Origin of the sequence: Mesorhizobium sp. M0185, from assembly GCF_040322175.1 — a bacterium.
Lineage (GTDB): Bacteria > Pseudomonadota > Alphaproteobacteria > Rhizobiales > Rhizobiaceae > Mesorhizobium.
Genome location: NZ_JAMYSY010000002.1, coordinates 1 through 114,099 on the forward strand (window position 1 = coordinate 1; position 114,099 = coordinate 114,099).

The window sequence follows — 114,099 nt, forward strand, 5'->3', positions numbered from 1 at the left end:
ACGGACGGCTCCCTTGTTTGAGATCTCAACGAACTCATTCTGGCACATCCGATGCCGTCGGGCGCCGTCCACCCCATCATGCCGTGACCTTGGCCGAGGAGCCAGCGGAGCAGAATTCTGCGCCGCAGCGGCGCTCCGAAGTCAGGGCATGGATCCTGGGGTCTGCGCCGCGTCGCTTCGCTCCTTGCTCCGCCCCAGGATGACGAAGCCATGGACGTTTCCGCTAATCGCCAAGGCATGTGATCCGTCGAAGCCAACGACCCGTGCAAAACTTCCGCGCTAAGTATCTAACGCGCCAGCCCAAAAATCGTGTCGCAGTCGAGGTGGGTTTCCAGTTCGGCTGCGATCTCGTCCAGTGCCCCTTCGACCTCGGCGCGGTAGTCGATGCCGCCGCCCTTGACGCCGAGGCTTTCGAGGAATTTCGCCCGGAAGGCGTCGGCGGAAAACAGCCCGTGCATATAGGTGCCCAGCACCTTGCCGTCGGCCGAGATAGCGCCGTCATCGATGCCGTTGATAACGGCGGACGGCCGCAGCGTGTCCGGACCGGTGGTGCGGCCGAGATGGATCTCGTAGCCCTCGAGCGGCAGATCGAATTGCACCGAGCGCGCGCTGACATTGCGCACCGTCTTTTCCGGCTCCATCACCGTTTCGAGGTCGAGCAGCCCGAGGCCTTGCGTTTCTGTAACGCTGCCCTCGATGCCGTCGGGATCGCGCACGATTAGACCAAGCATCTGGAAGCCGCCGCAAATGCCGACGATATGACCACCGCGTTTCCTATGCGCGGCAAGGTCGCGGTCCCAGCCGTTCTCGCGAAATTTCAGGAGATCGCCGATCGTCGACTTCGAGCCGGGAATGACCACCAGACCCGCATCTTCGGGCAAGCGCTCACCAGGCGGCACGAACACCACCTCAACTTGCGGTTCGGCCTTGAGCGGGTCGAGATCGTCGAAATTGGCGATGCGCGAGAGCACCGGCACGGCGATCTTCAGCGCGCGCTTCTCGCCGGACGCCAGTCGCTCGAGCACGACGGAATCTTCCGATGGCAGCCGCGCCGCCGCCTTCAGCCACGGCACGACGCCAAAACAGCGCCAGCCGGTGAATTTTTCGATCGCCTCGATGCCATCGTCGAACAGCGAGACATCGCCGCGGAACTTGTTGATGAGGTAACCGACGATCATGCGCCGGTCCTCCTCCGGCAGGATCAGATGGGTGCCGGCGACCGAGGCGATGACGCCGCCGCGATCGATATCGCCGACCAGGATCACCGGCACGCCGGCGCGCGTCGCAAAGCCCATATTGGCAATGTCGCGGCTCCTGAGATTGATCTCGGCCGGCGAGCCGGCGCCCTCGACAATGACCAGATCGGCGCCCTCGCCGACCTTTGCCCAGGAGTCCAGTACCGCATCCATCAGCCGGCCCTTCAGCGCCTGGTAGTCGCGCGCCCGCGCCTCGCCGAACACCTTGCCCTGCACGACGACTTGAGCGCCGACGTCGGTCTGCGGCTTGAGCAGCACCGGGTTCATGTGGATGGTCGGCGCCACGCCACAGGCGATCGCCTGCAGCCATTGGGCGCGGCCGATCTCGCCGCCGCCTGAATCGCCCGGAATATCGGCGACGGCCGCGTTGTTCGACATGTTCTGCGGCTTGAACGGCCGCACCTTCAGGCCGCGCTTCTTCGCCGCGCGGCAGAGGCCGGCAACCAGCACCGTCTTGCCGACATCCGAACCCGTGCCCTGCAGCATGATCGCCTTGGCCATATCAGCCCCTGCCCTGCGCAACAGTTCCGGTGATCGTCGACTTGGCTGCCAGCGGCCCGCCGCGCCAGATGTAGAGCGCCAGCAGCGGCTCCTTGCCGGTGCGCATGGCGTGGCTGATATCAGGGGCATGGTGGATCACCTCGCCCGCCGCTCGAAGGCGAAAACCGCCATCGCCCATGCGCCATTCGGTGCCGCCGGTCAGCGGGATGTAGATCTCCTCCGCGACATGGTGGTGATCGGGGTAGACGGTGTCGGGTCCAAGGATCAGCAGGCCGCCCGCGACCTCGTCATTGACGAAATGCCCGCGTGTACCGAACACCTCCAGCCAGCCGTAATTGTCGATGAAAACCTTGCCGAAATCCGCCTCGCCATAGGTCTGGCCCCAGTGCAGATAGCCGCGACGCTCCGCAACCAGCCGCGCCAGCGACTTGGCCGCAGCGGGAGCGAGTTCGACGATCCGGTCGAGCTGGACGAGACAAGGCAGTGCATGCGGTTCGAGCGGACGGGACGGCATGTCCCAGCCGATCCGGGCCACGGCGTCGCGCACCAGCGCATCATCGAACGTCTGGAGATAGGCATGGAAGCATCCAAGCAGTTCGTCGAAAGTTGTCGTCACACTTTGCTCCAAAGCGCATTCGCCCACAGCCGCTGCCCAGATGGTTGGATGGAGACGATCGGGTTGCGCGGCGGCATCATTGGTCTAGATTGGACTGCGCGCAAAGCCAAAAACGACAGGCCAGCCGGAAACATCAGGGAGCACGCCATGGACGCCGCTGTCGATGCGGGCACCAGCCAGTTCGAACTCAACGAGGACCAGCGCGCCATCCAGGAGATGGCGCAAGCCTTCGCCGCCGACCGCGTGGCGCCGAACGCACTCGACTGGGATCGCAACAAGCATTTCCCGGCCGATGTGATCCGCGAGACAGGTCCGCTCGGCCTTGGCGGCATCTATGTCCGCGACGACGTCGGCGGCTCGGGGCTCGGCCGGCTCGACGCCGTGCTGATCTTCGAGGCGCTTTCGCGGGCCGATCCGGCGTTTTCCGCCTTCATCTCGATCCACAACATGGCGGCATCGATGATCGACCGCTTCGGCAGCGACGAGCAGCGCCGGCGTTTCCTGCCGAAGCTGACCTCGATGGAATGGCTGGCAAGCTACTGCCTGACCGAGCCGGGTTCGGGATCCGATGCCGCGGCGCTGAAGACGCGTGCGGTCAAAAGCGGCGGCGACTATGTGCTGAACGGCGCCAAGCAGTTTATCTCCGGTGCCGGCGACAGCGACCTCTATGTCGTCATGGCGCGCACCGGCGCCGACGGGCCGAAAGGCATTTCCACCTTCGTCGTGCCGAACGATGCGCCCGGCCTTTCCTTCGGCGCCAACGAGCGCAAGATGGGCTGGCACATGCAGTCGACCCGCCAGGTCGTCTTCGAGGACTGCAAGGTGCCGGCGGAAAACCTTCTGTCGGCAGAAGGCGCCGGCTTCGGCATCGCCATGGCCGGGCTCGACGGCGGCCGGTTGAACATCGCCGCCTGTTCGCTCGGCGGCGCGCAATCGGCGCTCGACAAGGCGCTCGCCTACACCGCCGAGCGCAAGGCTTTCGGCTCGAAGATCAACCAGTTCCAGGCGCTGCAGTTCAAGCTTGCTGACATGGAGACCGAATTGCAGGCAGCACGCATCTTCCTCTACACCGCCGCCTCGAAGCTCGACCGCAACGCGCCGGATGCCTCGAAATGGTCGGCGATGGCGAAGCGCTTCGTCACCGACACCGGCTTCAATGTCGCCAACGACGCCCTGCAGCTGCACGGCGGCTATGGTTATCTGCATGATTACGGCATCGAGAAGCTGGTGCGCGACCTGCGTGTCCACCAGATCCTCGAAGGCACCAACGAGATCATGCGCGTCATCATCGCTCGCGCGCTGATCGGACGGTAAGGCAGTAGGCAGTAGGCAGTAGGCAGTAGGCAGAAAGATGACCGGCAAGATCAATTCGCACAAGGATCTTATCGTATGGCAGCAGGCGATGGATCTAGCCGTCACCGCCTACTCCCTGACCAAGGCATGGCCAAAAGAGGAATTGTATGGGTTGACCAGCCAAATCCGCCGCTCAGCAACCTCTATTCCTGCAAACATCGCGGAAGGTTACGGCCGAGACAACAGAGGCTCCTATCAGCAATTTCTCAGGATTGCCCAGGGATCGCTGAAGGAGTTCGAGACACACCTCCAGATCGCTGAACGCATTGGCCTTGCTACCCATGATCAAGCTTATCACGTGCTTTTAGCGACCGAGGGCATCGGGAAAATGCTTCGCCAACTTATTAGCAAACTTGCGCCCGAATAGGTCGCCTACTGCCTACTGCCTACTGCCTACTGCCTACTGCCTACCCAAACCACGGAGCGCCATTATGACCACCATCGCCTTCATCGGCCTCGGCAATATGGGCAATCCGATGGCCGCCAACCTGGTCAAGGCCGGGTATGCCGTGCACGGCTTCGACCTGGTGCCGGAGAACCTCGTCATTGCCAGGGAGCACGGCGTCATCGTCATGGCCAATGCCGTTGCGGCGGTGAAGGATGCCGATGCGGTCATCACCATGTTGCCGGCCGGCAAGCATGTTCTGTCGGTTTACGCAGACATCGTGTCCAAGGCAAAAAAAGGCGCGCTGTTCATCGATTCCTCGACCATCGATGTCGAGTCGGCTCGAAAGGCCCATGCCATCGCCGCCAAGCATGGGTTGCTGTCGATCGACGCGCCGGTCTCCGGCGGCACGGGCGGTGCGGCGGCCGGCACGCTGACCTTCATGGCCGGCGGTTCGAAGGACGCCTTCGCCAAGGCCGAACCAATCCTCAAGCCGATGGCCGGCCGCATCGTTCATTGCGGCGACGACGGCGCCGGACAGGCGGCGAAGATCTGCAACAATATGATTTTGGGCATTTCGATGATCGGCGTTGCCGAGGCCTTCGTGCTGGCGGAAAAGCTCGGCCTGTCGCACCAGGCGCTGTTCGACGTCGCCTCGACCTCGTCCGGCCAGTGCTGGTCGCTGACCACCTATTGCCCGGTGCCCGGCCCGGTTCCGACATCGCCCGCCAACAATGGCTATAAGCCTGGCTTCGCGGCGGCACTGATGCTGAAGGACCTGAAACTGTCGCAGGAGGCCGCACAGAGCGTCGGTGCAGCAACACCGCTCGGCGCGGAGGCAGCCCAGCTCTATGCGATGTTCAACGCACAAGGGAATGCCGGCGCGGATTTTTCCGGCATCATTAATTTCCTCCGTGGTAACCCGGCGTAAGCTCCAAGTTCACAGGTTTCGATCTGCCCAAAGCGGAAAGTCGGCAAATTTAGGTTTGCTTAAGCTCTTGCTAACCCTGCAGTAACGATATGCGTTTAAAACGGATTGCGAGGCGGACATCCGCCCGGCGCTCCGGATCAGGTCTCGCGTACCGGAGCCCGTAAGTTTCGCCGTTAGTTTCGCAAGTGTATTGTTGGCGAAGCGCCATGCGTATCTGGCAAAGCCGCGTTCCGATGGAGCGCGGTTTTTGCGTTTCGCATCGTCGCCTGGCAACCGCTCGTTCAAACGCCGGGCGCCCGTTTCCCGGGCCCCCGGCGAACGTTCCATCTTACCGCTTGCGCAAATCTGCTTCGGCAAGGTCGAGCGCCGTGGCGATGCGGTCGCAGGCCATGTCGATCGTCTCGCGGGTCCAGATCAGCGGCGGCGACAGGATCATCGTGTCGCCGGTGGCGCGCAGCATCATGCCCTGGGCAATCGCGTGGTCGCGAACCATCACCGCCGCGCTGCCGGCCGGCAGGAAGCGCTCCTTGGTCACCTTGTCCTTGACGATCTCGATCGCCCCCATCAGCCCGAACGAGCGCACCTCGCCGACCAGATCGTGCCCACCGAGACGTTCCTGCAGCGCCCTGGCGAAGTAAGGCCCGGTGTCGTTCCTCACGCGCTCGACCAGGCCTTCGCGCTCGATGATCTCGAGGTTCTTCAGCGCCACCGCGCAGGCCACCGGATGCCCGGCATAGGTATAGCCGTGATAGAATTCGCCGCCCTTTTCGACCAGCGTCGCCGCGATACGGTCGCCGACCAGCAGCGCCGACAGCGGCTGATAGCCAGAGGTCAGCGCCTTGGCCGTGGTGATTGTGTCGGGCTCGACATCGAAGGCTTGTGCGGCGAACCACTCGCCTGTGCGGCCATATCCGGTGATGACCTCGTCCAGCATCAGCAGGACATCGTATTTGCGGCAGATGCGCTGCACCTCCGGCCAATAGCTCATCGGCGGGATCTTCACCCCGCCTGCCCCCATCACCGGCTCGCCGATGAAGGCGGCCACCTTGTCGGCGCCGGCTTCGAGGATCGCGTCCTCGACCGCTTTTGCCGCGCGCAGGCCGAAATCATGGTCGCTTTCGCCGGGCAGTGCGAGCTCATAGGCATAGGGCATCATCACATGGACGATGTTGGGCACGGCGCCGCCGAGCTGCTTGTGCATCAAATCCATGCCGCCGAGCGAGGCGCCGGCGATGGTCGAGCCGTGGTAGCCCATCTTGCGTGAGATGATGCGGTTCTTCTCGGGCCTGCCTTCCAGCACCCAATAGTGACGGACCAGGCGCAGCGCCGTGTCGTTGGCCTCCGAACCGGACGAGCCGTAGAACACCTGGTTGATGTGCCTTGGCGCGATCTCCGCCAGCTTTTTCGACAGCAGAACCGGCGTCGGCGTCGAGCATTTGAAGAAAGAGTTGTAGTAGGGCAATTCCTTCATCTGGGCGTAGGCGGCGTCGGCCAGCTCGTCGCGGCCATAGCCGACATTGACGCACCACAGCCCAGCCATGCCGTCGAGGATTTCCGTCCCTTCGGCATCATAGATGAACGGCCCGTTGGCGTGGGTGATGATGCGCGAGCCGGTCTCGCGCATCTCTTTGTGGTCGGTGAACGGATGAAGGTGATGCGCGGCATCGATCTGCTGAAGCTGCTTCAGCGAATAATTCTGGTAGGTCATGTCTGGTCTTTCCTCTTGAACCAATCCGGCAGCTTTCGCGCCGGGGCGGATTCGTCAGAGGACAGCGGGCGGCGAATAGCCGATGCGAGCGCAGAGCCGCAACAGCTCGGCGCGTAGCGTGCGCGACGACGGCGTCACCGCCACCCCAAATGCGCAACCCGATTTCGCCAGCCGAGCCATGCATGCACCTTAGGCTGCCTCGAGCCCTCAGTTCAAGCCGTGCCGGTCAAGCGACGCCGGTCAATTGGTGCCAGTCAGGGCCCGCTGCAGGAAGACGTACTTCATCGCCGCCTGTGCGGCCTGCGGCCGCCGATCGCCGCGTCCGCCATGGCCGCCCTCGGTCTCCTCAAAGAACAGCGTCTTGCCGTGGCCGGCCGCCTGCAGCCGTGCCGCCATCTTGCGGGCATGCCCGGGATGGACGCGATCGTCGGCGGTCGAGGTCGTCAGCAACACCGGCGGATAGGCTGCATCCGTGTCTACATGCTGGTAGGGCGAATAGGCGGCGAGCCAGGCTGCCTCTTCCGGCTTCGCCGGATCGCCATACTCGGCCATCCACGACGCGCCGGGCGGCAGTTCGGTGTAGCGCAGCATATCGAGCAGCGGCACGTCGATGATCACTGCACCGAACAATTCCGGGTGCTGGGTCAGCGAGACGCCGGTCAGCAAGCCACCATTCGATCCGCCCTGGATGCCCAGCGTGGCGGGCGTAGCGATGCCGCGTTGGACCAGATCTTGCGCGACCGCGGCGAAATCGTCGAAGGCATTCTGGCGATTGGCCTTGAGCGCCGCCTGATGCCAGTTCGGGCCGAACTCGCCGCCGCCGCGGATGTTGGCCTGTACATAGGCATTGCCCTTCTCCAGCCACAGCCTGCCGCGCACGCCGGCATAGCCCGGCAGCAGCGGCACTTCGAAGCCGCCATAGCCGTAAAGCAATGTCGGCACGGGTCCATGCAAGTCGCGCCTCCTGACGACGAAGTACGGGATCATCGTGCCATCCTTCGAGCGCGCCTCGAACTGTTCGGAGACCAGGGACGACGCATCGAAACGCGCCGGCTGCGACTTCACCGTTGCCAGCCCCGCGGCGTTGTCGTCCGACCAGATGATCGAGCTCGGCGTCAGGAAATCGGTGAAGGAGAAGGAGACGCTGGAACCGAAATGCTCGGCATGGCTGATGCCGACATTGCCGTTTTCGGGCAACGCCACGGGCTTGAACTCCCAGCCGCTGTCGCTGCGCTTGCCGGCGACGACCTTGCCGCGCACATTGTCCATCAAATTGATGAACAGCCGGTCCTGCGTGCGGGCAACACCGGCGATCGAGACACGGTGCGCCGGCTCGAGCACGGTACCGAGGGATCCGAATAGCCCGGTTTCGATCCAGCGCTCGAAATCGAGTGAATAGAGCCCGTCGGGCTTACACAGCGTGCCGTCCGGCGCAGTCCACGGGGTACGCACGCCGAAGACGAGCTGGCCCTTGAACAGCGCTGTATCGGTGACGTCGTCCGGCAACGGGATGCGCCTGTTCTCGCCGGAAGGCAGCCGCAGGAAACTGTGCGAGGCGAAGAAGTCGATGGTCCGGGCGAGGAAGACATGACGCTTGTCGCCGTCGAATTCGACGGACCCGCCGGCGGCAAGATCCTGCTTCAGCGCCTCGAAGATCGGCGTCGCCGCTGCCAGTGGCGTGCCGCGCCGCCAAAGCTTGACCACGCGCGGATAACCGGACTGGGTCTTGTCGTCCTCCTCGAAGGCGGCGGAAACGATAACCGTGTCCTCGTCCAGCCAGCTAAAGCTCGATTTCGAGGCAGGAGCGCGAAAGCCGCCATCGACGAACGATCTGCTTTCGATATCGAATTCGCGCATCTCGCTGGCATCGCCGCCATCCGGCGACAGGTTGAGCAGGCAGCGACTGAAGTCGGGGTAGAGCCGGCTGGCGCCGCTGAACACCCATTTCACCCCCTCTTTCGCCGCCAGACAGTCGAAGTCGATGATCGTCTGCCATTCCGGCTTGTCGGTCTTGTAGGAGGCGACGGTGGTGCGCCGCCAAAGGCCGAGTACGTTCGTCCGGTCCTGCCAGAAATTATAGACATAGCCGTTGATAGCGGCCCCGACGGCGATGTTATCCTCGGCTGTCATCAGGTCGAGCGCCGTCTCGAACGACGTCTGATAGGACGGATCACCGTGCAGCTCCCCGACCGTAACTGCATTTTGGTGATGCACCCAGTCGAGCGCCTGCTTGCCCCTCCTGTCCTCAAGCCAGAGAAACGGGTCTTCGGCCGCCGAACCCGGCTGGCCCTTGGTATTCGATTTGGTCATGAGGTCTCCGGTTGAGTCGGGTGGCGACATAGCCAAGATCGACATGGGGCCGCTTACATTCAAGTCATTCGTCAGAAACGGCGGCTTTCTGGCATTCAGACCATCCGTCTTCGAATGACCGTTACAACAGCCAGCGCCAGGCAAATGGCACCGAGCGTCATTGGCAGGCCGCCGGCGCCAACAACATCCATGGCGCTGCCCGCCAGCGGCGGCACGGCGATGCCGCCGACGCCCCACATCAGCGAGAAGGCGGCGTTGCCGGCGACCAGTGCCGAGCCGGTGAACCGCTCGCCGAGTTCAATGATCGACATCGTGTAAATGCCGTAGGAAACCGCGCCCCAGATGAAGACGCACGGCCAGATCAGCGGCGTCTCGATGAGAACCGGCAACAGAACGCATCCGAGCACCGTCATCGAAACACAGATGAACCGCACCAGCCGCGCCGTCAGTCGTTCCGCCAGCAGGCCGAGCGGCACCTGCATAGCGATGTTGCCGGCGATCATCACCGACAGCAGCGCCGACATGCGCGCTTCGGCGATGCCGTAATGCGTTCCATAGACCGGCAGCAAGGCGAGCACCGCCTGTTCGAAACCGGCGGCCACGATCACCGCCGATAACAGCAGCCACGCCTGCGGCACGAACCCCAGCACCGAAACGCGGTGCCCGCTCTCGTCGACCTTGGGCAGCCGTGCCAGCACCGAGGCGAGGCAGGCGCCGCAAAACAGGAATGCGGCGATGCCGACGAGAAACGGCGGCCATCCCTCGGTGCCGACCGCAAGCAGGCACAGCGGCCCCGCCGCAAAGCCCGCCGAAATGATGGTCGAATAGATGCCCATGACGCGGCCACGGCGTGTCGGCGGCGCCAGTGCGATCACCCAGACTTCGCTCAGCACGTAGAGCGGGTTGGTGACGGCGCCGATCAAAAAGCGCAGCGGAAACCACAGATAGACATTTTGCGTCCAGCCGATCAGCGCCAGCACCAGCGCGGAAAGTGCCGCGCAAGTAAGCGCGGTGCGCCCTGCCCCGAAACGGCGCGCCAGCGCCGGAACCAACGGCGAGGAGACGATGAAGCCGATCGGCGTCATCGCCGCCGACAGGCCGATCATGGCCGGCGAGACGCCCTGGCGCTGCAGGATGAAGCTCAACAGCGGATAGCTCAGCCCTTGCGCGATGGCGAACACCGAGACGGTGGCGATCACGCCGGTGATCGCCGCCCATTGCACTGTCTCGCCGCTGTCCTGTTCCGCCCGGTCCATGATGCAGGACTAGCGTTTCGCTTTCATCGCGGTAAGCACCGGCAACGAAAACCGCTTGCGCCAGCCGGAAGAGATAGGAGCCTGACGATCCCTCCGGCTGCCCTTCAGGCATGTCGCTTCCCTCGTCCTAGTGGTCGCCGCCTCCGCAATGACTGGCCGGCCGGCAGTCCATTATGCCGCCGCATTGCCGCAGCGTACGAGGACTATCATGACCGCCGCCCTTCAGCCCGCCGAACCTGCATTGGCAAACGACCGCGCCCGTCGCGGCGGCCGCGCGGGAAAGCGTGCCGGCGGATCGGCGGCGTTCGAGCAGCCGCCGTTTCGACAGTTGAAGAACCCGCTGGCGCCGACCCGGCTGGTTTCCGACGACGAGCTGGAATCTATCCACCTCGCCTCTCTGCGCGTGCTGCGGGAAATCGGCGTCGACGTGCTGCATGACGAAGCCCGGCGCATCATGAAGGCGCATGGCGCCGATGTCCGCGAAGGCAGCGAGCGGGTGCGCTTCGACAGCGACATGATCCTGGAACTGGTTGCGCACTGCCCGCCGGAATTCACCATCCACGCCCGCAACCCGGCGCACAACGTGCGCTTCGGCGGTGATAATCTGATCATCTCGATGATGGCGTCGGCGCCCAATTGCTCCGACGTCGACCGCGGCCGCCGGCCGGGCAACCAGCAGGACTACCGCAACTTCCTCAAGCTTGCGCAGATGCACAACATATTGAACTGCACGGGCGGCTATCCGGTCGAGCCGATCGACATCCATCCGTCCGTGCGCCACCTCGAATGCATCCGTGACCTCGCCACGCTGACCGACAAGATGTTCCACATCTATTCGCTCGGCAAGGAGCGCAACGTCGACGGCATCGAGATCACCAGGATCGCACGTGGCATCAGCCATGAGCAGTTGCTTGCAGAGCCGTCGGTATTCACCATCATCAACACCAATTCGCCGCTCAAGCTCGACGTGCCGATGATGGAAGGCATCATCCAGATGTCGAGCAAGGGCCAGGTGGTCATCGTGACGCCGTTCACCCTGTCCGGCGCTATGGCGCCGGTGACGATTGCCGGCGCGCTGGTGCAACAGAATGCCGAGGCGCTGTCCGGCATCGCCTTCGCGCAGATGGTGCGCAAGGGCGCGCCTGTCGGCTACGGCGGCTTCACCTCGAATGTCGACATGAAGTCCGGCGCGCCGGCCTTCGGCACGCCGGAATATATGAAGGCGCAGCTGGTCGGTGGGCAACTCGCCCGCCGCTACAACATCCCCTACCGCACCTCCAACACCTGCGCAGCCAACACGGTCGACGCGCAGGCCGCCTATGAAAGCGTGTTCTCGCTGTGGGGCGCCATCCAGGGCGGCGGCAATCTGATGATGCATGCCGCCGGCTGGCTCGAAGGCGGCCTGCGCTGCTCCTATGAGAAGACCATCCTCGATATAGACCTGTTGCAGATGGTCGCCGAGTTCCTGACGCCGCTCGATCTTTCCGAGGAAGCACTCGGTTTCGACGCCATACAGTCCGTCGGCCCCGGCGGCCATTTCTTCGGCACCCAGCACACGCAGGACCGCTACAAGACCGCGTTCTATGCGCCTATTATCTCGGACTGGCGCAATTTCGAGAGTTGGGCGGAGGCCGGGTCGCCGACGGCACTCGAAAAGGCCAATCGCGTCTGGAAGGAACGGCTGGCGTCCTATGAAGAGCCCTACATGGATCCGGCAATCCGGGAGGAGCTCAACGCTTTCGTCGACAAGCGCCGGGCCGAAGGCGGCGCGCCGACCGATTTTTGATCATCTGATGAGTAGTCGACCCCCACTCCGTCTTGATGGCAGGCTGGCCGGAAACATCGCTGTATCCGATCTCCGCTTTGTTTTCGCGCCCCGCTCACTCGATTCAATCTCTTCAAACACGGATCTATCTTCATGAAATCTCATGCAAAAGCGGTTGTCATCGGCGGCGGGGTCGTTGGCTGCTCGGTGCTCTATCATCTGGCCAAGGCTGGCTGGGCCGACATCATGCTGATCGAGCGTTCGGAGCTCACTTCCGGCTCGTCCTGGCATGCGGCGGGCGGCTTCCATACGCTGAACGGCGATCCCAACGTCGCCAAACTGCAGGCCTATACGGTGCGGCTCTACAAAGAGATCGAGGAGATTTCCGGCCAATCCTGCTCGCTGCACCTGACCGGCGGCGTGATGATGGCCGACACGCCCGAGCGCATGGACTTCTTGCGGCTCGCCCACGCCAAGGGCCGCTATCTCGGCATGGACACCGAACTGATCACGCCGTCCGAAGCCAAGGCGATGTTCCCGCTGATGGACGAGACGAATTTCGTCGGCGCCATGTGGGATCCAGTCGAGGGCCATCTCGACCCTTCCGGCACCACCCATGCCTATGCCAAGGCCGCCAGGAAGCTAGGCGCCGAGATCGTACTGCGCAACCGCGTCGTGGAACTGACGCAGGAGGTCGACGGCACCTGGAACGTCGTCACTGAGCAAGGCACAGTCAAAGCCGAGCATGTGGTCAACTGCGGCGGCCTGTGGGCGCGCGAGATCGGTCGCATGGTCGGCGTCGAACTGCCGGTGCTGGCCATGGAGCACATGTATCTTCTGACCGAGCCGATGCCGGAGGTCGAGGAATTCAACAAGTCGACCGGCCGCGAGATGATTGGCGTGCTCGATTTCAAGGGCGAGATCTATACCCGCCAGGAACGCAACGGCATCCTGCTCGGCACCTATGAAAAGGCCTGCAAGCCGTGGTCGCCGGTCAACACGCCGTGGGATTTCGGCCACGAGCTGCTGCAGCCCGACATCGACCGCATCGCGCCGTCGCTCGAGATCGGCTTCAAGCATTTCCCCGGCATCGAAAAGGCCGGCATCAAGCAGATCATCAACGGCCCCTTCACCTTCGCGCTGGACGGCAACCCGCTGGTCGGCCCGGTACAGGGCCTGACCAATTTCTGGTGCGCCTGCGCCGTCATGGCCGGCTTCAGCCAGGGCGGCGGCGTCGGCCTGGCGCTGTCGAACTGGATGGTCCATGGCGACCCCGGCTTCGACGTCTGGGGCATGGACGTTGCGCGCTTCGGCGAATGGGCAACGCTGCGCTATACCAACGCAAAGGTCCGCGAAAATTATTCGCGCCGTTTCTCCATCCGCTTTCCCAACGAGGAATTACCGGCGGCAAGACCAGCGCAGACGACCCCGCTTTACGACACCATGCTCGCCAACAACGCCGTCATGGGCGACAGCTGGGGTCTCGAAACCCCGCTCTGGTTCGCGCCGAGAGGCTCGGAGCCGAAGGACGTCGTGTCCTTCCACCGCTCCAATGATTTCCGCCCGATCGGCGAGGAGGTGCGCGCCACCCGCGAGAGGGTCGGCGTCACCGAGATCGCCAACTTCGCCAAATACGAAGTCTCCGGGCCAGGGGCCGAGGACTTCCTCAACCGTCTGATGACCAATCGCATGCCGAAGACCGGCCGCATCGTGCTGACGCCCATGCTGAACGAGTTCGGCCGGCTGATCGGGGACTTCACCATCGCCAAGGCGGGCCCAAGGGGTGGGGAAGACCGCTTCATGATCTGGGGTTCTTCGGCAGCGCAAAAATACCACATGCGCTGGTTCGAGAAGCATCTGCCAAAGGATGGAAGCATCCGCATCCACCGCTTCGACCAGATGCTGGTCGGTCTCTCCATCGCCGGGCCGAAATCCCGCGACCTGCTGCAGAAACTGGTCGATGTTGACATCTCGACCAAGGCCTTCCGCTTTATGGATTTCCGCGAAATGGCGGTCGGCGGCGCGCCTTGCATGGTCAATCGCATCACCTACACCGGCGACCTCGGCTATGAGATCTGGATGGCGCCTGCCTACCAGCGCCTGGTCTACAAGGCGATCAAGGAGGCCGGCGAAGAGTTTGGGCTTGTCGATTTCGGCATGCGGGCTTTGCTCTCGATGCGGCTTGAGAAGAACTTCCCGACCTGGTTCCGCGAGTTACGTCCGATCTACGGACCGTTCGAAGGCTCGATGGACCGCTTCATCAAGCTAGAGAAGAACGACTTCATCGGCCGGGAAGCAGCGGCCAAGGAACAGGCAGAAGGGCCGAAACTGCGCCGTGTCTCCTTCATCGTCGATGCCGCGGATGCAGACGTCATGGGCGACGAGCCGATCTGGGCCAAGGTCGGCGGCAAGGATTACGGCACCGTGGAAAAGCCGCATGGCTATGGCGCGCCGCGCTTCGACGCGGGCGGCAAGGAAGTGCGCGGCTCGAACGCCGCCGAAGGCGCGTCTGCCGTGCGCGGCATCGTCGACGGCGACTGGCGCGTGGTCGGCTGGGTCACCTCCGGCGGCTATGCGCATTATGTCGAGAAGTCGATGGCGCAAGGCTATGTACCGGCAGCGCTTGCCGAGAACGAGAGCGCCGGGCTGTTCGAGATCGAAATCCTCGGGCACCGGCGGCCGGCACGCATCAATGTCGAGCCGCCCTTCGACCCGAGCGGCGAAAAGATGAGGACGTAGGCGCAGCCAGCCGGTCGCATTGTGCGGAGCATACTCTTCATGCTAGCGCAGCCGGCAACACTCTGCTGCAAGGGCGATGAGATTTCATTGAAGTACAATCTGAGATGGGCCGACTGGCTTGCCGAGGCGCGGATCGGCCCCTTCCCGGCGGCGATCGTCATGGTCGCGGCTTACTTTGCCTTGCAGACCATCATACTGTCCCTGTTGAGCTCTTGGGCGGGAACCGGCGTCGGCATCGATGATGCGGAGCAACTGATCTATGTTCCGTATCTCTGGGCTGGATATGGCGGCTCGCAACCACCCCTGTACACCTGGATCAACTGGCTGGCCGCGCATATTTTCGGCACCAGTATCTTCACGCTGAAGCTCGTCAAATACTCCGTGCTGTTCCTTGCCGCCTGCAGCGTGTTCGCCGCCATGCGGCGGTTCGGCTACACCAAAGCGACAGCGGCGGCGGCCATGTTCGGCCTGTTTACGATCCCGCAGATCGTCTGGGAATCGCAGCGCGCCTTGTCGCATTCCGTCGCCGTCGTCGGCTTCTGCTCGCTGCTCCTGCTGGCCATGTCCTATCTTCTCGAGCGGCGAAGCATGATCGCCTGTGCGGCGTTTGGCCTAGCCACGGCGGCGGCAATTCTTGCCAAATATAATGATGTCTTCCTCGTGGTGGCCCTTGTTGCGGCCGTGCTGTCGCTGCGCGAATGGCGCAGCGCGATCCTCGATCCGAAGTTCGCCATCAGCATAGCGGTCGCGATATTGGTGCTGGCGCCAACCACCTATTGGAGCCTCATGCATCCCGCCGATTTATTGTCGAGAGGCGAGAAGTTCGGAATAGATTCGCAACAAGGGCGCATGGCGGCGGCCTTTGTCGGCGCCGGCAAGTTTATCATGGGCACCTTCAATTTCGCGGTCTTGCCGGTGCTCGTTTCCGCCCTGTCTTTCTGGCTGGCGAAGTTCCGTTTCTCGGAGCGGCATCCGGAAGGTCCGCCCCGGGAAATTCTGTTGTGGCGTACCTTGGCGCTCGGCTTGGCCATGCTGGCAATACTTGTACTTGCCACCGGCGTGACGGTGGTCAAGGACCGCTGGCTGCTACCGGTCCTGTTCATGTTGCCGCTGGCCATCGTCGCCACTATGGAACGGCTGGCGCCGCGCGGCAGGAATGCGCAGCTCATGGTGATCGCGGCTGGAGCGATCATCGCCGTGCTGCTCGCGCCCGCCACCTGGTACGTCCAGATAAACGGGACCAGTGGCCTCTCGCGGATGATCCGCGTGGATTACCCCGCCCTCTATCGCCAACTGACTGCGGACGGACCGGTCAAAACCGCAATATCTGATGGTGCATGGGTCGGAAACCTGCGGCTGGTCGACGAAAAACTGGTCGCACTTGACCAGGAAGTGCCTAATTTCGAAACGCTGATGCAGGAGCCGGCCGTACTCGTCTGGCTTGACCGCGACGATCCGCGGCCGGTCATTTTGGAGCAGCTCAAAGCGGCCGGCTATGAGCCGGACGGCCAACCACGGCAAATGATGGTTCCGCTGTTGCGCGGCACCGGCAAGTCCGCCCGGGCCGGCGCCTATGTAAGATTGAAGAGAATGGCGGTGGGAGAAGCCACGGCGCCCAAGGAAGGCGTTAGCGGAGGAGCCGAGGGTGGACAGGAACCCGACTGACCGGCCCCGTCATCACCGCAAGATCATGCCGTTCGAGCCCGACGGCTCGAATGATGTGCTGCGCAAAAAATCGCAGATGAAGGCCGCTGAACTCAACCAGCATGCACTGGGCTATGGAGCGCTGGCGGAAGCCGAATGGCAGGCGGCGGGCATTGCTGCTCCTGACCTGCCCGCCATGCGCCGATACCGGCTCGAGCGCATCCGCGCCGAGCTGAAGCGCCGCGACTATGCGGGAGCCCTGCTCTACGATCCGGTCAATATCCGCTATGCCACCGACGCAACCAACATGCAGCTCTGGGTCGCACACAATCGGACCAGGCATTGTTTCGTTGCCACCGATGGCCCGGTGGTGCTGTTCGACTATTTCTCCTGCGAGCACCTTTCCGATCATTCCGGCGTCGTCGACGAGGTGCGGCCGGCGGTGTCGTGGGCTTATCTGTACAGCGGCGAGCTGACCAGTCAAAAAGTCCGCCGCTGGGCAGCCGGCATCGCCGACCTGGTATTGGAACATGGCGGCGGCAATCGCCGCATCGCAGTCGACCACATCAATCCCGAGGGCATCGAAGAGCTCGCCCGCCTCGGCATCTCGACCGGCAATGGCGAGGCGGTGATGGAAAATGCGCGGCTGATCAAATCGCCCGACGAAATCCTTGCCATGCGCCGGGCGATCGCCGCTTGCGAGGCGGCAATGGGCGAGATGGAGAAGGCGCTGAGGCCTGGCATCTCCGAGAACGAATTGTGGGCCGAACTCCATCGCGGCAACATCGCGCGCGGCGGCGAATGGATCGAAACCCGGCTCCTGTCGTCGGGCCCGCGCACCAATCCATGGTTCCAGGAGTGTTCGTCGCGGACGATCGAGGCCGGCGAGCTCGTCGCTTTCGACACCGACCTGATCGGTCCTTACGGCTTCTGCGCCGACCTTTCGCGCACCTGGCTTTGCGGTGATGCGCCGCCGTCGCAGGAGCAGCGCGACCTGTTCCGCATCGCCGCCGACCAGATCGCCCACAACACCGAGCTGATGCGGCCGGGCATATCGTTCCGCGACCTCGTCGAGGGCTCGTCAGTGCCACCGGGAGACTGCTTCCCGGCCCGTTACGGGGTGCTCTATCACGGCGTCGGCCTTGCCGACGAATACCCGACTTTGCCGCATGCTAGCGACTGGACCGACGACACACCGGACGGAGTGCTCGAACCTGGCATGGTGCTGTGCGTCGAGAGCTATATCGGTCGGCTTGGCGGCTACGAAGGCGTCAAGATCGAAGAACAGATCCTGATCACTGAAACCGGCAACGAGAAGCTTTCGACCTACCCGCTCGACAATCGGCTGCTTGGCGGCTGAGCGACGCTAATGCATGTCGCGCAAAAGTATGCAGCGGCTTTGCGATAACGACATGCATAAAACAAGAATCTAAAGCGCGTCGCATGAGGCCGACCGAACGCGACGCGCTTTATGCGAGCGCGGCGATCGCCTCGCGCATCGCAGCGACGATCGTTTCCGGCGTTGTCCTGGCCGTGATGAACGGCAAGCCTTTGCGCCGCCTTGTCCAGCCGACGACCGTCACCTTCTGCGCCGCCGGCTCGAAACTCTGCGCCAGCGCCCAGCTCTCGCAATCGATCGCCGCGACGTCCGCCCTGCCCTCGGCAACGGCAACGATCGAAGCACGGTGCCCACAGCTTTCGCTCAGCGCGGAAAAGATATCCAAACTCTCGCCCAATGTTTGCAGGTCGCGGGCTGGCGCGATGATGCCCGACATGGAATCGAGGCTGTTGAAGGTAAAGCGCTTGCCGCGCAGCTGATCGAGCGGAATGACGGCACCGCCGTCGGCCGGCGCCCTTGCCGGCGGTGCCTCGCCCGCTCTCATGACGATGGCGCTCGAATAGAGTTCGCCCTGTCCACCCTCGAAGGCGTCGTAACGCGGCTGGCCGATGAGCTGGACACGCTGCGACAGGCCGAGTTCCATCGGTCCCCAGCAGGTTTGCGCAAAGAGCAGCGCCGGATGCAGCCAGAGCTGGTGAAAATCCAGTTCGTCCGGCGGCAATGTCGCCGGATCGGGCGCGATGGGTTTTCCCTGATCGTCGCGAATACCGCCAGGCACGGGGGGCAAATCGCCGGTGCGGCGGATGATCGTCTCCGGCGCATCGATGCCTTTTTGTCTGAAAGCATCGCGCAGCCGCGCCCATTGCGCGTCGACATCGTCCCGCGCTTCCGGCCAGTCGTACATCGGCAAAGCCGCAATGAATTCGCTCATGCCGGGATTTGACCGTTATGCGGGGAAATTGACAAGGTCAGGAAAGCGTCGTCCGCGCGGCACCGCCTGCAACAACGCAAGAATCATTCTTTCGGCGGCTCGGCGGGTACCGGTGCGCTGCCAAGCCCATTGAGGCTGCGTGCCCTGACGCGCGGCTTGAATGCGCGTCCTGGTTCCGGCATGCGCCGCAGCACGGGATGGACGACCGGCTCCTTCGCCTTGAAGGCATAGGCCTTGAGCAGCGCGAAATAGTTCGGGTAGGCATAGCCATTGTTCATCCGCAGCCATTCGTCACGGCGGTCGCGAAACACCTTCGGCAGCCTGTACCAGGCCACCGTCGGGCTCTTGTGATGGACGAAATGCAGATTGTTGTTGAGGAACAGGAAGGACAGCGGCGAGCGCTCGACGATGATCGTGCGGCCTTCCGGATGTTCAGACCATTGGTGCTCGGCGTAGGTGCGGATCGAAATCAGCGACTGCCCAAGCCAAACCGGCACCAGAACGTAAAGCCACAACGGCATGCCGAAGCCGAACTGCACGACAGGCAGCACCACGACGAGGCCGATCGCATGCAGCAGCCATGCCTTGCGGATGGAATTGTCGCCCGCGGCAACTTGCCTGGCGTCGTCGATGAAAAAGCCGATGCAGGAAAGCCACGGGCCTAGCACCAAACGCCCGATCATCGTGTTGTTGACCTTCAGCAGGAATTTCATCGCCGACGGCAGCTCCTCGTGCTGCCAGAGAGCCTTGTAATAGCTTTCGGGATCATCGAGCGGATCGGTCAGGCGCTCGTCTGCATGGTGGCGCAGATGAATGGTCTTGAATCGGCGAAACGGCCAGACAAGGCCAATCGGCAGGAACACAAAGGCTTCGTTGAGCCGCGCATTCCGGGTTGGGTGGCCGTGCAGGACCTCGTGCATCAGCGAGGATTGCAGCGCCGCAATCAGGGTCAGAAAGGCGAGTGCCAGCAGCGGGCAAGAGGGCCAGAGCAGGAAGCCGGTAGCGAGCCAGCCGCCGTAGCAGAGAAGTGCGAGAAATGCTGTCGGCCATTCGATGGCCGTTGCGCCGTGTCGCCTGTTGCCCATGCTCGTCATGCTATCGACCACTGCCTTCCAGTCGCCGGAACCCGTTTGATTCCTGACAGCATTGTGTCAGGAGCGTTGCATCGCTGCAACGCGATAAAGCGCACAAACTGTTGCGATTGCGCATTTTCAGCTGCAGATGTTATCTATTGTAAACAAGCTCGTAGATTCATTTGCGCTCTAAACGCCATGTAGACCGCTTCGGCGCAAAATTTTGCTCACGTCAGGGAGAGTAGAGATTTGGACAAGCGCGACCTGTCGACGATCTTTCGCGAGCGCCTGAAAATGCTCTTGACAAGGTCCGATTTGAACCAGTCGGCCTTCGCCGCCGCGGTTGGCATCGACCGTTCGGCACTGTCGCAGCTGCTCTCCGGCGCGTCGATCCGCCTTCCCCGCGCCGAAACGCTGCTCAACATCGCCGCCGAATTCAAAGTCTCGCTCGACTGGCTGCTCGGCCTCAGCCACGATGAGGGCGTCACCGGTGAAATCCGCGAGAGCCTTGAGATCGAGGAGGCGCCGGACGGCTTCGACCGCACGCTGCTGGCTCGCTGGCATGCCGAGGCGGCGGGAACGAAAATCCGCTACGTGCCGGCCGGCATTCCCGATCTTCTGCGCACCGAGGCGCTTGTCGACTACGAAGCCGTCATCGCCAACAAGAGCCGCGAGGCACAGGCCGGCGAAACGCAGTACCGCATCGACTACAACCGACGGCCCGAAACCGACATGGAAGTCTGTATGCCGCGCCACACGCTGGAGATCTTCGCGCGCGGGCTGGGCGTGTGGGACCGCTTTCCGGAGGCCGACCGCCACCAGCAGCTCCTGCACATGGCGACGCTGCTCGACGACCTCTATCCCACCTTCCGCCTGTTTCTCTATGACGGGCGGATGCGCTATTCGATCCCCTACACCATCTTCGGGCCCTATCGCGCCGCCATTTACGTCGGCGACATGTATCTGGTGCTGAACGCCACGCAGCCGATCCGCATCCTGACCAGCCATTTCGACAATCTGATCCGTGCCGCGGACGTCAACGCGCATGAAGCGGCCAGCTTCACACGAAAGCTGGCGGAGATGCGATTTTGACCGGTTGCTCTACGTGCCGACATTGACGGCACATAAAGAATTCTTTATATCCTTATCTCAGTTATTCTTCCGGGAAGGCGTATTTCACATGACCAATCCGATCGACGCTCTGCTTGCCGAAAAGGGCGTCCTGCTCGCCGATGGCGCCACCGGCACCAATCTGTTCGCCATGGGCCTTGAGGCCGGAGAGGCTCCCGAGCTCTTGAACGAGACCGCGCCCGACACCATCACCAGCCTGCACCAGAACTTTGTCGATGCCGGCGCCGACATCATCCTGACCAACTCTTTTGGCGGCACCCGCCATCGGCTCAAGCTGCACCATGCGCAGGACCGTGTCTACGCACTGAACAAGCGCGCCGCCGAGATCGCAAGCGCCGTCGCCGGCAAGGCCGGCCGCAAGGTGATCGTGGCCGGCTCCGTCGGCCCGACCGGCGAGCTACTGGTGCCGCTCGGCGCCATGACCTACGACGAGGCGGTCGAAGCCTTTGCCGAGCAGATTGAGGGACTGAAGGCCGGCGGCGCCGAAGTCGCCTGGATCGAAACCATGTCGGCGCCTGACGAAATCCGCGCCGCCGCCGAAGCCGCCATCCGCGTCGGCCTGCCCTATACCTATACCGGCTCCTTCGACACCGCCGGCCGCACCATGATGGGACTGCTGCCGAAGGACATCCACGGCGTCGTCGATGGCCTGTCGCAGACACCGCTCGGTGTTGGCGCCAATTGCGGTGTCGGTGCCTCCGACATTCTCGCTTCGCTGCTCGACATGACCGAGGCGAAGCCGGAAGCAACGGTGATCGTCAAGGGCAATTGCGGCATTCCCGAATTTCGCGGTGCCGAGATCTACTATTCCGGCACACCCGAGCTGATGGCCGACTATGTGCGTCTCGCCGTCGACGCCGGTGCCAAGATCGTCGGCGGCTGCTGCGGCACCTCGTTCCAGCACCTCGCCGCCATGCGCAAGGCGCTCGATGCGCACACCAAGTCGGATCGCCCGACCGTCGAGCAGATCGTCGAACGCATCGGCCCGATGCGCAACAAGCAGGCTACGGTCAACGTCGCCGAGACCAGCGAAGCCCGCCGCGAGCGGCGCCGCGGACGCGCCTGACGCTTTCGTCTGCGACATGGTCCGCGCGAAGCAGTGCGGCCGCGAAAAAAGGCCGGCAAGGTTTCCCTCGCCGGCCTGCCTCACCCGCCCGTAGGCCGGCTCCCCCTATCAGAACGATCCCATCTGAAAGAAACCGGCCGTCATTGCCACTACCGGTTACCGCCGAGCGCCGAGGCAAGGCGCACAAGCGAGAGGAACTCGGACCGGTATCCAAACGGGTCGGCTCCTCTGGCGGCAGTGGCAATCTCCATGATCTTGTCGTAGCCGAACTTCGCGGTCGCATCCTCGTCGCGCAGCTTCTGGCCGAAGGCAGCAACGGCAACGGAGAAACGCTGGTCGGTGCTGGCCTGGTCGAACGACGCCACCTCGTTGGCTGACGTTACCGGCGTGGTGATCAGCTTCGAGGTGTCCTCGTTCGGCAGCTTGTAGCGGATCTTGACGAAAGCATATTCGTCGGCATTGGCAACGCCGCCATTGTTCACCGAGGCCTGGCCGTAGCGCAACTGGTCGATCTGTTCGCCGCCGCTGCCCTTAGGCGTGATCTCGTAGATCGCGGTGACTGAATGACCTGAGCCGATCTCGCCGGCATCGACCCGGTCATTGTTGAAATCCTCTCGGTTCAAAGCGCGGGTTTCGTAGCCAATCAGCCGGTACTCCGAGACCTTGTTCGGGTTGAACTCGACCTGGATCTTCACGTCCTTGGCGATGGTGAACAGTGTCGAGGAGGCATCCTCGACCAGCACCTTCTCGGCCTCCGCCAACGTATCGATGTAGGCAGCAGTGCCATTGCCGTTCTGGGCGATGGTCTGCATCATCTGGTCGTTCAGATTGTCGCGGCCGAAGCCGAACACCGACAGGAATACGCCTGTCTTGCGCTCCTTTTCGATCAGCCGCTTCAGGTCGTCGTCATCGGTCTGGCCGACATTGAAATCGCCATCGGTGGCGAGCATCACCCGATTGATGCCGTCCTTGACGAAGGATTTCTGTGCCAGCCTGTAGGCTTCCTTGATGCCGGCCTCGCCTGCCGTCGAGCCGCCGGATGTCAGATTGTCGATGGCAGCGAGGATCTTGTCCTTTTCCGAAGCCTTGGTGGGCTCCAGCACGGTACCGGCATCGCCCGCATAGGTGACGATCGAGACGGTGTCGTCAGGTCTCAGCTTGTTGACCAGCAGCCGGAAGGCCGACTGCAGGAGCGGCAGCTTGTCCTGCTCGTTCATCGAGCCCGACACATCGATCAGGAAGACCAGATTGGCCCTGGGCTGCTCGGCCGGCTTCACGTCGAAACCCTTGATGGCGACATGCATCAGCCTGGTGTGCTCGTTCCACGGCGTCGGCATGACGCTGACGGTCGAGTTGAACGGCGTCGAGGCGGAGTCCGGTCCCTTCCAGGCATAAGGGAAGTAGTTGATCATCTCCTCGACGCGAACCGTGTCGGCCTGCGGGATAAAGCCTTCCTTCAGCGAGCGCCGGACGAAGGAATAGGAAGCGGTGTCGACATCGATCGAGAAGGTCGAGACCGGGTCTTCAAGTGCGGCATGCACCGGGTTGGTCTTGAAATTCTCGACGCGGTCGCGGTTTTCCTCTTGCGGCAGCATCTGGTCGGCCGGCGCAGCGGCGGGCTGCTGTGCCATCAGCTTGGACTCGGCAACCGTGCCAGGCATGCGTCCGACCCGCGCGCCGCCATCGACTGCCGGAGCCGCGGAGCTTGCACCCCCATCCAGCGCGAACTCGCCGCTCTGCGCCGGTTCAGGTGCATTGCGGCTGAGCACATCCTGCTGCGTCAGCCCGCCGACTGCGGTCGATTCCGCCTTCGGCGGCGATGTCGGCGCCACAAGCGCCTCGCCGGTGTCGCGGCTTTCACGGTCGGCGTCCGCCTTCTTCTGCTTGTCCGCTTCGGCAACGACCGGCGGTTTGACTGTCGCCGGTTTGTCAGCCAGCGTTTCGGTGATCTTATCCCCGCCGAATTCGGGCCCGCCGAATTTGGATTCCCCAAGCATGTAGATGGTAGCGTATCCGGCGATCGGCAGGGCAACGAGCCCGGCAATGGCCGGCGTGGCGAAGAGTTTCTTTTGCATGATTTCGCTCCAGAGCCTTTGTGCTCGCTCTGTGAGACGAACCCCGCCTGCCGATCCTTGGGCGGCAGGTAAAGTTTTTTCGTCCATATCATAGGCACGCAGCGCGGCCTGCAGGGCACGCGCCTTTGCATCCGCATCGGGCGCCGGTGCAGCGATATCGCGCAGCCTGTTCAGTTGATTGTCGTCGACCATGGTCACACTTCCCCGGCTGAACGCATCAGCGTCTTCAACCGTTTCTTCGCTTCATGGATGTGCCAGGAAACCGTCGTCTCCGAGATCGCCATCGCCTCGGCGGCGGCGGCGTGGCTCAGCCCTTCGCCATAAACCAGCAGCACCGCATCGCGCTGCTTGTCCGGCAGCTTGCGCACCGCTGCCCAGAGCGCCTCGGCCGGGTCTTCCGGCTCAGCCGAGATTTCCCCCGAAATCAGCGCATAGGCGCCATAGGCCTCGGTCTTGACCGTCTCACGGGCGGTCTTGCGCATCATGTCGCGCGCCGCATTCAGCGTCATGGTGTAGAGCCACGTCGTAAAGGCACCGCTGCCGTGATAATCGCGGATCGCCCGCCCGAGCCGGACGCAGACTTCCTGGGCGATGTCCTCGGCGTCGGCCTTTTTCCCGCACCAACGATAGGCGGCGCGATAGACGAAACCATAGTGCCTTTCGAGCAACTTGCCGAAAGCACCACGGTCTCCGCCCTTCGCCCGTCCGATCAGTTCGGCGTCGGAGGCTTCGCTTTCGTCCAGCATCATCGCCATCATTTGCCTGTTGGACGAAGGCTAATGGCGGTTCCTTGGCGCGATGGAAAGAATTTTTTGGCGGGCGGTCACGTCGTAATGGTTGGCGTGCCTTGGCCGAGCGTCTCCGCAAACAGCGTCGTCAGCCGCTTCCAGTGGCGTTCGGCGCCGGCTGCATCGAAGGCACTGTGGTCCGGCATGCACCAGCCATGCGCCATGCCGGCATGGTTCTCTATGACATGATCGACCTCGGCGGTGCGCAGTGCTTCGGCGAGCCGCGCCGATTGCTCCGGCGGAAAGCTGCGGTCGACACCGGCAGTGCCGATATAGACCCTTGCCTTGAGTGAGGCGGCCTTCCGGTGCGGACTGTCGGCTGCGTCACCAGCCAGATTGCCGCCGTGAAAACTGGCCGCGGCGGCGATGCGGTCGGGATAGCTGGCCGCCGCGTTCAGCGCCCGCGCTCCGCCCATGCAGTAGCCGACAATGCCAACCGGCCCGGCCAGGCCTTGCGCAACAAGTGCATCGAGGAAAGCGCCGCTGTCGCGGATCGTCATCTCCTGGGTCGTGCCGCCGAGGAGACCTGTGATGGCGGCCTTGCTCCTCTCGTCGCCGAACGCAGTCTTGGGATCGAACGGACCGTAGGGCGCATTGCGGTAAAAGAGGTCCGGTACAAGCACCGCATAGCCCTCGCTCGTAAGCCGCTCCGCCATCTGATCAAGCGCCGGTCGCGGACCGAAAACGTCCATGTAGAGGATGATCGCTGCCTTGGCTGGGGCCGCCGAACGGAACAGCCGGGCCTTGGCAATGCCGTCGCTTGTCTTGATCTGCATCGCTTGCGTGGCCATCATCCGCTCCGTTGATCTGACGTGCGATAGATACCCGCGGTGGCCGTCGCCGCAAGCTGTAGTGAGGCGATCTGCTTCAAGATTTCGTGCGGCATTCGGCGACGCTACAGACGCGCGAATGCTGCCATGTGAAAGGCCTGAACCTCGGACGGATAGCGATAATCGGTGCCGTAAGGACAGGCGTTGCGATCAAGGCAGCCGCCGGTCCGGCAGGGCGCGCCGTTTTGCCCGCGCACATGCGCCAGACAGGTTTCATGTGCAAAACCGTCCGCAGAATAAGCCTCTACCGGACAGGATTTCAGGCAAGGTTTTTCCAGACATGTATCGCAAAGGTGAATCACTTCGCGGGGTTCTTGGAGCGCAATTTCGTCTTCGAACAGCAGCGCGCCGCGATAGGCATGCCAGAGCCCATATTGCGGATGCATGAGAATGCAGAGCGGCGACGGCTTCAGCCCCTCCGCACGTATCGCCCATTGCTGGAATGGCAGATAAGGCCTGTCGGACGGCGATACCGCGCGTGCCCCGAATCTTTCGGCCACCGCGCCGATCACTTCGCGAGACCATCTGTCGAGCGGATCGTCGATCGGCTGTGACTGTCTCTCCAGCCAGCGCAGGAAGTGCGGCCAAGGTGCGGCGCCCGCCTGCCCCACCAGCAGAACGGATCTGGCGGCAGCGCCGGAGAGACCGGAAGGTGTTTCCTCACCGCCCGCAAAATCGAAGCCGCCGCGAAGCATAAGGCCGTGGGCGGAAAGCGCAGCCGCGATGGTTTCGATCATGCTGCGCTCGGGATCATCCCTTCTTGTCCGGGTCGGAGAAGGCACTCCGCCAGACTTCCTTGTGGATGATGTTGGCGACTTTAGCCCCGCCTGATTCGGGCTCCTTTCAGGTGAAGGCGTCGGCCATCGACGCCTTCTTCCTGGCAATGAAGTCCTTCAGCCCGTCGTCGATACCCTGATCGAGATGCGGCGCCTCGTAGCTTTCCAGCCAGCGGCGGGCGAGCTCGTTGGCGCGCTGCGGCGCGGTTTTTTCGCCTTCCGCCAGCCATTGCTCGTAAGAATTGTTGTCGGCAATGTTGGAACGGTAGAACGCGGTCTGGAAATTGGCCTGGGTGTGGTCGCAGCCGAGATAGTGGCTGCCCGGGCCGACCTGGCGGATGGCATCCATCGCCTGGCCGTTTTCCGACAGGTCGACACCCTCGGAGAACTTCTGCGTCATGCCGAGCTGGTCGATGTCCATCATGAACTTTTCGTAGCAGGAGGCGAGACCGCCCTCGAGCCAGCCGGCCGAATGCAGCACGAAGTTGGTGCCGGCGAGGATCGTCGAGTTCAGCGTGTTGGCGCTCTCGTAGGCGGCCTGCGCATCGGGGATTTTTGAAGCACAGAGCGAACCGCCGGTGCGAAACGGCAGGCCGAGCCGACGGGCAAGCTGTGCGGCGCCATACGAGACCAGCGACGGCTCCGGCGTGCCGAAGGTCGGCGCGCCCGACTGCATCGAGATCGACGAGGCGAAGGTGCCGAACAGCACCGGCGCACCCGGCCGGATCAGCTGCGTGAACGACGCGCCGGCCAGCACTTCGGCCAAAACCTGCGTCAGTGTACCGGCGACCGTCACCGGGCTCATCGCACCGGCAAGGATGAACGGCGTGACGATGCAGGCTTGGTTGTGGCGCGAATAGACCTTCAGCGCTCCCAGCATGGTCTCGTCGAAAACCATCGGCGAGTTGGCGTTGATCAGGCTGGTCAGCACCGTGTTGTTCTCGACGAAATCGTCACCGAACACGATCTTGGCCATTGCCACCGTATCTTCAGCGCGCTCGGGCGCGGTCACCGAGCCCATGAACGGCTTGTCTGAATATTTGATATGGCTGTAGACCATGTCGAGATGGCGCTTGTTGACCGGCACGTCGACCGGCTCGCAAACCGTGCCGCCGGAATGGTGGATCGACGGCGCCATATAGGCGAGTTTCACGAAATTCCGGAAATCCTCGATCGTTGCATAGCGCCTGACGCCGTCGAGATCGCGCACGAAGGGCGGTCCATAGACCGGCGCGAACACTGTCGCGTTGCCGCCGATCTGCACCGAGCGCTCGCCGTTGCGGGCGTGCTGGGTATAGACGGACGGAGCGGTCTTCAACAGCGAGCGGCAGAGGCCCTTGGGGAAATGCACCCGCTCGCCCTTGACGTCGGCGCCCGCCTCTTTCCAAAGCTGCAGCGCCTCGGCGTCGTCGCGGAAGATGATGCCGATCTCCTCCAGCACGGTGTCGGTGTTCTTTTCGATCAGCGCCAGCCCTTCCTCGTCCAGCACTTCATAGACGTTGATCTTGCGCTTGATATAGGTGAGCTGTGTGCCGGGGCCGCCGCCCGAACGCGCAGCCCGTCGGGCTGCGGCGCCACCGCTGGCAGCGCGCCCGCGCCGTGCGTTTGACGCTTCCTGATCGACCGGCGCGTTCTCACTCATAATCGTTCTTCCCTGGCTTTCGTTCTGGCCTGATTTACTCCGGCCTGGCTCTTGCACCGGCCTGAAATCCGTTTGCGGCCGCATATTGCGGTCTCTGGCCGGATCGTAGCCATGCACCCTATTCGAAACGGCCCGCCAGCGCCAACGCCTGTCGCAAAATCGACAAGAATTCCAAGAGATTTACGGTCGCTTTCGTTTTGCGGGAAGTCGCAAATCAGCTATGGACAACCGGCCCGTGCGGGTTAGGTATTGACGCGATATTTTTAAGCTGCCGCAACAGTTGTAGCCGGCAAGGAGCCTGAGAAAAAATGGCCGACGACGAGATCATCCTTTCGGAACTCTCCGACGACGAGTTGGTGCAGCAGATGCACGACGATCTTTATGACGGGTTGAAGGAAGAAATCGAGGAAGGCACCAATATCCTTCTCGAGCGCGGCTGGGCGCCTTACAAGGTGTTAACCGAGGCTCTGGTCGAGGGCATGCGCATCGTCGGCGAGGACTTCCGCGACGGCATCCTGTTCGTTCCCGAAGTGCTGCTGTCGGCCAACGCGATGAAGGCCGGCATGTTCATCCTGCGTCCGCTGCTTGTCGCCACCGGCGCGCCGAAGCAGGGCAAGATGGTGATCGGCACCGTCAAGGGCGACATCCATGACATCGGCAAGAATCTGGTCGGCATGATGATGGAAGGCGCCGGCTTCGATGTCATCGACCTGGGCATCAACAATGCGGTCGAAAAATATCTCGATGCCATCGAAAAGCACCAGCCCGACATCATCGGCATGTCGGCGCTGCTGACGACGACCATGCCTTACATGAAAGTCGTCATCGATACGATGAAGGAAAAGGGCATTCGCGATGACTATGTCGTGCTGGTCGGCGGCGCACCGCTCAACGAGGAATTCGGCAAAGCCGTCGGCGCCGACGCCTATTGCCGCGACGCCGCGGTGGCGGTCGAGACCGCCAAGGACTTCATGAAGCGCAAGCACAACGTCCGCGCTTCGGCCTGAGCCAATAAGTCCGGCACCAACGAGAAAAGCCGCGCCTTGCAGTGCGGCTTTTTTATTCCCAAATGTTTAGAGCCGTGCGGATCAGGGTTTCTTGACGGTATCGTCAACAGCCTTCGCAGTGGATTTGATATCCTTACCGACGCCGCGCACCGTGTTGGCGCAGGCCGAAACAGCCAAGGCGCAGGCGAGAATAGCGATTGGCGCGACGCGGAACAATTTCATGAATGGTGTCTCCCTCAGGACATAAATTCGCTGGACAGCAACGAAGATGGATTAGACTGGTTCCATGGCTACCGCGCGAAAACAACAATCCGATCAAGGCGACAGGCTGCTCGTCATCGCCTGCGGGATGATTGCGCGCGAAGTTTTGGCGGTCAAGGAGCAGCTCGGGCTCGACCATCTCGACCTGACCTGCCTGCCGGCGGAGTTCCATTTCTATCCGGACCGCATCGCGCCGGCCATGGACAAGGCTATCGAGAAGGCCAAGACCGACGGCTACAGCCACATATTCGTCGGCTATGCCGATTGCGGCACGGGTGGCTTGCTCGATCGGATCTGCGAGAAGCATGGCGTCGAGCGCATGGCCGGGCCGCATTGCTTTGCTTTCTACCAGGGCATGGATGCCTATGCGAAGGTCGCCGATGACGACATGATGTCGTTCTACATGACCGATTTCCTCTGCCGGCAATTCGATGCCTTCTTCATGAAGCCGCTCGGTCTGGACAAGCACCCGGAGCTGATCAAGGACTATTTCGGCAACTACGAGAAGCTGATCTATATCGCTCAGACCGACGACCCGGAACTCGACAAGGTCGCCGAAAAGGCGGCGAAAATGCTCGGCCTCGCCTATGAGCGGCGCTCGACCGGCTATGGTGACCTGACGAAGGAACTGGCCAGCGCTGCAATCCTGGCTTGACGATATTTCTAGGCAAAGCGTTCTTCAGCTTCAAGCCCGGCGAGCACATCTGCAAAGCTCGTCTTGCAGACGAAACCCAGCCGGTCCCTAGCCCGCGACGCATCATAGACCCGGTCGATCGACGAAAACATCGTCCAGCCTTTCTTCGTGTAGAGTGCCGGATAATCCGGAAAATAGCGCGCGACGACCGACGGCGCGTCGGCGATCAAGGCCGCGCAATCTTCGGGCTGGAAAGGCGTCGGTGCCGAGATGATGAAAGTCTCGAAGCCCAATTGCGGCCCTTTCTCCAGGGCAGCGATGTGGGCGTCGGCTGCGTCCTCCACCGTCAGCCGGCGGAACAACAGCTCATTGGCCTTGGTGTTGGCATCCGACTGTTCGATCACGTGCGCCATGTCGTCCGCCTCGGGAAAAAACCGGGCGGTGCGCAACACGATCACCGGCAGGCCGAACTGCAAATGATAGAGCCGGCAGAGCTGTTCGGCTGAAAGCTTGGTGACGCCGTAGATGTTGCGCGGTTCAGGCGACATGTCTTCCGTCAGCCATGCCGCCTTGCGCGCCCCGCCGGTGAAGCCGGTGGTGCGTATGGACTCGGAAATCATCAGCGATGTCGTCGACGTAAACACGAAGCGCTGAACGCCAAAAGCTGCTGCCGCATCGAGCAGGTTGAGCGTGCCGCGCACATTCGTCTCGACGAAATCCTCGTTGCGATGACGTTCGATGTCAGGCTTGTGCAGCGCGCCGCTATGGATGATGGCCTCGATGCGGTTCTCCTCGACCGCCCTCATGACCAGGTCGCGATCGGCGACAGAGCCGACGATTCGCGTTTCCGAGGATGGGACGGGATCGAGGCCGGTGACGTCATGACCAAGAGCCCGCAGCCGCGGCGCCAAGGCGCTGCCCAGCCAACCGGACGATCCCGTCAGCAAGATCCGCATTCTTTCCACCTCGTTTCTGCTGTCGATGCTCAGCCACGGATGACAGAACGCGGCGAAACATTAAGGTATGCGCCAGACAAGAAAACAGCCTGCTCCAGCCATCAAAAGGGAAACGCCACCGATGATCGCTCGCCTCATGTTTGCCGCAGCAACTGTCCTCTGCTTGACGATGCCCGCGTTCGCCGATGGCGAGGTGCAGAAGCTGATAACGGCTGCCGACAAGGCGCGGCTCAACAAATATGGCGAGACGCGCAAGGCAGCGCTTGACGAGGCGAAGGCCGGCGATCCCGCCGAGGTCAAGCAGCTCGACGCCTTGCTGGCAAAGCCGCTGGTTCCCTTCTCTGACAAGGACCTGACCGGCAAATGGCAATGCCGCACCATCAAGGCCGGCGGATTGGGCCCGCTCGTCATCTATGGCTGGTTCAAATGCAAGGTGAGCGACGACGGTTCCGGCTGGAGACTGGAAAAGATCACCGGCTCGCAGCGCACCAAGGGCCGCTTCTTCGACGATGGCGAGAAACGCGCGATCTATCTCGGTTCCTTCCACGTCAACGACGATCCGGCAAAGCCCTACGGCAGCGGGCCGGAAAGCGATCAGGTCGGCTATGCCTTCCGCAACAGCGCCAGTGAATGGCGCATCGAGTTCCGGGCGCCCTATTACGAATCGAAGCTCGATATCCTCGAATTCAAGCGCTGAGCCCCGATCACCAGGGGTTAACCCGGTCAGCCTAGCATTCGCGCGCAAAGAACAGGTTCTTTGCGGGGGGTCGCAGAGCATGGCACTGTCGAAAACAAACCAACGGCCGATCGTCGTCGTCACCGAAGGCGGCCCGCATATCTGGGCGATCGTCAACGCCCTCGCCGATCAACTCGGCCCGGTCAGCGTCATCCTCGAAGCTCCTGAATCCAAAAAGCAATTGCTTCTCGCGCGGGCGCGGCGGCAAGGCTGGACCTCGGCCATCGGTCAACTCGGCACGATGGTGCTGACGCGCCTCGGCAAGCGCTTCTTCGCCGGCCACGCAGCACGGCTTGCCGCCGGGCAGAAGCTGCAAACCGAACCGAAGCCTGGGCAAAAGATCATTTATGTCTCGTCGGCCAACGCGCCGGAGTGCCTGCAGGCGATTGCGGAAATCCAGCCGGGTGTGGTGCTGCTCGCCGGCTGCCGCTTGCTGTCGCTGCAGACGCTGGCGAAAATCCCTTGCCCGGTCCTCAACTACCATGCCGGCATCGCCCCGAAATATCGTGGCATGAACGGCGGCTACTGGGCGCTGGCTTCAGGCGATGCGGAGAACTTCGGCACCACCGTGCATCTGGTCGACGCCGGCGTCGATACTGGCGGCGTGCTGCGGCAGACGCGTGGCAAACCGCAGCCGGGCGACACAATTTCAAGCTACGCGTTGCGGCAGGCGGCCTTCTCGCGCGACATCTGCGTCGAAGCGGTCAGGGATGCGCTGGCTGGCAAGGTCGGCACGGTGGATCCTGGCCTGCCTTCGAAACAATGGTATCATCCGACGGTATGGTTTTATCTCTGGACGGGGATAAGGAACGGCGTCTGGTGACGCGCCGATTTACCGGACAGCCACCCGCCACTAACATTGCATCATGAGCGACATCGACCACCGCACCATCATTGCCGGCCTTTCGGTCGAGGACCGTCGCGACCTCACCGCCAGGCTTGACCGGCCAGGCATTGTCCGGCTGGCGGTCCATGCCGGGCTGGTTATCCTGCTGGGCGCGCTGATCGCCGCCCGCATCCCGTTCTGGCCGCTGCTCGTCTTGCCGCAGGGAGTCCTGATCGTCTTCTTCTTCACGCCGTTGCACGAGACCATCCATGAAACCGCGTTCAGGACGGCGTGGCTCAATCGCGCTGTTGCTGCCGTGGCCGGCTTCCTGATCCTGCTGCCGCCGGCATGGTTCCGCTATTTCCATTTCGCCCATCACCGCCACACGCACGACCGGAGAAACGACCCCGAACTGATGGCGCCGAAGCCGGAGACCGTCAGCCAATATCTGCGCTATCTGTCCGGCAGCCCCTATTGGATCGCCATGGGCCGCGTGATCGTAACCAATGCGGCTGGCCGCAATCGCGACGGCTTCGTGCCGGAAAAGGGCCGCGGCAAGGTGGTTGCCGAAGCACGGCTGTTCCTGATCGGCTATGCGGCATTGCTGGCCGCATCGCTCGCCGCGCAGTCGGCGCTGCTGTTGTGGGTCTGGATCGTGCCGGTGCTGGTCGGACAGCCGTTTTTGCGTGCCTACCTGCTGGCCGAGCACGCGTTGTGCCCGCATGTCGCCAACATGCTCGAGAACACCCGCACCACCTTCACCACAAGGCTGGTGCGCTTCGTGGCTTGGAACATGCCGTACCATTCCGAGCACCATTCCTATCCGGCCGTTCCCTTCCACCGCCTGCCGCGCTTCCATGACATCGTCGCGGAGCATTTGCGCACGACCGAACGAGGTTACGTGCGCTTCCACAGGAAGCTGGTCGGCAGCTACGATGGCCGCGCCGGCTGACCAGTGCTGGAAGAAACTCCGCTTTCAACCGCGGCCGTCGATTGCGTCGCTTTTGAAGGCCCCCGCGTCGTCCCATAACAAGCAGCCCAACAGCGCTTCCGGCAATGCTCGAAACCACTGCATTGGCCAAAAGATCGGAATCGATCTTCGGAGAGCACGATGCAGCGGAGTTAAATGGTAGAGCATCGTTTGTGCGTCCGATTGGACGCACGGCGCTCTGCAGGAGCAGGAAATTATGGCCGATCTGATCGTCGTCTACTGGCGCGACATCCCCGCCCAGGTCATCGTCAAGAAGGGCCGGCAGAACGCCAAGCGCGAACTGCCGCTGCGCTTCACCGAGGCGATCGACATGTGCGCCATGCGCACCGGCGCTGGCGGCACCGACGACTATCTTGCCGAATGGCGCAAGGCAGAACCCCTCCCGGTCAGTGACGATCTTGAAGCCGAGGCCGAGAAGGCTCTTCAGGAACTTGATGCGAAATACGACCGTGAGCGGCTGGTCGCTCTGGTCAAGGCGGGGGGCAAAGAAAATGTCTGATCCCCAATCAATGCCGGCGACGACGGCTCGAGCCGGCGTAACCCAGGCGACCATCGTCAAGAAGGCGGCGCCGAAATCCGACTACAAGCCGGCCGACGTGTCGCCACAGCGGCGTGTGCAGCGCTCTTTCGCGGTGCGCCTTTGGTCTGTGCGGCATTCGCGGCTGCTCGAATGGTTCTACGGCAAATTCGCCGACATGTTCCTGCTCCTCCATCCGCTGTGGAAGGGCATCGGCTACAGCCGTGTCGAAGGGCCCGTGAAATTCGTCGAAAAGCGCGTCAAGGGCTTCATGTTCGACTGCCGCATGTGCGGCCAGTGCATTCTTTCCTCGACCGGCATGTCGTGCCCGATGAACTGCCCCAAGCAATTGCGCAACGGCCCTTGCGGCGGTGTCCGCGCCAACGGCAATTGCGAGGTCGAGCCTGATATGCCTTGCGTCTGGGTCAAAGCTTGGGAAGGCTCGCAGAACATGGCGCATGGCGACAAGATTTTTGACGTGCAGAAGCCGGTGGATCAGTCCTTGCGCGAAACCTCCGCCTGGCTGCGGGTCACCGCGCAGGCCGCGGCCGCCCGCAATGCGGCCCGGAATACTACGAAGACCGGAGCGTCGGCATGATCGGCCGTCAGCCAGACGAGAATCCGGCCGGCATCCATTTGCCGCTCGATCCCCTGCCCGGCCACACCTCGCGCGGCCGGCTGGAACGCGTCCTAAGGCGCGGCGAGTTCGCAGTGACGACCGAGCTCAATCCGCCTGACAGCGCCGATCCGGAAGACGTCTACAACCGCGCCAGGATTTTCGACGGTTGGGTCGACGCCATCAATGCCGTCGACGCTTCCGGCGCCAACTGCCACATGTCGTCGGTCGGCATCTGCGCGCTGCTGACCCGCATGGGCTATGCCCCGATCATGCAGATCGCCTGCCGCGACCGGAACCGCATCGCCATCCAGGGCGACGTGCTTGGGGGTGCTGCGATGGGCGTCGCCAACATGCTCTGCCTGACCGGCGATGGCGTGCAGGCCGGCGACCAGCCCGGCGCCAAGCCGGTGTTCGATCTCGACTGCATGTCGCTGCTCGAAACCTGCCGCGTTATGCGCGATAACGGCAAATTCCTGTCCGGCCGAAAACTCACGACGCCGCCGCAGCTTTTCCTTGGCGCGGCCATCAACCCGTTCGCGCCGCCGATCGATTTCCGGCCCTATCGGCTGGGCAAGAAGATCGCCGCCGGGGCACAATTCGTGCAGAGCCAGTACTGCTTCGACGTACCGATGTTCCGCACCTACATGCAGAAGGTCCGCGATCTCGGCTATACCGAGAAATGTTTCATCCTGTGCGGCGTCGGGCCGCTGGCCTCGGCCAAGACGGCCAAATGGATCCGCTCCAACGTACCGGGCATTCACATTCCCGATCAGATCGTCAAGCGCCTGGAAGGCGCCCAGGATCAGAAGAAGGAAGGCAAGCAGCTCTGCATCGACATCATCAATGAGGTGAAGGAAATTCCCGGTGTATCCGGCGTCCATGTGATGGCCTACCGCCAGGAAGAATACGTCGCCGAGATCGTCGACGAATCCGGCGTGCTGAAGGGTCGCCGGCCGTGGAAACGCGAAATCCGTCGCGACGACCAGCTCGTTGCCGACCGGCTCGACCACATACTGCATGACGACCTCACCGAAACCCAGGTCGACATGGTCAAGACCGCGCATTGACAGCGCGAATCGTCAGCATTCGCTTGATCAGAAACAGATAACGATATAAAGAACTCTTTATATCACGATGGAGAGATTTCATGACCCGCACCATCGTCGCCTCGGCGACACGAGAAATCATCATCGGCTTCGATCAGCCCTTCTGCGTGATCGGCGAGCGCATCAACCCGACCGGCCGTAAGAAACTGGCCGCCGAAATGATCGCCGGCAATTTTGAGACCGTCATCAAGGATGCGCTGGAGCAGGCCGCCTGTGGGGCGACCATGCTCGACGTCAATGCCGGCGTCACTGCAGTCGATCCCAACGCCACCGAGCCGGCGCTGCTGGTGCAGACGCTGGAGATCGTGCAAGGCCTGGTCGACCTGCCGTTGTCGATCGACTCCTCCGTGACTGCGGCAATCGAAGCGGCGCTGAAGGTCGCCAAGGGCCGGCCGCTGGTCAATTCCGTCACCGGCGAGGAGGAAAAGCTCGAAGCCATCCTGCCGTTGATCAAGAAATACAACGTTCCCGTCGTCGCCATTTCCAACGACGAGACCGGTATTTCGATGGACCCCGATGTGCGCTTCGCCGTCGCCAAGAAGATCGTTCAGCGCTGTGCCGACTTCGGCATTCCGGCGCATGATGTGGTCGTCGACCCGCTGGTCATGCCGATCGGCGCGCTGGGCGATGCCGGCCGCCAGGTATTTGCCCTGCTACGCCGGCTGCGCGAGGAGCTCAAGGTCAACACCACCTGCGGCCTCTCCAACATCTCGTTCGGCCTGCCGCACCGTCATGGCATCAACGCCGCCTTCATCCCGATGGTGATCGGCGCCGGCATGACCTCGGCGATCATGAACCCGGTGCGGCCGCAGGAAATGGAAGCGGTGCGCGGCGCCAACGTGCTGAACGGCACCGACGAGAACTGCACCAACTGGATCAGGACCTACAAGGACTACAAGCCTGCTGAAGGCGGCCAGGCCGTTGCCGCCCGGACGCAGGTCAACGCGCCGGGCGATGGCAATGGCAATGGCGGACGCAGGCGCGGCGGCCGCGAAGCGCGTATGGCCCGGGGTTGAGCCAGGTCTTGGCCGACACGATATGGGGCACAGGACTTGGGAGGAACCGAGACACAGCGGCATCGCTGCCGTGGCCAAGACCCGAGCTGCGTAGAAAGTAAAGTCTGGAACGTATGAACTCTCCCGTCAACATCACCGATCCGCTCGTGCTGTTCATGCCGTCGGGCAAGCGCGGGCGGTTTCCGGTCGGCACGCCGGTTCTGGATGCAGCGCGCCAGCTCGGTGTCTATGTCGAGAGCGTGTGCGGCGGGCGCGCCACTTGCGGGCGTTGCCAGATCGAGGTGCAGGAAGGCAATTTCGCCAAGCACAAGATCGTTTCCTCCAACGATCACCTCTCGCCCAAGGGTGCCAAGGAAGAGCGCTACGAGCGCGTACGCGGCCTGCCCGAGCGCCGCCGGCTGTCCTGCTCGGCGCAAATTCTCGGCGATCTCGTCGTTGACGTGCCGCAGGACACCGTCATCAACGCGCAGACCATCCGCAAGGACGCCGACACCAGGGTCATCGCACGAGATGCGGCAATCCGCATGTGCTATGTCGAGATCGAAGAACCCGACATGCACAAGCCGCTCGGCGACCTCGACCGTCTGAAGATCGCGCTGATGAAGGACTGGGGCCTCAAGAGCCTCGATTTCGATTTCCATCTGTTGCCGCAGGTGCAAGGCATTTTGCGCAAAGGCAACTGGACCGCGACCGCCGCCATCCACAAGGACACCGACAGCGAGACCGCACGGGTCATCGCTTTGTGGCCTGGCCTCAAGAACGAGGCGTACGGACTTGCTTGCGATATCGGCTCGACCACGATCGCCATGCATCTGGTGTCGTTGCTGTCGGGCCGCGTCGCCGCCTCGTCGGGCACATCCAATCCACAGATCCGCTTCGGCGAGGATCTGATGAGCCGTGTCTCGTACGTGATGATGAACCCGGACGGCCGCGAAGGCATGACGGTCGCCGTGCGCGAGGCCATTTCGGGGCTTGTGGACAAAGTCTGCACCGAAGGCAACGTCCAACGCAACGACATCCTGGATTCCGTGTTCGTCGGCAATCCGATCATGCACCATCTGTTCCTCGGCATCGATCCGACCGAGCTCGGCGGCGCCCCCTTCGCGCTAGCCGTCTCCGGCGCCGTGCACATCAAGGCATCGGATATCGGTTTGAAGCTCAACCAGGGCGCCAGGCTCTATATGCTTCCTTGCATTGCCGGCCATGTCGGCGCGGACGCTGCCGCAGTGACGCTGTCGGAAGGGCCGCACCGCCAGGACGAGATGATGCTGATCGTCGATGTCGGCACCAATGCCGAGATCGTGCTCGGCAATCGCCAGCGGGTCGTGGCGGCCTCATCGCCAACTGGCCCGGCCTTCGAAGGTGCGGAAATCTCCGGTGGCCAGCGCGCCGCACCGGGTGCCATCGAGCGCGTCCGCATCGATCCTGAAACGCTGGAACCGAAATACCGCGTCATCGGCTCGGAACTCTGGTCCGACGAGCCGGGCTTCCTCGACAGCGTGCAGGCGACCGGCGTCACCGGTATTTGCGGCTCCGGCATCATCGAGGTGGTCGCCGAGATGTATCTCGCCGGCATCATCTCCGAGGACGGCGTCGTCGATGGATCGCTGAGCGGCCACTCGCCTCGCGTCGTCGCCAATGGCCGCACCTTCTCCTATGTGCTGAAGGAAGGCGAGCCCAAGATCACCATCACCCAGACTGATGTGCGCGCTATCCAGCTTGCCAAGGCCGCCCTTTATGCCGGCACCAAGCTTTTGATGGAAAAGCAGCACACCGATCATGTCGACCGCATCCACTTCGCCGGCGCATTCGGCTCGTTCATCGACCCGAAATACGCAATGGTACTGGGCCTGATTCCGGATTGCGACCTCGACAAGGTCTCGGCCGTTGGCAATGCGGCCGGCGCCGGCGCCCGCATGGCGCTGTTGAACCGTGGCTATCGCCGCGAGATCGAGGAAACCGTTAGCAAGATCGAGAAGATCGAGACGGCGCTGGAGCCGAAATTCCAGGAACATTTCGTTTATGCCATGGCGCTCCCGAACAAGATCGACCCGTTTCCCAAGCTGTCGGCGGCGGTGAAACTGCCGCCGCGCAAGACGGTGAGCGAAGACGGCATTGCCGGCGACGCTGCCCCGCGGCGGCGTTCGCGCGAAGGCCACGCCGCGCGGCGCGGGCGGGGATGACTCGCCTCCGCTAGGCTGTCAGACCTTCCATTTTCATTTGTATGCAAATGTTTCCAGATCGCGCCGATCTGGAAACGAAATCGCGTTTTCGTGAAATTCGCCAGATACATAGGCGGAGCATTTAACCGGCATCGAACGGCAGGCGGAAACAGTTTTCGGCCACCGCAACGCTCCAAGGAGATCAAGATGTCGATGTTCGAAAGCCTCGGCCGCTATGGTGCGGCCTTCAAGAAAACACGCGAAGCGCGCAAGTCGCTGCGCATCCTCAACAGCTTGCCGCCTGAGATCCAAAAGGACATTGGCTGGCCGGTGTCGCCGCGTTCGAGCGAAAGGCAGCTTTCGGTCGGATGGGGCATGCAGCGCGGATGAAATTCATCGACAAATGCAAGCTGCTCGGTATTCGCCGGAGCCGCAATGCGGCTCCGGCTGCACCCAGCAATTGGCTGCGCGCCGCGTTGCTGCCGCGGCGTTGAGCTGCGCCGGTAGGCCAGAGACTTCATGGCCGGACGTTTTGTCGACAGCTGGGATCAAACGACCGTGTTGAGATTGCATCAATCTTGACTTTTTTGGTGGCGACACAATCTTCGAAATAGTCGGGGGTTCTCTTAGTCGGCTCAGCCGAAGTCCGTGTATCTGCATGCCCAGTCTCAAAAGCCACGTCGTGTCGTTCGTCCTCAGGTACAGCCGCAAGAAGGCGTTTTCTAGCCCCGAGAACCTGCAGCGCTGGATCGCCTATGCGCGCAAGACGGAAAACCATCAGCCGCCTGCGTCGCTGCGGTCACGCCTGGAGATCACAACCCGCACGATCAACGGCTTTCCCGTCTACGAGATCGCTCCCCAGGCTGGTGAGCGGAGGCGGATTCTCTACCTGCACGGCGGCGCTTATGTCTTTGAAATCACACCCTATCATTGGCGGCTGATCGCCGACATGGCCGACCGCCTCGGGTTCGGTATCACCGTGCCGATCTATCCCATTGCTCCCGAACACGATTTTCACGCCATGTTCGGCATGGTCGGCGCCGTCTACCGCCAGATGTTCGGCGAAACCAGCGCGACTGATATCATCTTCATGGGCGATTCCGCCGGCGGAAACATGGCCGTCGTGCTGACGATGATGGCTGCGCAAAATGGCCTGCCCTTGCCATCACGCCACGTGCTGATTTCGCCCGGTCTCGACGTGTCGCTCGCCAACCCAGAAATGTATGAGGCCGAACGCAACGATCCGTGGCTGGGCATTGCCGGCGGCCGCGAGGCGATCCGACTTTACAGCGCCGGCATAGATCCCACCGACTGGCGCATCAGCCCGGTTTACGGCGACCTGTCGGTGCTGCCCAAAACGCTGCTGCTGACCGGTTCACGCGATCTGCTCACCCCCGACAATCTGATCTTCGCGGAAAAGGCACGCGCGGCCGGCGTCGAAATTGAGGTCGTCCACGAGCAAGGCATGTTCCATGTCTGGCCGTTGATCGACATGCCGGAGGCGCGACGCGCGCGGGACAGCATAGTGGCCTTCTTGACCAACAAAACTGACAGTTATCATGCCAAGGCAGGAGAGTTGTCGCTGCAAAGGGCAGACCGCGACGGAACCCCTCGCGATCTGGTTGCGCCGCTCAGGTCGTAGTTTGGCTCAGAACTTCCCAGTTTCCCTGAACATCTCAAACGTCGCGCGGATATGGTCGGCGACTGCCTTCACCGGCGCGCTGGCGTCCGGCGTCACCACCATGGCGAGGTTGTAGGTGCCGATGTCAGGCATGCCGTCCTTCGGGCACAGCTCGACCATGTCGCTGCCGAGGAAGGATTTCGGCAGCGGCGCCACCGCAAGATCCGCCATGATCGCGGCGCGCTGGCCGGCCGTGTGCGCGCTCATATAGGCGATACGGTAGTTGCGGCCCTCGCGGCCAAGCGCCTCCAATGCCCCTGCCCGCCAGGCACAGCCCTCTTCCCACAATGAGACCGGCAGCGGCTCGCGCAGATGCGCGCAACCGCCCTTGGCACCGGCCCAGACGATCGGCTCTGTGAGCAGAACTTCGGCGCCGATCGCGCTGGTCTTGTAGGAGTTGGTGAGCAGCGTGATATCGAGCGCCCGGTCGTCCATGCGCCGGCGCAGATTGACGCTCTGGTCGATGGTGACGTCGACCGCGATCGATGGATGCGACTGTGCGAACCGCTTCAGCACATGCGGCAGCACACGTTCGCCGTAATCGTCCGGCGAGCCGAGCCGCACCACCCCGACAATGTCTGGAATGATGAACTTCGACACCACCTCGCGATTGATCGACAGCAGCCGGCGCGCATAGCCGAGCAGCATCTCGCCATCGGTGGTCAGCGTCACCGAACGGGCGTCGCGCGCGAACACCGAGCGGCCGAGAATGTCCTCCAGCTTCTTGATCTGCATGGAGACGGCCGACGGCGTGCGGAAGACCGCATTGGCCGCAGTGGTGAAGCTACCGGTCTCGGCGATTGCGACGAAAGTGCGCAGAACATCGAGATCGAGCAGCGGCAGCGGATGATTGAGTGGGGCGTTCATGGCAAGCGACCTTCAATTTTTCTGATGCAAACCATCATTCCATTTCGTTTGATTGAACATCAGTTTGGGAGGATAGTCAACTCCATCGAAGGCAGGACGCATCGAAGTGGTCCCGAAACAACTATGACACGGACCTGCAATCGACACGAAATGAAGCTGAAACAAACCCGGTGTACCGCCTGACGCTGCAAGTGCCGGGACAACCCGGCCCAATGCGAAGGAGAATGAGATGTCTATCCTGTCATCCATCGGTCGGATCGCGACCGAATTCAGCGAGGCCCGTGCCCGCTACCAGACGGAACGCGCCATCCGCGCGCTGCCGATTGAACTGCAGAAGGATATCGGCTGGCCTGAAGCTGCCGATGCCAAGGCCGGCACTCGCCATGGTGTGGGATCCTGGGCTGGAGCAAAGTAAACCGTGTGTATCAACAGCTGAAGGCCTGCCGCGCAGATCAGCCCGGTAGGCCTTTTTGTTTGTACTCCAACAATTTTCCCGAGCCATGTCGCCGTCGCATGCCGCATATGAGCAAGTCGCATAGCAGCCCGCACTGGCAATCAACACATTGTAAATAATCGAAAATCCTGGGCAGAATGCCCAAATTTGTCGCATTCCGTGTCGCTTTTCATATCAAGTGCTTCGCTTTTGCGATTTAGTTTCCCCTCACGTAAGCCTATATCATCATCAACAAACGAGCTGCCCCACTCCATCAAGCGAAGGCGACCCGTCTGAGCAACCGAATGGAGATGATCATGAAGCTTTTTGCCCGCCTCTTTGCCCGTCGCGAAATGAACCTGACGACCGCGCTCGAGCGCCAGCGCCTGGCCAACACCATGCCTGGCCAGACCGGTGCCATGGCTGCCGCGCGCCTCGGCTTCGTCGCCTGAGACGCGGCAATCCCGGCGGAAGCAGCCTAGCGCTGCTTCGAAGTCGATCCAGCGCCGCTTCGGTTTTGCCGAGGCGGCGTTTTCGTGTGCGCAGACTGCGTAGGCTCGTTTGCTCGATCCGGCGGCATATCGCGTCCTTCGCCGCATAGCGATTGCCCATTTGCGACCCGTGTCGCAAATAAAGTCGCTCCGTTGCCATCTAGCCAATTGACAGGAAACGTCTTTCCTGATGTCGCTATGCTAATCGCGACATCCTGTTCGCGCCATTGCAGCGTGAGGATCTACCCGTGAACGTCGTAAAGCACCCGATCCGGCGATCGTTCGTATTCTTCCTGGTCCCCGATTTCACCATGATCGCCTTCGCGACGGCGCTCGATCCGTTGCGTTCGGCCAACCGCATGCTCGGCTATGAAGCCTATCGCTGGCGGCTCGCCAGCATCGACGGCAAGCCGGTGCGCGCCTCGAACGGCGTCGAATGCGCCGTCAACACCTCGCTGGAGGAAGAGCGCAAGAAAATGTCCGGACCGGACCGGCCGAACATGGCCATCGTCTGCAGCGGCATCAATGTCGAGCGCTACCAGAACAAATCGGCCTTTGCCTGGTTGCGCGAGGAGTACAATCGCGGCGTTGCCGTCGGCGGCCTGTGCACCGGCGCGCATATCCTGGCCGCCGCAGGCCTGCTGTCCAACAAGCGCTGCGCCATCCATTGGGAGAACCTGCCGGGCTTTTCCGAGGCGTTCCCCAAGGCCAATGTCTTCGCCGACCTCTTCGAGATCGACCAGAACATCTACACCTGCGCCGGCGGCACCGCCGCGCTCGACATGATGCTGAAGCTGATCGGCGACGATTTCGACGAAAGCCTCGTCAACCGCGTCTGCGAGCAGGTGCTGACTGATCGCGTGCGCAGCCCGACCGACCGCCAGCGCCTGCCGCTGCGCGCCCGCCTTGGCGTGCAGAATTCCAAGGTTCTGACCATTATCGAGCTGATGGAAGCCAATCTCTCCGAGCCGCTCTCGCTGATCGAGGTCGCTGACCATGTCGACCTGTCGCGCCGGCAGATTGAGCGCCTGTTCCGCACCGAGATGGGGCGCTCCCCTGCCCGTTACTATCTGGAGATCCGCCTCGACCGCGCCCGGCACCTGCTGATCCAGTCGTCGTTGCCGGTGGTCGAAGTGGCGGTCGCCTGCGGCTTTGTTTCCGCCTCGCATTTCTCCAAATGCTATCGCGAGTTGTACGCCCGCTCGCCGCAACAGGAACGCGTCGACCGCAAGCAGCTTCTGGCGGCTTGATCCAGCACGTTTCGCGCGCGCGGCCGAAATTGTCATGACATTGTCTGGCGAATGTGACCGGCGCAGCTTTCATCTCGACGCCGAAAAATGGGTCGCGTTCATGGCAGCGCTCGACGCGCCAACGCGTGATCTTCCCCGCCTCAAGCGCCTATTGAACGAACCAAGTATCTTTTCCGGTCGCGATCCGGCGTGAGCGAATTCCAGATCGAGAAACTGGCCCGCAAGCATTTGGTGGACATGTTCGACTGCGGTGAAGAACCGCTCAATCGCTTTCTCGTACGCTATGCATTCCAAAACGAGCAAGCCAATGCTTCGCAGACCTACATTGTCTCTCTGGCGAAGATGTGATCGGCTTTTATACCCTGGTCGTTGGTGAAATTAAATACGAGGGTGCGCCCGAGCGATCGACGAAAGGTCTCGCACGCCATGCGGTGCCTGTAATGCTGCTGGCGCGTCTTGCGGTCGGTCTGGACTGGCAAGGCAAAGGCGTCGGCGGCGGACTGTTGCGCGATGCCGTCCTGCGCAGTTTGCAGGCGGCCGATATTGCAGGTATCCGCGCGGTCGTCGTCCACGCCAAGAACGACGGCGCCCGCACGTTTTACGAGCGCTACGGATTCGCGCAATCGCCGACGGACCCGCTGCATCTTTACGTGCTTATCAAGGACTTACGAAGTCTCTGAGCCGTTCAGGCGCGTTGCTGACCCGACTATATCTGCGCCGTGCGCATCGCCTCGACGCGGATATCTTCCGTCAGCCGCGCCTTCAGTGCCGAAAACTCCGGGCTGGTCTTCAGCGTGTAGTGGCGCGGATGGGGCAGGTCGACGGCAACGTCCGATTTGATGCGGCCCGGCCGTGCCGTCATCACGACCACACGCGACGCCATGAAGATCGCCTCCTCTATGTCGTGGGTGACGAACAGCACCGTTTTTTGCCGGCGCTCCCAGATGCCGAGAAGCAGTTCCTGCATCAGCCCGCGGGTCTGGTTGTCGAGCGCGCCGAACGGCTCGTCGAGCAGCAGGATCTCCGGATCGTTGGCCAGTGCCCGGGCAATCGCGGTGCGCTGCTGCATGCCGCCGGAAAGCTGCTTCGGCCAATGGTTTTCAAAACCTCTCAGCCCGACGAGATCGACGTAAGAAGCGACGATTTCGCTGCGCTCGTGCTCGGCCATTCCACGTTCGCGCAGGCCGAAGGCGATGTTCTCGGCGACCGTCAGCCACGGAAACAGCGTATAGGACTGGAAAACCATGCCGCGGTCTGGACCGGGCCGGTCCACCACCCTGCCGTCGAGCAGAACACGTCCCCCACTCGGCGCTTCGAGGCCGGCGACGATCCTGAGCAGCGTCGACTTTCCACAGCCGGATGGCCCCAGGATGGTTATGAAGTCGTTGGCGGCGACCACCAGATCGATCGGCATCAGCGCCTTGACCGGTTGCCCACCGCCGACACCGGCGAAGGTGCGCGAGACGCCTTCGATGAGCAGCTTGCTCACGCCAGGCTCCATGGAAACAGCCAACGGTTGAGCGCCTTGAAGGCGAAATCGGACAACAGCCCGATCAGGCCGATGACGATGATGCCGAAGATGATCTGCCCTGTCGCCAGCCGCGACTGGCTGTTGATGATCATGTAGCCGATGCCCGACGACGAGCCGATCAGCTCGGCGACGATGACATAGGTCCAGGCCCAGCCGAGCACCAGCCGCAGGGTCTCGGCAATCTCCGGCGCATTGGCCGGCATGATCACGCGCCGCACGATGCCGTTGTCGGACGAGCCAAGCGTGTAGGCCGCCTGGACCAGGTCGCGCCGTGTGCCGCCGACCTTGACTGCGATGATCAGGATGATCTGGAACACCGAGCCGACGAAGATCACCAGCAGTTTTTCGAGCTCGCCAACGCCCGCCCACAGGATGAGCAGCGGGATGAAGGCCGATGCCGGCAGATAGCGGGCGAAGGAGACGAACGGCTCCAGGAACGCCTCCACTGGCTTCCAGGCACCCATCACGATGCCGAGCGGCACGGCAACGATGGCCGCCATCAGGAACCCGCCGAAGACGCGCCAGATGGTGATAAGGATGTCGAGCCAGAAGCGGTCCTCGACCAGCAGCCGCCAGCCGTCTCCCACCATCGACAGCGGATCGGCAAGGAAAATGCGATTGACGTGGCCGCCAAGCGTGATCCACGCCCAGAACGCCACGAACAGCACGAAGAACGAAATGCCGAGCACGGTTCGAATGCCCGGCGAGACCGGATGCAAGGGGCGCGGCATCTTCGACCGTCCTCGATCTGAATGAAAAAGCGGCGGCGCACGCGCCGCCGCCGGGCGACAATCCTGGCGGTTAGTCGGCGACGGCGCTGGTGTCGGCCAACGTCGAGACGTCAGGCGCTTCCTTGATCAAACCCATCTGCAGCAGAAGCTCGCCGGCGGCCTTGGAAAAGTCCTGGAATTCCTTGGTGAAGAACTGCTTGTTTTCAGCCTTGTCGGCCCATTTCAGATATTTGGCCGACTCTTCGAATTCCTTGGCCGACTGCTTCACGTCGGCACCCATCGTCTCATAGGATTTCGCCGGATCGCTCTTGATCAGGTCGAGTGCCTCGAAATAGCTGTCGGCAAGCGCCTTGCCCGCATCCGGATTGGCCTTGAGGAACTCCGGCGTGCAGCCGACCGTATCGAGCACCATCGGATAGTCGAGAGTGGTGACAAGGATATGGCCCTGGTCGGACTTTTCGCGCACCGCCGAGATGAACGGCTCATAGGTGACCGCCGCATCGTTCTGGCCGGCGAGAAACGCCTGCGCCGCCGCATCCGGCTCCAGGTTGACGACCGTCACGTCCTTGGTCGACATGCCGTTCTTGTTGAGCACCCAGGCCAGCATGAAATAAGGCGAGGTGCCCGGCGCCGAAGACGCGACCGACTTACCTTTGAGATCGGCGACGGTCTTGATGTCGTTGCGAGCGACGATGCCGTCGGCGCCGTAGGATTTGTCGAGCTGGAATATCTGCTTGGTCGTCACGCCATTGGCGTTCCAGACCAGCCAGGTCTCGACCGTGGTGGCGGCGCATTGCAGGTCGCCGCTGGCGATGGCGAGCGGCCGGCTGGCTTGCGGCACCTTCTTCAAGGTGACGTCGAGGCCGTGCTTTTCGAAGATGCCGGCCTGCTTGGCGAGCGTCAGCGGCGCAAAGCCGGTCCATCCACTGATGCCGATGCTGACCGATGTGGCGGCCATCGCCGGCGCGGACAATCCGACGGCAAGCGTCAAGCTTGCGGCAAGAATTCCGATCCTGTTCATGTCGGTTCCCCTTTTATGCGTTCGGATGCAGAATTGTGTCACAGACGCCCGCAGGCTTGTCAATGAAGCAGATGCTGCACTGCGGTATGTCACCATCGACAGCAAACTCCGCCATCAGCGGCTGTCGTACATCCAGCTGCGGTCGCGCCACATTTTTTCGCCGACCAGGCAGTCGGTGACGGGGATGTCCTGTGCCAGCACCAATGGCGGATGCGCCGCCTCTTCCGCCGCTCGCTGCGGCGAGGCCGGACCGGCAAGCTCCAGCACCAGCTTGCGGCGGATGGCCTCCGGAAACTGCGTCCAGTCATTGACCGGGATCATGAAGGAGCCCGGCCCGCCGATGACGCAGTCGCTGTAGTAGCGGTCGAGATTGTTGACATCGTAAGCGCTGCTGAACCCGCCCCTGGTCATCAGCGGTAGGCCGTTGACGGTGATGCCTTGCTTGATCACGGCGTCGCGGGTGATATCGACAGGTGCGCCCTGGTTGTTGGGGCCGTCACCCGAAATGTCGATCACCCGCTTGACGCCCTGGAAGCCGCTTTCAGCAAAGAGATCGCTGGCGAATTCCAGCGCGCCGGAGATCGAGGTGCGCCTGGCACTGGCCGGCGGATGAGCGGAAAGCTGCGCTGCCAGCCGCTCGGCGTCGGCACGATTGGCGATCACCGTCCACGGCACGACGACCTGCTGCCAGGTCGCGCCAGCCCATTCGACATAGGTGACGGCAATCTTGCCATGAGCGCCTTCGCCGATTGCCTGCAGGACATCGTCATGCGTCAGCGCCGCCGCATAGCCATGACGCTGGATTTCGAGCTCGTCCGGCGACATGGACAGCGAAACGTCGACTGCCAGCACCAGTTCGACGTCGACCGGCTCGGCGGCGCGGGAGTTTGCAGTCAGCCATAGCACCGACGCCAGCGCGGCGGCACCCGAGACGAGATGTCTTGCACGGGCAAAACCAGACATGCCGCACGGTAAGCGAAAATCGCCGATCGACAAAGAGAAAAGCCCGGTGGAGAGCCGGGCTCATCCGGTCACATTCTTGCGAACCGCCGGAAAGCGAATTTCATTTGTAGATGCGGTGCCCGCCCCGTCCCCGCCACTCCACGGCCTTCTCGACATCCGTCTCGGAGGATGGTTCCGGCTTCGGTTTTCTAGCATCGACCCCGCGCGCTGCCCTCCAGTTCGGCTTGAATGACGGCGGAAGCCACAACAGAATACCTGCAACCGCGGCAGGCAAGATGATCGCAAAACGCAGAATTGAAAGTACGATGCCGCAGATGCCGACGATCTGCGCGGCCCGGCGGACGCCGAAGCGTCTCAGGAACAAATGTCTTGCAATCACGCCGCCATCCAGATCGTAGGCGGGCAGGATGTTGAGAATGATAAGTGACACGTTCAATAATGCGCCAATCCAAAGCGTCCATTCCAGAGGACCGGCCGACCTTGACGGCAGCCACCCGAATGGCCTTTCGGGCGCAACTGGGATGAGTTCTCCAAAAACCAGATAATAGGCCGCATCGAAAAACGCGGCGAGCGCGACGTTCGCCAGGGGACCCGCTATCGCAATCCGCGCCCAGGCAGGCGATGGCGCTGCGGCGCGTTTGAAACGCGTGAGCCCGCCGAAGAGATATAATTCTATCCTGTCGGTGGCGACGCCTTGTCGGCGTCCGATCCAGGCGTGTGCCAGTTCGTGCAGAAATATCGACGCAAACAGAAGCGCTGCAAAGATAGAGGTATGGATCAGTGCATCCTTGGGTCGGCTCGCCCACTCGTTCAGGAAGGGCAGCACAATGGGAATTGCGAAGGTCCAGCTGACGCGAACCGGGATATTCCGGTTCAGTTGAAACACAAGCGTATCGTTTTTTCTGTCCCAGCCGATCCGCCGCAAAGGCACCCCCTAATCGCAGCGCGACGGTAAGCGAGAATCATCGCTCCACAAAGCGAAAAGCCCGACGATGAATCGGGCTTCCGCATTCAGGGTCCTGCTGGCACTGCTCGGCTTGCCTGTGTGGAGAATCGTCAGGCAAGCAACGCTTAGCTGCGCGGATTGAGGTTCTCCGGGTCGTAGAGCGGCCTGTAGCCGACGGCGGCCACTTCGACCGGGTACTTCTCGCCGAAATATTCGACGCTCAGCTTGCGGCCCTCCTGGCAATACGCCCAGGGCAGGTAGGCGAGCGCGATGTTCTTGCCGAGGGTCGGACCATAGGCCACCGAGGTCGTGAAGGAGCGGCGGCCGAGCTCGTCGACGAGCGTCTCACCGGTTTGCGGGTCCATCACCGGCATCGTGCCGACCGGATAGCGGAGAACGCCATTGGAATCGGTATTGTCGGTCATGATAAGCGTGCAAAGCATGGCCGGCTGATGCGCCCGGGCGCGATATTCCAGATGCTTTGCCTTGCCACAGAAATCGGCCTCCTTGACTTTCGGACGGGCAAGGTCGGCTTCCAGCAGATTGTATTCGGTCAACAGGTCCGCATTCTGCAGACGCAGGCTCTTCTCCATGCGGCGGCTGTTGGCATAGGTCTCGACGCCAAAGGCCATCACGCCGGTCGACCGCAGCGCGTCCCAGACAGCCAGGCCGTCGTCGTAGCGCATGTGCAGTTCCCAGCCTTGCTCGCCGACATAGGAGATGCGGAAGGCGGTCACGTCCTTGCCGGCGATCCTGACGGGCTTGATCGCGGCAAAGGGAAAATTCTCAGGCGTCAGCCCGTCGGGGTTTTCCACGCACTTGCTCAATGTCGCCCGCGCGTTCGGACCCCAGATGCCGACGGTCACATATCTCTCGGTCACATCGGTGACGCTAACGTCGAAGCCTTTGTCCTCTGCCGTCCGGCGCATGTACTGGAAGTCGCGCGGCCCGGCATCGGCGCCGTCGATGACGCGGCAGCGGTCGGCCATGCGGATGACGGTCAGGTCGGCGCGCACCATGCCTTCCTCGTCGAGGAAATGGGTATAGATGCCCTTGCCGATATTGCCGTCACCGCCGATCTTTGCCGCGCACAGCCATTCCATCAGCGCGACATGGTCCGGGCCTTCCACGTCGTACATGGCGAAATGCGACAGATTGACAATGCCGCAATCCTCGCTCATCGCGAGATGCTCGGCGTTCGAGACGCGCCAGAAGTGGCGGTTATCCCATTCGTTTTGGCGCACCGGCACCCGGTTGCCGTATTTCTCGAGCAGATGCTCGTTGGCGGCGTAGCCATGGGCGCGCTCCCAGCCGCCGAGTTCCATGAAATAGCCGCCGAGTTCCTTCTCGCGCTCCCAGAAGGGCGAGCGGCGGACATTGCGAGCCTTGGAGAAGGGCTCGCGTGGATGGACCGCTGGGTTGTAGACCTTCATCGCGGTTTCGGTGCAGCGATCCCAGATGAACTGTTCTTTCGTCTGGTGCGGATAGAAACGCGAATAGTCGATGGCGTGGTGGTCGATCGCCGTGCGGCCGTCCGTCATCCAGTCGGCGATGAGCTTGCCCATGCCGGGGCCGTCCTTGACCCAGATCGCAACGGCATACCATAGGCCCCTGACCTTCTGGCTTTCGCCCATCGAGGGGCCGCCGTCCGCTGTCACCTGCAATAGGCCGTTGAAGGAATGGCTCTCATTGTAGCCCAGCTCGCCCAAGATCGGCGTCAGTTCCATGGCGCGCTCGAGCGGCGCCAGGATTTGTTCCATGTCGAGATCGCGTTGCGACGGCGAAAGCCGCGCCTCGTTTTTCTCGAGAATATCGCGCGGATGGCAGAGGCGCGGATTGGTCTCTTCGTAATAACCCCATTCGATCTGCCCGCCTTCGGCGGTCTTGGGGTCGCCGGTATCGCGCATGTAAGCCGAGTTGCCCTGGTCGCGCAGCAGCGGCCAGCCGATCTCCTTGCCGGTGCCGGCGAACTCGGTGTACGGCCCGAAGAAGGTAAGCGGATGGTCAATCGGCATGACCGGCAGGTCCTCGCCCGCCATTTCCGCGATTAGCCGTCCCCAGATGCCGGTGCAGACCACGACATAGTCGGCCTCGATGGTGCCGCGGTCGGTCACCACGCCCTTGATGCGGCCGTTCTCGATGACGAGCGACCTGGCCGACGTATTGGCAAACGCCCTGAGTTTGCCGGAAGCTTCCGCCTGGTCGACAAGCTTGCCGGCGACGGTCTGCGAGCGCGGGATGACGAGGCCGGCGTCGGGATCCCACAGGCCGCCCTGTACCATCTGTTCTTCGATCAGCGGGAATTTTTCCTTGATCTCGGCGGGATCGATCAGGCGGGCGCGTGTGCCGAAGGCCTTCGCCGAGGCGATCTTGCGCTTGATCTCCGCCATGCGGGCGTCGTCGCCGACGCGGGCGACCTCGAGGCCGCCGATGCGCGCGTAGTGACCCATTTTTTCGTAGAAATCGATGGAATAGAGCGTCGTCCAGCACGACAGGAAATCATGGCTGGTCGTGTAGCAGAAGTCGGAAGCGTGCGCCGTCGAGCCGATATCCGTCGGGATGCCCGATTTGTCGATGCCGACAATATCGTCCCATCCGCGCTCGATCAGGTGATGGGCGACCGATGCGCCGACGATGCCGCCCAGCCCGACGATGACGACCTTCGTCTTTTCCGGAAACCCTGCCATTGCCCGCGACTCCAAGATGCTATGCGAGCAGACTATAGGGCGGCGCGGCGCCGCGCTTGCAGCCTGTTTGCGACATCGCCAAAAAAGCCCGCGCCACCAGCCCGTCGAATGCAGTTAGACCTAAGCCTTCGCCCTGCTCGGTACGAAGGCACTGCTAGAGCCCGTCCTGCGCAGCTTCGAAGAAAAATGCATACCTTCATCGCCGATTACCGGAAGCAAATAAAAGGCCGGGCGTTTGCCCGGCCTTCAAAAATCATGGCGTCGACTTTACTTGATGCGCGCGACGCCGCCCGAGATCTCGATCGTCTCCGAACCGGTCAGCGCCTCGAGGTCGCCATTCGGCAAGGTAACAAAACAGCCGCTCGGGCAAAATTCCACGGTTTCGCCAGCGGCCAGCGCCAGCTCGGTCTTGCCGCCGCCTTCCGTCACGATCAGCGTGCGGGTCTCGGCGTCCTTGTTGACCGCGCTGGCGGCATGGGCCGAACCGCCCACGGCCAGAAAAGCGACGGCGGCGACGAGAGACTTCCACATTTTGCAGTATCGGTGTTGCCACCGCCTCTGTTGCATTTCGCAAGGCATTCTCGCCGTTTGCAGGTGAGCTTATATGTAATGCAAGCTGAACGGCAACTGAATGCCGCATTCATGCCGCAATTGGTTTCCGAAGGCTTGAAGGCAAGCTCCAAACAGCTAGTCAGGATCGGGCTTCCGTACCTTGCGTCCCGACTTGGCGAGACGTTTCGCCTCGACCGCCGCTAGGGCTTTTGCTTGTTCCCGCTCGGCGAATTCGACTTCGATCTTGTCGTCGTCGATCGGCCACGCCTCGTGCTTTTTGGTCTCGACGACGGCGCGCGGTGTCGACGGAATTTCGATATGCTGGTCGGCGAACACATCGAAGATGGCAAAGCGGATGTCGTTCTGGACGATATTGCCACTAAGAACGTCTGCCAGGAATACGCGGATCTCGAATTCGAGCGCGGCCGGGCCGAAATTGGAAAACAGCACAAAGGGTTCCGGGTTCTTCAGCACCAGCGGATGGCTGCGTGCGATCTCCAACAGGACGCCATGCACGTGCTTGACGTCGCTGCCATAGGCAACGCCGACCTTGATGTCGACGCGGCCGAGCTTGTTGCGGTGCGTCCAGTTGCCGACCGCATTGTTGATCAGGTTTGAATTGGGCAGGATCACCGATTGCCGTTGGAACGTCTCGATCTCGGTGGCGCGCACGCTGATCTTCTTGACCGTGCCGCTGATGTCGCCGGCGACGATCCAGTCGCCGACCTTGAACGGCCGCTCGGCCAACAGGATCAGGCCCGACACGAAATTCGAGACGACATTCTGCAAGCCGAAACCGATGCCGAGGGACAAGGCGCCGGCGACCAGCGCGAGATTGGAGAGGTCGATACCGGCCGCCGAGATGCCGACCAGTGCCGCGACCGCGACGCCGGCATAGCCGACCGCCAGCCGGATCGAATTGCGCACACCGGTGTCGACCCGGCCGCGCGCCATCACCGAACCGTCGAGCCAGCCCTGGAACCAGCGCGTCAGGAAATAGCCGATGATGAAGACGGCGACGCCGGTGAGGATGCCGGTGACCGAGATCGTCACCGAGCCTATGGTGAGGCCCGTCGCCAGCTTGTAGGCCCAGGCCTGGATGTCGCCGGGCTGGAAGCCCCACATCAACAGGATCAGCGGCAGGAACACCAGCACGATCATGATGTTTATGGCGGCGCTGACGACAAGCCCGAGCTGGTCGAGCGCGGTCTCTTCGTAGCTTGAATTGGCCGCTAGCCAGCGCCCGATCGAAGTGTTGGCGAAGCCACCTTCCATGCCGATCGCCCGCGCCGACAGGAAGCCGATATAGGCGGTCACCAGGATAGTGCCGGTAACCACGACCTGCACCGAGACGAAAATAGCAAGGCCGATAAAGCCGAGCAGCGCCGACGCTATGGTGAATAGCCCTAGCGCGACGGCGGTGTAGCGCAGCCATTGCGGCCACGGGCGCCAGCTCCCGTCGGCAGCCTTGAACGGCTTCAGCAGCCCCATCAGGATCAGGATGACGCCGACGCTGATGGTGGCGACAAAGCTTCTGGCGATGGTCAGCGATAGCGGCGAGCCCATCTTGTCGTTGACGACCGACAGGAAATAATTGATGCCGATGGCGACGGCCATGGCAGTCGTCAGCCGCACCAGCCAGCGCGCCGGGCCGGTTTCGACAGGGATCAGACGCCAGTTCGGCAACCGCGGTTCCAGCGCCGCATTGGTCAGCCGGTTGACGCAGAACACCACCGCGATAACGGCAACCAGCGAATTCAGGAAGATGCCGATGTCGCCGCGCAAGACATTGTAATAATTGAAGAAGAAGACCGTCGAGATAAGGAAGGCGCCAACCGCCAGCGACGGCAGCAATGTCGACCAGAACGCCACCGACAGGCGGCTGAGATAGGATGGATCCTCGACGGAAGGATCGGCTTCGAAGACGCGGCCGAACAGGCGCCGCCCGCCGACAAAAAGCACGGCGGCCAGCGCAAGCGCCATCAACGTCGCGGCAAGAATTGCCTGGAACTTGAACTTGAAGGCGAAGCTCAGCCAGGACGACACCGCTTTGTAGAAACTGGTAAATTCGTCGTTGGCATCGGAGATGACCTCCGGGCTCAATGCATCGGACAGCACGTAGCGCTTGGTGAGCTGATTGCGGAACAGCTCGCTGCGCATGTTGCCGATCTTCTCGATCAGCCCGCTGATGCGGATCGACAGGTTCTGCGCGCTGGCAATGACGGCGTTAATCTCGGCTTTTTCGGAAGCCAGCGCCTGGCGTTCACCGGTCACGATGTCGGGCTCGGCCGGCTGGCCCGCGGCCGGCGGAGGTCCCAGCGTCTCGATCCGATCGTTGATATCGCCGAGACGCGAGCGGAACGCCAGCGCGCTGGTGAGCGCCGCCCGCGACAGATCCTCCAATTGCAGGCGGATTTCCACCAGTGTGGCATCGTCTTGGCCGTCCTGCTGTATCTTCTTCTCGAGATCGTCGGTTTTGGCCGTCAGGCTCTGGATGACCTTCTGCTGGTCTGTGACCAGCCCGGCGGCACCCTGCCCGAGCGCCTGCGCCATCGCGTCGAACGACGGCGGCGCCGAGACAACAAGTGCAGCGATCAGGACCAGGCGGAGTAAACGAAAGAACATGATTTTTCTGGCGACTCGCGGGCGGCAGAGGCAGTTTTGAAGCACGTCCTTGATAAAGACGCTCATATCACGGGGCAAGTCATGCCAGGCGGCTCGTTTTCGAAGTCCGCCAATCGAAGTCGGCCAATCCAGTCGAAGTCGGCCAATCCGGTCGAAGTCGGGGAGTCGAAAAGCGATGGCGCAATCTTGGCTTTGCGTTGGCGGCCTGCTCTATAGTCTGCCGCAAAGCCTGAAATGGATGACAATAAGAATGGCGGAATATTCGGCCTTTTCGCTTCTCAAGAACGCGCTGACTGGAAACAAGGACTGGAAGCCGGCCTGGCGCAAGCCCGACCCGAAGGCGTCCTACGACGTGATCGTCATCGGCGGCGGCGGCCATGGCCTGTCGACCGCTTACTATCTCGCCAAGGAGCACGGCATCACCAATGTCGCGGTGCTGGAGAAGGGCTGGCTCGGTTCCGGCAATGTCGGCCGCAACACCACGGCGGTCCGTTCCAACTATCTCCTGCCGGCCAACACGCGCTTTTACGAGCATTCGATGAAGCTGTGGGAGAACCTGGCCCATGACCTCAACTACAACGTCATGTTCTCGCAGCGCGGCTGCCTGAACCTCGCCCACACACCTGCTCAGCTCGACGACTATGCCCGGCGCGGAAACGCCATGCGCCATCTCGGCGTTGACGCCGAACTGATGACCACGGCCGAAATCGCGCGCCTGGTGCCGGCGCTCGACGTCTCAGCCACCGCGCGTTTCCCGATCGTCGGTGGCCTGATGCAGCGGCGCGCCGGCACCGCCCGCCACGACGCCGTCGCCTGGGGCTATGCGCGCGGCGCAGATCGCCGCGGCGTCGACATCATCGAAAATTGCGAGGTCACCGGCTTCCTGCGCGACGGCGACCGCATCACCGGCGTCACGACAACGCGCGGCGAAATCCGCGCAAAAAAGGTAGCGGTCGCGGTTGCCGGCAGCACCGGGCGGGTCATGCGGCTTGCCGGCATCGAGACGATGCCGATCGAGAGCCATGTGCTGCAGGCCTTCGTCACGGAATCGCTAAAACCGTTCATCGATACGGTCCTGACCTTCGGCATGGGCCATTTCTATATGTCGCAATCGGACAAGGGCGGCCTTGTCTATGGCGGCGATCTCGACGGCTACAACAGCTACGCCCAACGCGGCAGCCTGCCGATCGTCGATGAGGTGATGAGCGAGATGCTGGCGCTGTTCCCTGGGCTGGCCCGTGTCCGCATGCTGCGCTCATGGGGCGGCGTCTGCGACATGTCGATGGACGGCTCGCCAATCATCACCACCGGTCCGCTGCCGGGCATGTATCTCAACTGCGGCTGGTGCTATGGCGGCTTCAAGGCGACGCCGGCTTCCGGCTGGTGCTTTGCCTGGACCATTGTCAAGGACGAGCCGCACGGTCTCAACGCGGCCTTCACGCTCGACCGCTTCTACCGTGGCCTGGTGATCGACGACAAGGGCCAGGGCGCCACGCCCCGGCTGCATTAGGTTAGAGATCCATGCTCATCACCTGCCCCTATTGCGGCCCGCGCGACGTGATCGAATTCACCTATCAGGGCGACGGCAATCGCCAGCGCCCACAGCCCGCCTCGCAGAACCTCGACGCCTGGAACGCCTATGTCTACGACCGGCTGAACCCGGCCGGCGACCACAACGAGATCTGGCAGCATTCCGGCGGCTGCCGCGCCCATCTCAGGGTCGTGCGCAACACGCTGACGCACGAGATCTCCAGCACCGCGTTCGCGCGCGGCGACCACAACTCGGTTGCGCGGCACCGGGCCGAGGACAAGCAATGAGCCCGCGCCGTACAGAGGCCGGGGGCCGCATCGACCGGCTGCGGACCATCCGTTTCACCTTCGACGGCGCGCCTTATACCGGCCATGCCGGCGACACGCTGGCTTCGGCGCTGCTGGCCAACGGCGTCACCCTGTTTGGGCGTTCGTTCAAATATCACCGCCCGCGCGGCGTGCTGACCGCCAGCGTCGAGGAACCGAACGCGCTGGTCACAGTGTTGAGGGGCGAGGTTCGCGAGCCGAACATCCCCGCCACAATGGTCGAGATTTATGACGGGCTGGCCGCAATCAGCCAGAACCGCTTCCCTTCGCTTGCCTGGGACGTCAGTGCCGTGAACCAGCTCGGCGGCAAGCTTTTGTCGGCCGGCTTCTACTACAAGACCTTCATGGGACCCGTGATCGGTCCGCTGAAGGGCACTCGCTTCTGGATGTTCTGTGAGCATTTCATCCGCCGTGCCGCCGGCCTGGGCAAGGCAGGCACGGCTCCCGATACGGCGCGCTACGAACGCATGAACGCGTTTTGCGATGTGCTGGTAGTCGGCTCCGGCCCGGCGGGGCTGATGGCCGCCAGGGCGGCTGCCGATCAGGGTGCACGCGTCATCCTGGCCGAGCTCGAGCCGCATTTCGGCGGCTCGGCCAATTGGTCGGGCGAGACGATCGATGGCATGCCGGCCGCCGACTGGGCAGCGCGCGCCGCTGGCCAGCTCGAAGGCCGTGACAATGTCCGCCTGCTGCCGCGCACCACCGTCTGGGGCTATTATGACGGCAACACGCTTGCCGCGCTCGAACGTGTCACCGACCACAAGGAAACGCCCGGCAAGGGCGAATCGCGCCATCGCTACTGGACGATCCGCGCCAAGTCGGTGGTGCTGACCACCGGATCCCTGGAGCGTCCGCTGGTCTTTCCAGGCAATGATCGGCCAGGCGTAATGCTGGCGCATGCTGCCGAGCGTTATGCCATTGAATATGGCGTGCTGCCCGGCGACAGGATCGGGCTGTTCACCAACAATGACAGCGCCTATCGCGCGGCCCTGGCGCTGAAGCAGGCCGGCGCCGTGGTCGTCGCCATCATCGACGTGCGCCCTGAGCTTTCGAGCGAAATGCGCAAGCTGGCCGGCGAGACCGGGGCCGAGATCCTTTCTGGCCACGCGGTGATCGCCACCGAGGGCGGCAAGGCGCTTTCTGGTTTCAAGGTGCAGCGCTTCGACATGGTCAACGGCGCGCTTTCCGGCGATGCGCGCAGCATCCACGCCGATTGCCTATTGATCTCGGGCGGCTGGTCGCCGACCATTCATCTGGCCAGCCAGGCCGGAGCCAAAGCGGAATGGAACGAAGCATTGCAAGCGTTCCTGCCGCCCAAGCCGACGACACGGCAATGGATCGGCGCCGGCGCCTTCACCGGCAGTTTCTCCACCGCCGAGGCGATCGCCGAAGGTCGCGCCGCCGGTCTTTCCGCTGCGGGCGCAACCGCCACGCCGGCGGCCTTGCCTGCCGTCGAGGCAGCACCTGGCGATCCCGATCCGGCGCCGGTGTTCGAGATCAAGGCCGAAGGAAAAAGCTTCGTCGACTTCCAGCATGACGTGACGGCGGATGACGTGCGGCTGGCGCATCGCGAAGGCTTCGTCTCGATCGAGCATCTGAAGCGCTACACCACGCTCGGCATGGCAACCGACCAGGGCAAGAGCTCCAACATACCCGGCCTGGCCATAATGGCCGAGGCGCTCGGCAAACCGATCCCGCAGGTCGGCACGACGCGCTTTCGCCCGCCCTTTTCGGCGGTGTCGATCGGCTCGCTCGCCGCCGAACGCTTCGGCGATCTGAAGCCCGAGCGGCTGACGCCGATGCATGACTGGCACGTCGCCAATGGCGCCACCATGTATTCCGCCGGCCTGTGGTATCGGCCGATGATCTACGGCCATCCCGGCGAGACGATCGAGCAGGCCTATGTGCGCGAAGCGAGAGCCACGCGCGAGAGCGCCGGCATCGTCGATGTCTCGACATTGGGCAAGATCGCCGTGCAAGGCCCCGACGCGGCGGAATTCCTCGACCGCGTATACACCAACATGTTTTCGACGCTGGCCGTCGGCAAGGCGCGCTACGGGCTGATGCTGCGCGAGGACGGTCTCGCCTTTGACGACGGCACCACGTGGCGCCTCGGCGAGCAGGATTTCCTGATGACCACCACCACCGCCAATGCCGGCAAGGTGATGCAGCATCTGGAATATTTCCTCGACGTGATCTGGCCGGCGCTGAAGGTCCACGTCACCTCGGTGACCGACCAATGGGCCGGTGCCGCCATCGGTGGGCCGAAGGCAAGGCAGATACTGGCTGCTTGCGTCAGCGGCACCGCCGTCGACAATGCCGCCCTGCCCTTCATGGGCATCGTCCACGGCGAAATCGCCGCCGTGCCGGTGATGATCTGCCGGCTGTCCTTCTCCGGCGAAATGGCCTTCGAGGTCTATTCCGGCGCCGGCTACGGCACCCATGTCTGGGAGGCGCTGATCGAAGCCGGCAAGCCGTTCGGGCTGGTGACCTACGGGCTGGAGGCGCTGGGCACCATGCGCATCGAGAAAGGCCACGTCACCGGTGCCGAGATCGACGGCCGTACCACGGCACGCGACCTGCATCTCGACTGGATGCTGTCGAAGAAGAAGCCGTTCATCGGTTCGGCGATGATGGACCGCGAGGGGCTGATCGCGCCCGACCGCCTGGAACTCGTCGGTATTGTTTCGCTCGACAACCAGCCGCTCAATGGCGGCGCACACATCGTCGAGGAGCTTGACGAAGCCAATCCGCACGGCTCGCTTGGCCACATCACCGCCTGCTGCTATTCGCCGGCGCTGGGCAAATATATCGCGCTTGCCCTGGTCAAGGGCGGCAAGGCGCGGCGAGGCTCGCGCGCTTATGTCTCGGACCCGCTGCGCAACCGGTTCGGGCCGGTCGAGATCGTCTCCAACCATTTCTTCGATCCGGACGGGAGCCGCATGCATGGTTGAGCGCCAATCACCACTTGAGCCGGTGCTGCATCCGGGCTCGCATGGCAATTTCGAGCACGGTGTCGAAATCATCCTCTCCGAAACCAGGCCGGGTTCGATCCTGCAGCTCGCCGCCTGGCCCGGCGAGGAGAAGAAGTTGATGGCCGGCATCCATGCGGTCACCGGCCTGGCTTTGCCCGACGGCGCCGGTGGCGGCGTGACGAACGGCGCCAGGTCGGTGTTCGGCTTTGCGCCGGGAAAGTTCACTGTGGTCGATGAAGCCGAGGGATTGGCGCCGGCCTTTGCCAGTGTCGTCACTTCGGCCATCGGTACGGTGACCGACCTTTCGCACGGCCGCACCGCGATCCGTATCGCCGGGCCAAAGGCCGAGTGGGTGCTGGCGAAATTCTTCGCAATCGACTTCGCGCTGCCGGCCTTCCCGATCGGCGCCGGCCGCTCGACCATGCATCACGACATCTTCGCGCAAATCCAGCGCACCGGCGCCGATCAGTTCGACATCTATGTGTTCCGCTCGTTTGCCCGCTCGTTCTGGAAAGCGCTCTGCCATGCGAGCGAGGAAGTCGGCTACGAAGTGCAGTAGAGCCGGACGGCGCTTCACGTCACTCCGCGAACGTCACCCACTCTTCCAGCGGCGCGCGGTCGGTGCGGAAGGCATTTTCGGGCTTGGACGTATCCTCATGGCCGAGCGCCATGCCGCAGACGACGATCTCCTCGTCGGGAATGTTGAGCACCGGCCTGATCTGCCGGTGATAGGGCGCGAAGGCGGCTTGCGGACAGGTGTGCAGGCCCCTGCCCCGCGCGGCGACCATGATGTTTTGCAGGAACATGCCGTAGTCTATCCACGACCCCTTGTTCAGCCGCCGGTCGACGGTGAAGATCATGCCGACCGGGGCGTCGAAGAAGACGAAGTTGCGGTCGTGCTGCGCACGCATCCTGTCGACCTCGCGCCGGCCGATGCCGAGCACGCCGTAGAGGCCGAAGCCGTTGGCCCGCCGTCGCGTCAGATAGGGTTCGAAGAACTGGTCGGGATAGTAGCGGTACTCGTCCCACTCGGCCTTTTCGGCGCGGATGCCCGAGCTGAGGATGGCGTCGGTGATGCGCTGCTTGACCTCGCCCTTGGTCACATAGACTTTCCAGGGTTGCATATTGGTGCCTGAGGGCGCGCGCGCGGCAACGGCGAGAATATCGCGGATGGTCTCGTCGTCGACCATATCGGGCAAGAAGGCGCGTACCGATCGGCGCGAGGTGATCGCGTCATCGACGATCGCCGCCGCAATCCGGGAGTTGTTTTCCAGCATGGCCGTCCCTTTGCGTATGATCCCGAATAGGATCATGCGCCGACTAGAAGTGATGGAGCATCCTTGCGCGTCTTTTTGAACGCCCGATAGCCTACCCGCCTCGACCGGACGCCCCACTCGCCGCTCGTGCGCCGAGCCTTTGCCCGAACCGTCAAAATGGCGCAAGTAAATCTTGTGAGTGCGTGAAAATCCCCTTGATTTTTTCATGAACCCGCCATCAAATGAAATTTGCTGGGAATTTTTCACCGATACAGGGATGGCTTTGCCCTCAACCGCCGCCAGATCGGAACAGGACAGCGGCGAACGGCTGCTGGCCGGCGACATCCGCGCGTTGCGCAAGGCGCGCGGCCTGACGCTTGCTGAAATCGCACTGAAGCTCGGCCGTTCCGTCGGCTGGGTCAGCCAGGTCGAGCGCGGTCTGTCGGTCCCGTCGCTCGGCGATCTCAGGGCCTTCGCCGAATTGTTCGGCGTGCCTGTCAGCCTGTTCTTCAGCCATGACGTGCCTGTCGAGACCGAACGCGGCGTGGTCGTGCGCGCCGGCAGCCGGCGCGTGCTTGGCACAAGCGATTCTGGCCTGGTGGAGGAGCTTCTGTCGCCCGATCTCGGCGGTAGCTTCGAGATGCTCCGTTCGGTCTTCGCCCCGGGTGCCGAGATGAAGACCGAGGCGCGCCGGCCGACCGAGGAAGCCGGCTACGTCGCTTCCGGCAGCTTCGATATCGAGATTGCCGGCGTCTGGCACCGGCTTGGCGAAGGCGACTCCTTCCGCTTCGACGGCAAGCCGTTCCGCTGGCGCAATCCTGGAGCCGAGCCGGCTGTCGTCATCTGGGTGGTTTCGCCGCCTGTCTATTGAACGAATGCATGTCGCCCAAAGTGCGTGGCGGTTTTGGGACAACGACATGCATCAAAACAAATAGTCGGAGAAGAACATGGCCGGTTTGCCGACCACGGCACGCGTTGTGATCATCGGAGGCGGCGCCGTCGGCGCCTCCTCGCTCTACCATCTCGCCAAGGCGGGCTGGACCGACTGCGTGCTTCTGGAGAAGAACGAGCTGACTTCCGGCTCGACCTGGCATGCCGCCGGCAACGTGCCGACTTTCTCCTCGTCATGGTCGCTGATGAACATGCAGCGTTATTCGACCGAGCTCTATCGCCGGTTGGCCGACGAGGTCGGCTATCCCATGAACTACCACGTCACCGGCTCGCTCAGGCTGGCCCATAGCGCGGAGCGCATGCAGGAATTCCAGCGCGCCAAGGGCATGGGCCGCTACCAGGGCATGGATATCGACGTGGTCGGGCTCGACGAGATCAAGCGCCGTTACCCCTTCATCGAGACGCATGAGCTGAAAGGCGCGCTCTACGATCCGAATGATGGCGATATCGACCCCGCGCAGCTGACCCAGGCACTGGCCAAGGGCGCGCGCGACATGGGCGCGAAGATCATCCGCTTCTGTCCGGTCACCGGCGTGAGCCGAGACAATCACGAGTGGGTAGTCGAGACGGCGCAAGGCGAGATCCGCTGCGAGATCGTCGTCAACGCCGCCGGCTACCGCGCCGCCGAAGTCGGCAGGATGTTCGGCCGCGAGGTGCCAATGATGGTGATGAGCCATCAATATATCCTGTTCGAGGAAATCCCCGAACTGGCCGCATGGTCGAAGGAACAGGGCAAGAAGCTGCCGCTGCTGCGCGACGTCGATACGTCCTATTATCTGCGCCAGGAAAAGAACGGCATGAATCTCGGCCCCTATGAGCGCAATTGCCGCGCCCACTGGGTCGGCCACAACGACCCAATGCCCGACGACTTTTCGTTCCAGCTGTTTCCCGACGATCTCGACCGGCTGGAACATTACCTGGCCGATGCTGTCGCCCGCGTGCCGATCCTCGGCACCGCCGGCCTGTCCAAGGTCATCAACGGGCCGATCCCCTATGCGCCGGACGGCAACCCGCTGATCGGCCCGATGCCCGGCGTGCCCAACGCCTTCGAGGCCTGCGTCTTCACCTTCGGCATCGCCCAGAGCGGCGGCGCCGGCAAGGTGCTGGCCGAATGGGTGACCGAGGGCCAGACCGAATGGGACATGTGGTCGTGCGATCCGCGCCGTTTCACCGCCTTTGCCTCGGCCCCGGATTATTGCGTCGCCAAGGGCATGGAGATCTATGGCAACGAATATGCCATCCAGTTCCCGCGCCATGCCTGGCCGGCCGGGCGCGACCGCAAGCTGTCGCCGCTCCACGACCGCATCAAGGCACTCGGCGCCCGGTTCGACGCCTATAATGGCTGGGAACGCGCCACCTGGTATGCGAAGCCAGGCGACGACATCTCCGAACAATCCACGCTGACTTTCCGCCGCGACGGGCCGTGGCAGCATCGTGTGCGCGAGGAATGCCTCGCCGTCCGCGATGCCGCCGGCATTCTGGACCTGCCGGGGTTTTCCCGTTTCAATCTCGACGGTCCGGGTGCCGCCGAATGGCTGAGCCTCCAGGTGACAGGCCTGGTTCCGAAACCCGGCCGCATCGGCCTCGTCTATTTTGCCGACGACAAGGGCCGCATCGTCACCGAAATGTCGGTGGTCCGCCACGACGAGAACCTGATGACGCTGATCACCGCCGCTGTGGCTCAGTGGCATGATTTCGAATGGCTGAAATCGCGCATCCCGAAGGACGCCACATTCAAGCTGGTCGACCGGACGGAGGAATACTCCACCCAGATCCTCGCCGGCCCCAACTCGCGAAAAATCCTCGCCGAACTCTGCACGGCCGACCTCACCCTGCCCTGGCTGACGCATCAGGAAACCAGTATCGCCGGACGTTGGGCAAAGCTGGTGCGCGTGTCCTTCGCGGGCGAGCTCGGCTGGGAAATCCACAGCAGGGTCGACGATACCGCAGCCATCTTCGACGCCGTCTGGGCGGCGGGGAAGAGGCATAGACTAAAACCGTTCGGCATGTACGCGCTGGATTCGCTGCGGCTCGAAAAAGGTTACCGCACCTGGAAGGGTGACCTGTCGACCGACTATTCGATCCTGCGGGGCGGGCTGGAGCGCTTCGTCAGATGGGATAAGCCCGACTTCCGCGGGAAGGCGGCGCTGCAGAACGAGAAGCAGCAGGGCATCAAGAAGCGCTTCGTCACGCTGGTCATCGAAAACCCCGGCGACTGCGATGCGCCCTACATGTCGACGCTGTGGCATGACGGCCGCATTGTCGGCGAGACGACATCCGGCGGCTGGGGTCATCGCATCGACAGGTCGATCGCGCTCGGCATGCTGCGCGCCGACCTCACCGAGCCGGGAACCGCGGTCGAGATCGAGATCTTCGGCGAACGTTTTCGGGCGGTCGTGCAGAAGGATGAGCCGTTATGGGATCCAAAGAACGAGAGGCTCAGAGCATGAAGACTGTCATCCTTACCGATGGCGGCATGGGCCAGGAGCTGGTCCGCCGTAGCAGTTCCGAGCCGACGCCGCTGTGGTCGGCCAGGGTGCTGATCGACGAACCGGATCTGGTGCGCGACCTGCATGCGGAATTCATCCGCGCCGGCGCCCGCGTCATCACCATCAACACCTATTCAGCCACGCCGGAGCGGTTGGCACGCGAAGGCGCGGAAGAGCTGTTCAAGCCGCTGCAGAAGCGCGGCATCGAACTGGCAAGGCAAGCCCGCGACCAGGCCGGCGACGCGGCGATCGCCGGCTGCCTGTCGCCGCTGTTCGGCAGCTATGCGCCGGCGCTGACGATATCCTTCCAGGATACGCTCGACATCTATCGCCGCATCGTTGCCGAGCAGGCGGACGGCGTCGATCTGTTTCTGTGCGAAACCATGGCGTCGGCCGAAGAGGCGCGCGCCGCCGTCACCGCGGCGTCGGAAAGCGGCAAGCCCGTATGGGTGTCGTGGACGCTTGCCGACCACGGCACGCCGCGCCTGCGCAGCGGCGAAGCCATTGCGGCGGCGTCGGGCGCTCTTGCCGGCCTGCCCGTCGCGGCTCGGCTGATCAATTGCTGCCGGCCCGAAGCGATCGCTGCAGCGCTGCCCGAACTGATCGCTCTCGGCGGTCCGGTCGGCGCTTATGCCAACGGCTTCACCTCGATTGAGGCGCTCAAGCATGGCGGTACCGTGGAAGTGCTGCACGCCCGCCACGACCTTGATCCGGATGCCTATGCCGGCCAGGCGGTCGGTTGGGTCGAGGCCGGCGCCGGCATCGTCGGCGGCTGCTGCGAAGTCGGACCGGCCCACATCGCCGCGCTGCGCGACCGGCTCGAGCAGGCCGGTTATGAAATTTCGGGAGCAGCATAATGCCCAGGCCATCATCGCGCATTTCCGGCATCGTGCCTTCAGGCAAGGATGGCTGGGAGGTTCATTCCGCTGCCTGGGCGCGCAAGCAGGCCGGCGAGGACATCATCATGCTGTCGGTCGGCGACCACGATTTCGACACGCCGAGCGAAACGATCGAGGCCTGCGTGACCGCGGTTCGCGCCAGCAATCACCACTACACCCCGCTTGCCGGCGTTCCGCGCCTGCGCAAGGCGATGGCGGCGGCCTCGACCTTGTGTACCGGCGTTGCGACAAATCCCGACCAGGTCATCGCCACGCCGGGCGGGCAGGCCGCGCTTTACGCGGCCATTCAAGCGGTTCTCGACCAGGGCGACCATGCCATCGTCGTCGCGCCCTATTACGCCACCTATCCCAATACCTTCAGTGCGGCGGGCGCCGAGTTCAGCGTCGTCGAGACACCCGCCGAGGATGGTTTTCAGCCGCGCGCCGCCGACATCCGCGCCGCTCTCCGGCCGAACACCCGCGCCATCCTGATCAACACGCCCAACAACCCCACGGGCGCCGTCTATTCGCGAGAGCGCCTGGAAGATCTGGCGCAGATCTGCCGCGAGCATGACCTGTGGCTGCTGTCGGACGAGGTCTACTGGACACTGGGCGGTGGCGAGCACGTCTCGCCGCGCTCGCTGCCCGGCATGGCGGAACGCACGCTGGTCATCAATTCGATGTCGAAGAGCCACGGCATGACCGGCTGGCGCATGGGCTGGCTGACCGGGCCGGAATCAATGGTCTCGCTGTTGACCGACCTCAATCTGGTGATGACCTACGGCCTGCCGGCCTTCATCAGCCTCGCCTGCGCCGAGGCGCTCGAAAATGGCTACGGCGTCAAGGAGATCGCCGAGCGCTACGCCGCGAGGCGCACCGTCGTCCTCGATGCCATGCGCGGTATGAACAACATCACCGTGCGCGGCTCCGAAGGCGGCATGTACGTCATGCTCGACATATCGGCGATCGAGCCGGACGACGAGAAATTCGCCTGGGCTTTCCTCGACCAGGAAAAGGTCGGCGTCATGCCCGGCTCGAGCTTCGGCCAGGCTGCAGCCGGCCACATCCGCTTCAGCCTCTGCCAGCCTGAGCCGGTACTGATGGAGGCTGCCACGCGCCTGCGCCGCTTCGCCTCCAGCTATGGTCGCGAGGCCGCATGAACGCCCCGCCCACCAAAACCATCCCGACCAAGGCCATTGCTCCCAAAGCGAGGGCGGTCATCATCGGTGGCGGCGTCTCCGGCTGCTCGGTCGCCTATCATCTGGCCAAGCTGGGCTGGACCGATATCGTGCTGCTCGAGCGCAAGCAACTGACGTCGGGCACGACATGGCACGCCGCCGGCCTGATCGGACAGTTGCGCGGCTCGCAGAACATGACGCGGCTGGCGAAGTACTCGGCCGACCTCTACGTCAAGCTGGAGGCCGAGACCGATGTCGGCACCGGCATGCGCCAGGTCGGCTCGATCACGGTGGCGCTGACCGAGGAGCGCAAGCACGAGATCTATCGGCAGGCATCTCTCGCCCGCGCCTTCGATGTCGATGTGCGCGAGATTTCGCCTCGTGAAGTCAAGCAGATGTACCCGCATCTCAATGTGTCAGATGTGGTCGGCGCCGTGCACCTGCCGCTCGACGGCCAGTGCGATCCGGCCAATATCGCCATGGCGTTGGCCAAGGGCGCGCGCCAGCGCGGTGCAACGATCGTCGAGAATGTGAAGGTCACCAAGGTCCACACCAAGGCCGGCCGTGTCGCCGGCGTTTCCTGGGCGCAGGGCGACGAGCAGGGCGCGATCGAAGCCGATATCGTCGTCAACTGCGCCGGCATGTGGGCACGCGAACTTGGCGCCCAGAACGGCGTCACCATCCCGCTGCACGCCTGCGAACATTTCTATCTCGTCACCGAGCCGATCGCCGGGCTTTCCCGCTTGCCGGTGCTGCGCGTGCCGGACGAGTGTGCCTACTACAAGGAAGATGCCGGCAAGATGATGCTCGGCGCTTTCGAGCCGGTTGCCAAGCCTTGGGGCATGAACGGCATAAGCGAGGATTTCTGCTTCGACCAGTTGCCGGAGGATATGGACCATTTCGAGCCGATCCTTGAAATGGGCGTCAATCGCATGCCGATGCTGGCCACCGCCGGCATTCACACCTTCTTCAACGGTCCCGAGAGTTTTACCCCCGACGATCGCTACTATCTCGGCGAGGCGCCGGAGCTTTCCGGCTACTGGATGGCGACCGGCTACAATTCGATCGGCATCGTCTCCTCCGGCGGCGCCGGCATGGCGCTGGCGCAATGGATCAATGACGGCGAGGCGCCCTTCGACCTCTGGGAGGTCGACATCCGCCGCGCCCAGCCGTTCCAGAAGAACCGCCGCTATCTCAAAGAGCGCGTCTCCGAAACGCTCGGCCTGCTCTACGCCGATCATTTCCCCTACCGGCAGATGGCGACCTCGCGGAACATAAGGCGCTCGCCGCTGCACGAACATCTCAAGGTGCGCGGCGCCGTGTTCGGCGAGGTCGCCGGCTGGGAGCGCGCCAACTGGTTCGCTAGGCCCGGCCAGGAGCGCGAATACCGCTATTCCTGGAAGCGGCAGAACTGGTTCGACAACCAGCGCGCGGAACATCTTGCGGTCAGGAACGGCGTCGGCCTGTTCGACATGACTTCGTTCGGCAAGATCCGTGTCGAAGGCCGCGATGCCTGCGCCTTCCTGCAAAGGCTCTGCGCCAACGACGTGGACGTGACGCCGGGCAAGATCGTCTACACCCAGATGCTCAACCAGCGCGGCGGCATCGAGAGCGATCTCACCGTCTCGCGATTGTCCGAAACCGCCTTCTTCCTCGTCGTGCCCGGCGCCACGCTGCAACGCGACCTGGCCTGGCTGAGAAAACATCTTGCCGACGAGTTCGTCGTCATCACCGATGTGACGGCGGCCGAAGCCGTGCTTTGCCTGATGGGCCCGGATTCGAGAAAGCTGATCCAAAAGCTGAGCCCGAACGATTTCTCCAACGAGAACAACCCGTTCGGGACGTTTCAGGAGATCGAAATCGGCATGGGGCTGGCCCGCGCCCACCGCGTCACCTATGTCGGCGAGCTCGGTTGGGAGCTTTACGTCTCGACCGATCAGGCCGCCCATGTCTTCGAGGCGATCGCGGAAGCCGGCACCGACGCCGGCCTGAAGCTCTGCGGCCTGCACACGCTGGACTCCTGCCGCATCGAAAAGGCCTTCAGGCATTTTGGCCACGACATCACCGACGAAGACAATGTGCTGGAGGCCGGCCTCGGCTTTGCGGTGAAGACCGCCAAGGGCAACTTCATCGGCCGCGATGCCGTGCTGAGGAAGAAAGAAAGCGGATTGAACCGGCGGCTGGTGCAGTTCCGTCTGAAAGACACGCAACCCTTGCTCTTCCACAATGAGGCGATCCTGCGCGACGGCAAGATCGTCGGCCCGATCACCTCGGGCAATTACGGCCATCATCTCGGCGGCGCAATCGGGCTTGGTTACGTGCCTTGCAAGGGCGAGAGCGAGGCGGACGTGCTGTCGTCGTCCTACGAGATCGAGATCGCCGGCGAGCGCTTTGCGGCGGAGGCGTCGCTTAAGCCGATGTACGATCCGAAGGCGGAACGGGTGCGGATGTAACTCTTTTCCTTCTCCCCTTGTTGTGGGAGAAGGTGGCCGAGCGAAGCTCGGTCGGATGAGGGGTGTTGGAAGGATCGCTACCTCAACGGAATTAGCGTTTAGCGCTCCCGTCCCAATCTTCCCACGCCGCGTTTCTTCCAGCACCCCTCATCCGGCTCGGCGCTACGCGCCGATCCACCTTCTCCCACAAGGGGAGAAGGAAAAGTCCCGCCCGCGTCAGAACGCGTCGATCCTGGCCGCGACTTTCGCCACGAACCTCGTCCGCGTCTCGTCGGTCGACAGGTTCATCGAGTAATGCGCGAGGTAGGAAACCGACCCGCCGGGCTTGATCGTCGCACGCAGCACCCGCTTGACCAGCTTGCGCGGCGGGTCACCCATCAGCATGGCTCGGAACCGGCTGCCGCCATAGGTCGTGACCGCGACCACCTTGCGAATATTGTGCAGCGACGGCTGCACCTTGCCGTCGACCAGCTTGAACGACACGCCGGGCAGGAAGACGCGATCGAAAAAGCCTTTCAGAATGGCCGGATAGCCGAAGTTCCACACCGGAAACGACAGCACCAGCGCCTCGGCCCGCAGAAGGCGCTCGACATAGGCTGACGCCGGATCGCCGTCGCTGCGTTCGTCGTGATAGGACAGCCGTTCGGCCCGCGTCAGCCTGGGATCGAAACCCTCGGCATAGAGATCGCAGTCGTCGACGACATGGCCGGCGGCCTTCAGCCGCTCGATGATCGTCCGGTGCAGATCGGCGTTGAAGCTGGTCTCCACAGGATGAGCATAGAGGACGAGGACGTTCACAGGAGAACATCTCGCAAGTCGGCACCAAGCACCCCCCTCTGCCCTGCCGGGCATCTCCCCCTCAAGTGGGGAGATCGGCTGTCAGTATCGCTTTCGCCAGTTGACGACGTTGGAAGATGGTCGAGACGATGGAACTGCCAATCTCCCCCCTTGAGGGGGAGATGCCAAGTGGTGGCAAAGAGGGCAGGCCAGAGGGGGGTACAGCGCCACACGCCCGTCATCGTCTCAACCCGCCTTCTCCAGTCCCTTGAACAGGAACGACTTGCCCGAGCGATAATCATAGTCCGGGTTCTCCCAGGCGATCATCTTGCCGGGATTGAGCAGCCCTTGCGGGTCGGTCTCGCGCTTGAAAGCCAGTTGCACTTCATCCGTCCGCTTCATGCCGCCTTCTTCCAGCGTGTAGCGGTGCGGGTTGAAGATCCAGCAGCCATTGTCCTCGTGGATGCGGATGATCTCGTCGAGCCGCTCCGCCGTGGTGAAGCGGACCAGCGGCAGCCCTGCGATGCCGATGGCGCCGTCGAAGCGGATGAACTCGAGATGCGCCGGCACCTCGTCGCCGAAGCGGTCGACCATCGCCTTGACGTGGCCGAGGTGGTCCGGCGACGGATAGCGGGTCTGCAGATAGGTGATCGTCGGATCGACCCGGATGGCACGCAGCGTCGTGTGGTTCCAGGTCAGCTCATAGGCCGGCGGCAGCCCTTTGAGATCGGCCTCCTTGTCGGCGCGAAAGACGATCTCGCCCTTGCTGCGCGCCGTGAAGGCGAGGAAGGCATCCATCGCATGCGCCGCGATCATCAAGACGACGATGCTTTGGCCGCGCCGGAAAAACCGCTGGTGGCGCTTGAAGTAATCGTAGGGGATGGGTGCTGCGATCGGCGTGATCAGTTTCGCCAATATGCCGTCCTGAATGGCGAGATCGTTGCCGAAGCCAGCCGCATCCATGAAATCGTCGAAGCCGACGATGACGTCGATCCAGTCATAGCTGGCGGTCAGAGGCATCTCGACTTCGGTGATGATGCCGTTGGTGCCGTAGGCGTGCATCACCTTCAGCACGTCCTCGCCGGTGAGCTCCATGACCCGCGGCTCAGCCTCCATCGTCACGGTTCTCAGCCGGATGACGTTGCCGAGGTCGCGCAGTCCGCCCCAGCGGATCGAGCCGATGCCGCCGGAGCCGCCGGCGACGAAGCCGCCGATCGATGCGGTGTTGTAGGTCGATGGCGACATGCGGAGCTCCTGGCCGGAATGCGCCCGCGTCGCTCTGTCGATGTCGGCGAGCACGGCGCCGGGGCCGGTGACGACACGGCCCGGCGCGATCGTCTTGACCGCGTTCATCTCGGCGAGATTGAGCACGACGCCGCCGGACAGCGGCATCGCCTGCCCGTAATTGCCGGTGCCACTGCCGCGCGGCGTCACCGGGACGCCGTGCCGGTGGCAGGCGGCGAGAATGCGGACGACCTCGTCTTCGGTTTTCGGCGTCACGATCAGGTCGCCGGTGACGTGCTCGAGCTGCTGCTTCAGCACCGGGCTGTACCAGTAGAAGTCGCGGCTCTTCTGCTGGACGATCGCCGGATGGTCGTCGATCTTCAAACCGTCCAGGTCGCGCTTAAGCGCCGCAATATCCATCATTCCACCATCAGATCATCGAGTTCGGCATAATCGGGCAGCTGGCGCTCGATCGCCTGGCCGTCGCGCACCACGATGCGGTCCGATTCTGGTCGCGACAGCAATTCCGTCCAGCTTCGCCCTCTGAAGACGACGAAATCGGCCGGCCCGCCGGCGGCAAGCGTGCCGAAGCCGTCGAGCCGCATCACCTTGGCCGGCGTCGCGGTCACTGCTTGCGGCCAGTCGGCGACGGGGTGGTCGAGATGCAGGATGCGCGTCGCCATGCGGTAGACCTCCAGCATGTCGAGATCGCCATAGGCATAGAACGGGTCGCGCGTGTTGTCGGAAGCGACGGCAACGGCAATGCCGCGCGCCTTCATTTCATGCAGCAGCGTCACCCCGCGCCAGCGTGGCGTGGTGTTGTCGCCGCGCCGGTCCTGCAGATAGAGATTGCACATCGGCAGCGACACCACCGCCAGGCCGGCCTTTGCCACCTTGTCCAGCGTGTCGAGCACCTCGAGGTCGGGCTGGCGCGCCAGCGAGCAGCAATGGCCGACCAGGATTTTTCCCTCAAAGCCGTTCCACAGGGCTGCTTCGGCGATCTTCTTCAGCGAGATCGCCGAGGCATCGTCGGTCTCGTCGGCATGGAAATCGAGGTCGAGGCCATGCTTGATCGCCTGCGCAAACACCTGGTCGAGCAGTTCTTCGAGGTCCGGCATCATGTAGGTGACGACGCCGAGCACGCCCTTGGCACCAGCCACCCGTTTGGCCAGCCTGTCGAACCATTTCCTGTCGCGCACGCCCTCGATGCCGAGCAGGCAGGCCGCCTGCAACTCAATGCGGCCGCGCCATTTCTCGCGCATCGTCTCGAACACCGGCCAGGAGATCTCTTCCTGCGGGGCAACGCTGTCGAGATGCGTGCGCAGCGCCCTGGTGCCGTGCGCATAGGCCGAGCGCAGTGAAAAATCCATGCGGCGGGCGACGTCGTCGGCGCTCCAGCGCGCCGCCCGGTCGGCGCCCGTTGCGTTCAGCGCGCCCATGAAGGTGCCGTCCGGGTTGGGCTTTCGAGGCCAGATGTGGCCCTTGTCGATATGGGTGTGGCAATCGACGAAGCACGGCAGCACGATGCGGCCGCCGAGGTCGGTGGCGTCCGCCGGTGCGTTGGATCGATGCGCCGTAATCCCGGAGATCTTGCCATCGGCGACGGCAATGTCAGCGAGCGCAAATCCGTCGGCGTCAAAGGCAGCCGCAAGCCCCGGCGTCAGCGACGCGTGAAGCCGGACGTTGGAAAGTTGGTAGGAACCAGAAGCCGGTATCAAGGCGGCGCTGCTCACCATCACCGCTCCTGCCTCAGCGCGCTCTCGTGCCAGCGCCGCAAAATGAGATGCGAAATCAGCGACAGCACCAGGAAGATCAGGATGCCGGTGAGCGAGATCAGGATCAGCGCCGCGAACAGCCTTGGTGCGTTGAGCCGGTAGCCGGCCTCGATGATGCGCGAGGCGAGGCCGGACGACTGGCCGGTGGCGCCGGCGACGAACTCGGCCACCACCGCGCCGATCAACGACAGCCCGCCGGCGATCTTCAGCCCGCCGAGGAAATAGGGCATCGCCGCCGGCAGCCGCAGATAGCGCAGTTGCTGCCAGCGGGTGGCGCCGTTGAGCTTGAACAAATCGCGCAGATTGCGATCGACGGAATTGAGGCCGAGCGTGGTGTTGGAGAGAATCGGGAAGAAGGCGACGATCCAGGCGCAAAGCAGCAGCTTTGTCGTCTGGTTGTCGACATAGATGTTGATCAACGGAAAGATCGCGACGATCGGCGTCACCTGCAGCACAATGGCGAACGGAAAGAACGACATTTCCACCCATTTCGACTGCGCGAACAGCACCGCCAGCCCGACGCCGCCGACCACCGCGAGCAGCAGGCTGAAGAAGGTGATCTTGAGCGTCACCAGCAGCGAGGAGAACAGCAGCCCGGCATCGTCATGCAGCGTCTGCAGCACCACGCTGGGGCGCGGCAGGATATATTTCGGGATGTCGTTCCAGACGCAGATGCGGTCCCACAGCCAGATCGCCAGGATCATGATCGCCAGCGGCAGCAGCCATCTGCCGATGCGCTCGAAGCGCTCCTGGCGGACGCGGCGCGCCTCCTCCGGGTCGAGCGCCAGGACTTGTTGTTCAATGGCCGTCATGATGCGGTCCGGCAGTTGAGTTGATGGCGCCGATCAGCACGTCGGATGCCTGGCGGCAGAGCGCGGCATAATCGAGCGAAGTGCGAAACGCCTCATCGCGCGGATAGGGCGCATCGACGCCAAGCTCCGCGAACACGCGGCCCGGCCGCGCCGCCATGACGACGACGCGGTTGGAGAGGAAAACGCTTTCGAAGACGCTGTGGGTGACGAAGACCACGGTAAAACGCTCATCCTGCCATAGCTCCAGAAGGTCGTTGTTGAGCTTGAAACGGGTGATCTCGTCGAGTGCCGCGAACGGCTCGTCCATCAACAGAATGCGCGGCTTGGTCACCATGGCGCGGGCGATCGAGACGCGCATTTTCATGCCGCCTGACAGTTCGCGCGGCACGGCCTTCTCGAAGCCGGTCAGGTGAACCCGCGCCAGCATCTCCATCACCGCCGGCGCCGCCTTGGCCCGCGACACACCCTTCAGACGCAACGGCAGCCAGACATTGTCGAAGACGTCGGCCCAGGGCAGCAGCGTCGGCTCCTGGAAGACGAAGCCGATATTCGAACGCTCGAGGGCGCCGCTGCCGCGCCAGTCGAGCACGCCCGAGGTCGGCGTCGATAGGCCGGCAATCAGCCGCAGCGCCGTCGATTTGCCGCAGCCCGACGGCCCGAGCAGGCTGAGGAAATCGCCCTCCCGGATCGTCAGCTCGACATTGCTGAGCGCGGTGACGCCGTTGGAAAAAACCTTGCCGACGCCACGCAGCGCCAACAGCGTCGGCCCCGATACGCTTCCTGGCTGTTGCGCCACTTTCTCCAGCTTCACGGCCTACTTCTTCAGGTCGAGCCCGACGCTCTTGTTGACGAAGGCCAGCGTGTAGGCCTTCTTGATGTCGATGCCCGCCGGCGTGACCTTGGCCTTGACCATCTTGTCGTAAAAACTCTGGATGCGCGCATCGGTCATGGCGCCGATGCCGAGCTTTTCGCTGTCGCCGGAATCGACCACGCCGAACTTCTTCAGCTGCTCGATCGAGAAGGCGATCTGCTCATCCGTCATATCCGGATTTTCCTTCTTGATCATCTCGTTGGCGGCCTTGTTGTCGCCGTAGAGATAATTGTACCAGCCTTTGGCCGAGCCATCGACGAAGCACTGGACCACCTCGGGCCGCTTGTCGACCGTCTCCTGCATGGTCTCGACCGTCGTTGCATATGTGTCCCAGCCATAGTCGGCCAGCAGGAACTGGTTCGGCGTGAAACCGCCTTGCTTCTCGACGGCGAATGGCTCCGAGGTGACGTAACCCTGCTGGATCGACTTCTTGTTGGCGATGAACGGCGCCGGATTGAAGGTGTAGGGCGCGCGCTTGGCGGCGTCGAAGCCGAGATCGGTGACCATCCACTGGAAGAAGGTCTGCGCACCTTCGTCGCCAAGGATGTACTGGTCGGCGTTCTTCAGGTCTTCCCATTTGTCCAGCCCCTGGCCGGGATGGGACATGATGACCTGCGGGTCCTTCTGGAAGTCGGCCGCCACGACGCGCATCGGTATGCCTTGCTGCACGGCATCGAAGGCCGACAGCAGATTGCCGCCCATGTAAAAATCGATCTTGCCGGCCAGCAGCAGCGGCCGGCCGCTGACCTGTGGGCCGCCCTGCATGATCGTCACGTCGATGCCGCAGGCGGCATAGGTGCCGTCCACCACGGCCTGATAATAACCCCCATGCTCCGGCTCAGCCAGCCAGTTGGTGCCGAAGGTGACTTTTTCGTTCGCTGCCGCGGCAAGCGTGCCTGCGCCAAGCAGCACGATCACGCCCGCCGAAATCTTGAGTTTTCCGTACATCCACACCACCCTTTGTTCGCTCCGGCGCGTCACGCGCCGGGCTCGACACCATTGTTTCAAGAAGCAAGACACATGCCACCGGCGCGTTGCGCCGGGACCGCCCGCTTGTGCAATGCCCGCCTGAGCAATGGCGGCGCGAAGGCCGGACGGGTCATGCTGTACGAAAGGCATCGTGCCTATTTTTTGATCGCCTGTCCACAATCGCCCTCGTGACATGCACCGCCATCTTGATGCCCGCATCGATCCGGCCTTAGAGCGACGTGCGTCCACTTGGACGCACAAAGTACGCTCTAAAACTTTGAATCTTCGCATCGTGCTTTCCGAAAATCGATCCCGATTTTCGGGCCGATGCGATAGGCTGCCGTGAACGGAGATTGCCATGTTCAAATTTCTCACGACGAAGTCGATCAAGCCGCCCTTCGCCCGCTACAGCCATGGTGTCGAACTGCCGCCCGGCAAGCGGCTGGTGCTGTGTTCGGGCCAGGTCGCAATCACCCCGGACGACCAGATCCCCGAGGAGGCCGGCGCACAGGCCGAGCTCTGTTTCCGGAACATATCGGCGATTCTCGGCGAGGCCGGGCTCGGCCTGTCCGACATCGTCCGCATCAACACCTACGTCACCGACCGCGCCTTCCTGCGGCCCTATATGGAGGTTCGCGACCGGCTGTTCGCCAGCCCGGCGCCGGCCTCGACGCTGATGATCGTGTCCGGTTTTGCCCGGCCGGAATTCAAGGTCGAGATCGAGGTGATTGCGGCGGGATGATCGACAGCCGATCGTTCCCGCGTTAGGTCTGGGCTTGTCGGTTCAAGAGGCATGACATGACCACTGCAAAAAAACGCGTATGGTGGGGTGACTACCGGACCACCGAATACGCGACCGTCGATCCTGAGACGACCATTGCCGTTCTGCCGCTGGCAGCGATCGAACAACACGGGCCGCATCTGCCGGTCTCGACCGACACCTCGATCATGAACGGCATGCTGGAAACGGTGATCGCGCGCCTGCCCGGCGATCTCGACATCCGCATCCTGCCGGTCCAGGCGGTAGGCAAGTCGAACGAGCATTTGCATGCGCCGGGCACCCTCACCCTGCCGGCGACGACCTTGGTCGAGGCGTGGACCGAACTTGGCCTGTCGGTCGCGCGTTCCGGCGTCCGAAAACTGATTGTCGTGAACTCGCATGGCGGCAATGAGGAGATCATGGGCATCGTCACCCGCGAATTGCGCGTGCGGGCAAAGATGCTGGCGGTAAAGACCAGCTGGCAGCGTTTTGGCCGGCCGGCCAGCATGTACACCGAGCTCGAGGACCGCCACGGCATTCATGGCGGCGACGTCGAGACCTCGCTGATGCTGCACTTCCGGCCCGACCTCGTCGACATGGGGAAGGCCGACAATTTCGTGTCCAAGGTCGCCCGCGCCGAAAAGGAATTTGCGCTGCTGCGCCACACTGGAACACACGCCTTCGCCTGGATCGCCAGCGACCTCAACCCGAATGGCGTGGTCGGCGACGCCAGCATTGCAACCGCCGAAAAAGGCCGGCTCACCGCCGAGCATCAGGCCGACGGTTTCATCGGCCTGCTGAGGGACGTGGGCAAGGCAAAGCTGGCGGATTGGTTGGCGTAGGTGTTTGATCCCACCAGCTCAGGCCTCGCTCACGAGGGGCGATTCCATTCGCGCGCGAGGATCCTCACTTCACCTCTTGAAGCGGCGACACCGTGTAGATTTCGTCCAGTATCTTCACCATCAAGGTGTTGGCGGTCGCCTGGCCGTCGAGCGCGAGAGTCAGGTTGGTCCATATGACCAGGGTGACATCATTGGCCGGATCGTAGCCCATGAAGGACTGGTAACCGGGCATCTCGCCTTCGTGATAGTAGATTTCGTTAGGCCCGAAGGTCAGCGTTAGGATGCCATAGCCGTATTTTTGCATGGCGGGTTCGCCCGGCTCCGGCGCCTCAGGGCTTGCAAGCCACTGCCGCTGGAAGTCGGCATTGAAGAGCTTGCCCCCGACCAGCGCGCGCATCCAGGTCGCGAGGTCATCCGCGGTGGAGATGACTCCGCCAGCCGCAAATTAGGCGGACGGGTTCTGCCATGTGTCGTCGTTGGGCTTGAGCGTTCCCGCCCTGGCCGCAGCCTGGAGGTCGTCCGGATAGGGCGCATCAGCCAGGGCGTACGAAGTACTGCCGTAGAGATAGCCGTTTGAGTATGGCTCGGGGATGGCGTTCGACGTGCTCGGCGGCAAAGCGGTGTTCTTCATGCCGAGCGGCCCGAACAGGCGGTCCCGGAAGATGGTCGAGAGCGGCTTGCCGTCGATCTTCTCGGCAACAAGGCCGAGCAGATAGTAGTTGGTGTTGTTGTACTCGAATTCGGCACCCGGCGCGAAGTCCGGCGGCCGTTTGAACGCCATGCCGAGTACTTCATCAGCGGTCCATACCCTGTAAGGATACTTGTCCAGGCTTTCGGCAAGTTCCGGCGCATTGGTGAAGTTAGGGAGGCCGCTCCGCATTGTTATGAGCTGCCGAATGGTTATCTCGTCGCCGTTGGGAACGCGCTGGACGTATTTCGAGATCAGATCGGCGAAGCTCAGTTTCCCTTCCTGCACCAGTTGCACGATGACAGCGGCGGTCATCGTCTTGGTGTTCGAGGCCGCACGGAAGTGGGTATCGGCGCGCGGCGGGTTCGTGGCACCCAGTTCAGTCGTACCGTAGCCGAAGACGAGGTTGCCCCGCGGAGTCTTGAGCAAAACCATGGCACCGGGCAGCATAAGTTCCTTGGCCAAACCCTCGACAGTGGCTTGGAGCGCTGCCAGGTCGATCGACTTGAGAGCCGGCATGGACGCGGCCATGGCGCTGCCTGTCGCGCAGACCACGCCAACAACCATGGCCAAAATTCTCCCGATCATCATTCGCCCCTTGGCCGTGTGCTAGAACTCCTGCGCACTTTTCCTGGAATTTGTTTTTAGGCTCAGATTTTCAATTCGAACGGCGTGCCTTCGAAAGCATCCGCGCCGCGCCCGATCGCCTGGATCGCTTCGATCATCCGGCCTCTGCGATCGAGCAGTGCGTCGGCAATTGCGATCAGCCGAGGATTGGGTGTCGCCGTGGGCGACAGCGCGCGCAGCGTCTCGGCCAACTCGGCCTCGTCGCGCTTCGGCGCCAGCGCTGCCGCGATGATGTAGGCCGAGGCGGTCGAGCGGCTGATGCCGGCATAGCAATGCACCACCAGCGGCCGCGAGCGATTCCATTGCCGTGCGAAATCGAGCAGGTTCAGAACATGCTCCTCGCCCGGCATCGTCATGCCCTCTTGCGCCACCGCAATGTCATGCATGACCAGATGCAGATGGTTTTCCCTGGTGATCGAGGCCGGTCGCATCACCTCCGTTCCGGCGGCAAGCAGCGAAAGCAGCCGGCCGGCCCCGGTCTTCGTTACCGTTTCCTCGACTTTGGACAGCGAGCAGACATGGATCATTGGGTCGTTTCTCCCTTGGCATTATCGTCGCGCCGCGAGGCCCAGCCGGCAAGTGCGGATTCGAGCCGCCGCCATTCTTCGTCGGCTCCCGGCAGGCCGGCGCGCAGCACATCCGGACGATCGGCGAAATGCCGAAGCAGGATGCCGCGCTGGCCAAGCGCCGAAAACAGGCCGGCAGCGTTCGCCAGCCTGATATAGCGGAACAGCGCGGTGCCACCGGCGACAGGCACGCCGAAGCGGCCGAACAGCGTATCGAGCCGTGCGGCATCCTCGGCCAGACGGCGCCGCATCCCGGCCTGCCAGCCGGTATCGGCAAGCGCCCTTATGCCATATTCGAGCGCCGGCCCGGCAACCGCCCATGGCCCGAATTGCGCCTCCAGCCGCTCGACCGTCAGCGCATCGGCCAGTGCAAAGCCAAGCCGCAGGCCGGCCAGGCCGAAGAACTTGCCGAACGAACGCAGCACGACGATGCCGCCCTGGTCGACGTCGCCGGCCAGGCTTTCGCTGCGCGGGCCGACATCCATGAAAGCCTCGTCGACCACCAGCAGCCCACCTCTGGCTCGTAATGTCCCGGCAAGTCGAAGCAATCTTTCGCGCTCGACGACACGCCCGTCCGGGTTGTTGGGGTTGACGACGACGGCAAGGTCGGCCGCCGCCAGGGCTTCGAAATCATCGACTTCAGCCGCCGCATGGCCGGCGATCGCCGCTGCCCGCCGATGCTCGGCATAAGTCGGCCCGAGCACCAGCGCCGTGCCCGGGCTGACCAGGGAAGCGACGCGCGGCAACAAGATCTGCGTGCCGGGCGCCGCTGCGACATTCGCCGCCGACGGGGCGCCATAGGCGCTTGCCGCGCGTTCAGCCAAGTCGCGGCCGCGCGCTGTTTCCGGCAATCGCGACAGGGCGGTGGCGGGCAAATCGAAAAGCGGGTAGGAGTGCGGATTAATCCCGGTCGAGAGGTCGACGAAAGGCAGCGGCGCGTGAGGGAAAAGCGCCCTCGCCCGGCCAAGGCTTCCGCCGTGGTCCACTGCCGCCGTCACTCCATCAAGAGCCTTCATGCCGATCCTGATCACTTTCCTGTCGCTGGCCATCGAACTTGTACTCGGCTACCCGGCCCGGCTCTTCGATGCCATTGGCCATCCCGTCACCTGGTTCGGCAGGCTGATATCCTTTCTCGACCGCAGGCTCAACCGCGCCACTGATTCCGACGCCCACCGTCGCGGCTGGGGCGTCGTCACGCTGCTGGTGATCGTGCTGGTGCCGGCCGCCCTCGCCCTCTGGCTCGAAACCTTGCTTTGGAGCATTCCCCTCGGCTTGTTGGTTACCGCAATCCTGGCGACGTCGCTGCTGTCGCAGAAGAGCCTGGCCGAGCATGTCGAAGCCGTCGCCGACGCCCTCGACAGCGGCGGACTGGACATGGGCCGCATTGCCGTCTCGCGGATCGTCGGTCGCGACCCGGAAAAGCTCGACAGGGCCGCTGTCTGCCGCGCCGCGATCGAAAGCCTGGCCGAGAATTTCTCCGACGGCGTCGTCGCTCCGGCCTTCTGGCTCGGTATCGGCGGGCTCGCCGGCGGCGTCGCCTACAAGGCCGCCAACACCGCCGATTCGATGATCGGCCATCGCACCCCGCGCCACGAAGCCTTCGGCTGGGCGGCTGCGCGCTTCGACGATTGGATCAATCTGCCGGCGTCGCGGCTGACGGCGCTGCTGATCGTACTCGCCGCTTTTCTGGTCAAGGGCGCCGACGCCAACGGCGCCTGGCACGCCGTGCGGCGCGATGCGAAAAAACACCGCTCGCCCAATGCCGGCTGGCCGGAAGCAGCGATGGCCGGCGCGCTCGGCCTGGCGCTCGCCGGCCCCCGTTCCTATGACGGCGTCATGGTCGAAGACGCATTGATGGGCGAAGGCGGCCGGCGCGATGATGTCGAGAGCACCGACATCCGACGGGCGCTGAAACTCTACCGGATCGCCGACTTTCTGCTGATCGCGCTGTTCGGCGTGATCGCGGTGATCGTCATCGCCGCGTGAACGTCCGAATGGGTCGGAAAACCCGACCTACCAGGTAACACGGACTTCCTTTGCGCTCGGATCGGCTTCCACGCCAAACCTTTTGATCGCGTACCCACCGGCAGCTACGGGAGAAGATTTCAATAAGGGTTCGACTACGACAAAAAGTCGTTCAGCGTTTGGCCCATACATGTAGAGGATGCATTCGCCTTCACCAAACAAGTCACCGTCAAACTCGCCGACCGATGCATCCTCGATAGCTTTCTCTAGCCGATTCTCGAGCGCATAAATGGATTCGCGTTCGTCAGCGGCACCAAACTGACCATCATTGAGAATAAGATAGACGATTACCGCCTGGTCCACGAACAATCTCCAGCTTCGCAAGCGACCAGAACTCTATCCCTGACATCCGGCGGCACTGAAACTCTACCGGATCGCCGACTTTCTGCTGATCGCACTGTTTGGGGTAATCTCGACGGTCGTAATTCTGTTGTGATCTTCGCCCGATCCCAGGCGAAACAAAAAACCCACCATGCGGCGGGTCGTTGGAGCCAATCAGCACCATACCGAAGTTACTAGCATAGCTGCCGGCACAAAGCAAGAACAAAATAGGGCGCCTTCAGCCTTGAAGGTTCGCAGCTTAGTTCCAGCTTGGGTTTCTCGCCCCACGAAAGTGGGGAGAGGTGGCTCGGCGAAGCCGAGACGGAGAGGGGAACCGCGCTCTACTAAAGCCCCCTCTCCGGCCGCTTCGCGGCCACCTCTCCCCCGCTTCGCGGCGGGCGAGGAACCCAAATCTTGAGAGGTCGAGACACCGCGCCTCTGCCTCCCCAGCAACCCCCTCAGAACTCGATCCCCTGCTGCGCCTTCACGCCGGCGGAGAAGTGGTGCTTGGTCACGCCCATCTCGGTGACCAGATCGGCCGCCTCGACCAATACCGGTTTGGCGTTGCGGCCGGTGACGACGACATGCAGGCCTTCGCGACGCGCCTTCAACGCCGCGACCACTTTTTCGAGATCGAGGTAGTCGTAGCGCAGCGCGATGTTCAGCTCGTCGAGCACCACGAGGCTGATCGACGGCTCGGCCATCAGCTCGAGCGCCTTCGCCCAGGCGGCCTCGGCCGCCGCGATATCGCGTTTCAGGTCCTGCGTTTCCCAGGTAAAGCCCTCGCCCATGGCGTGCCAGACGACGCGATCGCCAAAACTAGCAAACGCGTCCTTCTCGCCGGTGTGCCACTTGCCCTTGATGAACTGGACGACGCCGACGCGCTTGCCATAGCCGAGCATCCTGAGCGCCAGCCCAAAGGCGGCCGTGGTCTTGCCCTTGCCCGGTCCGGTGTTGACGATCAGCAGCCCCTTCTCGACCGTCTTGGCCGCGACCTCGGCGTCCTGCACCGCCTTGCGCTTGGCCATCTTGGCGCGGTGGCGTTCCTCGTCCCCCTGTTCAATGGTCTTGAGATCGATAATATCAGCCATGTCATTTCACCTTGAGCGGCAGCCCCGCCACCATCAAAAGCACGGTGCTGGCAACAGCCGCGACATCCTGATTCAACCGACCGGCGGCGTCGCGAAACCGTCTTGCCAGCGCATTGTCCGGCACGATGCCCTGGCCGACCTCGTTGGACACCACGAACCACGGCCCACGCGGCCGCGACAACACATCGGCCAGCCTCCGGCATTCGGCCTCGACATCATGGTCGGCCAGCATATGGTTGGTCAGCCACAGCGTCAGGCAGTCGATCAGCACCGGCTGGCCGTCAGGCAGCGCTCCGATCGCGCCGGCAAGGTCGAGCGGCGCATCGATGGTCGTCCAGCCGGCGCCGCGCCGCGAGCGGTGCAGCGCGATGCGCTGGCGCATCTCCTCGTCATAGGCTTGCGCGGTGGCAATATAGCTCCACGGCGCCGGACAGGCCGTTACCAGCCTCTCGGCATGGGCGGGCGTCGCGGCGCGCCCACCGCCGATGACCAGGGTCAGTGCCCCGGCAGCGCGGTCAGGCAAAGCTGTCGCGCAGGCTGGTCGCCGTGCCCGTGAAGCGTCCGCGCACCACGCCGACGACCGCGCCGAGCACCAGCCAGAACACCAGATTGGTCAGCGTCACCGCCACCACGAACTGGTGGTGCAGGCCTTCCGGGATGGCCGTTTCGAAGCTATCGGGCTGCGGCGCGCCGACGATATGCGGCGCAACGATCAACGCCACGGCAAGAGCCACCAGCGGCAGCGATCTGCGGAAGACGATAAGGCCGAGACCGGCCGCTGTCGCCAGCACTGTTGCCCACCACCAGATCTGGCGTTGGACAAGGTCGGCCGCCGGCATCGCCGGCAGTTCCGGCGGCAGGCCGAGGCCCGGCGCCAGCGTGAACGCGGCAAAGCCGGCCAGCCCCCAGAACAGGCCCTGGCGCCAATTGCCGATGCCGCCGGCGAATTCCGAAACCGCAACCAGGACCAGCGCAAAGCCGATGCCGGTGACGATATTGGCAACGACGCTGAAGCCGAAGCGTTCGAAAACGTCCGCCGGCGCCCAGCCTTCGTCTTCCGCCGGAGCCATTGCTTCAGCCGGTGCCGGCGCGGCGCTGCTCATAGCCGTCGTGCCTGCGGCGTTTTCGGCCGGTGCCGCAGGTGCCGCGGCATGGTCATGGCCGCCGCCGGCCTGTTCGTAGACTTCCGCCTTTAGGATGAGCGGCACCGTGGCATAGGCTTGCATGCAGGCGAGAGCCACGCCGGCCACAAGCCCTGCGATCGCCGCGATGAACACGACGTTGCGAAACAGTGTCATGATGTCAGCCCCTTGTTAGTGGCAGGGAAAGCCCATCGAATGGCGATAGTCGTGCGCGGCATTGTGGACCGCATCGATATGCGAGAAGCCGACAAAGCCCATGACGAAAATGCCGAGGAATGCAGCAAGCGCCAGTTGCATGAGACGCGACTGCGAGGAGGCGGAAGCGCCGAGCGAAACGGAAGCGGTATTCATGTCTTGTCCTTTCGCCCTCCACCCGAGGGCATAGAAGTCAGTTTCCTGTCGCCGGCAGGTCTCCTGGCTCGCGGATCAGCGCCCTTCCCCACCTTCCCGAAGGCGAACCTTCAGTGGCATATGGAGAGGACTACCGCACACAGTTGCGGGGGCAGCCACGGCATTGGGCAAACAACTTGCCCTCACCGCATTCCCTCTTGGTTCCAAACGGAACCGACGACATCAGCGACTATAGGCAGAATCGCCGCGCCCGGCAAACCAAATTCCGCCGGATCGTGTGGCGAATGCGCCGCCTCGCCAAGCCGGTCGGCCGGCGCCGCGATTGACAATTTTCGCAGCCGGGTGTCGGCTGGCGGATGGGGAGGAAGCTGGCATGCAACCCAGCCCGAATGAGCGCGGTCCCTACAACGGCCTGATGCGGGCCGAGCCGACGCTGCCGTCATCAGCCTGTTGGGACATCGCGGCCTATCAGCGCGATCTCGAGGCCATCTGGTATCGCAACTGGCTGCTCGTCTGCCGCGAGGCGAAGCGCTCGCCGATCCGGCCGCGGATATCGACAACATCGTCGCCTTCGGTACCCAGGTGCTGGAGGAGGATGCTGTTATCTGCGAGGTCAACCAGATGGGCCTGCGCTCGATGCGCCACAAGGCCGGCGTACTGATGCCCGAGGAATACGACTTGCACCGCTTCCACAACTGGGTGCGCGAGCGCCATGCGGCGCTCGCACATCAAAGCGATTTGGGCAGATAGCGCCAGGTGACGAAGCCGCAGGCCGCCGCCAGCAGGCCGAGTGTCGCGAAAACCGCGCCCAGTCCGAAAAACGCCAGCACGCCGGCCAAAGGCTTTCCGGCTCTGGCCTAAAGCAGCTCTGATGCCGACCGGTACCAACGCGACGCAAGGCCCTGCTTCTTTTGACGGTGGCAACCGTGATAGTCGTCTTGCCGGGGCTGAACCAGGACAGCGAGACCATGAGCATCGACACGCCGAGCGCAGCCGTTCAGGATCAACCGAAGTCGAAGCGCATCGCCGCTATCGACATTGCACGCGGCATCGCTTTGCTTGCCATGGCGAGCTATCATTTCACCTGGGACCTCGAATTCTTCGGCTACACCGATCCCGGCCTCACCGCCTTCGGCTGGTGGAAAATCTACGCGCGCTGCATCGCCTCGAGCTTCCTGTTCCTGGTCGGCATCAGCCTCTATCTCGCCCATGGCAAGAAAATCCGCTGGACCGGCTTCTGGAAGCGCTTCGCCACGGTTGCCGGCGCAGCGCTCGCAATATCGCTGGTCACCCGCATCGCCACGCCCGACGGCTTCATCTTCTTCGGCATATTGCACGAGATCGCGCTCGCCAGCCTGCTCGGCCTGGCGTTCCTGCGCCTGCCGGCGCTACTGACGCTTGCCGTGGCAGCCCTCGCCATTGCCGCGCCTTTCTACCTGCGATCTGAGCTTTTCGATCATCCGGCTTTGTGGTGGGTCGGCCTGTCGGCGACCAACCCGCGCTCCAACGACTACGTTCCACTGCTGCCCTGGTTCGGCGCCGTACTTGCCGGCATCGCGGTTACCAAGCTCGCCGCCACCTCCGGCGCGCTGACGCGGCTGTCGGCCTTGGCGCCTGGCCGCTGGGCAAATCCGCTGGTCTTCATCGGCCGGCACAGCCTTGCCTTCTATTTGATCCATCAGCCGGTGCTGATCGGCTCGGTCTGGCTGTTTTCGCAATTCATGCCGGCGCAGGCCGAAACCAGGGAGGTGCGTTTTCTGAAATCCTGCCAGATATCCTGCGAGCAGGCACGCGACACCGAGTTCTGCTCCAGCTATTGTGCCTGCATGCTGGACACTCTCCAGGGCGAAGCCTCGCTTGACCGGCTCTACAGCAACGACCAGTCCCCGGAGTGGAAGGCGCATATTGGCGAGCTCGCCGGCACCTGCACCGCCCAAACCGAGGCGGCGGAACCGGGAACGCGCTAATCGAGGGAGGACAATAATGAGCGACAGTCACCCGAAACCCGTGCAGCAAAATCCTGGGCAGCCGAAGCTGGGGCACATCCCATGGCCGCCGCTGATCTATGTCGCCGCCATCATCGTCAGCGTCGCGCTAGGGCTGTTCTACCCGCTGCCGTGGATCGGCGATCTTCTCGGCGACATCCTGTTCGCCGCCGGCCTTGTGGGGTTGGTGGCGGTTGCCGCGCTCTGGTTCACGGCAATCCGCACCATGATCCGCGCCAAGACGACGCTCAACCCGAACGGCGTGCCTGACCATCTGGTGACCACCGGACCCTTCGCCGTCAGCCGCAACCCGATCTACCTCGCCAACACGCTGCTGCTGGTCAGCCTCGCCTTTGTCACTGGGATCGCCTGGTTCCTGCCGCTGGCAGTCATCGCGGCGTTCCTGACGCAGAAGCTGACGATCGAGAGCGAGGAGAAGGTGCTGACGGCCAAATTCGGCAAGAAATACCGGGACTACGCCAAAAGGGTGCGGCGCTGGATTTGAGCCGGCGCTGACGCCACGCTCATGTGGTGACGCCGAGTTCCACCAGCCGCTCGACGCAGGATTCCTCGGCTTGGTCGAGCTCTGCCAGGGTCTCTTCGAGGTCGCGGCGTTTCTGGCGAAGATCCTCGCGCTTTTCCTCGATGCGCTTGATCATCAGCTTGAGCTGGCCTACCTCGCCGGGCGGCTCCCTGTACATCTGGATGATCTCACGGATCTCGTTGATCGAGAAGCCGAGCCTTTTTCCCCGCATGATCTGGCGGATGAGATGACGGTCCGATGGGCGGAACAGCCGGGTGCGGCCGCGTCTTACCGGCTGCACCAGCCCTTCGTCCTCATAGAAGCGCAACGTCCGCGTCGACACGTCGAATTCGCGGGTCAGCTCCGTGATCGAATAATATTCCCGCATCGTCACTCCAATGCCCCCGGCCACGCCGCGAGTTCCAACTGGCCGGCGCCGCCGGTGCCCAGGCGCGTACCAGAATCGGCGGACAAGGCACCTTTCAAAGCCTCGCATGGCATTTACGTAAAAGTCAATTGAGGTGACGTTCAGCGCACGCCGAACCACCATGTGGCGAGCCCGAGAAAGGCAAAGAACCCGACGACATCGGTGACCGTGGTGACGAAAACCGCCGAAGCCACAGCCGGATCGATCTTGAAGCGGTCGAGCAGCAGCGGGATAAGGATGCCCGCCAGAGCCGCCACGAACATATTGATGATCATCGCAGCCGCAATGATGCCGCCGAGATTGCGATCGTGGAACCAGGCAGCAGCGACGAGGCCGATCAGGATGGCAAAGATGATGCCGTTGATGAAGCCCACCCCGATTTCGCGGCGGATGATGCGGCCGGCATTGTAGATGTCGAGGTCCCTGGTCGCCAGCGCCCGCACCGTGACCGTCATGGTCTGCGAGCCGGCATTGCCGCCCATGCCGGCGACGATCGGCATCAGCACCGCCAGCGCCACGATATGCTCGATGGTGCGGTCGAACAGGCCGATCACCGAGGCCGCCAGGAAAGCCGTCAAAAGATTGACCAGCAGCCACGGCACGCGCGAGCGCGAGGTCGAAAAGATGCTGTCCGAGAGTTCTTCGTCGCCGACGCCGCCCATGCGCAGCAGATCTTCCTCGGCCTCCTGCTGGATGACGTCGACGACGTCGTCGATGGTCAGCACGCCGACCAGCCGCTCGTTCTCGTCGACGACGGCGGCGGACAGAAGATCGTATTGTTCGAATTCGCGTGCCGCCTCCTCCTGGTCCATGGTGGCCGGGATGGCATGCCTGGTCTCATGCATGACCTCTTCGACCTTGACCGAGCGCTTGGTACGCAGGATCTGGTCGAGGTCGATGGCGCCGAGCAACTTGAAGCTCGGATCGATGACGAAGATCTGGCTGAAACGGTCGGGAAGATTGTTGTCCTCGCGCATGTAGTCGATGGTCTGGCCGATCGTCCAGAACGGCGGCACCGCGACGAACTCGGTCTGCATGCGGCGGCCGGCGGTCTCTTCGGGATAGTCGAGCGAACGCCGCAGCCTGATCCGCTCGGTGAACGGCAGCCGCGACAGGATCTCGTCCTGGTCCTCCTGGTCGAGGTCCTCGAGAATGTAAACGGCGTCGTCGGAATCGAGCTCCTGCACCGCCTGGGCGATCTGCGCATTGGGCAGACTGTCGACGATGTCGCGGCGGATCGCCTCGTCAACCTCGGTCAGCGCGGAAAAATCGAAATCCTTGCCCAGCAATTCGACCAGCGCGCGTCGCTGTTCCGGGTGCAGGGCCTCGAGCAGGTGGCCGAGTTCCGACTGGTGCAGATCGTCGACTTCGCGCTTCAGCGTCAGTGTATCGCGATCGGCGATCGCGGCACCGATCTGGGCGAGGAACGACGACAGGATGACGCCGTCCTCGTCATAGATGTCGGCGCGGCGCTCCTCGGCCGCCCTGGCGCCGGTCATCTGTTCGTCCTGGCCTTCCACCAGCGCCTCCCGCCATCGGATTTCCGGATAAGGTGCCTGTCAGGTCTAACGCATGACCCTGACAATCGGAATCGATTTTGCGAAAGGACCATGCACAACGACAAATTGCTACAGCGCCGTTCGCGCGTCCAAACGACGCGGCGCATACCGGATGGTAGGAGGAGAGGACGTTCTACAAACCTGCGGCGCTGCAAACCTTCGCGGCGGCAGGTAAAGGGCAGCGTATCTCCCCGACCCGGTCAACCAGATGGGCAGATCGACACTGATTCAAAACGGCGAGGCCGACAGTGCGAGGGCCTCGCTGGTATTGGACTGGAAGGCTTCCCGATCAGGCGGCGTGGCGCTTGGCCTCAGCCGCATAGCGGTCCAGGAGACCGCTCCAGCCACCCTCGGATTCGAAGGCCTCGCGCATCGCCTCTGCGGTTTCGCCCATGTTCTCCAGAAGCCTGTGCTCGAGTTCCACACGCGTCGCGTTCTCGCCAAACGCGACAAAGCGGATCTCGACTTCGGTCAGCAATGCCGGATCGTAGCGCCAGCCGGCTCCAATGCGCCAGGCGAGCGTCAGCCTTGACGGCGGATCCCAGGCGAGAACCTCGCCCCAATCGCATTGTGACCCATCCTCGCCGATCTCGTACCAGCGGCCGCCGGCTTTCGGTTCGATCACCGCGGTCGTCAGGGCGGATTTGCCGATCGAGTGCGAAGCCGGCCACCAGCGCCCGAATCCTGTGGTGAACATATCGAATGCCTTGTCGAGCGGCACCTCCACCGTCACCGACTTCCTGACCGGCGCGGGCTTGATCATGGTCGTCATTTCCTGTTCTCCTTGCTGTTGTCGACTTCCCGTTTGAAGGCGTCGAGCGCATCGCCCCACATGCGGTCGAGCCAGGCACGCATCTCGCCGAGCCCATGCGGGTCGAGATGATAGATGTTGCTGGCACCTTTCGGCTCTGCGCGGACCAGCCGGGCTTCCTTCAAGACCTTGAGGTGCTGCGATACCGCCGGCTGCGAGACCGGAAGCACTCGCGTCAGATCTATGACCGAGCGTGGCCGATCGGCGATGAGCTCGAACACCTTGCGGCGCGTCGGATCGGCCAAGGCCACCATTCCTGCATAATCATAAATCATGACTTATGATAAGCTAAAACTTATGATAAGTCAACCGAGGGCGTGGCGGGCCCGTGTTCAAGCCACCGGCCGGCTCGGCCCCGAGGCTCCGGGGCAATTCCTTCACGCGGGGGCATGGACAGCGATGCGGATGCAAGACTGCTCAGGGAATCGATCCACCGCATGCGGGCCGGCCGGCAAATGTCGACCACCGGCGAAAAGTAAACCTGGCAGCAAGGTTTTTACCTTACCGGTGTATGTGTCTCTCCGGCGAAACGTTAAGAACAGGTAAATTGGTTTGGCCCTAACCACGGAAGCCTCTCGCTACAGGCCCTCCGCCATATGGCAATTGCGCCTCTCCTTGTTCATGGCGACATACGTTTTAGGCGCATCTGCATTATATCCAGAAATATTCTATACGTCCGCCTTAATCTATTCTCACAAGTTTCTTGTTGGCATTCCGGTGTTGTTTATCGGCGGCGTCTGCTGTGCCGCGCTAATCCATGGCCGGCGGCAACCGGTTCGCTACGCACTGGATTTGGTTCAAGGGCGCTGGCGCGGTTGTCTGCTGGTGCTGCTGTTCTTCTTTGCCAGCTTGACCGCGTTCTCTACCTACAAGATCGCCATCCCGTCCGTCGTCCCATACTATGCCGACAACTGGTTGGCCGACGCTGATGAATGGCTGCACGGGATGCCGCCATGGGAGATCGTCCATAAGCTCGACAGCAACAATTGGTCGTTCGTCGTCTTCAACAGCTATGAAGTCATTTGGTTTTACCAGTGGTTCGGCGCCATCCTTTTCGTGTCGCTCTGGTCGGACGAGATTGCCCGCATCCGCTATCTCTGCGCAGCAGCGCTGACGTTGTCCGTCCTCGGAACGGTCTTGGCCGTGGCGCTGGCATCGGTCGGACCGGTTTACTACCACCACTTTGTCGGCGTGGATCGCTTCCACGGATTGAATGTGGCCTTGGACAGGCTGGACCATAGTTACATGGTGCGGGAACCCGCGGCATATCTCCTGATGGCTTACCAAAGCGGCCGGCCAAGTCTTGGCGGCGGCATCTCGGCCATGCCAAGCATGCATGTCGCCTTTGCCGCATTGAACGCCTATTTGCTGTCATCGATCAATCGCTGGCTTGGCGTTCTGGGTTGGACCTTTGCAGCCCTGATCCTGTACGGATCGGTGTTCACCGGCTGGCACTATGCCGTGGACGGCTACGCATCGATCGTTGTTGTATCGGTGATCTGGTGGGCGACCGGACGCCTGGTGCGCGAATAGTTATGTGCGCTTGTCGATAGAGGCCATGCCCGCCGATGGCCACTTCGCATAAGCCAAACTCGCGACCGCAATCAGGCAAAAGCACGTGCCCCGACAAGGACGCCCCCTGCCGTGCTCGAATTCAACGGGCAAGAGATTCCGCTTTCGAATTTAATGGTGCGGTCGAGATGCAGCGTCGCAACGCCTCCCGCGTTGATTTTAAAGCATTTTTCCACGATTCCGTGGCGATTTGTATTGAGGGTGGTTCGGCAGCGGCACAGCATGTAGTTCCAGCCAGCCACCATCGGCAGGCAATTGGCCGCCTTGGCATCGCATCCTCCTCCTGAGGAACACCTAGTCTCATACGGTCAACCGTTAGGCGCCGCGCCGCGCCGCTCGAGCGCGGTCTTGCGGATGGTTTCTGCGATCTCCGGGCTGCTGCTGCACAGCATCTGGAAATCCGCCGAGTGTAGCGACAGGAGTGAGACCACCGTTGTGGCGCTGACGGTCGCCGAGCGCGGTTCGCCGGTGATCAGCGCCATCTCGCCGAAGAAGGCGCCAGGGCCCAGATCCACCGGGTTCGGCGTCGCGACGCTGACGCGCCCCTCCACGACGAAGAACATCTGATCACCGGTCTCGCCATTGCGGCAGATCACAGCGCCCGCCGGCACGATGCGAGGTCGTAATGCGCGCACGATCTCGACTAGTGTGGCCGGGCCGAGCTTCTGAAACAACGGCACGGCGGCGACCAATTGCCAATTGCGGACGAAATCCTCGCGACGGACTTCTTGATAAAAGCCGGTGGCAAGAATGCCAGCCCAGAGCGCGAAGATGCCGATGCCACTCATCATGACCGCCCCGGCAAGGACGCGGCCGGCGAAGCTTTCCGGAATAGCGTCGCCATAGCCGGTGGTGGACAGCGTGACCACCGCCCACCACATTGCCTGGGGGATGCTGCCGAACTTTTGCGGTTGGACGTCGCGCTCGATGACATAGGCTGCGAGCGCAAAACCGAAAAGAACGATGCCGAAGACCGTGGCGACGCCGATCAGGTTGCGTGCTTCGTTGGTCAGGATTCTGCCCAGCAGCGGGAAGAAAGTTGAATCGCGCAGCGGTTTCAGCAGCCAGACAGCACAGTAGAGGCTCCGGTCGGGCGTGCCGACGAGCAGAAATGCGGCGAGTGGAACCAAAACCGCGAGCACATCAATGGCGATTGCCGGCGTCCTGTCCCGAACGTCTCCCGCCCGGCGCTTGAGCAGCTTCTCGGCCAATTCCAGGAGATAGACGCCCCAAATGACCGCGAGCACGGCAGCCAAAGCCAGTCTGCTTCGTCCGGACAGGTCCGGTGTCGTGAGCGTAGCCACCGCCACAAGCCCAGTCGCAGCCAGCACCGCGTTGAGCAGCGCGTAAATTCTTAAGAAAGGCAGTACCGACATTCTATGCCCACGAGCGGATACTACCCTCCAGAATAGGAGCCTTCAAGGCAAGCGCAAAGGTGCTAATTCGATATGGAGATTACCGGGCCACCCTTGGTCGTCGCTGGACCATAGGCCATGAACCATCCGATCAGGGTCGAGATCGAGCTGCCCCTCGAACCACACCCAGCGCCGGCTCGTTCTCGGTTGGACCTTTGCAGCCCTGATCCCGCACGGATCGGTGTTCACTGGCTGGCACTATGCCGTGGACGGCTACGCATCGATCATTGTTGTGTCGGTGATCTGGTGGGCGACCGGACGCCTGGTGCGCGAATAATCATGTGCGCCTATCGATAGATGGCCATGCCCGCCGATGGCCTCTTCGCATGGGCAAAACTCGCGATCGTAATCAGGCAAAGGGCACGTGCCCCGACAAGGACGCTCCCCGCCGTGCTCGAATTCAACGGGTTAGAGGTTCCGCTTTCGAATTTGATGGTGCGGTCGAGAAGACTCGAACTTCCACGGGTTGCCCCACAGCGACCTCAACGCTGCGCGTCTACCAATTCCGCCACGACCGCACGTGGTAGGAGCCGGAACCAACCGGCCCGCGGCGTGTAGCAAATCGTTTCCGGTGAAACAAGTGCGCGGCCAGCAATAATCGGCCGGACATCGGCATAACTGTTCAAGGGCCGAACGTGCCGGAACTGGACGTTTGTACCGATTGCCGCCATATGAGTGGCGAGACGAGATATCATGACAGAACGCAGCCAGATCGCCACGTCGTTCCTGCCCTTGCCCGGCTCGGCGCCGGTCGAATGGCGCATCGAGCCCGGGCTCACCGCCTATCCCGATGCGCTCGCCGTGATGGAGGCGCGCGCCGAGGCAATCCGCAGCGGCGCCGCCGGCGAGATGGTCTGGCTGGTCGAGCACCCGCCGCTCTACACCGCCGGCACCAGCGCCCGCATCGAGGACCTGATCGAGCCGGACCGTTTCCCGGTCTTTGCCGCCGGGCGTGGCGGCGAATACACCTATCATGGGCCGGGCCAGCGCGTCGCCTACGTCATGCTCGACCTGAAGCGGCGGCGCGAGGACGTCCGCGCCTTCGTCGCCGCGCTCGAACAATGGATCATCGGCTCGCTGGCCGCCTTCAACGTACGCGGCGAACGCCGCGAGGACCGCGTCGGCGTCTGGGTGGTTCGGCCGGACCGCCCCGCTTTGCCCGACGGCTCGGCGGCCGAGGACAAGATCGCCGCCATCGGCATCAGGCTGAGGCGCTGGGTGAGCTTTCACGGCATCGCCATCAATGTCGAGCCGGACCTTAGCCATTTCAGCGGCATCGTGCCGTGCGGCGTCCAGGATCACGGCGTCACCAGCCTTGTCGACCTCGGCCTTCCCGTGACCATGGCCGACCTCGACCTGGCGCTGAAATCTGCTTTCGAGGACGTGTTCGGGCCCGCCGCGGTGTCGCCTGTCGAAGTATCCCGCAAGGCCGGTTGAAACACTCGCCCAATGCCTGCGCCACTATGCGAAGGCGGCCCCTCGCTCATCAGCATCGAGCCCGCCCTTGAGCTCAATCCTCACATCGCGCCGATCCAGATTGCCATGGAAATGAGGAACGTGCTCATGCACACCAGCGAGACGACATCCTGAACAAGATCGTTCATAACTCTCTCCTGTTGTTAGTATGTTCGTATTTTGTTCTAATTTTGTTCGAATGTCAACGATCGCAGTCCGGGCGTCACCGGAATTGCGCTCGGTCATTTCGACAGGGTTAAGAAAGGGTTGAGAGGGAGATGCCGAGCGTTTCGCGGCCGACAGGCGCGCGAAAGGCGGCGGGACGGCGCACGGCAGCTCGCAGGCCGTCATCGCCTCAATTGCAGCGCACCCTAAAGCGGCACAACCTTGCCGTCGGCCAGCGTCACGCGGCGGTCCATGCGCGAGGCGAGCTCGTGATTGTGGGTGGCGATGAGCGCCGCCAGGCCCGATTGCCGGACCAGTGCTGCCAGCGCCTCGAACACATAGGAAGCGGTCACCGGGTCGAGATTGCCGGTCGGCTCGTCGGCCAAAAGCACCAGCGGCGCATTGGCGACGGCACGCGCAATGGCGACCCGCTGCTGCTCGCCGCCGGACAGCTCGGAGGGGCGATGCTGTGCCCGCTTGCCGATCTGCATATAGTCGAGCAATTGCGCCGCCCGTTCGGCCGCCTCCTTGCGCGGCAGCCCTTTTATCAGCTGCGGCATCATGATGTTTTCCAGCGCAGAAAACTCAGGCAACAAATGATGGAACTGGTAGACGAAGCCGACGTCGTTGCGGCGGATCGCCGTGCGTTCGTCGTCGGAAAGCCGGCCGCAGGCGCGCCCCGCCAGGATCACGTCGCCGGCGTCCGGTCGCTCCAGCAGCCCGGCGGTGTGGAGCAGCGTCGACTTGCCGGTGCCCGACGGCGCCACAAGCGCCACCATCTCGCCACGTTTCAGCGAAAAATCGGCGCCGTTCAGGATGGTCAGCTTGCGCGGCCCCTGTACATAATGGCGTTCGACGCTCTTCAGCTCGATAATGGCCTCGGCCATCATTCGTACCTCAGCGCTTCGACCGGATCGAGCCTGGCCGCGCGCCATGCCGGAAACAGTGTCGCCAGGAACGACAGCGCCAAAGCCATGAGAACGACCGAGATCGTCTCGCTGGCATCCATGCGGGCCGGCAGCTGGCTTAGGAAATAAAGCTCGGGATTGAACAGCCGCTCGTTGGCCAGCCAGGAGAAGAACTGGCGGATGCGCTCGACGTTGAGGCAGATCACGATGCCGAGCAGCACGCCGGCGATGGTGCCGACAACGCCGATCGCAGCCCCGGTCATCAGGAAGATGCGCAGGATCGCACCGCGCGTCGCGCCCATGGTGCGCAGGATGGCGATGTCGTGGCCCTTGTCCTTGACCAGCATGATCAGGCCCGAAATGATGTTGAGGGCCGCCACCAGCACGATCAGCGTCAGGATCATGAACATGACATTGCGCTCGACCTGCAACGCGTCGAAGAACGTCTTGTTGCGCTGCCGCCAATCGACAAGGCTGATCGGCCGCTGCGCCGCCTCTTCGACCTTCGGCTTCAGCGCGTCGATATTGTCGGGATTGTCGGCGTAGATCTCGATCGTCTGCGCCCGGCCGTCCATGTTGAAGTAAAGCTGCGCTTCCGAAAACGGCATGTAGACGATGGAACTGTCATATTCCGACATGCCGACCTCGAAGATCGCGGTGACCGGATAGCCTTTCATGCGCGGCGTCGTACCGAGCGGCGTGATGTCACCCTCGGGCGAGATCAGCGTGATGGTATCGCCGAGCACAAGACCGAGATTTTCGGCCATGCGGCTGCCAATGGCGACGCCTTCGCCGGTGTCGAAGCCGACGATCGAGCCCTCCTTGATGTTGTTGGCGACGATGGTGATCTTACCGAGATCCTCGCCGCGTATGCCGCGCACCAGCGCGCCGGTGCCGCCGCCGACATTGCCTTGCGCCAGCACCTGCCCGTCGATCAGCGGGATGGCGTATTTAACGCCGGGCACGCCGTTGATGCGGCCGGCAACCTGGGCATAGTCCTCCAGCGGCATGTCGAGCGGCTGCACGATCAGGTGCCCGTTGACGCCTAGGATGCGCGTCAAAAGTTCGGCGCGAAAGCCGTTCATGACCGCCATGACGACGATCAGCGTGGCGACGCCCAGCATGATGCCGAGGAAGGAGATCGAGGCGATCACCGAGATCACCGTCTCCTTGCGACGCGAGCGCAGATAGCGCCACGCCACCAAGCGTTCGAAGCCGGAAAAAGGCCCGGCGCCCGATGGTCTTGCTGCCGCCGCTTCGTTCATGCGGCGGCACCGAAACGCTTTTTCACGTCGCCGATCGGCAGCGTCTCGCGCTCGCCGGTCCTGCGGTTCTTGATCTCGACCTCGCCGGCGGCGACACCACGCGGCCCGACGATCACCTGCCACGGGAGCCCGATCAGGTCGGCGGTGGCGAACTTGCCGCCCGGCCGCTGGTCGGTGTCGTCGTAGAGCACCTCCTTGCCGGCGGCGGCAAAGGCGGCATTCAGCTCGCCGCAGACGCGGTCGCATTCGGCATCGCCAGCCTTCATGTTGATCAGGCCGACATCGAACGGTGCCACCGCCTCCGGCCAGATGATGCCGTTATCGTCATGGCTGGCCTCGATGATCGCCGCGACCAGCCTGGACGGGCCGATTCCGTAGGAACCGCCAGAAACGAAATGATCCTTGCCGTCCGGCCCGGTCACCTTGGCGCCCATCGGCTTGGAATATTTGTCGCCGAAATGGAAGATATGCCCAACCTCGATGCCGCGCGCCGAGACCCGGTCGCTCGCGGGCACCTTCTCCCACGCCGCCTCGTCATGCATCTCGTCGGTGGCGGCATAGGGCGTCGTCCACGTCGTGACGATGCCGCCGATCTCGGCGTCGTTCGAAAAATCAGTGTCTGCGCCGGGCACTGCCAGCGAAAGATAATCGCGATGGCAGAACACCTGGCTCTCGCCGGTGTCGGCCAGGATGATGAACTCATGGCTGAGGTCGCCGCCGATCGGCCCGGTGTCGGCGCGCATCGGAATGGCCTGCAGCCCCATGCGCGTAAACGTCCTGAGATAGGACACGAACATGCGGTTATAGGCGGCCTTGGCGCCTTCATAATCGAGGTCGAAGGAATAGGCGTCCTTCATCAGGAACTCGCGCGAACGCATGACGCCGAAGCGTGGCCGCACCTCGTCGCGAAACTTCCACTGGATGTGATAGAGATTGAGCGGCAGGTCCTTGTAGGACTTGACATAGGAGCGGAAGATCTCGGTGACCATCTCCTCGTTGGTCGGCCCGTAGAGCATATCGCGGTCTTGCCGGTCCTTGATGCGCAGCATCTCCTTGCCGTAGTCTTCATAGCGGCCGCTTTCGCGCCACAGCTCGGCCGATTGGATGGTCGGCATCAGGATTTCGAGTGCGCCGGCGCGATTCTGCTCCTCGCGAATGATCCGGCAGACCTTGTCCAGCACCCGCTTGCCGAGCGGCAGCCAGGAAAAGCTGCCCTGCCCCTGCTGGCGGATCATGCCGGCACGCAGCATCAGCCGATGCGAGACGATCTCGGCCTCGCGCGGATTTTCTTTGAGAATGGGCAGGAAATAGCGCGACAAACGCATGGACTGGTCCGTGAGAGAGGATGGCGGCGCCGGAATCGGCGCAGCGCTGGCTTGCTTGCCCCGGCTTCATAGCCATTTCATGGCGGAATGGAAACCCGGCCCAGGCGCTGCATAGACGCCGCAATTGCCGCACACGGCTTGCTGGGCGTTTCGCAAGCAACGCCTGCCGTACTATTGTGCACTGCAGCACGAGATTGCCTGTTTCCGGGCAAAATTCTTCGTGACATATTCACCCGCCTTAGGCTAGTGTGCCCCCATAACCGAGAGGGCGGAGAAAAATCTGCCCTCCTACGCGGTCAAAGTCTTGGGAGGATTGCGATCTAGGCGCGGTAACTCGCTGCCGCCGGACACCGGAAACAGATCGGACGCGTTTAAATTGCAAGGCCTCGCGCCTTGCATTTTTTTTGTGCAATCATCTGGTTAGCACGACAGATTACCAAACTACATGACGTTGCGTCAGCCCAAACCCGCCCCGGCCTTTACGTTGGGCTGACCTTGCTGGCTCAGCTTGATTTCAGAGCGTCGGCTAATGCATGTCGCGCAAAAGCGTGCAGCGGTTTTGCGATAACGACATGCATCAAACAAAAACTTAAAGCGCGTCCGATGAGGCCGGTCGAACGCGACGCGCTTTAGGCTGGGATAGTCGGACACGGTAGGTAGCCGGCTAATGCGCTGGGCTCTGGTTGAAATCCGGCACGATGTGCGGGATGTCGTCGATACCGAGGCCAAGCCCTCTCGTGATGCCGTAGAAGATACCCATGAGGACCAGCGTGGCGATCGTCGTGCGCAGCGCCGCGCGCAGCATGTGCGGTCCGCGCGGTGCGCTCGGAACCGTGCCAAGCGTCACGTCCCGATCCTCGTCCTGCGTCCGCATGCTGAACGGCAGGACGGCGAACAACACCACCCACCATGTGGCGAAGAACAGGGCGACAAACGAAACCCAACTCATACTTGCTCCAGTTCGACCAGCGTGCCGAAGAAATCCTTGGGGTGCAGAAACAATACCGGCTTGCCATGTGCGCCGATCTTCGGATTGCCGTCGCCCAGCACGCGCGCGCCGCTGGCCTTGAGACGGTCGCGCGCCGCAACAATGTCGTCCACCTCATAGCAAACATGGTGCATGCCGCCGGACGGATTCTTCGCGAGGAATGCGGCGATCGGCGAGGCTTCGCCGAGCGGCTCGAGCAACTCGATCCTGGTGTTGCCGACGTCGACGAACACCACCGTAACGCCATGCTCCGGCAGCGCCTGCGGCGCGGTCACGCGCGCGCCAAGCGTATCGCGATAGACCACCGCAGCCGCGGCCAGATCCGGCACCGCAAGCGCGACATGGTTGAGGCGTCCGAGCATAGCGTACTCCCGGGTTAGGGGAGTAGGGGAGTAAGGCAGTAGGGGAGTATGGAAAAAAAGGATCTAGAAGTGCAGACTGTTTGCGCTCCTACTTCCTACTTCCCTACTCCCTTACTGCCCTACTGCCCTACTCCCTTGTTCGTCACCTCGTGACGAACACCGTCACCAGCGGCTTCTTGCCCCAGGCTTCGTTGGCCGCGCCGCGCACCGCGCGCCGCACCGCCTCCTGGACCAGGTCGAGGTCTTTTCGGCGCTGGCGGGGGATGGAGTCCACGGCGCCGATTGCCGCATCGATCATCAGGTCTTCCAGGCTCTCGCCGCTGCCGTCGGCCTCGGCGACGCCGATGGCGACGAGATCGGGATCGCCGGCAAGCTCGTATTTGTCGTCGAGCACGACATTGACGGCGACATGGCCGGCAAAGGACAGCTTGCGGCGGTCGCGAATGCCCGTCGCCTGGTCGGTGCCGATCAGCCTTCCGTCCTTGTAGATGCGGCCGAACGGCACCTGGTCGATGATGGCGGCGGCACCCGGATACAGCCTGAGCATGTCGCCGTCGCGGACCTGCGCGACCTGGCCGATGCCGGCCGTCGACATCAGCGAGCCCTGCGCCACCAGATGCGCCGCTTCGCCATGCACGGGAACGCCGATCTGCGGCCGCACCCATTCATACATCTTGCGCAATTCGCTGCGGCGTGGATGGCCGGAGACATGCACCAGCGCATCGCCGTCCTCGATGATCTTGATGCCGAGATCGATCAGGCGGTTCTTGATTTCGAGGATCGCCTTCTCGTTGCCGGGAATGGTGCGCGAGGAAAACACCACCGTGTCGCCGGCCGTCAGCGCCACCGACTTCATCTCGTCGCGCGACAGCTTGGCAAGTGCGGCAAGCGGCTCGCCCTGGCTGCCGGTGCAGATGATGACGAGGTTTTCGCGCGGGATGAAGCCGTAATCCTCCTCGGCGATGAATTCCGGCAACCCGTCCATATAGCCGAGTTCATCAGCCACATCGATGACGCGCTTCATCGAGCGGCCAATCACCAGGCACTGGCGGCCGGCATCCCGCGCCGCCTTGGCGATGGAGACGATACGCCCGACATTGGAGGAGAAGCTGGTGACGGCGACCCGGCCCTTGGCGTTCTGGATGACGCTCTTGAGGCCCTCGCCCACCGCCACTTCGGACGGCGATTCCCCTTCCCGCATCGCATTGGTGGAATCGCAGACCAGCGCCAGCACGCCCTTGTCGCCATAGGCTCGGAAGCGCGCCTCGTCGGTCATCGGCCCGACCGTCGGCGCCGGATCGATCTTCCAGTCGCCGGTATGGATGACGACGCCGGCCGGCGTCGTGATCGCCAGCGACATCGGTTCGGGAATGGAGTGCGCAACAGGGATGGCCTCGATCTCGAACGGGCCGATGGTGAATTTCTCGCCGGCCCGGTAGATCGTCACCGGGATCTTCGGCGCCCCTTGCTCGCCCTGCCGCTTGGCTTCCAGCAGGCCGGCGCTGAACGGCGTCATCCACACCGGCGCCTTGAGCTTCGGCCAGATGTCGTGGAGCGCGCCGTAATGGTCCTCATGCGCGTGGGTGATGACGATGCCGCGCAGATTGGCGACATTCTCCTCGATGAAACGCGTGTCGGGCAGAACCAGGTCGACGCCGGGCAGGGTTGCATCGGGAAAAGTGACGCCGACGTCGACCACGATCCATTCGCGCGCATTGGCCGGCCCATAGCCGTAGAGGGCGAAGTTCATACCGATCTCGCCGACACCGCCGAGCGGCACGAAGACAAGTTCGGCGTTTTCCGCTGTCGCCATGGTCTTTCCTTCCTTGCCGGTCAAAATTGCGGGCCGGTCAAAATTGTCGGCCGGTCAAATTCAAGCTGGTCAAATACCTGGCCAGTCAAACGTATTGGCCGGTCAAACACCGGCCGAGGCAACCGCGCCGAAATGCACGTCGCCGGCGGCGATCGTCAGAACCGAACCTTCATCGTCGCGGATCACGAAACGGCAGTCCTCGTCAATGGTCTCGAAGGTGCCGCGCACCACATTACCGTCAATTCTGACAGCAACCTGGCCGCCAAGCCCCGCCGCACGCGCCAGCCACCGCAGCCTGACGGCGGCAAGCCCACGCCCTTCGTTCCACAGCCGCGCATTCTCGCTCCAGGCATCCGATAGCGCCAGAAACAGCGTCTCGGCATCGCAAGCAGACCCCAGCGCGCTGAGCGACGTCGCTGGATAAGGCAAATCCTCAGGGTATGCCACCACGTTGACGCCGATACCGATAGCCACCGCCGAACGGTCGCCATCCAGCATCGCCGATTCCAGCAGGATGCCGGCGAGCTTGGCGCCCGAGGCAAGCACATCGTTCGGCCATTTCAGTTCGAAACGGTTCTTGCCTTGGCTCGCACCATCGAGGCCGATCGCGATCCTGCCCTTCGGCACGACGGCGTCGAGCGCGTCGGCCAGCGCCAGTCCGGCAACGAAGCCGAGCGTCGCGGCAAGCCGAAGCTCGGTGTTGGTGATCACCAGCAACGTCGCTGCCAGATTGCCCTCGGGCGTCGCCCAGGCGCGGCCACGGCGGCCACGCCCGGCTTCCTGCTTTTTGGAGACGACCCAGAGTTTGCCCGGATCACCGGCCCGTGCGTGCTCCAGCGCCAGCGCGTTGGTGGAGCCGACCGTGTCGTGCGCCTCGAGCCGGAACCCGTCCGAAGCCGCGGTTGGAGCCAGCCTGAACGTCATTCCGTCAGAAGAAGGTCTTGGCTGCGGCAGCGGCGTAGGTTCCGATGGGGCCGCCGATCAGCACGTAGAACAGCACGAAAGCGCCGCAGGCGCCGAGCACGACGCGCAGTTCGGTCGCCATCGGCACGAAGCCGCCGACCGGTTCGTCGAACCACATGATCTTGATGATGCGCAGATAATAATAGGCGCCCACCACAGAGGCCAGCACACCGATGATCGCCAGCGCGTAGAGGTTGGCATTGATGGCGGCGAGGAACACGTACCATTTCCCCCAGAAGCCGGCGAGCGGCGGGATGCCGGCCAGCGAGAACATCAGGATGGTGAGGATCGTCGCCATGATCGGATTGGTCGCCGACAGGCCGGCGAGATCGCTGATCTGCTCGACATTGCCCTCCTTGCGCCGCATTGCGAGGATGAAGGCGAAGGTGCCGAGCGTCATCACCAGATAGATCAGCATGTAGATGGCGACGCCGCGCACGCCGTCCTGGCTGTTCGCGGCAAGGCCGACCAGCGCATAACCCATATGACCGATGGAGGAATAGGCCATCAGCCGTTTGATGTTGGTCTGGCCGATGGCCGCGAAGGCACCAAGCGCCATCGAGGCGATCGAGATGAAGACGATGATCTGCTGCCAGTCGGCGGCGATCGGCTTGAAGGCGCCCATGGTGACGCGCACCATCAGCGCCATCGCCGCCATCTTCGGTGCCGCCGCCAGAAAAGCCGTCACCGGCGTCGGCGCGCCCTCATAGACGTCGGGCGTCCACATATGGAACGGCACCGCCGAGATCTTGAAGGCAAGGCCGGCCAGCACGAAAACCAGGCCGAAGACGAGGCCGAGCTGGCGCTCGCCGCCGCTCAGCGCCGCGGCGATCTCCTGGAAGCCGGTGTTGCCGGTGTAGCCGTAGACCAGCGAGATGCCGTAAAGCAGCATGCCCGACGACAGCGCGCCAAGGACGAAGTACTTCAGCCCGGCCTCGGTCGAGCGCAGATTGTCCCGGTTGATCGCCGCCAGCACGTAGATCGCCAGCGATTGCAGCTCGAGGCCGAGATAGAGCCCAATCATGCCGTTGGCCGAGATCATCAGCATCATGCCGAGCGTGCAGAGCAGGATCAGCACCGGATATTCGAACTTGTCGAAACGCTCCGCCTGGGCAAAGCGGACCGACATGACCAGCGTCACCGCCGAGCCGACCAGCGCCAGCACCTTCATGAAGCGGGCGAACGGATCCTGGATGAAGGCTTCGCCATAGGCGTTGCCCTGTCCCGGCGAAAAGACCAGCCAGGCGCCGGCGATCACCAGCACGGCGACGGCAAGGCCGCTCACCGTGACAGTGGTGTTGGCGCGCGAATAGGCGCCGAGCATCAACAGCGCCAAGGCGCCGATGGCGAGGATCAGCTCTGGTGTCGAGAGCGACAGGCTTGAGAGAAGGTCCGGCGTCATGGTTCGCAAAACCCCCAGTCAGTTCGCCGCCGCGGTCTGCGCGGCGCCGATGGATGCGGTGACATTGGTAACGAGCGCCTTGACCGATTCGGCGGTCGCGTCGAAGATCGGCGCCGGATAGACGCCGAAGAAGATGACCAGCGCGACCAGCGGATAGATGATCACCTTCTCGCGCGTCGACAGGTCGAGCAGGCCTTTCAGGCTTTCCTTGGTCAGCGCGCCGAAGATCACCTTGCGGTAGAGCCAGAGCGCATAGGCCGCCGAAAGGATGACGCCGGTGGCGGCGAAGAACGCTACCCAGGTGTTGACCCGGAACACGCCGAGCATGGTCAGGAACTCGCCGACGAAGCCGCTGGTGCCGGGCAGGCCGACATTGGCCATGGTGAAGATCATGAACACGGCTGCATATTTCGGCATGTTGTTGACCAACCCGCCATAGGCATCGATGTCACGCGTATGCATGCGGTCGTAGACGACGCCGACGCAGAGGAACAGCGCGCCGGAGACCAGGCCGTGCGACAGCATCTGAAAGATCGAACCCTGGACGCCTTCCTGGTTCATCGCGAAGATTCCCATGGTAACGAAGCCCATGTGAGCGACCGACGAATAGGCGATCAGCTTCTTCATGTCCTCCTGCATCAGCGCCACCAGCGAGGTGTAGATGATGGCGACAACGGAGAGCGTGAAGATCAGCGGCGCGAACATTTCAGATGCGATCGGAAACATCGGCAGCGAAAAGCGCAGGAAGCCGTACCCACCCATCTTGAGCAGGATGGCGGCCAGGATTACCGAGCCGGCCGTCGGCGCCTCGACATGCGCGTCCGGCAACCAGGTGTGCACCGGCCACATCGGCATCTTCACCGCGAAGGACGCGAAGAAGGCAAGCCATAGCCAAGTCTGCATATTGGCCGGGAAGTTGTGGGTCAGAAGCGTCGGGATGTCGGTGGTGCCGGACTGGAAGAACATCGCCATGATGGCGAGCAGCATCAGCACCGAGCCGGCCAGCGTATAGAGGAAGAACTTGAACGAGGCATAGACGCGCCGCTTGCCGCCCCACACGCCGATGATGATGAACATCGGGATCAGGCCGGCTTCGAAGAAGACATAGAACAAGACGATGTCGAGCGCGCAGAACACGCCGATCATCAGCGTCTCGAGCAGCAGGAAGGCGATCATATAGGCCTTGACGCGCTTCTCGATCGATTCCCACGAGGCGAGGATGCAGAGCGGCATCAGGAAGGTGGTCAGGATGACGAACAGCATGGAGATGCCGTCTACGCCCATATGGTAGGAGATGCCGGAATCCAGCCAGGCAAACTTCTCGACGAACTGGAAGCCGGGCTGCGAATTGTCGAAGCCGGTCCAGATGAACAGCGAAATCACAAACGTGAACGCGGTCGTGAACAGTGCTATGGCGCGGATGTTGCGGCGCGCGTTCTCGCTGTCGTCACGCACGAAAAGGATGAGCAGCACACCAACCAGCGGCAGGAAGGTGACCAGCGATAGGATCGGCCAGGCGGTCATCAGAGCATCATCCAGGTGACGAGTGCGGCAACGCCGATCAGCATGGCGAAGGCATAGTGGTAAAGATAGCCGGTCTGCAGCTTGACGACCCGGTTGGTGACGTCGACGACGCGCGCCGAAATGCCGTCCGGCCCGAGCCCGTCGATGACGGTGCCGTCGCCGGTCTTCCACAGGAAGCTGCCGAGGCGCTTTGCCGGCCGCACGAACAGGAAGTCGTAGAGCTCGTCGAAATACCATTTGTTGAGCAGGAAGGCGTAGAGCAGGCGATGGTTGGCGGCGACGCTCCGAGGCATTTCCGGCGCGCGAATATAGAACTGCCAGGCAATCGCAAAGCCGATCAGCATGGCGATGAACGGTGACAGCTCGACCCACAACGGCACTTCGTGGATTTCGTGCAGGATGTGGTTGTCCGGCAGCGTGAACAGCGACGCCTTCCAGAATTCGGCATAGCCCTCGCCGATGAAGGCGCCGTGGAAGATCACGCCGGCGAACAGCGCGCCCGCCGCCAGGATGAACAGCGGCACCAGCATGACCGGCGGCGATTCATGGACATGGTGCATGACCTCGTGGCTGGCCCGCGGCTCGCCGTGGAAGGTCATGAAGATCAGCCGCCAGGAGTAGAAGGAGGTGAAGCAGGCAGCAATGACCAGCAATATGAAGGCAAACGCGGCGACCGCATTGTGGCCGGCGAAGGCCGCTTCGATGATGGCGTCCTTGGAAAAGAAGCCGGCGGTGCCGATGATCGTTACCGGGATGCCGACACCGGTCAGCGCCAGCGTGCCGATCACCATCATCCAGTAGGTCTTCGGGATCAGCGTCCTCAGGCCGCCCATTTTGCGCATGTCCTGCTCGTCGGAGACGGCGTGGATGACCGAGCCCGAGCCGAGGAACAGCAGCGCCTTGAAGAAGGCGTGGGTGAACAGATGGAAAATCGCTGCGCCATAGGCGCCGACGCCGAGCGCCACGAACATGTAGCCGAGCTGCGAACAGGTCGAATAGGCGATGACACGCTTGATGTCGTTCTGGACGAGGCCGACGGTCGCCGCGAAGAAGGCGGTGAAGGCGCCGATGAAAGTGACCACGGTCAATGCCGAATGCGACAGCTCGAACAGCGGCGACAACCGCGCCAGCATGAACACGCCTGCCGTCACCATGGTGGCGGCATGGATCAGTGCCGAGACCGGCGTCGGGCCTTCCATGGCATCCGGCAGCCACGTGTGAAGCGGCACCTGCGCCGACTTGCCCATGGCGCCCATGAACAGGAGCAGGCAGACGACCGTCATCGCAGCCTGCTTGTCGAGCGCATAGCCGAGGAAGGTCAGCACGGCCGCACCTTGCGGCGCGCCTTCCGCCGGAATGAACGTCGCCGCATTGGCGAAGATGGTGCCGAGATTGACCGAGCCGAACAGCACGAACACGCCGAATATGCCGAGCGCAAAGCCGAAATCGCCGACGCGGTTGACGACGAAGGCCTTGATCGCAGCCGCATTGGCCGACGGCTTCTTGTACCAGAAGCCGATCAGCAGATAGGAGGCAAGGCCGACGCCTTCCCAGCCGAAGAACATCTGCACGAGGTTGTCGGCCGTCACCAGCATCAGCATGGCGAAGGTAAACAGCGACAGATAGGCGAAGAAGCGCGGCCGGTCCGGATCGTGATGCATGTAGCCGATCGAGTAGATATGGACCAGCGACGACACCGTGTTGACAACTACCAGCATCACCACCGTCAGCGTGTCGATCCTGAGCGCCCACGACGCCTCCAGCCCGCCCGACTGGATCCAGCGCATCACCGGCACGGTGAACACCTCGCCGCCGCCGAAGCCAACCGAGAAGAAGGCGACCCACGACAGCACGGCCGCGATCACCAGGAAGCCCGAGGTGATGTATTCGGAAGCCTTGGCCCCGAGCGAGGTGCCGAACAGGCCGACGATCAGAAAGCCGAGCAGCGGAAGGAAGACGATGGCCTGATACATGGTGGTTCCGTCAACCCTTCATCATGTTCACGTCTTCGACCGCGATCGAGCCGCGGTTGCGGAAGAAGACGACGAGAATGGCAAGGCCGATCGCCGCTTCGGCCGCCGCGACCGTCAGCACGAACAGTGCGAACACCTGGCCGACCAAATCGCCGAGCGCCGCCGAAAAGGCGACGAAATTGATGTTGACCGCAAGCAGGATCAGCTCGATCGACATCAGGATGACGATGACGTTCCTGCGGTTCAGGAAGATGCCGAACACGCCGAGCGTGAACAGGATCGCCGATACGGTCAGGTAGTGCGCGATGCCGACGACCATCTCAGACTCCTTCGCCCGTCTTGACCTTGCGGATTTCCACTCCGGTTGCTGCCGTGCGGCCGACCTGGGCGGCGATCGACTGCCGCTTGACGCCCGGCTTATGGCGCAGCGTCAGCACGATGGCGCCGATCATGGCGACCAGCAGCACCAGCCCCGCCACCTGGAAGTAATAGAGGTAATCCGTATAGAGGATGTCGCCGAGCGCTGCCGTGTTCGAGCGCGCGGCCAGGTCCGGAATGGGTTTCGCGACCGTCGCCGCCAGTTTCGGCGCGAATGTATAGCCGCCGAGCACGACGATCAGCTCCGCCGCCAGGATCAGCCCGACCAGCGCGCCGATCGGTGCATATTGCAGGGCGCCTTCCTTCATTTCGGCGAAGTCAACGTCGAGCATCATGACGACAAACAGGAACAGCACCAGCACCGCGCCGACATAGACGACGAGCAGGATCATCGCCAGGAACTCGGCGCCGGTCAGCATGAACAGGCCGGCGGCGTTGAAGAAGGTCAGGATCAGGAACAGCACCGAATGCACGGGATTGCGCGCCGAAATGACCATGAACGCCGATGCCACCGCGACAAAGGCGAAGAGGTAGAAAAAGGCCGCCTCTAGTCCACTCAGCATGGGTTCCCCCGGGTTTCCTGTCAGAACAGGACGTTCGTCCTGTTTTTTGCCACCGCCTCCGGTCGGCAAGTTGCGTGTTCCTTAAACGAGGCCCCTCGCCCCGTCCATGCGTCAAATATCAGCGGTAAGGCGCATCCAGCGAGATGTTGCGCGCCAGTTCACGCTCCCAGCGGTCGCCATTGGCCAGGAGCCGGTCCTTGTCGTAATACAGCTCCTCGCGCGTTTCCGTCGCGAATTCGAAATTCGGCCCCTCGACAATGGCGTCGACCGGGCAGGCTTCCTGGCAGAAGCCGCAGTAAATGCATTTCACCATATCGATGTCGTAGCGCACGGTGCGCCGCGTGCCGTCATTGCGGCGTGGGCCGGCTTCGATGGTGATGGCCTGTGCCGGGCAGATCGCCTCGCACAATTTGCAGGCGATGCAGCGTTCCTCGCCGTTCGGATAACGACGCAGCGCATGTTCGCCACGGAAGCGCGGGCTGACCGGCCCCTTTTCATGCGGATAGTTGATCGTCTCCTTCGGCGCGAAGAACTGGCGCATCGACAGGAAGAAAGCGCTGACGAAATCCTGCAAAAGCAGTGACTTGGCGGCCTGGGATAATGCTGACATCAGGCAAACCCGGTGAGTTTGAGGAAAGCGGCGGTAGCGACCACCATGAACAGCGAGATCGGCAGGAAGACCTTCCAGCCGAGCCGCATCAGCTGGTCGTAGCGGTAGCGCGGCACGAACGCCTTCACCATGGAGAACATGAAGAACACCAGGCAGACCTTGAGTACGAACCAGATCAGCCCCGGCACCCAGGTGAACGGCGCGAAGTTGAAGGGCGGCAGCCAGCCGCCAAGGAACAGGATGGTGGCCAGCGCGCACATCAGGACGACGGCGACATATTCGCCGAGGAAGAACAACAGGAACGGCGTCGAGGAATATTCGACCATATGGCCGGCGACGAGTTCCGATTCGGCTTCCACAAGATCGAAGGGCGGCCGGTTGGTCTCGGCCAACGCCGAGATGAAGAAGACGATGAACATCGGGAACAGCGACAGCCAATGCCAGTCGAGGAAGGTGTTGGGCAGGCCGAGCCGCGTGCCCAGCCCGTCCTGTTGCGACAAGACGATGTCGGACAGGTTGAGCGAGCCGACGCAAAGCAGCACGGTGACGATGACGAAACCGATCGAGACTTCGTAGGACACCATCTGCGCCGCCGAGCGCAGCGCGCCAAGGAACGGGTATTTCGAATTGGAGGCCCAGCCGCCCATGATGACGCCATAGACCTCGAGCGAGGAGATGGCGAAGACATAGAGGATGCCGACATTGACGTTGGCGATCGCCCAGCCCTCATTGACCGGGATAACCGCCCAGGCAGAGATCGCCAGCACCGCCGACACCAAAGGCGCCAGCAGGAAAACGCCCTTGTTGGCGCCGGACGGGATGACCGGCTCCTTGAAGACGAATTTCAGCAGATCGGCGAAGGCCTGCAGCGTGCCCCATGGGCCAACGACATTCGGGCCTCGGCGCAATTGCACCGCCGCCCAGATCTTGCGGTCGGCGTAAAGCACATAGGCGACGAAGATCAACAGAACGACGATCAGCACGACCGACTTCAAAAGGATCAGCAGCGCCGGCAGCACGTAGAAGGAGAAGAAGGTGTCCATGTCTACTCCGCCGCCTGCCTGAAGCCGTTCTTCGCCAAAGCCGAGCACTCGGCCATCACCGCGGAAGCCCGCGCGATCGGGTTGGTCAGGTAGAAATCCTTGACTGGCGAGGTGAAGGTGCCTTTGTTCAGCCGCCCGCCGAGCTTGGCAACCCTGGCGATGTCGGCCGGGTCGCCGGCCGCGACATGGTCGATGCGGGCAAGATGCGGGTATTCCGCATAGAGCTTTGCGCGTAGCTGCGGCAGCGAATCGAAAGGTAGCTTCTTGCCGAGCACATCCGACAGTGCCCGAAGGATCGCCCAGTCCTCGCGCGCCTCGCCGGGCGCGAAGCCGGCCCGGTTGGTCTGCTGCACGCGGCCTTCGGTGTTGACGAAGGTGCCCGACTTCTCGGTATAGGCGGCACCCGGCAGGATGACGTTGGCGCGGTGTGCGCCCTTGTCGCCATGCGTGCCGATATAGACGACGAAAGCGCCGCCGGTCTTGGCCATATCGATTTCGTCGGCGCCGAGCAGGAACAGCACATCGGTCTCGCCCAGCATGCCGGCGACGTTCCTGCCGCCCTCGCCCGGCACAAACCCGACATCGAGGCCGCCGACGCGTGCCGCGGCGGTGTGCAGCACGGCAAAGCCGTTCCAGTCGGCCCTGGCAGCGTTGACGGCGACGGCGAGCTTCGCCGCTTGGCCGAGCACGGCCGCCCCGTCCGGACGCGCCAGCGCACCCTGTCCGACGATGATCAGCGGATGCGTCGCCTTCTTCAGCAGCTGGAAGAACTTGCCGTTACCGTCGGCCAGATCCTTCAGCGATTCCGGCCCGGCGCCGAGCTGCTCATAATCATAGCGCGTATCGCCGACATCGCCGATGACGCCGACCGGCAGATTGCCGGCCCGCCAGCGCTTGCGGATGCGGGCGTTGAGCAAGGATGCCTCGAAGCGCGGATTGGCGCCGATGATCAGCACCGCATCGGCCTGTTCGATGCCTTCGATGGTCGGGTTGAACACATAGCTCGCCCGGCCGAGCGACGGATCGAGTGCGGCGCCGTCCTGGCGGCAGTCGGTGTTCTTCGAGCCGAGCGAAGCCATCAGAAGCTTCAGCGCGTAGATCTCCTCGACGGCTGCGAGATCGCCGGCAATGGCACCGATCTTTTCGGGTGCCGCATTCGACACCGCTTCCTTGATCGCGGCAAAAGCCTCGGCCCAGCTTGCCGGGGCCAGTCTGCCGTCCTTGCGCACATAGGGGCGGTCGAGGCGCTGCGTGCGCAGACCATCCCAGATGAAGCGGGTCTTGTCGGAAATCCACTCCTCGTTCACCGCCTCGTTGGTACGCGGCAGGATGCGCATCACTTCGCGGCCTCGGCTATCGACGCGGATCGCCGAGCCGACGGCGTCCATCACGTCGATGGATTCGGTCTTGGTCAGTTCCCACGGCCGTGCCTGGAAGGCGTAGGGTTTGGAGGTCAGCGCACCGACCGGGCAAAGGTCGATGACATTGCCCTGCAGTTCCGAAGTCATCGCGCTTTCGAGATAGGTGGTGATCTCGGCATCCTCGCCGCGGCCGATCAGGCCGAGCTCGGATATGCCCGCAATCTCGGTGGTGAAGCGGACGCAGCGCGTGCAATGGATGCAGCGGTTCATGATCGTCTTGACCAGCGGCCCGATATACTTGTCTTCGACCGCCCGCTTGTTCTCGTGGTACCGCGAGGAATCGACTCCGAACGCCATCGCCTGGTCCTGCAGGTCGCACTCGCCGCCCTGGTCGCAGATCGGGCAGTCCAGCGGATGGTTGATCAGCAGGAATTCCATCACGCCTTCGCGCGCCTTCTTGACCATCGGCGTGTTGGTGAAGATTTCCGGCGGCTCGCCGTTCGGGCCGGGGCGCAGGTCGCGCACGCCCATGGCGCAGGACGCCTGCGGCTTGGGCGGGCCGCCTTTCACCTCAATCAGGCACATACGGCAATTGCCGGCGATCGACAGCCGCTCGTGGAAGCAGAAGCGCGGCACTTCCGCGCCGGCGTCCTCGGCCGCCTGCAGCAGCGTGTAATGGTCGGGTACAGTGATCTCTTTCCCGTCGACCTTGAGCTTTGCCATTTCGCCTCAAACCCCTGCGGACGTTCCGCAATCTTTCCTTCCGGGCGCAGCCGAGACCGCGCACGATATTGAATTCACTTTTTGGCCCCGGCCAACGCGGCCGCCTGACCGATCCAGCCGTCACGGCCGATGCGGCCCTTCAACGACAGGTAATCTTCGACCCAGGCGATCTCTTGCGGCGTCCACGCGGCGATCTGGGCGTATGTCCAGATGCCAAGGCCGTTCAGCACCTTTTCCAGTTTCGGCCCGATGCCCGATATCGCCTTGAGGTCAGCCGGCTCGGCTGGCCGATCCATCGGCTTAGGCTGCTTGAAATCCTCCGGCATCAGGCCGGCCGACGCATCCGCTGCAACGGTGCTGGCATTCGCCAAGCTCCGCGCCGCAGTGCTCGTCGCAATGTCGGTCACATCGTTGGCGAAGGACTGCGCCTCGGCAATCAGGGTTTTGGTCGCCGCGCGTGCCTTGGTCGAGGAGCTTTTGCCGGTCGCGGAAACGCGTTCCGTTCGCGCCTCGAAATCCTCGGCGACCGGCTGCCAAAGCCGCTGCGAGGACTCGGCCGCGCCTGAAAGCACGCCCATCCAGATACCAAAGGCGTGGTTGGCAAGGCCGATGCCGAGTGCCGTCATCGCCGCCGCGCCCGCGACAGGATGCGCCAGGAGATTGACGGCATTGGCCATCTCCTTCGGCATCATCCTGGTCAGATCCTGGTTCATCTTCAACAACGGGTCCATATCGGGCGTAAAATCGTCGGGTGTCGAAAACAGCGACATAGGTGGTCTCCTGGTCGTTTCCGTCTGCCCCGCGCTCGTTTCCTCGTGTCGGACATTCGTCCGCATTTTTGAATTCTTCTATTCCGCCGCCGCCAGCACCGGTTCGGCACGGTGCGCGTTGCGCGAAAACTCGTCGATGCGCCGCTCCACCTCGCCGCGGAAATGCCGCATCAGGCCCTGGATCGGCCATGCTGCCGCATCGCCCAGCGCACAGATCGTGTGGCCCTCGACCTGCTTCGTCACGTCGAGCAGCATGTCGATCTCGCGCTTCTGCGCCTCACCGCGCACCAGCCGTTCCATCACCCGCCACATCCAGCCGGTGCCCTCACGGCAAGGCGTGCACTGGCCGCAGCTCTCGTGCTTGTAGAAATAGGACAGCCGCGCGATCGCTTTCACGATATCGGTCGATTTGTCCATGACGATGACAGCCGCCGTGCCGAGGCCCGATTTCAGGTCGCGCAGCGCGTCGAAATCCATCGGCGCGTCAATGATCTGCTCGGCCGGCACCAGCGGCACCGAGGCGCCGCCCGGAATGACCGCCAGCAGATTGTCCCAGCCGCCGCGAATGCCGCCGCAATGCGTCTCGATCAGTTCGCGGAACGGGATCGACATCGCCTCTTCGACGGTGCACGGATTGTTGACGTGGCCGGAGATGCAGAACAGCTTGGTGCCGACATTGTTGGGCCGGCCGAAGGACGAGAACCAGGCGGCACCGCGGCGCAGGATGGTCGGCGCCACCGCGATGGACTCGACATTGTTGACTGTCGTCGGGCAGCCATAGAGGCCGACATTTGCCGGAAATGGCGGCTTCAGCCGCGGCTGGCCCTTCTTGCCCTCGAGGCTTTCGAGCAGCGCCGTTTCCTCGCCGCAGATATAGGCGCCGGCGCCATGGTGCATGTAGATGTCGAAATCGTAGCCGGAGGTGTTGTTCTTACCGATCAGCTTGGCCGCATAGGCCTCGTCGATGGCGCGCTGCAGCGCCTCGCGCTCGCGGATAAACTCGCCGCGCACATAGATGTAGGCGGCGACCGCGCCCATGGCGAAGCCGGCAAGCAGGCAGCCTTCGACCAGCGTATGCGGGTCATGGCGCAGTATGTCGCGGTCCTTGCAGGTGCCGGGCTCGGATTCGTCGGCATTGACGACGAGATAGCTCGGCCGGCCGTCGCTTTGCTTGGGCATGAACGACCATTTGAGCCCGGTCGGGAAACCGGCGCCGCCGCGGCCGCGCAGGCCCGATGCCTTCATCTCGTTGACGATCCACTCGCGCCCCTTGGCAACGATGCCGGGCGTGTTGTCCCAGGCGCCGCGCGCCATGGCACCGGCCAGCGACTTGTCGAAGCGGCCGTAGATGTTGTTGAAGATGCGGTTTCTGTCCTGAAGCATTGCTCGTTCCTCAGACCGGCTTCTTGCCGGTCGGCCGGCTCCTGTTTCCGGGCGACGGCTTGGCCGCCTTGGCGGCAGCCTTCGCCGGTTTGACCTTGGCCTCCGGCGCTTTGAAAGCAGACGCCGGCTCGGCCTTGTTCTTGGGGCCCTTGCGCTGTTTCGAGACGTCCTCGACCTGCGGTTCGGCCTTGTTGGCATTGGCGGCCGAATGCAGAGGCGCTGCGACGCTCGCCGCCCTTTCCGCCGCGGGCGCGACTTTCGTCGCCGACGGCGATTTCAGCGCCGGGTTGGTCTCGACCGCGTCGGTCTTCGGCTTGCTGGCATTCGAGGGCGCAACCGGCGCCGGCGCGGCAGGAGCAGCTGGCGGAACTGATGCTGCGACGGCAGCCGCCGGCTCTGCATCCTTGGTGGCCTTGGTCGCCGCCCTGGTTTCCCGGTCGCGGGTCGCCTTGAGGATCGCCTTTTCGCTCTTGAGGGTCGTCAGGCCACTGGCCGGCTCAGAGGTGATGCGGCCGTTTTGCGGTCCTGGCGTCACCGAAGCACCTTTGCCGGCGTCATAGAGGTCGATGATCTCGGCAAGCCGCTCCGGCGTCAAATCCTCATAGGTGTCCTTGAATATCATCACCATCGGTGCGTTGACGCAGGCGCCGAGGCATTCGACCTCCTCCCACGACAGCGTGCCCTTGTCATTGGTGTGGAACTGGTCGTGATGGATTTTCGAGCGGCACACATCCATCAGCGCTTCCGAGCCGCGCAGCATGCAGGGCGTGGTGCCGCAGACCTGGATATGAGCGCGGGTGCCGACCGGATTGAGCTGGTATTGCGTATAGAAGGTGGCGACTTCCAGCCCACGGATATAGGGCATGTCGAGCATGTCGGAGATCGTCTCGATCGCCGCCTTGGTCACCCAGCCTTCCTGTTCCTGCGCCAGCATCAGCAAGGGAATGATGGCGGACTGCTCGCGCCCCTTCGGATATTTCTTGATCCACTGCTTCGCCGCCGCCGCATTCGCCCGGTTGAAGGCGAAGGAGGCTGGCTGGAGGCTGGCTTCTGCGAGACGGCGGACTGACATTACGATTTCGCTTCTATGTTTCTACTGGTTAGAGTTGTAGGCGCGATAGCAATCCTCGGATCGCCCCAAAACGCATACGAACTCTTCATTTCCACGCTTCAGGCGGATGTATCCGTCATAGCGGCTATACACCCAAGCTATTGGCTTGCAACGATATTC

104 protein-coding genes, 1 tRNA gene, 1 pseudogene and 1 riboswitch are annotated in these 114,099 nt (G+C 62.9%); of the genes and pseudogenes, 44 read left to right on the plus strand and 62 right to left on the minus strand.

Annotated features, from left to right (window positions below; all coding sequences use genetic code 11):
* Positions 1–287 precede the first annotated feature (287 nt).
* Positions 288–1,757, minus strand: coding sequence for a cobyric acid synthase (locus NKJ20_RS01780; RefSeq protein ID WP_352742250.1), 1,470 nt, complete (start codon positions 1,755–1,757; stop codon positions 288–290).
* A 1-nt stretch (position 1,758) separates the two neighbouring features.
* The gene (locus NKJ20_RS01785; RefSeq protein WP_352742252.1) at positions 1,759–2,373 is read right to left on the minus strand and encodes a dimethylsulfonioproprionate lyase family protein; all 615 of its coding nucleotides are present in this window, start codon (positions 2,371–2,373) and stop codon (positions 1,759–1,761) included.
* Between the two features lie 147 nt (positions 2,374–2,520).
* Between NKJ20_RS01785 and NKJ20_RS01790 the strand changes: the two genes are divergently transcribed.
* The 3 genes from NKJ20_RS01790 to mmsB all read left to right on the plus strand — a co-directional run bounded on the left by NKJ20_RS01790 (position 2,521) and on the right by mmsB (position 5,042).
* Positions 2,521–3,687 (plus strand): isobutyryl-CoA dehydrogenase, encoded by a 1,167-nt coding sequence (locus NKJ20_RS01790; protein WP_352742254.1) that lies wholly within the window; start codon positions 2,521–2,523, stop codon positions 3,685–3,687.
* A 37-nt stretch (positions 3,688–3,724) separates the two neighbouring features.
* Complete coding sequence (locus tag NKJ20_RS01795; RefSeq protein ID WP_352742255.1) at positions 3,725–4,093, plus strand: four helix bundle protein; 369 nt, start codon at positions 3,725–3,727, stop codon at positions 4,091–4,093.
* Between the two features lie 64 nt (positions 4,094–4,157).
* Positions 4,158–5,042, plus strand: a complete 885-nt coding sequence (gene mmsB / locus NKJ20_RS01800; RefSeq protein WP_352742256.1) for a 3-hydroxyisobutyrate dehydrogenase — start codon at positions 4,158–4,160, stop codon at positions 5,040–5,042.
* 328 nt (positions 5,043–5,370) lie between these two features.
* Here the strand turns inward: mmsB and NKJ20_RS01805 are convergent, their stop codons facing one another.
* From NKJ20_RS01805 to NKJ20_RS01815, 3 genes are all read right to left on the minus strand, one after another.
* The gene (locus NKJ20_RS01805) at positions 5,371–6,750 is read right to left on the minus strand and encodes an aspartate aminotransferase family protein (RefSeq protein ID WP_352742258.1); all 1,380 of its coding nucleotides are present in this window, start codon (positions 6,748–6,750) and stop codon (positions 5,371–5,373) included.
* Positions 6,751–6,990: 240 nt separating this feature from the next.
* On the minus strand, positions 6,991–9,060 hold the full coding sequence (locus tag NKJ20_RS01810; protein ID WP_352742260.1) for a prolyl oligopeptidase family serine peptidase: 2,070 nt from the start codon (positions 9,058–9,060) through the stop codon (positions 6,991–6,993).
* Positions 9,061–9,155: 95 nt separating this feature from the next.
* Positions 9,156–10,316: an MFS transporter gene (locus NKJ20_RS01815; RefSeq protein WP_352742262.1), complete on the minus strand. Its 1,161-nt coding sequence runs from the start codon at positions 10,314–10,316 to the stop codon at positions 9,156–9,158.
* Positions 10,317–10,524: 208 nt separating this feature from the next.
* Here NKJ20_RS01815 and NKJ20_RS01820 point away from each other — a divergent pair, with 208 nt between their 5' ends.
* The 4 genes from NKJ20_RS01820 to NKJ20_RS01835 all read left to right on the plus strand — a co-directional run bounded on the left by NKJ20_RS01820 (position 10,525) and on the right by NKJ20_RS01835 (position 17,824).
* Positions 10,525–12,102: a trimethylamine methyltransferase family protein gene (locus tag NKJ20_RS01820; protein ID WP_023676493.1), complete on the plus strand. Its 1,578-nt coding sequence runs from the start codon at positions 10,525–10,527 to the stop codon at positions 12,100–12,102.
* A 132-nt stretch (positions 12,103–12,234) separates the two neighbouring features.
* Positions 12,235–14,820, plus strand: a complete 2,586-nt coding sequence (locus NKJ20_RS01825) for a GcvT family protein (protein WP_352742263.1) — start codon at positions 12,235–12,237, stop codon at positions 14,818–14,820.
* A 39-nt stretch (positions 14,821–14,859) separates the two neighbouring features.
* Entirely contained in the window at positions 14,860–16,485 is a 1,626-nt protein-coding gene (locus NKJ20_RS01830; protein ID WP_352742265.1) for an ArnT family glycosyltransferase, read from the plus strand.
* A gap of 25 nt (positions 16,486–16,510) precedes the next feature.
* On the plus strand, positions 16,511–17,824 hold the full coding sequence (locus tag NKJ20_RS01835) for a M24 family metallopeptidase (protein ID WP_352742511.1): 1,314 nt from the start codon (positions 16,511–16,513) through the stop codon (positions 17,822–17,824).
* Positions 17,825–17,933: 109 nt separating this feature from the next.
* Here NKJ20_RS01835 and NKJ20_RS01840 read toward each other — a convergent pair whose 3' ends face one another.
* Together NKJ20_RS01840 and NKJ20_RS01845 are read right to left on the minus strand one after the other, a co-directional pair.
* Entirely contained in the window at positions 17,934–18,734 is an 801-nt protein-coding gene (locus NKJ20_RS01840; RefSeq protein ID WP_352452089.1) for a phosphate/phosphite/phosphonate ABC transporter substrate-binding protein, read from the minus strand.
* A gap of 83 nt (positions 18,735–18,817) precedes the next feature.
* Positions 18,818–19,828, minus strand: coding sequence for a fatty acid desaturase (locus NKJ20_RS01845; protein ID WP_352742267.1), 1,011 nt, complete (start codon positions 19,826–19,828; stop codon positions 18,818–18,820).
* Positions 19,829–20,056: 228 nt separating this feature from the next.
* Here NKJ20_RS01845 and NKJ20_RS01850 point away from each other — a divergent pair, with 228 nt between their 5' ends.
* Both NKJ20_RS01850 and bmt read left to right on the plus strand, forming a co-directional pair.
* Positions 20,057–20,899 (plus strand): helix-turn-helix domain-containing protein, encoded by an 843-nt coding sequence (locus NKJ20_RS01850; RefSeq protein WP_352452091.1) that lies wholly within the window; start codon positions 20,057–20,059, stop codon positions 20,897–20,899.
* Positions 20,900–20,987: 88 nt separating this feature from the next.
* On the plus strand, positions 20,988–22,004 hold the full coding sequence (bmt, locus tag NKJ20_RS01855; protein ID WP_352617637.1) for a betaine--homocysteine S-methyltransferase: 1,017 nt from the start codon (positions 20,988–20,990) through the stop codon (positions 22,002–22,004).
* 149 nt (positions 22,005–22,153) lie between these two features.
* On the opposite strand, the gene NKJ20_RS01860 is transcribed toward bmt, so the two are convergent.
* The 5 genes from NKJ20_RS01860 to NKJ20_RS01880 form a co-directional block, all read right to left on the minus strand.
* Positions 22,154–24,271, minus strand: coding sequence for a vWA domain-containing protein (locus tag NKJ20_RS01860; protein ID WP_352742269.1), 2,118 nt, complete (start codon positions 24,269–24,271; stop codon positions 22,154–22,156).
* A gap of 2 nt (positions 24,272–24,273) precedes the next feature.
* Positions 24,274–24,834 carry an RNA polymerase sigma factor gene (locus tag NKJ20_RS01865; protein WP_352452095.1) on the minus strand — a complete coding sequence of 187 codons (561 nt, stop codon included), beginning with the start codon at positions 24,832–24,834 and terminating at the stop codon, positions 24,274–24,276.
* Positions 24,835–24,902: 68 nt separating this feature from the next.
* Positions 24,903–25,658 (minus strand): dienelactone hydrolase family protein, encoded by a 756-nt coding sequence (locus NKJ20_RS01870; RefSeq protein WP_352742271.1) that lies wholly within the window; start codon positions 25,656–25,658, stop codon positions 24,903–24,905.
* Between the two features lie 104 nt (positions 25,659–25,762).
* On the minus strand, positions 25,763–26,434 hold the full coding sequence (locus NKJ20_RS01875; protein ID WP_352742273.1) for a hypothetical protein: 672 nt from the start codon (positions 26,432–26,434) through the stop codon (positions 25,763–25,765).
* A gap of 106 nt (positions 26,435–26,540) precedes the next feature.
* Positions 26,541–28,115 carry a trimethylamine methyltransferase family protein gene (locus tag NKJ20_RS01880; RefSeq protein ID WP_352452099.1) on the minus strand — a complete coding sequence of 525 codons (1,575 nt, stop codon included), beginning with the start codon at positions 28,113–28,115 and terminating at the stop codon, positions 26,541–26,543.
* A gap of 308 nt (positions 28,116–28,423) precedes the next feature.
* Here NKJ20_RS01880 and NKJ20_RS01885 point away from each other — a divergent pair, with 308 nt between their 5' ends.
* A complete protein-coding gene (locus NKJ20_RS01885; protein WP_023676506.1) occupies positions 28,424–29,122 on the plus strand; it encodes a cobalamin B12-binding domain-containing protein in 699 nt (232 codons plus the stop codon).
* Between the two features lie 81 nt (positions 29,123–29,203).
* Here the strand turns inward: NKJ20_RS01885 and NKJ20_RS01890 are convergent, their stop codons facing one another.
* Positions 29,204–29,344 (minus strand): entericidin A/B family lipoprotein, encoded by a 141-nt coding sequence (locus tag NKJ20_RS01890; protein WP_023676507.1) that lies wholly within the window; start codon positions 29,342–29,344, stop codon positions 29,204–29,206.
* Between the two features lie 64 nt (positions 29,345–29,408).
* Here NKJ20_RS01890 and NKJ20_RS01895 point away from each other — a divergent pair, with 64 nt between their 5' ends.
* On the plus strand, positions 29,409–30,038 hold the full coding sequence (locus NKJ20_RS01895) for a DUF1638 domain-containing protein (protein WP_352742275.1): 630 nt from the start codon (positions 29,409–29,411) through the stop codon (positions 30,036–30,038).
* 8 nt (positions 30,039–30,046) lie between these two features.
* Here NKJ20_RS01895 and NKJ20_RS01900 read toward each other — a convergent pair whose 3' ends face one another.
* Entirely contained in the window at positions 30,047–30,973 is a 927-nt protein-coding gene (locus NKJ20_RS01900) for an NAD-dependent epimerase/dehydratase family protein (protein ID WP_352742276.1), read from the minus strand.
* Positions 30,974–31,094: 121 nt separating this feature from the next.
* Here NKJ20_RS01900 and NKJ20_RS01905 point away from each other — a divergent pair, with 121 nt between their 5' ends.
* The 10 genes from NKJ20_RS01905 (at position 31,095) to NKJ20_RS01950 (ending at position 40,588) form a co-directional block, all read left to right on the plus strand.
* Positions 31,095–31,670 carry a DUF4893 domain-containing protein gene (locus tag NKJ20_RS01905; RefSeq protein ID WP_352742278.1) on the plus strand — a complete coding sequence of 192 codons (576 nt, stop codon included), beginning with the start codon at positions 31,095–31,097 and terminating at the stop codon, positions 31,668–31,670.
* A 79-nt stretch (positions 31,671–31,749) separates the two neighbouring features.
* Positions 31,750–32,532 (plus strand): formyl transferase, encoded by a 783-nt coding sequence (locus NKJ20_RS01910; protein WP_352452103.1) that lies wholly within the window; start codon positions 31,750–31,752, stop codon positions 32,530–32,532.
* 43 nt (positions 32,533–32,575) lie between these two features.
* A complete protein-coding gene (locus tag NKJ20_RS01915; RefSeq protein ID WP_352707865.1) occupies positions 32,576–33,487 on the plus strand; it encodes a fatty acid desaturase in 912 nt (303 codons plus the stop codon).
* 235 nt (positions 33,488–33,722) lie between these two features.
* Positions 33,723–34,025, plus strand: a complete 303-nt coding sequence (locus tag NKJ20_RS01920) for a virulence factor (RefSeq protein ID WP_352452105.1) — start codon at positions 33,723–33,725, stop codon at positions 34,023–34,025.
* Complete coding sequence (locus NKJ20_RS01925; protein ID WP_352707864.1) at positions 34,018–34,641, plus strand: methylenetetrahydrofolate reductase C-terminal domain-containing protein; 624 nt, start codon at positions 34,018–34,020, stop codon at positions 34,639–34,641. Before NKJ20_RS01920 ends, NKJ20_RS01925 begins: the two co-directional genes overlap by 8 nt.
* Positions 34,638–35,729: a methylenetetrahydrofolate reductase gene (locus NKJ20_RS01930; protein ID WP_023676515.1), complete on the plus strand. Its 1,092-nt coding sequence runs from the start codon at positions 34,638–34,640 to the stop codon at positions 35,727–35,729. The genes NKJ20_RS01925 and NKJ20_RS01930 overlap by 4 nt, the downstream gene beginning before the upstream one ends.
* Before the next feature lie 80 nt (positions 35,730–35,809).
* Positions 35,810–36,784 (plus strand): methyltetrahydrofolate cobalamin methyltransferase, encoded by a 975-nt coding sequence (locus tag NKJ20_RS01935; RefSeq protein ID WP_023676516.1) that lies wholly within the window; start codon positions 35,810–35,812, stop codon positions 36,782–36,784.
* 113 nt (positions 36,785–36,897) lie between these two features.
* Positions 36,898–38,967 carry an ASKHA domain-containing protein gene (locus NKJ20_RS01940; RefSeq protein ID WP_023676517.1) on the plus strand — a complete coding sequence of 690 codons (2,070 nt, stop codon included), beginning with the start codon at positions 36,898–36,900 and terminating at the stop codon, positions 38,965–38,967.
* 186 nt (positions 38,968–39,153) lie between these two features.
* Positions 39,154–39,336, plus strand: coding sequence for a hypothetical protein (locus NKJ20_RS01945; RefSeq protein ID WP_023676518.1), 183 nt, complete (start codon positions 39,154–39,156; stop codon positions 39,334–39,336).
* A 268-nt stretch (positions 39,337–39,604) separates the two neighbouring features.
* Positions 39,605–40,588, plus strand: coding sequence for an alpha/beta hydrolase (locus tag NKJ20_RS01950; RefSeq protein ID WP_352742280.1), 984 nt, complete (start codon positions 39,605–39,607; stop codon positions 40,586–40,588).
* Positions 40,589–40,594: 6 nt separating this feature from the next.
* Here NKJ20_RS01950 and NKJ20_RS01955 read toward each other — a convergent pair whose 3' ends face one another.
* Positions 40,595–41,494 carry a LysR substrate-binding domain-containing protein gene (locus tag NKJ20_RS01955; protein WP_023676521.1) on the minus strand — a complete coding sequence of 300 codons (900 nt, stop codon included), beginning with the start codon at positions 41,492–41,494 and terminating at the stop codon, positions 40,595–40,597.
* A gap of 229 nt (positions 41,495–41,723) precedes the next feature.
* On the opposite strand from NKJ20_RS01955, the gene NKJ20_RS01960 reads away from it, so the two are divergent.
* From NKJ20_RS01960 to NKJ20_RS01985, 6 genes are all read left to right on the plus strand, one after another.
* Positions 41,724–41,909 (plus strand): hypothetical protein, encoded by a 186-nt coding sequence (locus NKJ20_RS01960; protein WP_352452109.1) that lies wholly within the window; start codon positions 41,724–41,726, stop codon positions 41,907–41,909.
* A 335-nt stretch (positions 41,910–42,244) separates the two neighbouring features.
* On the plus strand, positions 42,245–42,379 hold the full coding sequence (locus tag NKJ20_RS01965) for a hypothetical protein (RefSeq protein WP_013894968.1): 135 nt from the start codon (positions 42,245–42,247) through the stop codon (positions 42,377–42,379).
* A 350-nt stretch (positions 42,380–42,729) separates the two neighbouring features.
* Positions 42,730–43,668, plus strand: a complete 939-nt coding sequence (locus NKJ20_RS01970; RefSeq protein ID WP_348625928.1) for a GlxA family transcriptional regulator — start codon at positions 42,730–42,732, stop codon at positions 43,666–43,668.
* Positions 43,669–43,702: 34 nt separating this feature from the next.
* A complete protein-coding gene (locus NKJ20_RS01975; RefSeq protein WP_352742282.1) occupies positions 43,703–43,861 on the plus strand; it encodes a type II toxin -antitoxin system TacA 1-like antitoxin in 159 nt (52 codons plus the stop codon).
* Positions 43,858–44,016 carry a hypothetical protein gene (locus NKJ20_RS01980; RefSeq protein WP_352742283.1) on the plus strand — a complete coding sequence of 53 codons (159 nt, stop codon included), beginning with the start codon at positions 43,858–43,860 and terminating at the stop codon, positions 44,014–44,016. The genes NKJ20_RS01975 and NKJ20_RS01980 overlap by 4 nt, the downstream gene beginning before the upstream one ends.
* Positions 44,013–44,348 (plus strand): GNAT family N-acetyltransferase, encoded by a 336-nt coding sequence (locus tag NKJ20_RS01985; RefSeq protein WP_352742285.1) that lies wholly within the window; start codon positions 44,013–44,015, stop codon positions 44,346–44,348. Before NKJ20_RS01980 ends, NKJ20_RS01985 begins: the two co-directional genes overlap by 4 nt.
* A gap of 26 nt (positions 44,349–44,374) precedes the next feature.
* Here the strand turns inward: NKJ20_RS01985 and NKJ20_RS01990 are convergent, their stop codons facing one another.
* From NKJ20_RS01990 to NKJ20_RS02025, 8 genes are all read right to left on the minus strand, one after another.
* On the minus strand, positions 44,375–45,157 hold the full coding sequence (locus NKJ20_RS01990; protein ID WP_352742287.1) for an ABC transporter ATP-binding protein: 783 nt from the start codon (positions 45,155–45,157) through the stop codon (positions 44,375–44,377).
* Positions 45,154–45,930, minus strand: a complete 777-nt coding sequence (locus NKJ20_RS01995) for an ABC transporter permease (protein ID WP_352742289.1) — start codon at positions 45,928–45,930, stop codon at positions 45,154–45,156. Before NKJ20_RS01995 ends, NKJ20_RS01990 begins: the two co-directional genes overlap by 4 nt.
* A 70-nt stretch (positions 45,931–46,000) precedes the next feature.
* The gene (locus tag NKJ20_RS02000) at positions 46,001–46,951 is read right to left on the minus strand and encodes an ABC transporter substrate-binding protein (protein WP_352742290.1); all 951 of its coding nucleotides are present in this window, start codon (positions 46,949–46,951) and stop codon (positions 46,001–46,003) included.
* Positions 46,952–47,065: 114 nt separating this feature from the next.
* Positions 47,066–47,914: a DUF1194 domain-containing protein gene (locus tag NKJ20_RS02005; protein ID WP_352454623.1), complete on the minus strand. Its 849-nt coding sequence runs from the start codon at positions 47,912–47,914 to the stop codon at positions 47,066–47,068.
* Positions 47,915–48,014: 100 nt separating this feature from the next.
* On the minus strand, positions 48,015–48,839 hold the full coding sequence (locus tag NKJ20_RS02010; protein ID WP_352742292.1) for a site-2 protease family protein: 825 nt from the start codon (positions 48,837–48,839) through the stop codon (positions 48,015–48,017).
* 146 nt (positions 48,840–48,985) lie between these two features.
* A complete protein-coding gene (locus tag NKJ20_RS02015) occupies positions 48,986–51,547 on the minus strand; it encodes a GcvT family protein (protein WP_352742294.1) in 2,562 nt (853 codons plus the stop codon).
* Positions 51,548–51,814: 267 nt separating this feature from the next.
* The gene (locus NKJ20_RS02020; RefSeq protein ID WP_352452117.1) at positions 51,815–52,078 is read right to left on the minus strand and encodes a hypothetical protein; all 264 of its coding nucleotides are present in this window, start codon (positions 52,076–52,078) and stop codon (positions 51,815–51,817) included.
* A 156-nt stretch (positions 52,079–52,234) separates the two neighbouring features.
* On the minus strand, positions 52,235–54,724 hold the full coding sequence (locus tag NKJ20_RS02025) for a mechanosensitive ion channel family protein (protein WP_352742296.1): 2,490 nt from the start codon (positions 54,722–54,724) through the stop codon (positions 52,235–52,237).
* A gap of 250 nt (positions 54,725–54,974) precedes the next feature.
* Here NKJ20_RS02025 and NKJ20_RS02030 point away from each other — a divergent pair, with 250 nt between their 5' ends.
* Genes NKJ20_RS02030 through NKJ20_RS02045 form a run of 4 tightly spaced genes read left to right on the plus strand, consistent with a single transcriptional unit; the run spans position 54,975 to position 60,115 of the window.
* Complete coding sequence (locus tag NKJ20_RS02030; protein ID WP_352742513.1) at positions 54,975–56,234, plus strand: sarcosine oxidase subunit beta; 1,260 nt, start codon at positions 54,975–54,977, stop codon at positions 56,232–56,234.
* A gap of 11 nt (positions 56,235–56,245) precedes the next feature.
* A complete protein-coding gene (locus NKJ20_RS02035; RefSeq protein WP_352742298.1) occupies positions 56,246–56,542 on the plus strand; it encodes a sarcosine oxidase subunit delta in 297 nt (98 codons plus the stop codon).
* Complete coding sequence (locus tag NKJ20_RS02040; RefSeq protein WP_352742299.1) at positions 56,539–59,535, plus strand: sarcosine oxidase subunit alpha; 2,997 nt, start codon at positions 56,539–56,541, stop codon at positions 59,533–59,535. The genes NKJ20_RS02035 and NKJ20_RS02040 overlap by 4 nt, the downstream gene beginning before the upstream one ends.
* The gene (locus tag NKJ20_RS02045; RefSeq protein WP_023676538.1) at positions 59,528–60,115 is read left to right on the plus strand and encodes a sarcosine oxidase subunit gamma; all 588 of its coding nucleotides are present in this window, start codon (positions 59,528–59,530) and stop codon (positions 60,113–60,115) included. Before NKJ20_RS02040 ends, NKJ20_RS02045 begins: the two co-directional genes overlap by 8 nt.
* Positions 60,116–60,134: 19 nt before the next feature.
* Here the strand turns inward: NKJ20_RS02045 and NKJ20_RS02050 are convergent, their stop codons facing one another.
* Positions 60,135–60,833, minus strand: coding sequence for a nitroreductase (locus tag NKJ20_RS02050; RefSeq protein ID WP_352452121.1), 699 nt, complete (start codon positions 60,831–60,833; stop codon positions 60,135–60,137).
* A gap of 256 nt (positions 60,834–61,089) precedes the next feature.
* Here NKJ20_RS02050 and NKJ20_RS02055 point away from each other — a divergent pair, with 256 nt between their 5' ends.
* From NKJ20_RS02055 to NKJ20_RS02075, 5 genes are all read left to right on the plus strand, one after another.
* Positions 61,090–61,683 carry a helix-turn-helix domain-containing protein gene (locus NKJ20_RS02055; protein ID WP_352742300.1) on the plus strand — a complete coding sequence of 198 codons (594 nt, stop codon included), beginning with the start codon at positions 61,090–61,092 and terminating at the stop codon, positions 61,681–61,683.
* Between the two features lie 76 nt (positions 61,684–61,759).
* The gene (locus NKJ20_RS02060) at positions 61,760–64,213 is read left to right on the plus strand and encodes a GcvT family protein (protein WP_352742301.1); all 2,454 of its coding nucleotides are present in this window, start codon (positions 61,760–61,762) and stop codon (positions 64,211–64,213) included.
* Positions 64,210–65,109, plus strand: a complete 900-nt coding sequence (locus NKJ20_RS02065; RefSeq protein ID WP_352452124.1) for a homocysteine S-methyltransferase family protein — start codon at positions 64,210–64,212, stop codon at positions 65,107–65,109. Before NKJ20_RS02060 ends, NKJ20_RS02065 begins: the two co-directional genes overlap by 4 nt.
* On the plus strand, positions 65,109–66,290 hold the full coding sequence (locus tag NKJ20_RS02070; RefSeq protein ID WP_352742304.1) for a pyridoxal phosphate-dependent aminotransferase: 1,182 nt from the start codon (positions 65,109–65,111) through the stop codon (positions 66,288–66,290). Before NKJ20_RS02065 ends, NKJ20_RS02070 begins: the two co-directional genes overlap by 1 nt.
* A complete protein-coding gene (locus NKJ20_RS02075) occupies positions 66,287–68,761 on the plus strand; it encodes a GcvT family protein (protein ID WP_352742306.1) in 2,475 nt (824 codons plus the stop codon). Before NKJ20_RS02070 ends, NKJ20_RS02075 begins: the two co-directional genes overlap by 4 nt.
* A 216-nt stretch (positions 68,762–68,977) precedes the next feature.
* Here NKJ20_RS02075 and NKJ20_RS02080 read toward each other — a convergent pair whose 3' ends face one another.
* The 6 genes from NKJ20_RS02080 to NKJ20_RS02105 all read right to left on the minus strand — a co-directional run bounded on the left by NKJ20_RS02080 (position 68,978) and on the right by NKJ20_RS02105 (position 75,168).
* Positions 68,978–69,559 carry an NAD(P)H-dependent oxidoreductase gene (locus NKJ20_RS02080; RefSeq protein WP_352742308.1) on the minus strand — a complete coding sequence of 194 codons (582 nt, stop codon included), beginning with the start codon at positions 69,557–69,559 and terminating at the stop codon, positions 68,978–68,980.
* A gap of 225 nt (positions 69,560–69,784) precedes the next feature.
* On the minus strand, positions 69,785–71,185 hold the full coding sequence (locus NKJ20_RS02085; RefSeq protein ID WP_502894970.1) for an FAD-binding oxidoreductase: 1,401 nt from the start codon (positions 71,183–71,185) through the stop codon (positions 69,785–69,787).
* Entirely contained in the window at positions 71,182–72,480 is a 1,299-nt protein-coding gene (locus NKJ20_RS02090) for a cytosine deaminase (protein ID WP_352742517.1), read from the minus strand. Before NKJ20_RS02090 ends, NKJ20_RS02085 begins: the two co-directional genes overlap by 4 nt.
* Before the next feature lie 17 nt (positions 72,481–72,497).
* On the minus strand, positions 72,498–73,349 hold the full coding sequence (locus NKJ20_RS02095) for an ABC transporter permease (RefSeq protein ID WP_352742310.1): 852 nt from the start codon (positions 73,347–73,349) through the stop codon (positions 72,498–72,500).
* Positions 73,336–74,160: an ABC transporter ATP-binding protein gene (locus tag NKJ20_RS02100; RefSeq protein ID WP_352742312.1), complete on the minus strand. Its 825-nt coding sequence runs from the start codon at positions 74,158–74,160 to the stop codon at positions 73,336–73,338. Before NKJ20_RS02100 ends, NKJ20_RS02095 begins: the two co-directional genes overlap by 14 nt.
* 3 nt (positions 74,161–74,163) lie before the next feature.
* Positions 74,164–75,168 carry an ABC transporter substrate-binding protein gene (locus NKJ20_RS02105; RefSeq protein WP_352742313.1) on the minus strand — a complete coding sequence of 335 codons (1,005 nt, stop codon included), beginning with the start codon at positions 75,166–75,168 and terminating at the stop codon, positions 74,164–74,166.
* 379 nt (positions 75,169–75,547) lie between these two features.
* Between NKJ20_RS02105 and NKJ20_RS02110 the strand changes: the two genes are divergently transcribed.
* Positions 75,548–75,931, plus strand: coding sequence for a RidA family protein (locus tag NKJ20_RS02110; protein ID WP_352742314.1), 384 nt, complete (start codon positions 75,548–75,550; stop codon positions 75,929–75,931).
* A 56-nt stretch (positions 75,932–75,987) separates the two neighbouring features.
* Positions 75,988–76,791, plus strand: coding sequence for a creatininase family protein (locus NKJ20_RS02115; RefSeq protein WP_352742315.1), 804 nt, complete (start codon positions 75,988–75,990; stop codon positions 76,789–76,791).
* A 64-nt stretch (positions 76,792–76,855) separates the two neighbouring features.
* On the opposite strand, the pseudogene NKJ20_RS02120 reads toward NKJ20_RS02115, so the two are convergent.
* From NKJ20_RS02120 to cobD, 3 genes and pseudogenes are all read right to left on the minus strand, one after another.
* A pseudogene (locus NKJ20_RS02120) lies at positions 76,856–78,070 on the minus strand (serine hydrolase domain-containing protein).
* Between the two features lie 59 nt (positions 78,071–78,129).
* Positions 78,130–78,633, minus strand: a complete 504-nt coding sequence (locus NKJ20_RS02125) for a tyrosine phosphatase family protein (RefSeq protein ID WP_352742316.1) — start codon at positions 78,631–78,633, stop codon at positions 78,130–78,132.
* Positions 78,630–79,688, minus strand: a complete 1,059-nt coding sequence (gene cobD / locus NKJ20_RS02130; RefSeq protein ID WP_352587595.1) for a threonine-phosphate decarboxylase CobD — start codon at positions 79,686–79,688, stop codon at positions 78,630–78,632. Before cobD ends, NKJ20_RS02125 begins: the two co-directional genes overlap by 4 nt.
* On the opposite strand from cobD, the gene cbiB reads away from it, so the two are divergent.
* Positions 79,687–80,658 (plus strand): adenosylcobinamide-phosphate synthase CbiB, encoded by a 972-nt coding sequence (gene cbiB / locus NKJ20_RS02135; RefSeq protein ID WP_352742318.1) that lies wholly within the window; start codon positions 79,687–79,689, stop codon positions 80,656–80,658. The two genes, cobD and cbiB, sit on opposite strands and share 2 nt — an antisense overlap.
* 27 nt (positions 80,659–80,685) lie before the next feature.
* On the opposite strand, the gene NKJ20_RS02140 is transcribed toward cbiB, so the two are convergent.
* The 5 genes from NKJ20_RS02140 to NKJ20_RS02160 form a co-directional block, all read right to left on the minus strand.
* Positions 80,686–81,000, minus strand: coding sequence for a hypothetical protein (locus tag NKJ20_RS02140; protein WP_051406122.1), 315 nt, complete (start codon positions 80,998–81,000; stop codon positions 80,686–80,688).
* 476 nt (positions 81,001–81,476) lie between these two features.
* Positions 81,477–82,109 carry a cob(I)yrinic acid a,c-diamide adenosyltransferase gene (gene cobO / locus NKJ20_RS02145; protein WP_352742319.1) on the minus strand — a complete coding sequence of 211 codons (633 nt, stop codon included), beginning with the start codon at positions 82,107–82,109 and terminating at the stop codon, positions 81,477–81,479.
* A gap of 1 nt (position 82,110) precedes the next feature.
* The gene (gene cobU, locus NKJ20_RS02150; RefSeq protein ID WP_352742321.1) at positions 82,111–82,632 is read right to left on the minus strand and encodes a bifunctional adenosylcobinamide kinase/adenosylcobinamide-phosphate guanylyltransferase; all 522 of its coding nucleotides are present in this window, start codon (positions 82,630–82,632) and stop codon (positions 82,111–82,113) included.
* On the minus strand, positions 82,625–83,407 hold the full coding sequence (locus NKJ20_RS02155; RefSeq protein WP_352742323.1) for a CbtA family protein: 783 nt from the start codon (positions 83,405–83,407) through the stop codon (positions 82,625–82,627). The genes cobU and NKJ20_RS02155 overlap by 8 nt, the downstream gene beginning before the upstream one ends.
* Positions 83,408–83,422: 15 nt before the next feature.
* Positions 83,423–83,602 carry a CbtB domain-containing protein gene (locus NKJ20_RS02160; RefSeq protein ID WP_023676561.1) on the minus strand — a complete coding sequence of 60 codons (180 nt, stop codon included), beginning with the start codon at positions 83,600–83,602 and terminating at the stop codon, positions 83,423–83,425.
* Positions 83,603–83,638: 36 nt separating this feature from the next.
* Positions 83,639–83,835, minus strand: a riboswitch (cobalamin riboswitch).
* Between the two features lie 349 nt (positions 83,836–84,184).
* On the opposite strand from NKJ20_RS02160, the gene NKJ20_RS02165 reads away from it, so the two are divergent.
* From NKJ20_RS02165 to NKJ20_RS02175, 3 genes are all read left to right on the plus strand, one after another.
* The gene (locus tag NKJ20_RS02165; protein ID WP_352742519.1) at positions 84,185–84,352 is read left to right on the plus strand and encodes an SRPBCC family protein; all 168 of its coding nucleotides are present in this window, start codon (positions 84,185–84,187) and stop codon (positions 84,350–84,352) included.
* 218 nt (positions 84,353–84,570) lie between these two features.
* Complete coding sequence (locus tag NKJ20_RS02170) at positions 84,571–85,569, plus strand: heparan-alpha-glucosaminide N-acetyltransferase (RefSeq protein ID WP_352742325.1); 999 nt, start codon at positions 84,571–84,573, stop codon at positions 85,567–85,569.
* Between the two features lie 16 nt (positions 85,570–85,585).
* On the plus strand, positions 85,586–86,092 hold the full coding sequence (locus NKJ20_RS02175) for a methyltransferase family protein (RefSeq protein ID WP_352449971.1): 507 nt from the start codon (positions 85,586–85,588) through the stop codon (positions 86,090–86,092).
* 19 nt (positions 86,093–86,111) lie between these two features.
* On the opposite strand, the gene NKJ20_RS02180 is transcribed toward NKJ20_RS02175, so the two are convergent.
* The 4 genes from NKJ20_RS02180 to NKJ20_RS02195 all read right to left on the minus strand — a co-directional run bounded on the left by NKJ20_RS02180 (position 86,112) and on the right by NKJ20_RS02195 (position 89,182).
* A complete protein-coding gene (locus tag NKJ20_RS02180) occupies positions 86,112–86,498 on the minus strand; it encodes a MerR family transcriptional regulator (RefSeq protein WP_023676566.1) in 387 nt (128 codons plus the stop codon).
* Between the two features lie 140 nt (positions 86,499–86,638).
* Positions 86,639–88,036, minus strand: coding sequence for a magnesium transporter (gene mgtE, locus NKJ20_RS02185; RefSeq protein WP_502894836.1), 1,398 nt, complete (start codon positions 88,034–88,036; stop codon positions 86,639–86,641).
* 349 nt (positions 88,037–88,385) lie between these two features.
* Positions 88,386–88,868, minus strand: coding sequence for an SRPBCC family protein (locus NKJ20_RS02190; protein ID WP_352742328.1), 483 nt, complete (start codon positions 88,866–88,868; stop codon positions 88,386–88,388).
* A complete protein-coding gene (locus tag NKJ20_RS02195; RefSeq protein ID WP_352449974.1) occupies positions 88,865–89,182 on the minus strand; it encodes an ArsR/SmtB family transcription factor in 318 nt (105 codons plus the stop codon). The genes NKJ20_RS02190 and NKJ20_RS02195 overlap by 4 nt, the downstream gene beginning before the upstream one ends.
* A gap of 346 nt (positions 89,183–89,528) precedes the next feature.
* Here NKJ20_RS02195 and NKJ20_RS02200 point away from each other — a divergent pair, with 346 nt between their 5' ends.
* Positions 89,529–90,440 (plus strand): phosphatase PAP2 family protein, encoded by a 912-nt coding sequence (locus NKJ20_RS02200; protein ID WP_352470453.1) that lies wholly within the window; start codon positions 89,529–89,531, stop codon positions 90,438–90,440.
* Between the two features lie 347 nt (positions 90,441–90,787).
* Here the strand turns inward: NKJ20_RS02200 and NKJ20_RS02205 are convergent, their stop codons facing one another.
* Together NKJ20_RS02205 and NKJ20_RS02215 are read right to left on the minus strand one after the other, a co-directional pair.
* The gene (locus NKJ20_RS02205; RefSeq protein WP_352742330.1) at positions 90,788–91,855 is read right to left on the minus strand and encodes a cyclic nucleotide-gated potassium channel; all 1,068 of its coding nucleotides are present in this window, start codon (positions 91,853–91,855) and stop codon (positions 90,788–90,790) included.
* A 472-nt stretch (positions 91,856–92,327) separates the two neighbouring features.
* Positions 92,328–92,412, minus strand: a tRNA-Leu gene (locus NKJ20_RS02215).
* A 175-nt stretch (positions 92,413–92,587) separates the two neighbouring features.
* Between NKJ20_RS02215 and lipB the strand changes: the two genes are divergently transcribed.
* Positions 92,588–93,331, plus strand: coding sequence for a lipoyl(octanoyl) transferase LipB (gene lipB, locus NKJ20_RS02220; RefSeq protein ID WP_352450002.1), 744 nt, complete (start codon positions 92,588–92,590; stop codon positions 93,329–93,331).
* A gap of 389 nt (positions 93,332–93,720) precedes the next feature.
* On the opposite strand, the gene NKJ20_RS02225 is transcribed toward lipB, so the two are convergent.
* The 18 genes from NKJ20_RS02225 to nuoE form a co-directional block, all read right to left on the minus strand.
* Positions 93,721–94,404: an ABC transporter ATP-binding protein gene (locus NKJ20_RS02225; RefSeq protein ID WP_254818120.1), complete on the minus strand. Its 684-nt coding sequence runs from the start codon at positions 94,402–94,404 to the stop codon at positions 93,721–93,723.
* Entirely contained in the window at positions 94,401–95,687 is a 1,287-nt protein-coding gene (locus NKJ20_RS02230) for a lipoprotein-releasing ABC transporter permease subunit (RefSeq protein WP_352742332.1), read from the minus strand. Before NKJ20_RS02230 ends, NKJ20_RS02225 begins: the two co-directional genes overlap by 4 nt.
* Positions 95,684–97,012 carry a proline--tRNA ligase gene (gene proS / locus NKJ20_RS02235; RefSeq protein WP_352539626.1) on the minus strand — a complete coding sequence of 443 codons (1,329 nt, stop codon included), beginning with the start codon at positions 97,010–97,012 and terminating at the stop codon, positions 95,684–95,686. Before proS ends, NKJ20_RS02230 begins: the two co-directional genes overlap by 4 nt.
* 664 nt (positions 97,013–97,676) lie before the next feature.
* Complete coding sequence (locus NKJ20_RS02240; protein WP_254818117.1) at positions 97,677–97,961, minus strand: DUF1467 family protein; 285 nt, start codon at positions 97,959–97,961, stop codon at positions 97,677–97,679.
* Positions 97,958–98,362 (minus strand): methylmalonyl-CoA epimerase, encoded by a 405-nt coding sequence (mce, locus tag NKJ20_RS02245; protein ID WP_352742333.1) that lies wholly within the window; start codon positions 98,360–98,362, stop codon positions 97,958–97,960. The genes NKJ20_RS02240 and mce overlap by 4 nt, the downstream gene beginning before the upstream one ends.
* 142 nt (positions 98,363–98,504) lie before the next feature.
* Positions 98,505–100,175 (minus strand): ribonuclease J, encoded by a 1,671-nt coding sequence (locus NKJ20_RS02250; RefSeq protein WP_352742335.1) that lies wholly within the window; start codon positions 100,173–100,175, stop codon positions 98,505–98,507.
* 102 nt (positions 100,176–100,277) lie between these two features.
* Positions 100,278–101,099, minus strand: a complete 822-nt coding sequence (locus NKJ20_RS02255) for a biotin--[acetyl-CoA-carboxylase] ligase (RefSeq protein WP_352742336.1) — start codon at positions 101,097–101,099, stop codon at positions 100,278–100,280.
* Between the two features lie 4 nt (positions 101,100–101,103).
* Positions 101,104–102,540, minus strand: coding sequence for an NADH-quinone oxidoreductase subunit NuoN (nuoN, locus tag NKJ20_RS02260; protein ID WP_352742338.1), 1,437 nt, complete (start codon positions 102,538–102,540; stop codon positions 101,104–101,106).
* A gap of 18 nt (positions 102,541–102,558) precedes the next feature.
* Positions 102,559–104,064 carry an NADH-quinone oxidoreductase subunit M gene (locus NKJ20_RS02265; RefSeq protein ID WP_352742340.1) on the minus strand — a complete coding sequence of 502 codons (1,506 nt, stop codon included), beginning with the start codon at positions 104,062–104,064 and terminating at the stop codon, positions 102,559–102,561.
* Complete coding sequence (gene nuoL, locus NKJ20_RS02270; RefSeq protein WP_352742342.1) at positions 104,064–106,037, minus strand: NADH-quinone oxidoreductase subunit L; 1,974 nt, start codon at positions 106,035–106,037, stop codon at positions 104,064–104,066. The genes NKJ20_RS02265 and nuoL overlap by 1 nt, the downstream gene beginning before the upstream one ends.
* A gap of 10 nt (positions 106,038–106,047) precedes the next feature.
* Positions 106,048–106,356 carry an NADH-quinone oxidoreductase subunit NuoK gene (nuoK, locus tag NKJ20_RS02275; RefSeq protein WP_023676620.1) on the minus strand — a complete coding sequence of 103 codons (309 nt, stop codon included), beginning with the start codon at positions 106,354–106,356 and terminating at the stop codon, positions 106,048–106,050.
* Position 106,357: 1 nt separating this feature from the next.
* Complete coding sequence (locus NKJ20_RS02280; protein ID WP_023676621.1) at positions 106,358–106,978, minus strand: NADH-quinone oxidoreductase subunit J; 621 nt, start codon at positions 106,976–106,978, stop codon at positions 106,358–106,360.
* 118 nt (positions 106,979–107,096) lie between these two features.
* A complete protein-coding gene (gene nuoI, locus NKJ20_RS02285; RefSeq protein ID WP_023676622.1) occupies positions 107,097–107,588 on the minus strand; it encodes an NADH-quinone oxidoreductase subunit NuoI in 492 nt (163 codons plus the stop codon).
* Positions 107,588–108,631: an NADH-quinone oxidoreductase subunit NuoH gene (nuoH, locus tag NKJ20_RS02290; RefSeq protein ID WP_352450011.1), complete on the minus strand. Its 1,044-nt coding sequence runs from the start codon at positions 108,629–108,631 to the stop codon at positions 107,588–107,590. Before nuoH ends, nuoI begins: the two co-directional genes overlap by 1 nt.
* A 2-nt stretch (positions 108,632–108,633) precedes the next feature.
* Complete coding sequence (nuoG, locus tag NKJ20_RS02295; RefSeq protein WP_023676624.1) at positions 108,634–110,715, minus strand: NADH-quinone oxidoreductase subunit NuoG; 2,082 nt, start codon at positions 110,713–110,715, stop codon at positions 108,634–108,636.
* Between the two features lie 74 nt (positions 110,716–110,789).
* On the minus strand, positions 110,790–111,485 hold the full coding sequence (locus NKJ20_RS02300) for a helix-hairpin-helix domain-containing protein (RefSeq protein ID WP_352450013.1): 696 nt from the start codon (positions 111,483–111,485) through the stop codon (positions 110,790–110,792).
* 78 nt (positions 111,486–111,563) lie between these two features.
* Positions 111,564–112,868 (minus strand): NADH-quinone oxidoreductase subunit NuoF, encoded by a 1,305-nt coding sequence (gene nuoF, locus NKJ20_RS02305; RefSeq protein WP_352742344.1) that lies wholly within the window; start codon positions 112,866–112,868, stop codon positions 111,564–111,566.
* Positions 112,869–112,878: 10 nt separating this feature from the next.
* Complete coding sequence (gene nuoE / locus NKJ20_RS02310; RefSeq protein WP_352742346.1) at positions 112,879–113,940, minus strand: NADH-quinone oxidoreductase subunit NuoE; 1,062 nt, start codon at positions 113,938–113,940, stop codon at positions 112,879–112,881.
* Positions 113,941–114,099: the final 159 nt, after the last annotated feature.

Bases quoted from the DNA above. Each gene is read 5' to 3' on its own strand.
- NKJ20_RS01780 (WP_352742250.1), bottom strand. From the start codon at position 1,757: ATGGCCAAGGCGATCATGCTGCAGGGCACGGGTTCGGATGTCGGCAAG.
- NKJ20_RS01790 (WP_352742254.1), top strand. From the start codon at position 2,521: ATGGACGCCGCTGTCGATGCGGGCACCAGCCAGTTCGAACTCAACGAG.
- NKJ20_RS01795 (WP_352742255.1), top strand. From the start codon at position 3,725: ATGACCGGCAAGATCAATTCGCACAAGGATCTTATCGTATGGCAGCAG.
- mmsB (WP_352742256.1), top strand. From the start codon at position 4,158: ATGACCACCATCGCCTTCATCGGCCTCGGCAATATGGGCAATCCGATG.
- NKJ20_RS01805 (WP_352742258.1), bottom strand. From the start codon at position 6,750: ATGACCTACCAGAATTATTCGCTGAAGCAGCTTCAGCAGATCGATGCC.
- NKJ20_RS01810 (WP_352742260.1), bottom strand. From the start codon at position 9,060: ATGACCAAATCGAATACCAAGGGCCAGCCGGGTTCGGCGGCCGAAGAC.
- NKJ20_RS01815 (WP_352742262.1), bottom strand. From the start codon at position 10,316: ATGGACCGGGCGGAACAGGACAGCGGCGAGACAGTGCAATGGGCGGCG.
- NKJ20_RS01820 (WP_023676493.1), top strand. From the start codon at position 10,525: ATGACCGCCGCCCTTCAGCCCGCCGAACCTGCATTGGCAAACGACCGC.
- NKJ20_RS01825 (WP_352742263.1), top strand. From the start codon at position 12,235: ATGAAATCTCATGCAAAAGCGGTTGTCATCGGCGGCGGGGTCGTTGGC.
- NKJ20_RS01830 (WP_352742265.1), top strand. From the start codon at position 14,860: ATGCTAGCGCAGCCGGCAACACTCTGCTGCAAGGGCGATGAGATTTCA.
- NKJ20_RS01835 (WP_352742511.1), top strand. From the start codon at position 16,511: ATGCCGTTCGAGCCCGACGGCTCGAATGATGTGCTGCGCAAAAAATCG.
- NKJ20_RS01840 (WP_352452089.1), bottom strand. From the start codon at position 18,734: ATGAGCGAATTCATTGCGGCTTTGCCGATGTACGACTGGCCGGAAGCG.
- NKJ20_RS01845 (WP_352742267.1), bottom strand. From the start codon at position 19,828: ATGACGAGCATGGGCAACAGGCGACACGGCGCAACGGCCATCGAATGG.
- bmt (WP_352617637.1), top strand. From the start codon at position 20,988: ATGACCAATCCGATCGACGCTCTGCTTGCCGAAAAGGGCGTCCTGCTC.
- NKJ20_RS01860 (WP_352742269.1), bottom strand. From the start codon at position 24,271: ATGGTCGACGACAATCAACTGAACAGGCTGCGCGATATCGCTGCACCG.
- NKJ20_RS01865 (WP_352452095.1), bottom strand. From the start codon at position 24,834: ATGGCGATGATGCTGGACGAAAGCGAAGCCTCCGACGCCGAACTGATC.
- NKJ20_RS01870 (WP_352742271.1), bottom strand. From the start codon at position 25,658: ATGGCCACGCAAGCGATGCAGATCAAGACAAGCGACGGCATTGCCAAG.
- NKJ20_RS01875 (WP_352742273.1), bottom strand. From the start codon at position 26,434: ATGATCGAAACCATCGCGGCTGCGCTTTCCGCCCACGGCCTTATGCTT.
- NKJ20_RS01880 (WP_352452099.1), bottom strand. From the start codon at position 28,115: ATGAGTGAGAACGCGCCGGTCGATCAGGAAGCGTCAAACGCACGGCGC.
- NKJ20_RS01885 (WP_023676506.1), top strand. From the start codon at position 28,424: ATGGCCGACGACGAGATCATCCTTTCGGAACTCTCCGACGACGAGTTG.
- NKJ20_RS01890 (WP_023676507.1), bottom strand. From the start codon at position 29,344: ATGAAATTGTTCCGCGTCGCGCCAATCGCTATTCTCGCCTGCGCCTTG.
- NKJ20_RS01895 (WP_352742275.1), top strand. From the start codon at position 29,409: ATGGCTACCGCGCGAAAACAACAATCCGATCAAGGCGACAGGCTGCTC.
- NKJ20_RS01900 (WP_352742276.1), bottom strand. From the start codon at position 30,973: ATGCGGATCTTGCTGACGGGATCGTCCGGTTGGCTGGGCAGCGCCTTG.
- NKJ20_RS01905 (WP_352742278.1), top strand. From the start codon at position 31,095: ATGATCGCTCGCCTCATGTTTGCCGCAGCAACTGTCCTCTGCTTGACG.
- NKJ20_RS01910 (WP_352452103.1), top strand. From the start codon at position 31,750: ATGGCACTGTCGAAAACAAACCAACGGCCGATCGTCGTCGTCACCGAA.
- NKJ20_RS01915 (WP_352707865.1), top strand. From the start codon at position 32,576: ATGAGCGACATCGACCACCGCACCATCATTGCCGGCCTTTCGGTCGAG.
- NKJ20_RS01920 (WP_352452105.1), top strand. From the start codon at position 33,723: ATGGCCGATCTGATCGTCGTCTACTGGCGCGACATCCCCGCCCAGGTC.
- NKJ20_RS01925 (WP_352707864.1), top strand. From the start codon at position 34,018: ATGTCTGATCCCCAATCAATGCCGGCGACGACGGCTCGAGCCGGCGTA.
- NKJ20_RS01930 (WP_023676515.1), top strand. From the start codon at position 34,638: ATGATCGGCCGTCAGCCAGACGAGAATCCGGCCGGCATCCATTTGCCG.
- NKJ20_RS01935 (WP_023676516.1), top strand. From the start codon at position 35,810: ATGACCCGCACCATCGTCGCCTCGGCGACACGAGAAATCATCATCGGC.
- NKJ20_RS01940 (WP_023676517.1), top strand. From the start codon at position 36,898: ATGAACTCTCCCGTCAACATCACCGATCCGCTCGTGCTGTTCATGCCG.
- NKJ20_RS01945 (WP_023676518.1), top strand. From the start codon at position 39,154: ATGTCGATGTTCGAAAGCCTCGGCCGCTATGGTGCGGCCTTCAAGAAA.
- NKJ20_RS01950 (WP_352742280.1), top strand. From the start codon at position 39,605: ATGCCCAGTCTCAAAAGCCACGTCGTGTCGTTCGTCCTCAGGTACAGC.
- NKJ20_RS01955 (WP_023676521.1), bottom strand. From the start codon at position 41,494: ATGAACGCCCCACTCAATCATCCGCTGCCGCTGCTCGATCTCGATGTT.
- NKJ20_RS01960 (WP_352452109.1), top strand. From the start codon at position 41,724: ATGTCTATCCTGTCATCCATCGGTCGGATCGCGACCGAATTCAGCGAG.
- NKJ20_RS01965 (WP_013894968.1), top strand. From the start codon at position 42,245: ATGAAGCTTTTTGCCCGCCTCTTTGCCCGTCGCGAAATGAACCTGACG.
- NKJ20_RS01970 (WP_348625928.1), top strand. From the start codon at position 42,730: ATGATCGCCTTCGCGACGGCGCTCGATCCGTTGCGTTCGGCCAACCGC.
- NKJ20_RS01975 (WP_352742282.1), top strand. From the start codon at position 43,703: ATGACATTGTCTGGCGAATGTGACCGGCGCAGCTTTCATCTCGACGCC.
- NKJ20_RS01995 (WP_352742289.1), bottom strand. From the start codon at position 45,930: ATGCCGCGCCCCTTGCATCCGGTCTCGCCGGGCATTCGAACCGTGCTC.
- NKJ20_RS02000 (WP_352742290.1), bottom strand. From the start codon at position 46,951: ATGAACAGGATCGGAATTCTTGCCGCAAGCTTGACGCTTGCCGTCGGA.
- NKJ20_RS02005 (WP_352454623.1), bottom strand. From the start codon at position 47,914: ATGTCTGGTTTTGCCCGTGCAAGACATCTCGTCTCGGGTGCCGCCGCG.
- NKJ20_RS02015 (WP_352742294.1), bottom strand. From the start codon at position 51,547: ATGGCAGGGTTTCCGGAAAAGACGAAGGTCGTCATCGTCGGGCTGGGC.
- NKJ20_RS02020 (WP_352452117.1), bottom strand. From the start codon at position 52,078: ATGTGGAAGTCTCTCGTCGCCGCCGTCGCTTTTCTGGCCGTGGGCGGT.
- NKJ20_RS02025 (WP_352742296.1), bottom strand. From the start codon at position 54,724: ATGTTCTTTCGTTTACTCCGCCTGGTCCTGATCGCTGCACTTGTTGTC.
- NKJ20_RS02030 (WP_352742513.1), top strand. From the start codon at position 54,975: ATGGCGGAATATTCGGCCTTTTCGCTTCTCAAGAACGCGCTGACTGGA.
- NKJ20_RS02035 (WP_352742298.1), top strand. From the start codon at position 56,246: ATGCTCATCACCTGCCCCTATTGCGGCCCGCGCGACGTGATCGAATTC.
- NKJ20_RS02040 (WP_352742299.1), top strand. From the start codon at position 56,539: ATGAGCCCGCGCCGTACAGAGGCCGGGGGCCGCATCGACCGGCTGCGG.
- NKJ20_RS02045 (WP_023676538.1), top strand. From the start codon at position 59,528: ATGGTTGAGCGCCAATCACCACTTGAGCCGGTGCTGCATCCGGGCTCG.
- NKJ20_RS02050 (WP_352452121.1), bottom strand. From the start codon at position 60,833: ATGCTGGAAAACAACTCCCGGATTGCGGCGGCGATCGTCGATGACGCG.
- NKJ20_RS02055 (WP_352742300.1), top strand. From the start codon at position 61,090: ATGGCTTTGCCCTCAACCGCCGCCAGATCGGAACAGGACAGCGGCGAA.
- NKJ20_RS02060 (WP_352742301.1), top strand. From the start codon at position 61,760: ATGGCCGGTTTGCCGACCACGGCACGCGTTGTGATCATCGGAGGCGGC.
- NKJ20_RS02065 (WP_352452124.1), top strand. From the start codon at position 64,210: ATGAAGACTGTCATCCTTACCGATGGCGGCATGGGCCAGGAGCTGGTC.
- NKJ20_RS02070 (WP_352742304.1), top strand. From the start codon at position 65,109: ATGCCCAGGCCATCATCGCGCATTTCCGGCATCGTGCCTTCAGGCAAG.
- NKJ20_RS02075 (WP_352742306.1), top strand. From the start codon at position 66,287: ATGAACGCCCCGCCCACCAAAACCATCCCGACCAAGGCCATTGCTCCC.
- NKJ20_RS02085 (WP_502894970.1), bottom strand. From the start codon at position 71,185: ATGATGGATATTGCGGCGCTTAAGCGCGACCTGGACGGTTTGAAGATC.
- NKJ20_RS02095 (WP_352742310.1), bottom strand. From the start codon at position 73,349: ATGACGGCCATTGAACAACAAGTCCTGGCGCTCGACCCGGAGGAGGCG.
- NKJ20_RS02105 (WP_352742313.1), bottom strand. From the start codon at position 75,168: ATGTACGGAAAACTCAAGATTTCGGCGGGCGTGATCGTGCTGCTTGGC.
- NKJ20_RS02110 (WP_352742314.1), top strand. From the start codon at position 75,548: ATGTTCAAATTTCTCACGACGAAGTCGATCAAGCCGCCCTTCGCCCGC.
- NKJ20_RS02115 (WP_352742315.1), top strand. From the start codon at position 75,988: ATGACCACTGCAAAAAAACGCGTATGGTGGGGTGACTACCGGACCACC.
- NKJ20_RS02125 (WP_352742316.1), bottom strand. From the start codon at position 78,633: ATGATCCATGTCTGCTCGCTGTCCAAAGTCGAGGAAACGGTAACGAAG.
- cbiB (WP_352742318.1), top strand. From the start codon at position 79,687: ATGCCGATCCTGATCACTTTCCTGTCGCTGGCCATCGAACTTGTACTC.
- cobD (WP_352587595.1), bottom strand. From the start codon at position 79,688: ATGAAGGCTCTTGATGGAGTGACGGCGGCAGTGGACCACGGCGGAAGC.
- cobO (WP_352742319.1), bottom strand. From the start codon at position 82,109: ATGGCTGATATTATCGATCTCAAGACCATTGAACAGGGGGACGAGGAA.
- NKJ20_RS02155 (WP_352742323.1), bottom strand. From the start codon at position 83,407: ATGACACTGTTTCGCAACGTCGTGTTCATCGCGGCGATCGCAGGGCTT.
- NKJ20_RS02160 (WP_023676561.1), bottom strand. From the start codon at position 83,602: ATGAATACCGCTTCCGTTTCGCTCGGCGCTTCCGCCTCCTCGCAGTCG.
- NKJ20_RS02170 (WP_352742325.1), top strand. From the start codon at position 84,571: ATGAGCATCGACACGCCGAGCGCAGCCGTTCAGGATCAACCGAAGTCG.
- NKJ20_RS02175 (WP_352449971.1), top strand. From the start codon at position 85,586: ATGAGCGACAGTCACCCGAAACCCGTGCAGCAAAATCCTGGGCAGCCG.
- NKJ20_RS02180 (WP_023676566.1), bottom strand. From the start codon at position 86,498: ATGCGGGAATATTATTCGATCACGGAGCTGACCCGCGAATTCGACGTG.
- mgtE (WP_502894836.1), bottom strand. From the start codon at position 88,036: ATGACCGGCGCCAGGGCGGCCGAGGAGCGCCGCGCCGACATCTATGAC.
- NKJ20_RS02190 (WP_352742328.1), bottom strand. From the start codon at position 88,868: ATGACGACCATGATCAAGCCCGCGCCGGTCAGGAAGTCGGTGACGGTG.
- NKJ20_RS02195 (WP_352449974.1), bottom strand. From the start codon at position 89,182: ATGATTTATGATTATGCAGGAATGGTGGCCTTGGCCGATCCGACGCGC.
- NKJ20_RS02200 (WP_352470453.1), top strand. From the start codon at position 89,529: ATGGCGACATACGTTTTAGGCGCATCTGCATTATATCCAGAAATATTC.
- NKJ20_RS02205 (WP_352742330.1), bottom strand. From the start codon at position 91,855: ATGTCGGTACTGCCTTTCTTAAGAATTTACGCGCTGCTCAACGCGGTG.
- lipB (WP_352450002.1), top strand. From the start codon at position 92,588: ATGACAGAACGCAGCCAGATCGCCACGTCGTTCCTGCCCTTGCCCGGC.
- NKJ20_RS02225 (WP_254818120.1), bottom strand. From the start codon at position 94,404: ATGATGGCCGAGGCCATTATCGAGCTGAAGAGCGTCGAACGCCATTAT.
- NKJ20_RS02230 (WP_352742332.1), bottom strand. From the start codon at position 95,687: ATGAACGAAGCGGCGGCAGCAAGACCATCGGGCGCCGGGCCTTTTTCC.
- proS (WP_352539626.1), bottom strand. From the start codon at position 97,012: ATGCGTTTGTCGCGCTATTTCCTGCCCATTCTCAAAGAAAATCCGCGC.
- NKJ20_RS02240 (WP_254818117.1), bottom strand. From the start codon at position 97,961: ATGAGTTGGGTTTCGTTTGTCGCCCTGTTCTTCGCCACATGGTGGGTG.
- mce (WP_352742333.1), bottom strand. From the start codon at position 98,362: ATGCTCGGACGCCTCAACCATGTCGCGCTTGCGGTGCCGGATCTGGCC.
- NKJ20_RS02250 (WP_352742335.1), bottom strand. From the start codon at position 100,175: ATGGCGACAGCGGAAAACGCCGAACTTGTCTTCGTGCCGCTCGGCGGT.
- NKJ20_RS02255 (WP_352742336.1), bottom strand. From the start codon at position 101,099: ATGACGTTCAGGCTGGCTCCAACCGCGGCTTCGGACGGGTTCCGGCTC.
- nuoN (WP_352742338.1), bottom strand. From the start codon at position 102,540: ATGACGCCGGACCTTCTCTCAAGCCTGTCGCTCTCGACACCAGAGCTG.
- NKJ20_RS02265 (WP_352742340.1), bottom strand. From the start codon at position 104,064: ATGACCGCCTGGCCGATCCTATCGCTGGTCACCTTCCTGCCGCTGGTT.
- nuoL (WP_352742342.1), bottom strand. From the start codon at position 106,037: ATGTATCAGGCCATCGTCTTCCTTCCGCTGCTCGGCTTTCTGATCGTC.
- nuoK (WP_023676620.1), bottom strand. From the start codon at position 106,356: ATGGTCGTCGGCATCGCGCACTACCTGACCGTATCGGCGATCCTGTTC.
- NKJ20_RS02280 (WP_023676621.1), bottom strand. From the start codon at position 106,978: ATGCTGAGTGGACTAGAGGCGGCCTTTTTCTACCTCTTCGCCTTTGTC.
- nuoI (WP_023676622.1), bottom strand. From the start codon at position 107,588: ATGTCAGCATTATCCCAGGCCGCCAAGTCACTGCTTTTGCAGGATTTC.
- nuoH (WP_352450011.1), bottom strand. From the start codon at position 108,631: ATGGACACCTTCTTCTCCTTCTACGTGCTGCCGGCGCTGCTGATCCTT.
- nuoG (WP_023676624.1), bottom strand. From the start codon at position 110,715: ATGGCAAAGCTCAAGGTCGACGGGAAAGAGATCACTGTACCCGACCAT.
- NKJ20_RS02300 (WP_352450013.1), bottom strand. From the start codon at position 111,485: ATGTCGCTGTTTTCGACACCCGACGATTTTACGCCCGATATGGACCCG.
- nuoF (WP_352742344.1), bottom strand. From the start codon at position 112,868: ATGCTTCAGGACAGAAACCGCATCTTCAACAACATCTACGGCCGCTTC.
- nuoE (WP_352742346.1), bottom strand. From the start codon at position 113,940: ATGTCAGTCCGCCGTCTCGCAGAAGCCAGCCTCCAGCCAGCCTCCTTC.